Source organism: Streptomyces sp. NPDC002104 (genome assembly GCF_053593795.1).
Genome location: NZ_JBSFDF010000036.1, coordinates 1 through 85,089, shown reverse-complemented (window position 1 = coordinate 85,089; position 85,089 = coordinate 1). Strand labels below are relative to the sequence as shown.

77 protein-coding genes, 1 tRNA gene, 2 pseudogenes and 1 riboswitch are annotated in these 85,089 nt (G+C 73.3%); of the genes and pseudogenes, 38 read left to right on the top strand and 42 right to left on the bottom strand.

All coding sequences use genetic code 11. The features are described from left to right. Positions 1-267 precede the first annotated feature (267 nt). Both ACWCP2_RS26725 and ACWCP2_RS26720 read left to right on the top strand, forming a co-directional pair. Complete coding sequence (locus ACWCP2_RS26725) at positions 268-912, top strand: CatB-related O-acetyltransferase (RefSeq protein WP_450911122.1); 645 nt, start codon at positions 268-270, stop codon at positions 910-912. A 70-nt stretch (positions 913-982) separates the two neighbouring features. After that, on the top strand, positions 983-1,444 hold the full coding sequence (locus tag ACWCP2_RS26720) for a GNAT family N-acetyltransferase (RefSeq protein WP_450911121.1): 462 nt from the start codon (positions 983-985) through the stop codon (positions 1,442-1,444). Here ACWCP2_RS26720 and ACWCP2_RS26715 read toward each other — a convergent pair. The 11 genes from ACWCP2_RS26715 to ACWCP2_RS26665 form a co-directional block, all read right to left on the bottom strand. Next, complete coding sequence (locus tag ACWCP2_RS26715) at positions 1,441-1,944, bottom strand: methylated-DNA--[protein]-cysteine S-methyltransferase (RefSeq protein ID WP_450911120.1); 504 nt, start codon at positions 1,942-1,944, stop codon at positions 1,441-1,443. The genes ACWCP2_RS26720 and ACWCP2_RS26715 overlap by 4 nt on opposite strands. 31 nt (positions 1,945-1,975) lie before the next feature. After that, positions 1,976-3,469 carry an AlkA N-terminal domain-containing protein gene (locus tag ACWCP2_RS26710; RefSeq protein WP_450911119.1) on the bottom strand — a complete coding sequence of 498 codons (1,494 nt, stop codon included), beginning with the start codon at positions 3,467-3,469 and terminating at the stop codon, positions 1,976-1,978. A gap of 176 nt (positions 3,470-3,645) precedes the next feature. Further along, positions 3,646-4,428 carry a CDP-diacylglycerol--serine O-phosphatidyltransferase gene (gene pssA, locus ACWCP2_RS26705; protein ID WP_266912559.1) on the bottom strand — a complete coding sequence of 261 codons (783 nt, stop codon included), beginning with the start codon at positions 4,426-4,428 and terminating at the stop codon, positions 3,646-3,648. 73 nt (positions 4,429-4,501) lie between these two features. Further along, positions 4,502-5,158 (bottom strand): phosphatidylserine decarboxylase, encoded by a 657-nt coding sequence (locus ACWCP2_RS26700; RefSeq protein ID WP_266885018.1) that lies wholly within the window; start codon positions 5,156-5,158, stop codon positions 4,502-4,504. Positions 5,159-5,343: 185 nt separating this feature from the next. Further along, positions 5,344-6,549, bottom strand: coding sequence for an acyl-CoA dehydrogenase family protein (locus tag ACWCP2_RS26695; RefSeq protein ID WP_450911118.1), 1,206 nt, complete (start codon positions 6,547-6,549; stop codon positions 5,344-5,346). Positions 6,550-6,553: 4 nt separating this feature from the next. Next, positions 6,554-7,066 carry a MaoC family dehydratase gene (locus ACWCP2_RS26690; protein ID WP_450911117.1) on the bottom strand — a complete coding sequence of 171 codons (513 nt, stop codon included), beginning with the start codon at positions 7,064-7,066 and terminating at the stop codon, positions 6,554-6,556. 5 nt (positions 7,067-7,071) lie between these two features. Next, complete coding sequence (locus ACWCP2_RS26685; protein ID WP_243341652.1) at positions 7,072-8,046, bottom strand: HpcH/HpaI aldolase/citrate lyase family protein; 975 nt, start codon at positions 8,044-8,046, stop codon at positions 7,072-7,074. Then, entirely contained in the window at positions 8,043-10,157 is a 2,115-nt protein-coding gene (locus ACWCP2_RS26680; RefSeq protein WP_450911116.1) for a protein meaA, read from the bottom strand. The genes ACWCP2_RS26685 and ACWCP2_RS26680 overlap by 4 nt, the downstream gene beginning before the upstream one ends. Positions 10,158-10,188: 31 nt before the next feature. Beyond that, a complete protein-coding gene (ccrA, locus tag ACWCP2_RS26675) occupies positions 10,189-11,526 on the bottom strand; it encodes a crotonyl-CoA carboxylase/reductase (RefSeq protein ID WP_450911115.1) in 1,338 nt (445 codons plus the stop codon). 418 nt (positions 11,527-11,944) lie between these two features. Next, positions 11,945-12,778: a TetR family transcriptional regulator gene (locus ACWCP2_RS26670; RefSeq protein WP_450911114.1), complete on the bottom strand. Its 834-nt coding sequence runs from the start codon at positions 12,776-12,778 to the stop codon at positions 11,945-11,947. 196 nt (positions 12,779-12,974) lie between these two features. Beyond that, the gene (locus tag ACWCP2_RS26665) at positions 12,975-14,795 is read right to left on the bottom strand and encodes a 3-hydroxyacyl-CoA dehydrogenase family protein (protein ID WP_450911113.1); all 1,821 of its coding nucleotides are present in this window, start codon (positions 14,793-14,795) and stop codon (positions 12,975-12,977) included. Positions 14,796-15,189: 394 nt separating this feature from the next. Here ACWCP2_RS26665 and ACWCP2_RS26660 point away from each other — a divergent pair, with 394 nt between their 5' ends. Next, positions 15,190-15,792: a HEAT repeat domain-containing protein gene (locus tag ACWCP2_RS26660; RefSeq protein ID WP_450911112.1), complete on the top strand. Its 603-nt coding sequence runs from the start codon at positions 15,190-15,192 to the stop codon at positions 15,790-15,792. 142 nt (positions 15,793-15,934) lie between these two features. Here the strand turns inward: ACWCP2_RS26660 and ACWCP2_RS26655 are convergent. The 3 genes and pseudogenes from ACWCP2_RS26655 to ACWCP2_RS26645 form a co-directional block, all read right to left on the bottom strand. Further along, positions 15,935-16,342 (bottom strand): annotated as a pseudogene (locus ACWCP2_RS26655) (RidA family protein); the annotation flags it as partial. 24 nt (positions 16,343-16,366) lie between these two features. After that, positions 16,367-17,974: an alpha/beta hydrolase gene (locus ACWCP2_RS26650; protein WP_450911111.1), complete on the bottom strand. Its 1,608-nt coding sequence runs from the start codon at positions 17,972-17,974 to the stop codon at positions 16,367-16,369. Between the two features lie 124 nt (positions 17,975-18,098). After that, positions 18,099-19,133 (bottom strand): Rv2578c family radical SAM protein, encoded by a 1,035-nt coding sequence (locus ACWCP2_RS26645; RefSeq protein WP_450911110.1) that lies wholly within the window; start codon positions 19,131-19,133, stop codon positions 18,099-18,101. 118 nt (positions 19,134-19,251) lie between these two features. Between ACWCP2_RS26645 and ACWCP2_RS26640 the strand changes: the two genes are divergently transcribed. The 6 genes from ACWCP2_RS26640 to ACWCP2_RS26615 all read left to right on the top strand — a co-directional run bounded on the left by ACWCP2_RS26640 (position 19,252) and on the right by ACWCP2_RS26615 (position 25,259). Next, positions 19,252-20,040, top strand: a complete 789-nt coding sequence (locus ACWCP2_RS26640) for a hypothetical protein (RefSeq protein ID WP_450911109.1) — start codon at positions 19,252-19,254, stop codon at positions 20,038-20,040. A 74-nt stretch (positions 20,041-20,114) separates the two neighbouring features. After that, entirely contained in the window at positions 20,115-20,558 is a 444-nt protein-coding gene (locus ACWCP2_RS26635; RefSeq protein ID WP_266884991.1) for an SRPBCC family protein, read from the top strand. 171 nt (positions 20,559-20,729) lie between these two features. Next, positions 20,730-21,563 carry a M55 family metallopeptidase gene (locus ACWCP2_RS26630; RefSeq protein WP_450911108.1) on the top strand — a complete coding sequence of 278 codons (834 nt, stop codon included), beginning with the start codon at positions 20,730-20,732 and terminating at the stop codon, positions 21,561-21,563. 1 nt (position 21,564) lies between these two features. Beyond that, positions 21,565-22,932 carry a M20/M25/M40 family metallo-hydrolase gene (locus ACWCP2_RS26625; RefSeq protein WP_450911128.1) on the top strand — a complete coding sequence of 456 codons (1,368 nt, stop codon included), beginning with the start codon at positions 21,565-21,567 and terminating at the stop codon, positions 22,930-22,932. Next, on the top strand, positions 22,932-24,986 hold the full coding sequence (locus tag ACWCP2_RS26620; protein ID WP_450911107.1) for a prolyl oligopeptidase family serine peptidase: 2,055 nt from the start codon (positions 22,932-22,934) through the stop codon (positions 24,984-24,986). Before ACWCP2_RS26625 ends, ACWCP2_RS26620 begins: the two co-directional genes overlap by 1 nt. Positions 24,987-25,019: 33 nt before the next feature. Beyond that, on the top strand, positions 25,020-25,259 hold the full coding sequence (locus tag ACWCP2_RS26615) for a DUF1049 domain-containing protein (protein ID WP_450911106.1): 240 nt from the start codon (positions 25,020-25,022) through the stop codon (positions 25,257-25,259). Between the two features lie 51 nt (positions 25,260-25,310). Here ACWCP2_RS26615 and ACWCP2_RS26610 read toward each other — a convergent pair whose 3' ends face one another. Next, positions 25,311-26,096: a hypothetical protein gene (locus tag ACWCP2_RS26610; RefSeq protein ID WP_450911105.1), complete on the bottom strand. Its 786-nt coding sequence runs from the start codon at positions 26,094-26,096 to the stop codon at positions 25,311-25,313. Positions 26,097-26,130: 34 nt separating this feature from the next. On the opposite strand from ACWCP2_RS26610, the gene ACWCP2_RS26605 reads away from it, so the two are divergent. Further along, a complete protein-coding gene (locus ACWCP2_RS26605; RefSeq protein WP_450911104.1) occupies positions 26,131-26,754 on the top strand; it encodes a GNAT family N-acetyltransferase in 624 nt (207 codons plus the stop codon). Positions 26,755-26,758: 4 nt separating this feature from the next. After that, positions 26,759-27,658, top strand: coding sequence for an arginase family protein (locus ACWCP2_RS26600; protein ID WP_450911103.1), 900 nt, complete (start codon positions 26,759-26,761; stop codon positions 27,656-27,658). A gap of 41 nt (positions 27,659-27,699) precedes the next feature. On the opposite strand, the gene ACWCP2_RS26595 is transcribed toward ACWCP2_RS26600, so the two are convergent. Then, positions 27,700-28,251 carry a DinB family protein gene (locus ACWCP2_RS26595; protein ID WP_450911102.1) on the bottom strand — a complete coding sequence of 184 codons (552 nt, stop codon included), beginning with the start codon at positions 28,249-28,251 and terminating at the stop codon, positions 27,700-27,702. Positions 28,252-28,364: 113 nt separating this feature from the next. Here ACWCP2_RS26595 and ACWCP2_RS26590 point away from each other — a divergent pair, with 113 nt between their 5' ends. The 6 genes and pseudogenes from ACWCP2_RS26590 to ACWCP2_RS26565 all read left to right on the top strand — a co-directional run bounded on the left by ACWCP2_RS26590 (position 28,365) and on the right by ACWCP2_RS26565 (position 36,313). After that, positions 28,365-30,344, top strand: a complete 1,980-nt coding sequence (locus ACWCP2_RS26590) for a DUF5107 domain-containing protein (RefSeq protein ID WP_450911101.1) — start codon at positions 28,365-28,367, stop codon at positions 30,342-30,344. 104 nt (positions 30,345-30,448) lie between these two features. Next, positions 30,449-31,777: a sensor histidine kinase gene (locus tag ACWCP2_RS26585; RefSeq protein WP_450911100.1), complete on the top strand. Its 1,329-nt coding sequence runs from the start codon at positions 30,449-30,451 to the stop codon at positions 31,775-31,777. Further along, positions 31,774-32,448 carry a response regulator gene (locus ACWCP2_RS26580; protein ID WP_450911099.1) on the top strand — a complete coding sequence of 225 codons (675 nt, stop codon included), beginning with the start codon at positions 31,774-31,776 and terminating at the stop codon, positions 32,446-32,448. The genes ACWCP2_RS26585 and ACWCP2_RS26580 overlap by 4 nt, the downstream gene beginning before the upstream one ends. Positions 32,449-32,647: 199 nt before the next feature. After that, positions 32,648-32,937: pseudogene (locus ACWCP2_RS26575) on the top strand (SHOCT domain-containing protein). Continuing rightward, positions 32,934-33,740 (top strand): ABC transporter ATP-binding protein, encoded by an 807-nt coding sequence (locus ACWCP2_RS26570; RefSeq protein WP_450911098.1) that lies wholly within the window; start codon positions 32,934-32,936, stop codon positions 33,738-33,740. Before ACWCP2_RS26575 ends, ACWCP2_RS26570 begins: the two are co-directional and overlap by 4 nt. After that, positions 33,737-36,313 (top strand): FtsX-like permease family protein, encoded by a 2,577-nt coding sequence (locus ACWCP2_RS26565; RefSeq protein ID WP_450911097.1) that lies wholly within the window; start codon positions 33,737-33,739, stop codon positions 36,311-36,313. The genes ACWCP2_RS26570 and ACWCP2_RS26565 overlap by 4 nt, the downstream gene beginning before the upstream one ends. Before the next feature lie 32 nt (positions 36,314-36,345). Here the strand turns inward: ACWCP2_RS26565 and ACWCP2_RS26560 are convergent, their stop codons facing one another. From ACWCP2_RS26560 to ACWCP2_RS26550, 3 genes are all read right to left on the bottom strand, one after another. Beyond that, positions 36,346-36,855, bottom strand: a complete 510-nt coding sequence (locus tag ACWCP2_RS26560; protein WP_450911127.1) for a dihydrofolate reductase — start codon at positions 36,853-36,855, stop codon at positions 36,346-36,348. A 101-nt stretch (positions 36,856-36,956) separates the two neighbouring features. After that, positions 36,957-37,754, bottom strand: a complete 798-nt coding sequence (locus tag ACWCP2_RS26555) for a thymidylate synthase (RefSeq protein WP_450911096.1) — start codon at positions 37,752-37,754, stop codon at positions 36,957-36,959. Between the two features lie 55 nt (positions 37,755-37,809). Continuing rightward, the gene (locus ACWCP2_RS26550; protein ID WP_450911095.1) at positions 37,810-38,256 is read right to left on the bottom strand and encodes a nuclear transport factor 2 family protein; all 447 of its coding nucleotides are present in this window, start codon (positions 38,254-38,256) and stop codon (positions 37,810-37,812) included. Between the two features lie 126 nt (positions 38,257-38,382). Here ACWCP2_RS26550 and ACWCP2_RS26545 point away from each other — a divergent pair, with 126 nt between their 5' ends. Continuing rightward, positions 38,383-38,952 (top strand): PadR family transcriptional regulator, encoded by a 570-nt coding sequence (locus tag ACWCP2_RS26545; protein WP_450911094.1) that lies wholly within the window; start codon positions 38,383-38,385, stop codon positions 38,950-38,952. Beyond that, the gene (locus ACWCP2_RS26540; protein WP_450911093.1) at positions 38,939-39,745 is read left to right on the top strand and encodes an SGNH/GDSL hydrolase family protein; all 807 of its coding nucleotides are present in this window, start codon (positions 38,939-38,941) and stop codon (positions 39,743-39,745) included. The genes ACWCP2_RS26545 and ACWCP2_RS26540 overlap by 14 nt, the downstream gene beginning before the upstream one ends. Positions 39,746-39,771: 26 nt before the next feature. Here the strand turns inward: ACWCP2_RS26540 and ACWCP2_RS26535 are convergent, their stop codons facing one another. After that, positions 39,772-40,599, bottom strand: coding sequence for a class I SAM-dependent methyltransferase (locus tag ACWCP2_RS26535; RefSeq protein ID WP_450911092.1), 828 nt, complete (start codon positions 40,597-40,599; stop codon positions 39,772-39,774). A gap of 193 nt (positions 40,600-40,792) precedes the next feature. On the opposite strand from ACWCP2_RS26535, the gene ACWCP2_RS26530 reads away from it, so the two are divergent. From ACWCP2_RS26530 to ACWCP2_RS26520, 3 genes are all read left to right on the top strand, one after another. Then, positions 40,793-41,365, top strand: a complete 573-nt coding sequence (locus ACWCP2_RS26530) for a TIGR03086 family metal-binding protein (RefSeq protein ID WP_450911091.1) — start codon at positions 40,793-40,795, stop codon at positions 41,363-41,365. Between the two features lie 90 nt (positions 41,366-41,455). Continuing rightward, entirely contained in the window at positions 41,456-42,772 is a 1,317-nt protein-coding gene (locus tag ACWCP2_RS26525; RefSeq protein ID WP_450911126.1) for an aminotransferase class I/II-fold pyridoxal phosphate-dependent enzyme, read from the top strand. Between the two features lie 40 nt (positions 42,773-42,812). After that, positions 42,813-43,949: an MBL fold metallo-hydrolase gene (locus ACWCP2_RS26520; RefSeq protein ID WP_450911090.1), complete on the top strand. Its 1,137-nt coding sequence runs from the start codon at positions 42,813-42,815 to the stop codon at positions 43,947-43,949. Between the two features lie 441 nt (positions 43,950-44,390). Here the strand turns inward: ACWCP2_RS26520 and ACWCP2_RS26515 are convergent, their stop codons facing one another. Continuing rightward, entirely contained in the window at positions 44,391-45,008 is a 618-nt protein-coding gene (locus ACWCP2_RS26515; RefSeq protein WP_450911125.1) for a DedA family protein, read from the bottom strand. Between the two features lie 5 nt (positions 45,009-45,013). Then, on the bottom strand, positions 45,014-45,799 hold the full coding sequence (locus ACWCP2_RS26510; protein ID WP_450911089.1) for an MBL fold metallo-hydrolase: 786 nt from the start codon (positions 45,797-45,799) through the stop codon (positions 45,014-45,016). A 145-nt stretch (positions 45,800-45,944) separates the two neighbouring features. Between ACWCP2_RS26510 and ACWCP2_RS26505 the strand changes: the two genes are divergently transcribed. From ACWCP2_RS26505 to ACWCP2_RS26485, 5 genes are all read left to right on the top strand, one after another. Continuing rightward, complete coding sequence (locus ACWCP2_RS26505; protein WP_450911088.1) at positions 45,945-46,349, top strand: hypothetical protein; 405 nt, start codon at positions 45,945-45,947, stop codon at positions 46,347-46,349. A 157-nt stretch (positions 46,350-46,506) separates the two neighbouring features. Further along, entirely contained in the window at positions 46,507-48,708 is a 2,202-nt protein-coding gene (locus tag ACWCP2_RS26500; protein ID WP_450911087.1) for an alkaline phosphatase family protein, read from the top strand. A gap of 72 nt (positions 48,709-48,780) precedes the next feature. Beyond that, positions 48,781-49,230, top strand: coding sequence for an SRPBCC family protein (locus tag ACWCP2_RS26495; protein ID WP_450911086.1), 450 nt, complete (start codon positions 48,781-48,783; stop codon positions 49,228-49,230). Positions 49,231-49,343: 113 nt separating this feature from the next. Then, entirely contained in the window at positions 49,344-50,405 is a 1,062-nt protein-coding gene (locus tag ACWCP2_RS26490; protein ID WP_450911085.1) for an ATP-binding protein, read from the top strand. A gap of 116 nt (positions 50,406-50,521) precedes the next feature. Next, the gene (locus tag ACWCP2_RS26485; RefSeq protein WP_450911124.1) at positions 50,522-52,246 is read left to right on the top strand and encodes a vWA domain-containing protein; all 1,725 of its coding nucleotides are present in this window, start codon (positions 50,522-50,524) and stop codon (positions 52,244-52,246) included. An 18-nt stretch (positions 52,247-52,264) separates the two neighbouring features. Here the strand turns inward: ACWCP2_RS26485 and ACWCP2_RS26480 are convergent, their stop codons facing one another. Together ACWCP2_RS26480 and ACWCP2_RS26475 are read right to left on the bottom strand one after the other, a co-directional pair. Beyond that, positions 52,265-53,836 (bottom strand): RNA polymerase sigma factor, encoded by a 1,572-nt coding sequence (locus ACWCP2_RS26480; protein WP_450911084.1) that lies wholly within the window; start codon positions 53,834-53,836, stop codon positions 52,265-52,267. Positions 53,837-54,049: 213 nt separating this feature from the next. Then, positions 54,050-54,811: a class I SAM-dependent methyltransferase gene (locus tag ACWCP2_RS26475; protein ID WP_450911083.1), complete on the bottom strand. Its 762-nt coding sequence runs from the start codon at positions 54,809-54,811 to the stop codon at positions 54,050-54,052. 90 nt (positions 54,812-54,901) lie between these two features. After that, positions 54,902-55,001: riboswitch (ZMP/ZTP riboswitch) on the top strand. A gap of 28 nt (positions 55,002-55,029) precedes the next feature. On the opposite strand from ACWCP2_RS26475, the gene ACWCP2_RS26470 reads away from it, so the two are divergent. Both ACWCP2_RS26470 and ACWCP2_RS26465 read left to right on the top strand, forming a co-directional pair. Beyond that, positions 55,030-55,911, top strand: a complete 882-nt coding sequence (locus tag ACWCP2_RS26470) for a bifunctional 5,10-methylenetetrahydrofolate dehydrogenase/5,10-methenyltetrahydrofolate cyclohydrolase (protein ID WP_450911082.1) — start codon at positions 55,030-55,032, stop codon at positions 55,909-55,911. 136 nt (positions 55,912-56,047) lie between these two features. After that, positions 56,048-57,577 (top strand): peptide MFS transporter, encoded by a 1,530-nt coding sequence (locus ACWCP2_RS26465; RefSeq protein ID WP_450911081.1) that lies wholly within the window; start codon positions 56,048-56,050, stop codon positions 57,575-57,577. A gap of 145 nt (positions 57,578-57,722) precedes the next feature. Here ACWCP2_RS26465 and ACWCP2_RS26460 read toward each other — a convergent pair whose 3' ends face one another. The 4 genes from ACWCP2_RS26460 to ACWCP2_RS26445 form a co-directional block, all read right to left on the bottom strand. Then, positions 57,723-58,901, bottom strand: a complete 1,179-nt coding sequence (locus tag ACWCP2_RS26460) for an MAB_1171c family putative transporter (RefSeq protein WP_450911080.1) — start codon at positions 58,899-58,901, stop codon at positions 57,723-57,725. A 7-nt stretch (positions 58,902-58,908) separates the two neighbouring features. After that, a complete protein-coding gene (locus tag ACWCP2_RS26455) occupies positions 58,909-60,333 on the bottom strand; it encodes an NAD(P)/FAD-dependent oxidoreductase (protein ID WP_450911079.1) in 1,425 nt (474 codons plus the stop codon). 122 nt (positions 60,334-60,455) lie between these two features. Continuing rightward, complete coding sequence (locus tag ACWCP2_RS26450) at positions 60,456-61,016, bottom strand: toxin-antitoxin system, toxin component (protein WP_450911078.1); 561 nt, start codon at positions 61,014-61,016, stop codon at positions 60,456-60,458. Then, complete coding sequence (locus tag ACWCP2_RS26445; RefSeq protein WP_450911077.1) at positions 61,013-62,146, bottom strand: hypothetical protein; 1,134 nt, start codon at positions 62,144-62,146, stop codon at positions 61,013-61,015. Before ACWCP2_RS26445 ends, ACWCP2_RS26450 begins: the two co-directional genes overlap by 4 nt. A gap of 307 nt (positions 62,147-62,453) precedes the next feature. Here ACWCP2_RS26445 and ACWCP2_RS26440 point away from each other — a divergent pair, with 307 nt between their 5' ends. Then, the gene (locus ACWCP2_RS26440) at positions 62,454-62,876 is read left to right on the top strand and encodes a hypothetical protein (protein WP_450911076.1); all 423 of its coding nucleotides are present in this window, start codon (positions 62,454-62,456) and stop codon (positions 62,874-62,876) included. On the opposite strand, the gene ACWCP2_RS26435 is transcribed toward ACWCP2_RS26440, so the two are convergent. Together ACWCP2_RS26435 and ACWCP2_RS26430 are read right to left on the bottom strand one after the other, a co-directional pair. Further along, the gene (locus tag ACWCP2_RS26435) at positions 62,862-63,725 is read right to left on the bottom strand and encodes a helix-turn-helix domain-containing protein (protein WP_450911075.1); all 864 of its coding nucleotides are present in this window, start codon (positions 63,723-63,725) and stop codon (positions 62,862-62,864) included. The two genes, ACWCP2_RS26440 and ACWCP2_RS26435, sit on opposite strands and share 15 nt — an antisense overlap. Before the next feature lie 23 nt (positions 63,726-63,748). Next, positions 63,749-65,563 (bottom strand): hydroxysqualene dehydroxylase, encoded by a 1,815-nt coding sequence (locus tag ACWCP2_RS26430; RefSeq protein WP_450911074.1) that lies wholly within the window; start codon positions 65,561-65,563, stop codon positions 63,749-63,751. Positions 65,564-65,850: 287 nt separating this feature from the next. On the opposite strand from ACWCP2_RS26430, the gene ACWCP2_RS26425 reads away from it, so the two are divergent. After that, the gene (locus ACWCP2_RS26425; protein ID WP_450911073.1) at positions 65,851-66,156 is read left to right on the top strand and encodes a 4a-hydroxytetrahydrobiopterin dehydratase; all 306 of its coding nucleotides are present in this window, start codon (positions 65,851-65,853) and stop codon (positions 66,154-66,156) included. Positions 66,157-66,176: 20 nt separating this feature from the next. Then, positions 66,177-66,935, top strand: a complete 759-nt coding sequence (locus ACWCP2_RS26420; RefSeq protein WP_450911072.1) for a class I SAM-dependent methyltransferase — start codon at positions 66,177-66,179, stop codon at positions 66,933-66,935. Between the two features lie 78 nt (positions 66,936-67,013). Here ACWCP2_RS26420 and ACWCP2_RS26415 read toward each other — a convergent pair whose 3' ends face one another. The 9 genes from ACWCP2_RS26415 to ACWCP2_RS26375 all read right to left on the bottom strand — a co-directional run bounded on the left by ACWCP2_RS26415 (position 67,014) and on the right by ACWCP2_RS26375 (position 78,633). Then, a complete protein-coding gene (locus ACWCP2_RS26415; RefSeq protein WP_450911071.1) occupies positions 67,014-67,454 on the bottom strand; it encodes an RICIN domain-containing protein in 441 nt (146 codons plus the stop codon). A 7-nt stretch (positions 67,455-67,461) separates the two neighbouring features. Further along, positions 67,462-68,310, bottom strand: coding sequence for an aldo/keto reductase (locus ACWCP2_RS26410; protein WP_450911070.1), 849 nt, complete (start codon positions 68,308-68,310; stop codon positions 67,462-67,464). A 232-nt stretch (positions 68,311-68,542) separates the two neighbouring features. Continuing rightward, complete coding sequence (locus tag ACWCP2_RS26405) at positions 68,543-69,337, bottom strand: ABC transporter ATP-binding protein (protein WP_450911069.1); 795 nt, start codon at positions 69,335-69,337, stop codon at positions 68,543-68,545. Then, positions 69,334-72,573: an ABC transporter permease subunit gene (locus ACWCP2_RS26400; protein WP_450911068.1), complete on the bottom strand. Its 3,240-nt coding sequence runs from the start codon at positions 72,571-72,573 to the stop codon at positions 69,334-69,336. The genes ACWCP2_RS26405 and ACWCP2_RS26400 overlap by 4 nt, the downstream gene beginning before the upstream one ends. A 16-nt stretch (positions 72,574-72,589) precedes the next feature. Then, complete coding sequence (locus tag ACWCP2_RS26395) at positions 72,590-73,852, bottom strand: ABC transporter substrate-binding protein (protein WP_450911067.1); 1,263 nt, start codon at positions 73,850-73,852, stop codon at positions 72,590-72,592. A gap of 144 nt (positions 73,853-73,996) precedes the next feature. Next, positions 73,997-75,820, bottom strand: coding sequence for an AMP-dependent synthetase/ligase (locus ACWCP2_RS26390; protein ID WP_450911066.1), 1,824 nt, complete (start codon positions 75,818-75,820; stop codon positions 73,997-73,999). 99 nt (positions 75,821-75,919) lie between these two features. Next, positions 75,920-76,579, bottom strand: coding sequence for an NADPH-dependent F420 reductase (locus ACWCP2_RS26385; RefSeq protein ID WP_450911065.1), 660 nt, complete (start codon positions 76,577-76,579; stop codon positions 75,920-75,922). A gap of 144 nt (positions 76,580-76,723) precedes the next feature. Continuing rightward, positions 76,724-77,611 carry a TIGR03619 family F420-dependent LLM class oxidoreductase gene (locus tag ACWCP2_RS26380; RefSeq protein WP_450911064.1) on the bottom strand — a complete coding sequence of 296 codons (888 nt, stop codon included), beginning with the start codon at positions 77,609-77,611 and terminating at the stop codon, positions 76,724-76,726. A 170-nt stretch (positions 77,612-77,781) separates the two neighbouring features. Next, a complete protein-coding gene (locus ACWCP2_RS26375) occupies positions 77,782-78,633 on the bottom strand; it encodes a LysR substrate-binding domain-containing protein (RefSeq protein ID WP_450911063.1) in 852 nt (283 codons plus the stop codon). Positions 78,634-78,804: 171 nt separating this feature from the next. Between ACWCP2_RS26375 and ACWCP2_RS26370 the strand changes: the two genes are divergently transcribed. The 3 genes from ACWCP2_RS26370 (at position 78,805) to ACWCP2_RS26360 (ending at position 80,788) form a co-directional block, all read left to right on the top strand. Next, the gene (locus tag ACWCP2_RS26370) at positions 78,805-79,941 is read left to right on the top strand and encodes a bile acid:sodium symporter family protein (protein WP_450911123.1); all 1,137 of its coding nucleotides are present in this window, start codon (positions 78,805-78,807) and stop codon (positions 79,939-79,941) included. 9 nt (positions 79,942-79,950) lie between these two features. After that, positions 79,951-80,382: a (2Fe-2S) ferredoxin domain-containing protein gene (locus tag ACWCP2_RS26365; RefSeq protein WP_450911062.1), complete on the top strand. Its 432-nt coding sequence runs from the start codon at positions 79,951-79,953 to the stop codon at positions 80,380-80,382. A 118-nt stretch (positions 80,383-80,500) separates the two neighbouring features. Further along, complete coding sequence (locus ACWCP2_RS26360) at positions 80,501-80,788, top strand: hypothetical protein (protein WP_450911061.1); 288 nt, start codon at positions 80,501-80,503, stop codon at positions 80,786-80,788. Between the two features lie 80 nt (positions 80,789-80,868). On the opposite strand, the gene fdhD is transcribed toward ACWCP2_RS26360, so the two are convergent. Continuing rightward, on the bottom strand, positions 80,869-81,702 hold the full coding sequence (gene fdhD / locus ACWCP2_RS26355; protein ID WP_450911060.1) for a formate dehydrogenase accessory sulfurtransferase FdhD: 834 nt from the start codon (positions 81,700-81,702) through the stop codon (positions 80,869-80,871). Between the two features lie 215 nt (positions 81,703-81,917). Here fdhD and ACWCP2_RS26350 point away from each other — a divergent pair, with 215 nt between their 5' ends. Beyond that, positions 81,918-82,859: a beta-ketoacyl-ACP synthase III gene (locus ACWCP2_RS26350; RefSeq protein ID WP_450911059.1), complete on the top strand. Its 942-nt coding sequence runs from the start codon at positions 81,918-81,920 to the stop codon at positions 82,857-82,859. Here ACWCP2_RS26350 and ACWCP2_RS26345 read toward each other — a convergent pair. Next, positions 82,843-84,114, bottom strand: coding sequence for a low temperature requirement protein A (locus ACWCP2_RS26345; protein WP_450911058.1), 1,272 nt, complete (start codon positions 84,112-84,114; stop codon positions 82,843-82,845). The genes ACWCP2_RS26350 and ACWCP2_RS26345 overlap by 17 nt on opposite strands. A gap of 374 nt (positions 84,115-84,488) precedes the next feature. On the opposite strand from ACWCP2_RS26345, the gene ACWCP2_RS26340 reads away from it, so the two are divergent. Together ACWCP2_RS26340 and ACWCP2_RS26335 are read left to right on the top strand one after the other, a co-directional pair. Next, positions 84,489-84,573, top strand: a tRNA-Leu gene (locus ACWCP2_RS26340). A 246-nt stretch (positions 84,574-84,819) separates the two neighbouring features. Beyond that, on the top strand, positions 84,820-84,963 hold the full coding sequence (locus ACWCP2_RS26335) for a hypothetical protein (protein WP_450911057.1): 144 nt from the start codon (positions 84,820-84,822) through the stop codon (positions 84,961-84,963). 18 nt (positions 84,964-84,981) lie between these two features. Here the strand turns inward: ACWCP2_RS26335 and ACWCP2_RS26330 are convergent. Further along, positions 84,982-85,089 (bottom strand): fasciclin domain-containing protein (locus tag ACWCP2_RS26330; RefSeq protein ID WP_450908184.1); only part of this gene is annotated, 108 nt, incomplete at its 5' end.

Below are 85,089 nucleotides of genomic sequence, written 5' to 3'. Positions count from 1 at the left end.
CTTCGGTGCAGATGTCGCAATCCACACCGAACCCGGAGGCCCTCACCCATTTCAAGAACCCAGCACGCGTGTCACCAACGTCCCGGGACAACACATCTAGGCCGTCTCTTCCGGATCCTGCCGGGCCCGCGACGCCCGGCACCGCGCCTGGCCGCACTGCCGAGGCGACCACGTACGCCCAGTACGGAACGCCCCGACAGCACGCCCAGGAACGGCACCAGACGCCGCGGACTCAAGCCGACAAGATCCGAAAGAGACGACCTAGCCGTGCATCCCCTTCCCGCGGACCCGACGGTCCTCCACCCGATTCCCGGCCAGCCGCGCGTGGTCCTGCTGAAGCCGCTGGTGACCTCGCGGCTGATCGAGGCGGGGGAGTACTCCTACTACGACGACCCGGACGACCCCACGGCGTTCGAGACCCGCAACGTGCTCTACCACTACGGGCCCGAGAAGCTGGTCATCGGAAAGTTCTGCGCCCTGGGCACCGGGGTCCGCTTCCTCATGAACGGCGCCAACCACCGCATGGACGGCCCGTCCACCTTCCCCTTCCCCATCATGGGCGGGTCCTGGGCCGACCACTTCGACCTGCTCGGCGGCCTGCCGGGGCGGGGCGACACCATCGTCGGCAACGACGTCTGGCTGGGCCACGGCGCCCTGGTCATGCCCGGGGTGCGCATCGGGCACGGCGCGATCGTCGCGGCCGGCGCCGTGGTCGTGGACGACGTCCCCGACTACGGAATCGTCGGTGGCAACCCCGCCACCCTCATCCGCACCCGCCACACCGACGAGGACATCGCCCGGCTGCTCGCGCTCGCCTGGTGGGACTGGCCGGTGGAACACCTCACCCGGCACATCCGCACCGTCATGTCCGGCACCGCGGCCGACCTCGAAGCGGTCGCACCACCGGCCTGAGCGGGTGGGTCACCCGAGCGCGTGAGTATTCAGGTGCCGAGCGGCCGGGCCGTCCGGCATACTCCGCGCCGTGACCACTGACCACGGCTCCGGCCCGACACTGACCACCGGCGGGGGCGACACCGCGCTGGACGCCCGGCTGACCGAGGAACTCACCGCCTTCAACACGGCCGCCACCGGCGTGTCCGACCGCGGCACGTTCTCCGTCAGGGTCACCGACGAAGCGGGCGAACTGATCGGCGGGCTCACCGCGTCGACCTGGGGCGCTCTGTGCGGCATCGACCTGCTGTGGGTCCGCGAGGACAGCCGCAAGGACGGCTGGGGCGGCAGGATCCTGCGGGCGGCGGAGGCGGAGGCCCGCCGCCGCGGCTGCGACCGCGTGGCCGTCTCCTCGTACACCTTCCAGGCCCCGGAGTTCTACGGGCGCCACGGCTATGCCGAGACCGCCCGCATCCCGGGCATCCACGGAGACCACGCGGACGTGCACCTGCTCAAAGTCCTGACCGGGCAGGACACCCCGAGGCCGGCCTAGAACTGCTCCGCCCCGGACTCGAAGGCCAGCAGGCGCACCTTGCGGTCGATGCCGCCGCCGTAGCCCGTCATGGAGCCGGACGACCCGATGACGCGGTGGCACGGCACGACGATGCTGACCGGGTTCTTCCCGTTGGCCAGGCCGACCGCGCGCGAGGCGTTCGGCTTGCCGAGCCTGGCGGCCAGCTCCCCGTAGGACCAGGTCTGCCCGTAGGGGATCCGTACGAGCTGCTCCCACACGCTGCGCTGGAACGCGGTGCCCTCCAGCCGCACCGGCAGGTCGAACTCGGTGAGCTCCCCGGCGAAGTAGGCGGTCAGCTGCCGCACCACCTCCGGGAAGGGGGCCTCACCGGCCGCGACGCGCTCCCCGAAGGCCTCCTCGGCCGGCCGGTGGCGCTGCCCGGCCATGTAGAGGCCGCACAGGACCCCGTCGGCGGCGACCAGGGTGAGCGGCCCGTAGGGGCTGTCCACGACGGTGTGCTGCTTGACGCTGCTGTTCATGACGGCTCGTACTCCTCGCAAGGCGATGGGTTCAGACGGGCAGGACGTTGATGGCGTGGTCCTCGGTGGCCCACAGGTACTGCACGGCGTAGGCGCGCCAGGGCCGCCAGTGGGCCGCGCGGGCGGTCAGCGCCGAGGGCGTGAAGGGCAGCCCGAGCCCCTTCGCCGCGCGCCGGATCCCCAGGTCGGAGGGGATGAAGGCGTCCGGGTCGCCCAGGGCCCGCATCGCGATGATCTCGGTGGTCCACGGCCCGAAACCGGGCAGCGCCCCCAGCCGCGCCCGGGCCGCCTCCCAGTCGCTGTCGATCCCGAGCGGGAGCGAGCCGTCGGCGAGGGCCGCGACGAGCGTGGTGAAGGTCGTGCGCCGGCTGCGCGGCAGGGCCAGGGACTCCGGGTCCAGCCCGGCCAGGGCCTGCGAGGTGGGGAACAGGTGGGTCAGCCCGCCCTCGGGGTCGGGATCGGCCACGGGCTCGCCGTGGGCGCGCACCAGGCGGGCCGCGTGCGTGCGGGCCGCCGCGGTCGAGACCTGCTGGCCCAGGACCGCCCGTACGGCGAACTCCTCCGCGTCGACGGTACGCGGCACCCGGCGGCCGGGAGCCTTGGCCACCAGCGGGGCCAGCAGCGGGTCGGCGCTCAGCTGCTCGTCGACGGCCTCGGGGTCGGCGTCGAGGTCCAGGAGCCGGCGGCAGCGGCTGATGGCGATGGTCAGGTCGCGCAGGTCGGTGAGGGCGAGCCGGCAGCCGATGTGGTCGGGTTGCGGGGTCAGGGCGACGACACCGGTGCCGTACGGGAGCCGCAGCGTGCGGCGGTAGGCGCCCGCCCGCCACTCCTCGACCCCGGGCACGGCGGTCGCGGCGAGGTGGCCGAAGAGGTTGTCGGGGGTGAGCGGGGCCCGGAAGGGCAGCCGCAGGCTGATGGTGCCGGGCACCTGGGCGGCGCCGCTGCCCGGCCCGGCCCCGCGGCCTGCCGCGCGCGCCCGGAGCTCGCTCGGCGCCAGGGCGAACACCTCGCGGACGGTGTCGTTGAAGGTCCGGATCGAGGAGAACCCGGCGGCGAAGGCGATGTCGCCCATCGGGAGCCCGGAGGTCTCGATCAGCAGCCGGGCGGTCTGCGCGCGCTGGGCCCTGGCCAGGGCGAGGGGCCCGGCGCCGAGCTCGGCGCCGAGCTGGCGCTCCACCTGGCGGGCGGAGTACCCGAGCCGCGAGGCCAGCCCCGGGACGCCCTCGCGGTCGACGACCCCGTCCTGGATGAGGCGCATGGCGCGGGCGACGGCGTCGGCGCGGGCGTTCCACTCCGGGGAACCGGGGGAGGTGTCGGGCCGGCACCGCTTGCAGGCCCGGTACCCGCTCTGCTGGCAGGCGGCGGCGCTGGGCAGGAAGGTCATGTTCTCGACCTTGGGCGGTACGGCGGGGCAGCTCGGCCGGCAGTAGATCCCGGTGGTCCGGACGGCGGTGAAGAACCATCCGTCGAACCGGGCGTCCTTCGACTGGACGGCCCGTACGCAACGCTCCGTATCGGTGTACATGGCTCCCATCCTCCCGGCGGGCCGCCGCCGAGGCTGGCGGTTTTCCGACACCAAGCCTACGGCGCCCCACCGCCCGGCCCCCGGCCGTGCGGAAGGGGCGCACCGCCCCGGGCACGCGGAAGGGCCCCCGGGTGCCTGGTGGCGGTCGGGGGCCCTTCGGTGTGCGTGGGGCCGGGTTACGGGGCCTGCGTGGCCCTCGCCTCGCGGCGGTTGTGGCGGAACGTGTTCGCGCGACGGGTCGTCGCGAACAGCGGGATGGTCGCCGCCAGAGCGATCTGCAGCGCGCAGCCGGTCTGGAGCAGCAGCCCGCCGCCCGGCGCGTCGAACGCCCACGCGGCCAGCAGACCCATCGCCGCGACGATCCAGCTGAGCATCGCCACCGCGAGGACACCCCGCGGCTTGGGGTACTCGACCCGGCTCACCATCAGCCAGGCCACGCCGACGATCGCCAGCAGGGTCGGGATGAAGGGCAGCTCCAGCAGCACGATCGAGACGACCGTCAGCGCGCCGAAGGGGCTCGGCATGCCCTGGAACATGCCGTCCTTCATGGCCACGCAGCTGAATCTCGCGAGGCGCAGGACGACCGCCAGCAGGACCACGATCGCCGCCAGCGCCGACATCTTCTGCACCGCGTCGTCGGCGACCATGCCGTAGACGAGCACGAAGTACGCGGGAGCCAGACCGAAGCTGATCAGGTCCGACAGGTTGTCCAGCTCAGCTCCCATCGGCGAGCTGCGCAGCTTGCGGGCCACGATGCCGTCGAAGAGGTCGAAGACCGCGGCGAGCAGCATCAGTATCACGGCCGTGGCCGCGCTGCTGCGGGCCATGCCCGACTCGCCGCTGCCGGTGAGGTGCGGGATGAGGATCCCGGTGGTGGTGAAGTACACCGCCATGAATCCGCACGTCGCGTTGCCGAGCGTGAGGGTGTCCGCTATCGACAGCCGCAGTGACAGCGGCATGTCGTCCTCGGTGGACTCCTCCTCCGAGGCCTCGGGCACCCAGCCGGCCGACGGCGTGGCCGGGGTTTCAGGTTCAGTCACGGTCAATTCGGGTCACCCCCGCGGTGGTGGCCTGTCCGACCTCGACCGCGACCTCGACGCCCTCGGGGAGGTAGATGTCGACGCGGGAGCCGAAGCGGATCAGACCGATGCGTTCGCCCTGCTCCACCTTGGTGCCGGCCGGCAGGTACGGGACGATGCGACGGGCGACGGCGCCGGCGATCTGCACCATCTCGATGTCGCCGAGTTCGGTGTCGAAGTGCCAGACGACGCGCTCGTTGTTCTCGCTCTCCTTGTTGAACGCCGGAACGAATCCACCGGGGACGTGTTCCACCGACGTCACCGTGCCCGCGAGGGGCGCGCGGTTGACGTGGACGTTCAGAGGGCTCATGAAGATCGCGACGCGGGTGCGCCCGTCCTTCCACGGCATGATGCTCTGCACCACACCGTCGGCGGGCGAGATGACCCTGCCCTGCGTGATCTCACGCTCGGGGTCGCGGAAGAACCACAGCATGCCCGCCGCGAGCGCGGTGGTGGGCACGGCCACTGCCGCCCAGCGTCCGGACTTGCGGGCCCGGACGAGGCTGACGGCGGCGGTGGCGACGGTCGGCAGAAGCCACGGCGATGCTCCGCGCGCGAGGCGTCCACCGAGGAGGCCGACGCGAGGTGCAGAGGTTTGGCTGTGGGGCATGGATGACCTTCGTAGCGGGTGATGCCGCGCCGCAAACGGGGGGACGGGACGGCGGCTTTACTGGAATGCTATCGGTTGCGCGCAACAACTGGGCAAGCCAGAAGCCGAGTCGATGGCCGGGAGCCAGTGACTGCTAGTGACTCTTTCGCGGTAAACCGCTGGACGATTTACCCCAAAAGGGACTTTCAGCCCTGGAGCCGGTACTCCTCGAGCAGGCGTCGCCCGATGATCATTTTCTGGATCTCGGCGGTACCTTCACCGATGAGCAGCATGGGCGCCTCCCGGTAGAGACGCTCGATCTCGTACTCCTTCGAGAAGCCGTAGCCACCGTGGATACGGAACGCGTCCTCCACCACCTCCTTGCAGTACTCGGAGGCGAGGTACTTCGCCATCCCTGCTTCGAGGTCGTTTCGTTCCCCGGAGTCCTTTTTGCGTGCTGCATTGACCATCATCGCATGGGCGGCTTCGACCTTGGTAGCCATCTCGGCCAGCTTGAACTGGATCGCCTGGTGCTCGGCGATGGCCTTGCCGAAAGTGTGACGTTGCTGGGCATAAGAGACACCCAGCTCGAAGGCACGCTGTGCGACGCCGCAGCCACGGGCCGCCACGTTGACACGGCCGACCTCGACCCCGTCCATCATTTGGTAAAACCCTCGGCCGGTCTCCCCGCCGAGGACCCGATTGGCCGGAATGCGCAGTCCGTCCATGATGAGCTCGGTCGTGTCGACGCCCTTGTAGCCCATCTTGTCGATCTTGCCCGGGATGGTCAGGCCGGGCCGCACCTCACCGAAGCCGGCCTCCTTCTCCACGAGGAAGGTCGTCATCGACTTGTGGGGCGCGGTGCCCTCCGGGTGTCCTTCGTCACTGCGGACGAGGACGGCCACCAGCGTGGACGTGCCGCCGTTCGTCAGCCACATCTTCTGGCCGTTCAGGACGTACTCGTCGCCGTCCTTCACCGCCTTGGAGGTGATGGCCGACACATCGGAGCCGAGCCCCGGCTCGGACATCGAGAACGCGCCGCGCACCTCGCCCAGAGCCATCCGCGGGAGGAAGTACTCCTTCTGCTCCTGCGTTCCGTGCTGCTTGAGCATGTACGCCACGATGAAGTGGGTGTTGATGATGCCCGAGACGGACATCCAGCCGCGCGCGATCTCCTCGACGCACAGCGCGTAGGTGAGGAGCGACTCACCCAGGCCGCCGTACTCCTCCGGGATCATCAGGCCGAAGAGGCCGAGTTCCTTGAGGCCGTCGACGATCGCTTGCGGGTACTCGTCCCGGTGCTCCAGCCCGGTCGCGACCGGGATGATCTCCTTGTCGACGAACTCCCGGACGGTCTTGAGGATGTCCCTCTGGTCGTCCGTCAGGCCGGCGGTCTGGGCAAGTCGGCTCATGGTTCTACTTCCCCTGTTCCTTCAGCGTGGGCCGGCCGGGCTGCTCGCCGCCGCGCTCCTTGATGTACGTCTCGGTCGGGACCATCACCTTGCGCCGGAAGACGCAGACGAGGGTGCCGTCCTGCTTGTAGCCCTTGGTCTCGACGTGGACGATGCCGCGGTCGTTCTTCGACTTCGACGGGGTCTTGTCGAGGACCGTGGTCTCGCCGTAGATCGTGTCGCCGTGGAAGGTCGGCGCCACGTGCCGCAGCGACTCGATCTCCAGGTTGGCGATGGCCTTGCCGGAGACGTCCGGCACCGACATGCCCAGCAGCAGCGAGTAGATGTAGTTGCCCACGACGACGTTCTTGCCGAAGTCGGTCGTGTTCTCCGCGTAGTTGCTGTCCAGGTGGAGCGGGTGGTGGTTCATGGTCAGCAGACAGAAGAGGTGGTCGTCGTACTCGGTGACCGTCTTCCCGGGCCAGTGCTTGTAGACCGCGCCGATCTCGAACTCTTCGTAGGTGCGTCCGAACTGCATCGGGATCAGGCCTCCGGGATCTCGAACTTGGTGGTGCGCTGCATGCCCGCGGCGCGGCCCTTGCCGGAGATGACCAGCGCCATCTTGCGGCTGGCCTCGTCGATCATCTCGTCGCCGAGCATCGCCGAGCCCTTCTTGCCGCCGGCCTCGGAGGTGCACCAGTCGTAGGCGTCGAGGATCAGCTCGGCGTGGTCGTAGTCCTCCTGCGAGGGGGAGAAGACCTCGTTGGCCGCGTCGACCTGGCCGGGGTGCAGCACCCACTTGCCGTCGAAGCCCAGGGCCGCCGCACGCCCGGCGACCTCGCGGTAGCCGTCGACGTTCTTGATCTGGAGGAAGGGGCCGTCGATCGCCTGGAGGTCGTGCATGCGGGCCGCCATCAGGATCCGCATCAGGATGTAGTGGTAGGCGTCCGCGCCGTAGCCGGGCGGCTGCATGCCCACGACCAGGGACTTCATGTTGATGGAGGCCATGAAGTCGGCCGGCCCGAAGATGATGGTCTCCAGCCGCGGAGAGGCGCCGGCGATCGCGTCGACGTTCACCAGGCCCTTGGCGTTCTCGATCTGCGCCTCGATGCCGATCTTGCCGACCTCGAAGCCCATCGTCTTCTCGATCTGCGTCAGCAGCAGGTCGAGCGCCACGACCTGCTGGGCGTCCTGGACCTTCGGCAGCATGATGCAGTCGAGGTTCTGGCCGGCGCCCTCGACGACCGTGATCACGTCGCGGTACGTCCAGTGCGTGGTCCAGTCGTTGACGCGCACCACGCGGGTCTTGCCGGTCCAGTCGCCCTGGTTGAGCGCGTCCACGATCGTGTGGCGGGCGCCCTCCTTGGCGAGCGGGGCGCAGGCGTCCTCCAGGTCGAGGAAGACCTGGTCGGCCGGCAGCCCCTGGGCCTTCTCCAGGAACCGGGGGTTGGAACCCGGCACCGCGAGGCAGGAGCGGCGCGGCCGCAGCCGGTTGACCGGGGAAGAGGGCGTGGTCATGCGGGGACCTCCGTGCTTGCGCTGATGTCGGTACGTGCGCTGGTGTCGGTGAAAGCGGTGTCGTCGGCGTCGCCGAGCGGGTGGAGCTTGTTGGCCTTGCGGATCTCGTCGACGATACGGCCGATGATCTCCGTGATGCCGAAGTCCTTCGGGGTGAAGACCGCCGCCACCCCGGCCTCCTTGAGCGCCACGGCGTCGGCATTCGGAATGATGCCTCCGAGGACCACGGGGATGTCACCCGCCCCCGCCGCGCGCAGGCGTTCCAGCACGTCCGGGACGAGCGCGCTGTGCGAGCCGGACAGGATGGACAGTCCCACGCAGTGCACGTCCTCGGCCAGGGCCGCCGAGGAGATCTCCTCGGGGGTCAGCCGGATGCCCTGGTAGACCACCTCGAAGCCGGCGTCGCGGGCCCGTACGGCGATCTGCTCGGCGCCGTTGGAGTGCCCGTCCAGGCCGGGCTTGCCGACCAGCAGGCGCAGCCGGCCGGAGCCGAGGTCCTCGGCCGTACGGGAGACCTTCGCGCGGACGAGGGCCATGGGGGTGCCCTCCTCGGCGGTCACGGCCACCGGGGCCGAGGAGACCCCGGTCGGCGCGCGGAACTCGCCGAACACCTCGCGCAGGGCGCCCGCCCACTCGCCGGTGGTGACACCGGCGCGGGCGCACTCCAGGGTGGCCTCCATCAGGTTCTCGTCCCCGGCGGCGGCCTCCTTGAGCCGGTCCAGGGCCTGCATGACCGTGGGGAAGACGAACGGGTCGCCGCCGCCCTGCCGGTCGGAGGACTCCTGGCGCTCGGACTTCCAGCGCCCGATGCGCTCGACGGTCTGCGCCTCCAGGGCCCCGTCCACCGTCATGATGGCGCCGTCGAGGTCCGCGGTGAGCGGGTTCTCCTCGGTCTGCTGGAAGCAGTTGACGCCGACGATCTTGTCCTCGCCGTCCTCGATCCGGGCCCGCCGCGCGGCGTGCGAGGAGACCAGCTCGCCCTTGAGGTAACCGGACTCGACGGCCGCCATCGCGCCGCCCATCTCCTGGATCCGGTCGATCTCGGCCAGGCACTCGGCCACCAGGGAGTCGACCTTGGCCTCGATGACGTGCGAGCCGGCGAAGATGTCCTCGTACTCCAGCAGGTCGCTCTCGTGGGCCAGGACCTGCTGGATGCGCAGCGACCACTGCTGGTCCCAGGGCCGGGGCAGGCCCAGCGCCTCGTTCCAGGCCGGCAGCTGCACGGCGCGGGCGCGGGCGTCCTTGGAGAGGGTGACCGCGAGCATCTCCAGCACGATCCGCTGGACGTTGTTCTCCGGCTGCGCCTCGGTCAGGCCCAGGGAGTTGACCTGGACCCCGTACCGGAAGCGGCGCTGCTTCTCGTTCTCGATGCCGTAGCGCTCGCGGGTGACCTGGTCCCAGATGCGGCCGAAGGCGCGCATCTTGCACATCTCCTCGATGAAGCGGACGCCCGCGTTCACGAAGAAGGAGATCCGGGCGACGACCTCGCCGAACCGCTCCGGCGGGACCTGGCCCGAGTCGCGCACCGAGTCCAGGACCGCGATGGCCGTGGACATCGCGTACGAGATCTCCTGGACCGGGGTGGCCCCGGCCTCCTGCAGGTGGTAGCTGCAGATGTTGATCGGGTTCCACTTCGGGATGTGGTTGACCGTGTACGCGATCATGTCCGTCGTCAGGCGGAGGGACGGTCCCGGCGGGAAGACGTGCGTCCCGCGCGAGAGGTACTCCTTGACGATGTCGTTCTGGGTGGTGCCCTGGAGCAGGGCGATGTCCGCGCCCTGCTCCTCGGCGGCCACCTGGTAGAGCGCCAGCAGCCACATGGCGGTGGCGTTGATCGTCATCGAGGTGTTCATCTGTTCCAGGGGGATGTCCTGGAACAGCCGCCGCATGTCGCCCAGATGGGAGACCGGGACCCCGACCCGGCCGACCTCGCCGCGGGCGAGGATGTGGTCGGGGTCGTAGCCGGTCTGCGTCGGCAGGTCGAAGGCGACCGACAGGCCGGTCTGGCCCTTGGCGAGGTTGCGGCGGTACAGCTCGTTGGACGCCTCGGCCGTGGAGTGGCCGGCGTACGTCCGCATGAGCCACGGACGGTCCTTCTGGCGCTCTGTCATCTCAGGCTGTCCCTTTGGCCTTTGAGGGGTCTCAGATGTTGCGGAAGCGGTTGATCGCGTCGAGGTGCGTGGCGCGCATCTCGTGGTCCCGGACGCCGAGTCCCTCTTCGGGGGCCAGGCAGAGCACGCCGACCTTGCCCTGGTGGAGGTTGCGGTGGACGTCGTAGGCCGCCTGGCCGGTCTCCTCCAGGGAGTAGACCCGCGACAGGGTGGGGTGGATCTTGCCCTTCGAGATCAGGCGGTTGGCCTCCCAGGCCTCGCGGTAGTTCGCGAAGTGCGAGCCGATGATCTTCTTCAGGGACATCCACAGGTAGCGGTTGTCGTACTCGTGCATGTAGCCCGAGGTCGAGGCGCAGGTGGTGATCGTGCCGCCCTTGCGGGTGACGTAGACCGAGGCGCCGAAGGTCTCGCGGCCCGGGTGCTCGAAGACGATGTCGATGTCCTCGCCGCCGGTGAGCTCGCGGATGCGCTTGCCGAAGCGCTTCCACTCCTTGGGGTCCTGGGTGTGCTCGTCCTTCCAGAACCTGTAGCCCTCGGCGTTGCGGTCGATGACCGCCGTCGCGCCCATGGCCCGGCAGATGTCGGCCTTCTCCGGGGAGGAGACCACGCAGATCGGGTTGGCGCCGCCGGCCAGCGCGAACTGGGTGGCGTACGAACCGAGTCCGCCGCTGGCGCCCCAGATCAGGACGTTGTCGCCCTGCTTCATGCCGGCGCCGTTGCGGGAGACCAGCTGGCGGTAGGCGGTGGAGTTGACCAGGCCGGGGGAGGCGGCCTCCTCCCAGCTGAGGTGGTCGGGCTTGGGCATCAGCTGGTTCGACTTGACCAGGGCGATCTCCGCCAGGCCGCCGAAGTTGGTCTCGAAGCCCCAGATGCGCTGCTCGGGGTCGAGCATCGTGTCGTTGTGGCCGTCCGAGGACTCCAGTTCGACCGACAGGCAGTGCGCGACGACCTCGTCGCCCGGCTTCCAGGCGTTGACGCCGGGGCCGGTGCGCAGGACGACGCCCGCGAGGTCCGAGCCGATGATGTGGTACGGCAGGTCGTGGCGCTTGGTGAGCTCCGAGAGGCGCCCGTAGCGCTCCAGGAAGCTGAAGGTGGAGACCGGCTCGAAGATCGAGGTCCACACCGAGTTGTAGTTGACCGAGGAGGCCATGACGGCCACCAGGGCCTCGCCCGGGCCCAGCTCGGGGAGCGGGACCTCGTCGAGGTGGAGGGACTTGCGGGGGTCCTTCTCACGGGTGGTGAGCCCGGCGAACATCTCCGCCTCGTCCTTGTGCACGGTGATCGCGCGGTACGAGTCGGGGAGCTGCAGGGCCGCGAAGTCGGCGGCCGTCGCGGCCTGCGACTGGATCGCGTCCAGAATGTCCTTCACGGTGATGCCTCCGGCCGTGCGCTGATGAGGGTGCGCTGAGGGAAACGGGGTGCGGTGAGCTGCTGTGCGGCGAAGCGATGTGTGGGGCGCCGTCGATTCGGCTGGGGTGGAGCTGCGCGGTGCCTGTGGTGGGGCGGTGCGGGGGCCTGGTGACGCAGGCATCCGGGGCGCGTTCCGTGCCGAGTGGGCTGGACCGCGGGGACGTCCGGACGAGATTCAACGTATGGCACCCCGTGTCACTCAGCAAGGCACCGGGTGCCAAAACTTTCTCTCATTTGCCGATTGACCTGCACGGATGAGCGATGATCGATCAGAGTTACCCGCGAGTAGGGGCAACTCGGACAAACGAAAGCGGCCGGCCCCGGAACGGGAGCGGCCGCTGCGACATGTGTCGCCCGGAGGTGTCCGGGCGCGTCGCCTACTTGTTTCTGAGCGCCTCTTCGATGGTCCGCATGACCTCGTCCAGCGGGGCGTCCGTACGCGCCACCGCCACCAGCACCTCGCCCTGCGTCCGCACCGAGGCCGGCGGGGTCGCGGGCTCCGGGACCGGGGCCGGGGCGGAGCTCAGCGTGCGCCCCGCGCCGATCCCGGAACCGAAGGTCTTGCGCACGATCGAGAAGGCGTGGTCGAGCTGCGCCTCCACGTCGCCCTGCCCGCCCGCCCGCAGCCAGCGCCGCAGCACGTGGTTGTGGGCCGTGACCACCGCGGAGGCGGCGACTTCCGCCAGGAGCGGGTCGTCGTTGCCGTCGTGGTGGTCGGTCTCGTCGAAATGGGCCAGCAGGTAGCGGGTGAACAGCCGCTCGTAGCGGGCGACCGAGGCGATCTCCCGCTCCCGCAGCGCCGGCACCTCGCGGGTGAGCCGGTAGCGCTCCACCGACACCGCCGGCGAGGCGGCGTACATCTTCATGACTTCCTTGATCCCCCGGCACACCGTGTCGAGCGGGTGCTCGTGCGCCGGGGCCACGTCGAGGACGGCCTCGGCGCGGGTCAGGGTGTCGTCGTGGTCCGGGAAGATCGCCTCTTCCTTGGACCGGAAGTGCCGGAAGAAGGTCCGGCGCGCCACCCCGGCCACCGAGGCGATCTCGTCGACCGTCGTGGCCTCGTACCCCTTGTTCGCGAAGAGCTCCATGGCGGCCGCCGCGAGCTCCCGGCGCATCTTGAGCCGCTGCGCGGCCGCCTTGGTACCGGCCGGGGTCTCCGGGGCGTCGGAGACCGCGGAGGCGCGGGGTGAGGTCTTGGCGGGCTGGGACATAGAGCGAAAGTACTTCATTCGCGCGGGAGAGCGCTCCCGAGGGGGGTGGGGCGGGGAGGGATGCGGGGGAGGGCCGGCACTGGGCACACAGTGCTCCTCGGGAGGGTGTGTCCGCCGTGAGGGTCCGGCGGACCCGAGCAGCCCTCCCCACGCATCCTGTCTGTGGGGCTCCTGGGGCTCCTGCCCCTGCCGCGGGTTACCGGCGGGGGGCGTACTCACGGAATCCGCGGCCGGTCTTCCGGCCCAGGCAGCCCGCCGCGACCAGGTGCTCCAGCAGCGGGGACGGGGCCAGGCCCGGGTCGCGGAACTCCTTGTGCAGGACCTTCTCGATGGCCAGCGACACGTCCAGGCCGACCACGTCGAGGAGCTCGAAGGGCCCCATCGGGTAGCCGCCGCCCAGCTTCATCGCCGCGTCGATGTCGTCGATGCCGGCGTAGTGCTGCTCGACCATCTTGATCGCGTTGTTGAGGTACGGGAACAGCAGCGCGTTCACGATGAAGCCCGCCCGGTCCCCGCAGTCCACCGCGTGCTTGCGGACCTGACCGCAGATCCCGCGGACCGTGGCGTGCACGTCGTCGGCGGTCAGGACGGTCCGGACCACCTCGACCAGCTTCATCGCCGGGGCCGGGTTGAAGAAGTGCATGCCGATCACGTCCTCGGGACGCGAGGTCGCACGGGCGATCGCGATCACCGGCAGCGAGGAGGTCGTGGTGGCGAGCACCGCACCGGGCTTGCAGGCCTTGTCCAGCGCCCGGAACAGCTCCTGCTTCACCTCCAGGTCCTCGGCGACGGCCTCGACGGCCAGGTCCACGTCCGCGAAGGCGTCCAGCGAACCCGCCGCCGTGATCCGGCCCACGGTGGCGGCGGCGGCCTCCGCCGTCAGCCGGCCCCGGTCCACCGCGCGGGCGAGCGACTTGCCGATCGCGGCCTTCGCCGCGTCCGCCTTCTCCTGGCTGCGGGCCGCCAGCACCACGGGGAAGCCGGCCTGCGCGAAGACCTGCGCGATCCCGCTCGCCATCGTGCCCGAACCGGCCACGCCCACCGAGTTCACCGGACGGCTCGCCCGGACCAGGTCCCCGTCCGGCGGGGTCTGCAGGTCACGGACGACGACCTGGCTGCCCGGGGCCTCGTACGTGTAGAACCCGCGCCCGGACTTCTGCCCGGTCAGGCCCGCCTCGGCGAGGTGGCCGAGGATCGGGGCGGGGGCGTGCAGCCGGTCGCCCGAGGCCGTGTACATGGCCTCCAGGACGGTGCGGGCGGTGTCCACGCCGATCAGGTCGAGCAGCGCGAGCGGGCCCATCGGCAGGCCGCAGCCCAGCTTCATCGCCGCGTCGATGTCCTCGCGGGAGGCGTACCGCGACTCGTACATGGCGGCGGCCTGGTTGAGGTAGCCGAACAGCAGGCCGTCGGCGACGAAGCCGGGGCGGTCGCCGACCGCGACGGGCTCCTTGCCGAGCTCGCGGGCCAGCGCGGTGACCGCCTCGACGGCCGGCGGGGCCGTCAGCACGCTGGAGACGACCTCGACCAGCTTCATCGCGGTGACCGGGTTGAAGAAGTGCAGGCCGACCACGCGCTCGGGGCGCTGCGACTCGGCGGCCATCCGCGTCACCGACAGGGCGTTGGTGCCGGTGGCCAGGATCGCGGTGGGCCGGACGATCGCGTCGAGCTCGCGGAAGATCCGCTGCTTGAGCTCGTAGGACTCGGGGACCACCTCGATGACGAGGTCGGCGTCGGCGGCGGCGCCCAGCTCGGAGAAGGTGCGGAAACGGGCGAGCACCGCCTCGCGCTCCTGCTCGGTGAGCTGCTCCTTGGCGACGGAGCGGGCCGTGGCCGCCGCGAGGGCCGCGGTGGCCCGGCGGGCGGCGGCCTCGCTGACGTCGATGCCGATGACCTCGCGGCCGGCCCGGGCGAGGACCTCGGCGATGCCGGAGCCCATCGTGCCGAGACCGACGACGGCGATGGTCTGCAGGGCGGGGAGGGAGGGGGACGACTGACTGGACGTGGACGGAAGGTCCATCGCGGGACTCCAGTGGAAGAGGGTGACGACTGAGGGGGCGCGCGCGGCGCACGGCGCGCGCGGATGCCGTACGGAGAAGCCGTGCGGAGAGGCCCGGGGGCGTCCCGGGGATTCCGGAGAATCCCGGAGGGAGGCGGCCCTGAGGGCGGAAACGGCGGAACCCTGTCCCGGGGTCACGCCGTGAGCTGTGTGGTGCAGAACCGACTGGTACGAGGTGGCTGCGTCACCAGGCCGCCCTCGTACGTGTTGTAGGGACAGTAACCCGTTGGTAACTGGTCCGCCAGAGCGCGGAGATGTGACCTGTACCGCCCAAATGTACCGATCATCGATCATCGATCAACCGGCTGTCGGGGAACCCGGCGCGGCGGCCGCCGCGGCCCCCTAGGGTGGCCGGGTGAACGACGTGTTGGAGCGCCTGCGGGCGGAAGCCGCGCAGGCGCCGGAGTACGAGGCGGAGTACGAGGCCCTGCTCGCGGCGGACCAGGACGCCCTGGCCGCCTCGCTGACCTCCGCCGGGCTGCCGCTGTGGGCCCGCGAGTTGGCGGCGTACCGGCTGGGACTGGCCGGCGACCGGCGGGCCTTCGAGTCCCTGGTCCTGCTGCTCAACCACCGGGACCCGCCGCGCTGCGAGGCGGCCGCGCAGGCGCTCGCCGTCCTCGGGGACCCGCGCACCGCCCGCGCGGCGGCGGCGCTGGCCACCAACGAACTGCGCACGGCCTACGCCCTGCACCCGGTCCGGCTGCTGGCGGCGCTGCGCGCCCCGGAGTCCGCCCCGGCGCTGATCCGCACGCTGTCGCGGCTGCTCGCGCCGCACGACCCGTACTGGCGGGTGGCCCTGGCCTGCGTGGAAGGGCTGGGCCGGCTGGCGGACGAGCGGGCCCGGGAGGTACTGACCCGGGCCCAGTCGCACCCCCGGCTGGCCGTGGCGGCGACGGCGGCCCTGCGGGGGCTGGACCGGCAGGGGCTGGACCGGCAGGGGCCGGGAACGATCCCGTAGGCCCGGTGCCTCAGCCGCCGAAGCCGGTCTTGAACCCGGTGCCGAACCCGGCCCGGGAACCGGTCCTGAAACCGGACTCGAACGCGGACTCGGACTCGTCCCCGAACGCGGCCTCGGCCGCCCGGCCGGTCCCGGTGCGCTCGGGGACGATCGCGAAGGCCTCGATCTCCATCAGCAGTTCGGGCCGGAACAGCGCCGACACCTGGACCGCCGAGGAAGCGGGGAGGCGGTCCGGGGCGATCAGCTCGTCGCGCGCCTCCCGTACCGCGGGGAGGTGGGCGACGTCCGTGACGAAGTACGTCAGCTTCACCACGTCGTCGAAGGTCGCCCCGGCGGCGGCGAGGCACCGGCCCAGGTTCTCGAACACCTGCCGGGCCTGGGCGCCGGCGTCGCCCTCGCCGACCAGCTCGCCCTTCTCGTCGAAGGCGCACTGCCCGGACACGGCGACGAACCGGCCGGTGCCCCAGACGACGTGGTGGTAGCCGGTGCCGGGGGCGACGCCCTCGGGCGCGGCGATGCGGGTGAGGTGGTTGTCCTGTGAGGTGCTCATGGGCACGATCTTGCCCGTCGCGGGTCAGCCCCGGAAGCCCAGCAGCCCGTGGAGCGCGGCGCCGCCCGCCGACGGCGGGACCGCGCGGGTCGCCGGGACCGGGGTGGGAGCCGGCTGTGCGGGACAGACGGCGTCCGCGGCCCTGCCCGTCAGCAGGTACGCGGACAGCTTCTCGTCGAGGCACTTGTTGCCGCTCAGCGCGATGCCGTGGTTGCCGCCGCCCTCCTCGACCACCAGCGCGGAGCCCGCGAGCTTGCGCCGCATGCTCACCGCGCCCTCGTACGGGGTCGCCGCGTCCTCGGTCGCCTGGAAGAGGAGCGCCTGCGGGAGCGCCGAGTTGGTGACGTCCGGGGCCTGGAGCGGCTCGGTCGGCCAGAACGCGCACGGGGCGTTGTACCAGGCGTTGTTCCAGGTCATGAAGGGGGCCTTGGCGTGCGTGCGCCACATGTCGGCCCGCCACTGGTTCCAGTTCCTGGGCCAGGCCGAGTCCCGGCACTGCACGGCGGTGTACACGCTGTAGCTGTTGCCCGCCGAGGGCTCCACCGCGCCGAACTTCTCGTACGCGGCGACCAGCGGCTTCGGGTCGCCCTCCACCGCGTACGCGGCGAAGGCCGTCGCGAGGTGGGGCCAGTAGCCGTTGAAGTAGCCGCCGGGCATGAAGGTGTCCTCCAGCTCCGCCGGGCCCACCTTGGCGCCCGCCGGGGCCGTGCGCAGCGCGGTCCGCATCTCGTACCAGCGGGCCTCGACCTCGGCCGGGTCGGTGCCGAGGTGGTAGGTGGCGTCGTACCGGGCCACCCAGGCGAGGAAGGCCTTGTGGCGGGAGTCGAAGGCCTGGTCCTGGGCGAGGTTGTCCTCGTACCAGACTCCGGCCGGGTCGACGACGGAGTCGAGGACCAGGCGGTGCACGCGGTCGGGGTGGAGCTTGGCGTACACCGCGCCCAGGTAGGTGCCGTAGGAGTAGCCGAAGTAGCTGAGCTTGTCGGCGCGCAGGGCGGTGCGCAGGACTTCGAGGTCACGGGCCGCCGAGACGGTGCCGATGTACGGGAGGACGTCGGCGTGTTTGGTCTGGCAGGACTCGGCGAAGGACTTCACCCGCTCCAGGTTGGCCCGCTCGGTCTCCTCGTCCAGCGGTACGGAGTCCGGCCGTACGGGTGTGAAGTGGCCGGCGCCGCAGTCCAGGGCCGGCTCGCTCTTGCCGACGCCGCGGGGGTCGAAGCCGATCACGTCGTACTGGGCCGCGACGTCCTTGGGCAGTGCGGAGGCGATGAAACCGGCCAGGGTGCGGCCGCTGCCGCCCGGCCCGCCGGGGTTGACCAGCAGCGGGCCTTGGGAACGGGCGGCCGTGTGCGGCACCCGGGTCAGGGCCAGGGAGATCTGCCGGCCCGCCGGGTTCTCGTGGTCGAGGGGGACCTTGAGGGAGGCGCACTGGAGCGTCGGGTAGCGGGAGGTCGCGCAGGTGGACCACTTCAGGGCCCCGGCGGCCGGGGCGGGCGCGGCCGGGCCCGCCGGGGCCGCGGCCGTGACCGGGCTCGCCAGGGCGGCGGCGATGGTGGACACCGCGAGCAGGACGGCGGCGCGCCGCAGGGCGGGACCGGGCTTGCTTGTCTTGGGGCGCAGCATCGGGTGCAGCATGGGGCCTCCCAGCCGAGGGTTCTGGGCGGAATCGTCCCGGAACCTGCGCCCGAAAGGGGGGATTGGGGGCCCCGATTGGCCCGATGTGATGACCCTTCAGTCGATCGTACGGTCCTACGGGCGCTCAGAGCAGGCTGAGCTGGGTCGGCCCGGGCGCGGGTGCGGCGCCGTCCGGCCGCTCCGGTACGACGATCCGCCGGGCCGGCCCGGGGCCGCTGGGGCCGATGCCGAATTCGGCGGCGAGCTCGTGGACTTGGCGGGTGATCATCCGCTGGTACCAGGTCGGCGCGTACGAGCCGCCCGCGTACATCCGCTCGTAGCGCCGGACCAGGTGGGGGTGGTGCTCGCCCAGCCAGGCCGTGAACCACTCGCGGGCGCCGGGGCGCAGATGGAGTACCAGGGGTGTCACGGAGGTCGCGCCCGACTCGGCGACGGCCCGGACGGTGGCCCGCAGCTGCTCCGGGGAGTCCCCGAGGAAGGGGATCACCGGGGCCATCAGCACCCCGCACTCGATGCCCGCGTCGGTGAGGGTGCGGACGGCCTGCAGCCGGGCGGCGGGGGAGGGTGTACCGGGCTCGACCGTGCGCCACAGGGCGGTGTCGGTGAAGCCGACGGAGACGGAGATCCCGACGTCGGCGACGGCCGCGGCCTCCTGGATGAGCGGGAGGTCGCGCAGGATGAGCGTGCCCTTGGTGAGGATCGAGAAGGGGTTGGCGCGCTCGCGCAGCGCCTCGATGATTCCGGGCATGAGGCGGTAGCGGCCCTCGGCGCGCTGGTAGCAGTCCACGTTGGTGCCCATCGCGATGTGCGCGCCGCTCCAGCGGGGCGAGGCGAGCTCGCGGCGCACGAGCTCGGGGGCGTTGGTCTTGACGACGATCTGGGAGTCGAAGCCGATCCCGGTGTCGAGGTCGAGGTAGCCGTGCGTCTTGCGCGCGAAGCAGTACACGCAGGCGTGACTGCATCCCCGGTACGGGTTGACGGTCCACTCGAACGGCATTCGGGAGGCGCCGGGGACCCGGTTGACGATCGAGCGGGCGCGGACCTCGTGGAAGGTGATCCCGCGGAACTCGGGGGTGTCGAAGGTGCGGGTCACGACGGCGTCGGCGCCGAAGAGCGCGGCCGGGCCCGTGGGGCCCGCGGTCAGGTTGTCCCAGCGCATGGTGCGCCTCCCTCGGTAGCTCGGCTCCGAGAATAGAACAAGTGTTCCCATGATCGTGCGGAGCGGATATCCCGTTGAGCTCGCAGGGTCGGCGTGAGAGGTTCGCCGGATGGCAAGAATGGGGATTGTGGTGTGCCTCCCGGGCGAGGATCGGAGCAGGCTCGAAGAGGCGCTGGGCGAGGCGATGGCCCCGTTCCGGCGGGAACGTGACCGGGCCGAGGAGCTCGAGATCTGGGACGGGTGGTACATCCGGGGTGGCCTCGACGGAGGAGGCTTCGAGCTGCTGCCGGGCTACGCGGACGACCCACGGCTCGTGCACGAGGGCCCGGGGCCCAGCCTGCCCGGCCGGTGCGCCGGCGGTCCGCGGGAGGCGATGGCTCTCGCCGAGATCCGGGCCGAGGGGGCCGCGCAGGCCGGGGCGGCCTGGGACCTGTGGCAGGAGCTCGTCCCGCTCCACCCGCCGTTCGTGCCGGAGCGCCCGGGGCGACTCTGGTCGAACCCCGAGGAGTACCGGATCGAGTTGCGGGCGCGGGCGGAAGCCCGGGTCGCCTTCGACGCCCAGCCGCTGGTCCTCGCCTACCGCGAGCGCGTGGCGGCCCTGCAGGCCGCGCACCGGGGCCACGACCTCACCGGCATCCTCCACGGAGGCTCCGTGCACTCCGTCTCGCACCTCGGGAAGCGGGAGTTCGTGGACGAGGAGACCGCGTGCCTGCCCTACTTCCCCTACGTACTCACCCTCGACGGCTGGTGGTGCGGAGAGGACGGTCCCGTCCACGGCGCCTGCGACGGCCCGGCGTCCTGCCCGCACCCCGCGCCGATCGTGGAGCCGCACCGGTACGGCGCCGCGCGCTACCTGGAGGCCCTGCCCGGAGACACCCTCCTCGTCCGCGTGCGCTGTCACGTCTGACCCGGATTTGGGCGCCCGCCCCGGAGGTGGTTGGCTTCGCGGTGACGAGCGAACACAACTGCTGGAGGAACGCCATGGCGCAGGTCGAGGCCACCACGGAACGCATCATCGGGGCGGACGCGGAGACCGTGTTCGACGCGCTGGCCGACTACACCGGTACCCGGGGCAAGGTGCTGCCCGAGCACTTCAGCGAGTACGAGGTCCGCGAGGGCGGCGACGGCGAGGGCACCCTCGTCCACTGGAAGCTCCAGGCCACCAGCAAGCGGGTCCGCGACTGCCTGCTGGAGGTCACCGAGCCCACCGACGGCCAGCTCGTGGAGAAGGACCGCAACTCCTCCATGGTCACCACCTGGACCGTCACCCCGGCGGGCGAGGGCAAGTCCAAGGCCGTCGTCACCACCGTGTGGAACGGCGCGGGCGGCATCGGCGGCTTCTTCGAGCGCACCTTCGCGCCCAAGGGCCTCGCTCGCATCTACGACACCCTCCTCGCCAATCTGGCCGCCGAAGTCAAGGGCTGAGCAAGGCCGTTGCCGGTGAGGCCGGGGGCCGGGCCTCACCGGATCGGGTGAATTGAGCCCGCCCGGGGCCGGGCCCCCGGGTCCCGGCGCGCCCGGGCGTGGCCCCGGGGCCCGGCAGGGACCGGAGAGCTAGGGTGGGGCCCTGAGCGCTACCGACCGCCAGGGGGCCCGATGAAGATCCTCATCTCCGCCGACATGGAGGGCGCCACCGGCGTCACCTGGCCCGCCGACGTGCTGCCCGGGACCCCGCAGTGGGAACGCTGCCGGGCCCTGTTCACCTCCGACGTGAACGCCGCCGTCCTCGGGTTCTACGACGCCGGCGCCGACGAGGTCCTCGTCAACGAGGCCCACTCGACCATGCGCAACCTGCTGCTGGAAAAGCTCGACGCGCGCGTCGAGATGCTCACCGGCCGCCACAAGTCCCTCTCCATGGTCGAGGGCGTCCAGCACGGGGACGTCGACGGCATCGCCTTCGTCGGCTACCACACGGGCGCCGGCGAAGAGGGCGTGCTCGCCCACACCTACCTCGCCAACTCCATCACCGGGGTCTGGGTCAACGGCACCCGCGCCAGCGAGGGCCTGCTCAACGCGCACGTGGTCGCCGAGTACGGGGTTCCGGTCGTCCTCGTCACCGGAGACGACCTGACCTGCGTCGACGCCGCCGGCTACGCCCCGGACGCGGTGACCGTCGCCGTCAAGGACCACGTCTCGCGCTACGCCGCCGTCTGCCGCACCCCGGCCCGTACGGCCGCCGACATCCGGGCCGCCGCCCAGGAGGCCGCGGCCCTCGCCGTCCGGCACGAACCGGTGCGGGGCGGGCCGTTCGCGGTGGAGGTCGAGTTCGACGCCGAGCACCTGGCGATGGCCGCCACGGTGGTGCCCGGAGTCGAGCGGACCGGTGAGCGTAGGGTCGGGTACACCAGCGGGACGATGTACGAGGGGATCCGGACCTTCAAGGCGGTCACCACGATCGTCTCGGCAGCGGTGGAGGAGCAGTATGGCTGACATGTCCGAGCCCGGCGGGAACGCCGCCGACAGGCCCGACACCCCCGGCACCCCCGTTGACGGGGTGGCGCTCGACGAGGCCGTCGAGTTCACCTCCGGCCTGATCCGCATCGACACCACCAACCGCGGCGGCGGCGACTGCCGGGAGCGCCCGGCCGCCGAGTACGTCGCCGAGCGGCTGGCGGACATCGGCCTGGAGCCCGCACTGCTGGAGCGCACCCCGGGCCGCACCAACGTGGTCGCCCGGATCGCGGGCGCCGACCCCACCGCCCCCGCCCTCCTGGTCCACGGCCACCTCGACGTGGTCCCGGCCGAGGCCGCCGACTGGAGCGTGGACCCCTTCTCCGGCGAGGTCCGCGACGGGGTGGTGTGGGGCCGCGGGGCCGTCGACATGAAGAACATGGACGCGATGGTGCTGGCCGTCGTACGGGCCTGGGCGCGGGCCGGCGTGAAGCCCCGCCGGGACATCGTGATCGCCTACACCGCCGACGAGGAGGACAGCGCGATCGACGGCTCGGGCTTCCTCGCCGACCACCACCCGGAGCTCTTCGAGGGCTGTACCGAGGGCATCAGCGAGTCCGGGGCCTTCACCGTGCACGCCGCGCCCGGACAGGCCCTCTACCCGATCGCCGCCGGCGAGCGCGGCACCGCCTGGCTGAAGCTCACCGCGACCGGCACCGCCGGACACGGCTCGAAGCCCAACCGGGCCAACGCGGTCAGCCGGCTCGCCGCCGCCGTCGCCCGCATCGGCGAGCACGAGTGGCCGGTCCGCCTCACCGACACCGTCACCGCGTGCATCACCGAACTCGCCTCTCTGCAGGGGCTGTCGGTGGACCCCCGGGCCCCCGGATTCCAGCTCGACCAGGTCCTCAACAAGCTGGGCCCGGCCGGCGCCCTCGTCGAGGCGACCGTCCGCAACAGCGCCAACCCGACCATGTTCAGCGCCGGTTACAAGGTCAACGTCATCCCGGGCGCCGCCACCGCGTACGTGGACGGCCGGATGCTGCCCGGCGGCGAGGCCGAGTTCATCGCCACCCTCGACGAGCTCACCGGCCCCGACGTGCGCTGGGAGTTCCACCACCGGGAGGTGGCCCTCGAAGCCCCCGTGGACGGGCGGACCTACGGGATCCTGCGCGAGTCCGTCGAGGCCTTCGACCCCGAGGGGCACGTGGTTCCCTTCTGCATGGCGGGCGGCACCGACGCCAAGCAGTTCTCGCGGCTCGGCATCACCGGCTACGGCTTCTCCCCGCTCAAGCTGCCGCCCGGCTTCGACTACTGGTCCCTCTTCCACGGAGTGGACGAGCGGGTGCCCGTCGACGCCCTGCACTTCGGGGTCCGTGTCCTCGACCGAGCCATGCGCGCCCTGTGATGCCCCCGCCGACGAGCCCGCGCGGGGACGGCACCGCCCCCTACGGCAGCTGGCCCTCGCCGATCGGCGCCGCGCTCGCCGCCTCCCTCGACGGGAGGCCCGAGTACGTCGGCACGGTCGGCGCCGAGGTGTGGTGGACGGTGCCCCGGCCGGCCGAAGGCGGCCGTCGCGCCCTGGTCCGCCGGCCCGCGGACGGCGGGCCCGCGCTCTGCGCGCTGCCCGCGCCGTGGAACGTGCGCAGCCGGGTCACCGAGTACGGCGGCCGGCCCTGGGCGGGCACCGAACGCCCCCTGGACGGACCGCTGGTGGTCTTCGTCCACTTCGCCGACCAGCGGCTGTACGCGTACGAGCCCGACGCGCCCGGCAGCCCCGAGCCGCGGGCGCTGACCCCGCTCTCGGCGGTCGGCGGCGGGCTGCGCTGGGCCGACCCGGTGCTGCGGGACGGCGAAGTCTGGTGCGTGCTGGAGGAGTTCACCGGAGCCGGGCCGGGTGACGTGCGCCGCGTGCTGGCCGCCGTACCGCTGGACGGGTCGGCCGCCGAAGACCGCTCGCTGGTACGGGAGTTGACCGACGACCGGTACCGGTTCAGCACCGGGCCCCGGCTCTCCCCGGACGGGCGGCAGGCGGCCTGGCTGGTGTGGGACCACCCCCGGATGCCGTGGGACGGCACCGAGCTCCGGCTCGCCGAGGTCACCCCGGACGGCCGGCTCGCGCAGGCCCGTACCGTGCTCGGCGGACCCGAGGAGGCCGTCGCCCAGGTCGAGTGGACCACCGGCGGAAGCCTCCTCGCGGTCAGCGACCGGGGCGGCTGGTGGAACCCGTACCGGGTGGACCGGGAGACGGGCGAGGCCGTCAACCTGTGCCCGCGGGAAGAGGAGTTCGGCGGGGCGCTGTGGAAGCCCGGCCTGCGCTGGATCGCGGCGCTCCCCGACGGACTGGTCGCCGTCCTGCACGGCCGGGGCTCCTCGGTGCTCGGCGTGCTCGACCCGGAGAGCGGTGACCTGGTCGACGCGGCCGGACCGTGGACGGCCTGGCAGCCCACGCTCGCCGTCAGCGGCAGCCGGGTCTACGGGGTCGCGGCCAGCCCGCGCAGCGCGTACGAGGTGGTGGAGCTGGACACGGCCACCGGACACGCCCGGGTGGTGGGCGGCCTCGGCTCCGCCGAGGCGCAGGACGGGGCGGGTGCCGCCGGCGGGGCGGGGTCCGCCGACCGGGACGATCCCGCGTACTACCCGGAACCGCAGAGCAGGACCTTCTTCGGCCGGGGAGGCCGGGAGATCCACGCCCACGTCTACCCGCCGCACCACCCCCTGCTGCGCGCCCGGGCCGACGAGCTGCCCCCGTACGTGGTATGGGCGCACGGCGGCCCCACCGACCACGTGCCGCCCGTACTCGACCTGCACATCGCCTACTTCACCTCCCGCGGGATCGGCGTCGTCGAGGTCAACTACGGCGGCTCCACCGGCTACGGGCGCGCCTACCGGGAACGGCTGCGCGAACAGTGGGGCATCGTCGACGTCGAGGACTGCGCCGCCGTGGCACGGGCCCTGGCCGCAGAGGGCACCGCGGACCCGGACCGGCTCGCGATCCGGGGCGGCAGCGCGGGCGGCTGGACGGCCGCGGCCTCGCTGGCCGCCACCGACCTGTACGCGTGCGCGGCGATCATCTACCCGGTCCTGGACCTGACCGGCTTCGCCGCCGAGACCCACGACCTGGAGTCCCGCTACGTCGACGGGCTCGCAGGCCCCCCGCAGACCCTGGCCCTGCTCAGCCGCGAGCGCTCGCCCGTGGCCCGCGCCGAGGGCATCACCGCGCCGTTCGTCCTGCTCCAGGGCCTGGACGACCCGGTCTGCCCGCCCGCCCAGGCGGAGCGGCTGCTGGCCGCCCTGCGCGGGCGTTCGGTGCCGCACGCCTACGTCACCTTCGAGGGCGAGGGGCACGGCTTCCGGCGCGCGGACACGATGGTCCGGGCGCTGGAGGCGGAGCTGTCGCTGTACGCGCAGGTGTTCGGGTTCGAGCGGGCGGACATCCCCCGTTTGGCCCTGTCCGACTGAGCCCCCGGGCCGCGGCGCCCGGACGATGGGCGCATGAGCTCCCACACGTCCAACAGCCGCGGCAGGGGTCGCGGGCGGATCACCCCGGGCCGCGCGGGCATCGCGGCCCTCGCGGTGCTCACCCTGGTGTTCATCTTCGAGAACACCCGCCCCACCAAGATCCGCCTGCTGATCCCGCAGGTGACGATGCCGCTGTACGTCGCGCTGCTGATCGCGGCGGTGCTGGGCGGACTGTGCGGGGCCTACGTCGCCCGGCGGCGCAGGCAGCGGTAGCGCCGGCCCAGGCCCCGGCCCGCTGGGGCGGCCGGGGGCCACGGGCCGGGCTCAGCCCGAGTGGACCCAGACGCGGAGCGGGCCGATGGCGGTGAAGCCGTGGCGCAGCGCCGTGTCGAGGTCGTCCCCCGACTCGTACCCGACGACCGCCAGGCCGGGCCAGAGCGAGCCGGTCAGGGCCAGCGCGCCCGTCCAGGCCTCGTCGTCCGGGGTGCCGTCGGCGCTGAAGACGTTGGAGATCCCGACCACGTCGCCGGTGCGGTTGACGGCGGCTCCGGCGAGGATCCTGCCCCCGGCGTCCCGGCCCGCGAGGAACGCGATGTCCCGGGCCCCCTCGGCTGCCGCTTCCGTTTCCGCTTTCACTTCCGTTTCCGCCTCGGCCTCCGGCTCCTTCGCCGAGCCGAGCAGCCCCGGGTGGAACAGCCCGCTGCTCTCCTCGCCGGCCCAGGCCGTCTCCCACGCCTCCAGCTCCGCGGGGCCGGAGATCCGGCTCCACTCCAGGGCGGGGGCGGGGGCAGGGGTGGCGGGAGCGGGCGCCGGGCGGTGGATCCACTGGGCGCCGAAGAGGATCTCGAAGCCCGCCGGAGCCAGGTCGAGCACGGCGAAGCTGTCCTTGACGGAGGCGCTCGGAGCGGCGGTGTCGATCCCGGCGAGCAGGGCGGCCGTGTCGGTGTCCCGGGTGAGGGTCACGGCGTCCGGGTAGTAGAGCGGCGTCCGGCGCGGGCTGCTCCAGGCCTCGGCGGTGAACCCGCCGTCGCGGGAGACCGCGGCGCACCACGCGGCGTTGTTGTACGCGGCCGCGCGGAGCAGTTCTTCGGTGTTCGGGGTGATGATCACATCGGGATCCTGTCACAGGCCCTAGCCTGGAGCGATGGCATATTTCCCGTACGTGGTGGAGGGCGCCCGGACCGGGTTGCGGCCCTACCGGCCCACCGACGCGGCCGAGTTCACCGCCCGGGCGCGCGAGAGCCGGGAGCTCCACCACCCGTGGCTGTCGCCGCCCGCGACCGAGGAGGCGTACCGGGCGTACGCGGCCCCGCTGATCGCGGGCACGGGCACGGGCACGGGGATGGGCACGGGCACGGGGATGGGCATGGGGACGGGCACGGGCAAGGCCGGATTCCTCGTCTGCGCGAAGGAGTCGGGGGCGATCGCCGGCTTCGTGAACGTCAACAACATCGTCCTCGGCGCCTTCCGCTGCGGCGCGCTCGGGTACGGGGCCTTCGCGCACGCGGCGGGCCGGGGACTCATGCGGGAGGCCCTCGGCCTCGCCGTCGGCCACGCCTTCGCGGCGGACGGCCTCGCACTGCACCGGCTGGAGGCCAACATCCAGCCGGGAAACACCGCCTCGATCGCCCTCGTCCGAGGGCTCGGCTTCCGCCTGGAGGGGCTGTCGCCGGACTTCCTCCACGTCGACGGCGCCTGGCGGGACCACGAACGCTGGGCGCTCACGGCCGAAATGCCATGTCCCGCGGCCCCGCATCGCACAGGATGATTCCATGCGAACCCTCGTGCTCCTCGACGCACCGTCCAACCTCGGACTCCGTCCGCCGGCCCAAGGCGCCGTCCCAGGCGTCTACAAGCTGGCCGGGGCCCTGCGCGAGCAGGGTCTGCTGGCCCGGCTCGGCGCGCGCGAGGGCGGGGTCGTCGTCCCGCCGCGCTACGACCGCGGGGACTGGAAGGAGGGCGACGGGGTGTTCCACGCCGGACCCCTGGCCGCCTACACCGTCGCCCTCGCCGACCGGATCGAGGAGCACCTGCGCTCCGGGGAGTTCCCCGTCGTACTGGGCGGCGACTGCTCCATCCAGCTCGGCGCCTCCCTGGCCATGCGGCGCCTCGGGCGGTACGGCATCGCCGCGATCGACGGCTCCGCCGACTTCCGCCACCCCGGCAACGAGGCCGTGAACGGGCCCGTCGGCGCGGCCGGCGGCGAGGAGCTGGCGCTCGCCACCGGCCGCGGCCAGGCGGACCTCGCGGACCTGGAGGGCCTCGGGCCCTACGTGCGCGACGAGGACGTCCGGCTCTTCGGGCTGCGCGACGGGGACCCGGACCTTCCGGAGCTCCGCGCCGCCGGGATCTTCGCCGCCACCGTGGGGGCGATCCGCGACGCCGGCGCCGGGCCGGTGGCCCGTACCGCCCTGACCGGGCTGCAGCCCCCGGCCACCGCCGGGTTCTGGGTCCACCTGGACGCCGACGTACTCGACCCGTCCGTGATGCCGGCCGTCGACAGCCCGGACCCCGGGGGCCTGATCCCCGACGAACTCGCCGAACTGCTCGGCGTGCTGATCAGCTCCCCGCGCTGCGTCGGACTCAACGTCACCATCTACGACCCGGACCTGGACCCGGACGGGCGCGCGGGCGCGCTGCTCGCCGACCTGGTGGCGGGGGCGTTCGCATAGGCGGTCGGGCTCCCGCACCGGGAGCCCGGCGGTCCGCCCCGTCAGACGCCGATCACGCCGTCGATCCGTTCGCGCAGCAGGTCCGCGTGGCCGTTGTGCCGCGCGTACTCCTCGATCATGTGGATCAGCACCCAGCGCAGCGAGACCTCGCCCCGCCACACGTCCTTCCCGGACACCTCCAGATCCGGCGCCCGCTCCGTGAACGCCTCCGCGAACCCCACCTCCGCCCGCCACGCCTCCCAGGCCTCCCGGACCACCTCCGGCGTGGACACCGCGCCGTCGAAGTCGCCGTCGGGGGCGTCCGCGGACCAGAACCGCGGCGCGACCTCCTGCCCGTCCAGCACCTGACGGAACCAGCGGCGCTCCACGTCCGAGAGGTGGCGGACCAGACCCAGCAGCGACAGCGTGGACGGCTCCACCGACCGCTCCGCCAACTCCGGCCCCAGGTCTGCGCACTTGAGCCTGAGCGTCGTGCGCTGGGCCCCCAGCATGTCGACGAGCATCCGTCGTTCGTCGCCCGTCGTCGGTCCCGTGAACCGGCTCGCGGACTCTTCCCCGTCGAAGAGCTGACCTCTTCTGATCACATCGCTCATGTCCTCCATGATCGGACAACGGCCCGCGCGGGAGAAGGTTTTGCGTAATCCTGACCGGTGGTGATCCGCCGAATCCCTGTGCACCGGTGGCCGTGGCGTGTTCCATTTCCCTCATGGCCACCACCGTCCGCCGTTCCGTACTGACCCTTCCCGCAGCCCCGTTGGGTCCCGAGAACCCCTTGCCCGAGCTCCGCGCGCCAGACGGAGTGCACGAGCTGGACGACCGCTCCCGCGAGGGCCTGCCGCGCGACATGGCACGCCAGATCGGGTACGAGCCACTGCGCTCCCTGCTGCCCGTCCGGATCCGGGACGGATACCGGCGGCAGCGCACCGAGCGGGACTTCGAGACGATCGTCATCGAGAACGCGCATCTGCGCGTCACCGTCCTGCCCGGCCTCGGTGGCCGGATCCACTCGCTCGTGCACCTGCCCACCGGACGTGAACTCCTCTACCGCAACCCGGTGTTCCAGCCCGCGAACTTCGCGCTGAACGGCGCCTGGTTCTCCGGCGGCATCGAGTGGAACCTCGGTGCCACCGGCCACACCACCCTGTCCTGCGCCCCGCTGCACGCCGCGCTCGTCCCGGCGCCCGACGGGGGAGTCATGGTCCGGCTCTGGGAATGGGAGCGGCTGCGCGACCTGCCCTTCCAGGTGGACCTGTGGCTGCCCGAGGACTCGGAGTTCCTCCACGTCGGCGTCCGCGTGCGCAATCCGCACGAGCGGCCCGCGCCCGTCTACTGGTGGTCCAACATCGCCGTGCCCGAGGACGCGGGGACCCGCGTCCTGGCGCCGGCCGACGAGGCCTGGCACTTCGGGTACGAGCGCTCCCTGCGGCGGATCCCCGTCCCCGGCTGGGAGGGCGCGGACCGCACGTACCCGCTGCGCAGCACCTACCCCGCGGACTTCTTCTACGAGGTCGAAGCCGGGACCCGGCCCTGGATCGCCTCCCTCGACGCCGACGGGCGGGGGCTCGTCCAGACCTCGACGGCCCGCCTGCGCGGCCGCAAGCTCTTCGTGTGGGGCGCGGGAGAGGGCGGCCGGCGCTGGCAGGAGTGGCTGACCGAGCCCGGTACGGGCGGGTACGCGGAGATCCAGGCCGGGCTCGCCCGGACCCAGCTGGAGCACGTACGGCTGGAGGCCGGGGCGGAGTTCAGCTGGCTGGAGGCCTACGGGGCCCTGTCCGCGGACCCGGCCGCCGTGCACGGGGACGACTGGGCGGCGGCCCGTACCGCGGCGGGCACGGCGCTGGAGTCCGCGCTGCCCGGCCCGGCCGTGGACGCGGCGTACGAGGCGTGGCGCGGGTGCGCCGACACCGAACCGGGGGAGCGGCTGGCCGCCGGCTCCGGCTGGGGCGCGCTGGAGGTTCTGCGCGGGGGCCACAAACTGCCCGGCACCCCCTTCACCGAGGACACCCTCGACGAGGACCAGGCCCCCTGGCTGGAACTGTGGCGCACCGGCGTCTTCCCCGCCCCGCGCCGGGTGGCTCCGCCCGGCCCGAGCCTGGTCGCCCCGCACTGGCGGGACATGCTGGAGACGGCCCCGGCCGACCCGCTGACCGAGTACCACCTCGGGGTGGCCCAGTGGCACGCCGGGGACATCGCCCAGGCGGTACGCAGCTGGGAGCGCGGGCTGGCGCTGGCCCCCTCGCGGTGGCCGCTGCTGAGGTGCCTGGCGGTCGCCGACGACCTGGCCGGAGACCCGGCCCGGGCGGCCCGCTGGTACGCCGAGGCCTTCGAGGACCTGGCCCAGGAGAGCCGGGGCGGCGCGAGCTGGCTGGCCGCCGAATCGGCGCTGGGCCGGGAGGCCCTGGCCTCCCTGCTGGCCGCGGGACTGCTGCCGCAGGCCCGCTCGGTGTGGGACCGGCTGCGCCCCGCCCTGCGCGACGAGGGCCGCTTCCGGCTCTCGGCGGCCCGGCTGCTCGCGGCGGAGGGCCATGTGCGCGCGGCCCGGCGGGTCTTCGAGGAGGGCTTCGAACTGCCCGACCTCCGCGAGGGCGAGGAGACCCTCGCGGAGGTCTGGTCCACCCTCACGGACTGCCCGCTGCCGGCCGCGTACAACTTCCGGATGCGCCCACCGGGACACGACATCCCCTAGGGGGTGTCCGTCGGGTACTACACCCCGTACTACCTGGGGAGTACGCCGGAGACGCTACGCCGGGGTGACGCCGGTCAGGGCCGGCACGGCCTAGCGTGGGCGGTATGGCAGAGCAGCGCGAGCGCCCGGGGGTTCCTCCGTGGCAGCGGTGGGTGGAGCGGACCGGGCGGGGCCCGGCCTGGCGCTCCTCGCTGTTCGTGGCCGTCTTCGCCCAGGTCGGTACGGGGTGGGCCGCGCAGCAGCAGAGCGGACGGGTGGCGCTGGACGCCTTCGGGCGGCTCCTGCTGCTGCTCGGGCCGCTGCTGCTCGTGTGGCGCCACCGGTACCCGGTGGCCGTGGCCTACGCAGTCAGCGCCGTCACCCTGGTGTACATCGGCGCCGGGTTCCCGTACGGCCCGGTGTTCATCAGCCTGGCCCTGGCCTGCTTCGCCGCCGTCCTCGCCGGACGCCGAAGAGCCGCCTGGGGGGCCGTCGGGCTCCTCTGGGCCGGGCACCTGGCCATCGGGCACCTGCTCTACGGCCGGCTCCCGCCGGCCGGGGACGGCCCGGCGCCCTGGGCACAGGAAATGCTCGTCACCGCATGGGTGCTCGCCATCCTCGCCGTCTCCGAGCTCGTCCGCATGCGCCGGGAGCAGTGGGCGCTGGCCCGCGCCGAGCGGGCGGCGGCCGAGAAGCGCCGGGTGAACGAGGAGCGGCTGCGCATCGCCCGCGAACTGCACGACGTCCTCGCCCACAGCATCTCGGTGATCAACGTCCAGGCGGGAGTCGGGCTGGCCCTGCTCGACTCCGATCCCGAACAGGCCCGTTCGGCCCTGACCACCATCAAGGCGGCCAGCAAGGAGGCCCTGGGCGAGGTCCGCCAGGTCCTCGACACCCTGCGCACCCCCGGCGACGCGCCGCGCGCGCCCGCCCCCGGTCTGGACCGGCTGCCCGAGCTGGTCGAGCAGGCGGCCGCGGCCGGGCTGAGCGTCGACATCACGACGGCCGGAGACGCGCGGACGCCGGCGCCCGGGGCGGACCTCGCCGCCTTCCGCATCCTGCAGGAGGCGCTGACCAACGTCGTGCGGCATTCCGGCTCCCGCACCGCCCGTGTCCGCCTCACCTGGCGGCCAGGCCTCCTGGAGCTGCGCGTGGACGACGACGGGCCGGCCACGGGCGGCCCGTCGGGCGGCAGCGGCAACGGCCTCGTGGGCATGCGCGAGCGGGCCGCGGCCCTCGGCGGCACCATCGAGGCCGGCCCGCGCCCCGAGGGCGGCTTCCGCGTGACCGCCCGGATCCCGCTGAAGACCGGGGCCGGGGCGGAGGCCGGGGCCGAGGCCGGGGTGGAACCGGAGGCCGAAACGGGGGCCGAAACGGGGGCCGAACCCGACACCGTCCCGAAGCCCGTGCCGAAGGCCGCCCCGAAGCCCGCCCCGCCCCAGGAGGATCCGTGATCCGCGTACTGCTCGCCGACGACCAGCTCCTCGTCCGGGCGGGGTTCCGGGCCCTGCTCGACGCGCAGCCGGACATCGAGGTGGCGGGAGAGGCGGCCGACGGGGAGGAGGCCGTCCGCCTGGTGCGCGAACTGCGCCCGGACGTGGTCCTCATGGACATCCGGATGCCGGTCTGCGACGGGCTCGCCGCCACGCGGCGGATCACCGGGGACGCGGCGCTGGCCGGCGTCAGGGTGGTCATGCTCACCACCTTCGAGCTCGACGAGTACGTCTTCGAGGCCCTGCGGTCCGGAGCCTCGGGCTTCCTGGTCAAGGACACCGAACCGGAGGAACTGCTGCGGGCGGTCCGGGCGGTGGTGGGCGGCGACGCCCTGCTGTCCCCGGGGGTCACCCGCCGCCTGATCGAGGAGTTCGCGGCCCGCTCCAAGCAGCCCGCCGCCGATGACTCGGGCCTGGGCCTGGACCGGCTCACCGAGCGGGAGCGCGAGGTGATGGCCCTCGTGGGCCTCGGCCTGTCCAACGAGGAGATCGCCCGCCGGCTGGTCGTCAGCCCGCTCACCGCGAAGACCCACGTCAGCCGGACGATGGTGAAGCTCGGCGCCCGCGACCGCGCCCAACTGGTCGTCCTGGCCTACGAGTCGGGGCTGGTCCGGCCCGGCTGGCTCGGCTGACACCCCCGCCCGGCACCCCCGCCCGCCCGACACCCCCGCCCGCCCCCACCCCCGCCCGATCCGTCTGCCCGGCCCCGTACTCCCCGTGGGGTACGCGCGGTGCAGCCGGCCGTACGACGACCCGGACCCCCTCCCGGAGCCAGTCTCGGAACGTGACACAGACGTCCGCACTCGCGCACTTCCGAGGAGCTGAACCGAGATGAACACCCTCACCACCCTCGCCTACGACGGGCCCGGCCCGTGGATCCTGTTCTTCCCGCTGATCTGGGCGGCCGTGGTGTTCGCCGCGTCACCGTGCTGCGCCGCACCGTGTGGCGCGGCCGCCGGGGCCCCTGGCAGGCCCGCGGCGCCGCCTACGGCGAGCAGTCCCCGATCGCGGTCCTCGGCCGGCGCTTCGCCGCCGGCGAGATCGACGAGGACGAGTACTGGCGGCGGCTCTCCGTCCTGGACGAGCAGTTCGGCCGCCTCTCCCAGGGCGGTGCCGCATGAGGACCGCACCCACGCAGGGCGCCGGCGGAGGCGGCGACGGCGGAGGCGTCGCCGCCCGGGTCGCCGACGCCGTGAAGGTCTACGGCCGGGGCGACACCGAGGTCCGGGCCCTGGACGGGGTCAGCGTCGACTTCCCGGCCGGCCGCTTCACCGCGATCATGGGACCGTCCGGTTCCGGCAAGTCGACCCTGATGCACTGCGCCGCCGGCCTCGACACCCTCACCTCCGGATCCGCCTCCATCGGCGGTACGGATCTCGGCGCGCTCGACGACCGAGGGCTCACCCTGCTGCGCCGTGAGCGCGTCGGCTTCGTCTTCCAGGCCTTCAACCTGATGCCCACCCTCACCGTCGCCGAGAACATCACCCTCCCGCAGGACCTGGCGGGCAGCCGCCCGGACCGGGCCTGGCTCGACGAACTCATCGACGTCGTCGGACTGCGCGACCGGCTGCACCACCGGCCCGCCGAGCTCTCCGGCGGCCAGCAGCAGCGCGTCGCCGTGGCCCGCGCGCTGGCCGGCCACCCCGACGTGGTCTTCGCCGACGAGCCCACGGGCAACCTCGACTCCCGTGCGGGCGAGGAGGTGCTCGGGCTGCTGGGCCGGGCCGTGCGCGCGATGAACCGTACGGTCGTCATGGTCACCCACGACCCGGTGGCCGCCGCCCACGCGGACGAGGTCGTCTTCCTCGCCGACGGACGGCTGGTCGACCGGATGGCCGGTCCCACCGCGGACCGGGTCCTGGACCGGCTCAAGGCCTTCGACCCCCGCCCCCTGACGGCGGCCGTCCCGGGGGAGCCGTCATGAGGACCAGCGGCGCCCGCACGGTACTGCGGCTCGCCGCGGCCTCACTGCGCGCGCACACGCGGCGCTTCGCCGGAACCTTCACGGCCGTTCTGCTCGGCGTCGCCTTCCTCGCCGGGACGCTCGTCATGGGCGACACCCTGCGCGCGAGCTTCGACAGCATGTTCGCGGGCGCGGCGAGCGGGACCGACGCGGTGGTCCGCAGTTCCCGGGTGGTGACCGTCCCGGGCGGGGCCCAGGGCACCCGGCAGCCCGTACCGACGGCGCTCGTGGAGGAGATCCGGCGGATTCCGGGCGTGGCCGCCGCGGCTCCCGCCGTCCAGGGCGCGGGGCAGCTCGTCGGCTCCGACGGCGAGCCGATCGGCGGCCAGGGGCCGCCCACCCTCGCCGGGAACTGGATCGAGGACCCGGAACTCAACCCGTACCGGCTCGCCGAGGGCCGGGCCCCGGAGCGGACCGGAGAGGTCGTCGTCAACCGGGCCGCCGCGGACAAGGGCGGTCTGAAGCTCGGCGACACGACCGTGCTGCGCACGCCCGACCCGGTCCCGGTGACGGTCGTCGGCCTGGCCACCTTCGGCGGCGCGGACGGCATGGGGCAGGTCACGTACACGGGGATGACCCAGGCGGACGCGGAGAAGTACCTGACCCCGGAGCCCGGCCGGGCGGCGTCGATCCAGGTGCGCGCAGGGCCCGGCACCGCTCAGAGCGAGCTGGTGGCGGCACTCACCGCGAAGCTGCCGCAGGGTGTCGAGGCGATCACCGGGCAGGAGTCGGCGCAGGAGAACACCGACATGGTCTCCGGGCGGTTCCTGACCCTCTTCACCACCCTGCTGCTCGTCTTCTCGGGCATCGCCCTGCTCGTCGCCACCTTCAGCATCCACAACACCTTCGCGATCGTCGTCGCCCAGCGCACCCGCGAGAACGCCCTGCTCCGTGCCCTGGGCGCCTCCCGGCGCCAGGTCCTCGCGGGCACGCTGGCCGAGGCCGCGGTCGTCGCGGTGGCCGCCTCGGCGGCCGGGCTGCTCGGCGGCGTCGGCATCGCCGCGGGGCTCCAGGCGCTCTTCCCCGCCATCGGATTCCCCTTCCCCGAAGGGGACTTGGTGATCACCGGCCCGTCGATGCTGCTTCCCCTCGCCGTGGGGATCCTCGTCTGCCTCGGCTCCGCCGTGCTGCCCGCCGTACGCGCCGGACGCACGGCGCCCCTGGCCGCGCTGCTCGACAGCGCGGTGGACCACTCGGGGGCCTCCCGGGCCCGTACGGTCACCGGCGCGGCGCTGGGCGCGGCCGCGCTCGGCCTGCTCCTGACCGGGGTGCTCGCCGCACCGTCGCTGTGGCTGTCCGGGGCGGGAGCGGCGCTGGCGACGGCCTCGTTCGTCGTCCTGGGTCCGGTGGCGGTCTCGTCCGCCGTCCGGATGCTCGGCCGTCCGCTGGAACGGCTGCGCGGGGTGACCGGCGCCCTCGCCGCGCGCAACGCACGGCGCAGTCCGAAGCGGACGGCGTCCACGGCGACCGCGCTGATGATCGGCGTCGCCGTCGTCTGCCTGTTCACCGTCTTCGGCGCCTCCCTGAAGGCCACGATGGACGGGGCCGTCTCGCGTTCCTTCGCCGGTGACCTGGCCATCAGCGCCCCCTCCTTCGGCGCGGGCGGCAGCGGCCTGAGCCCGAGGCTGGCACCCGCCGTCGCGGCGCTGCCCGAGGTGGCGGGCGCGGTGGGCCTGGGCAAGGGGGTCGCGGAGGTCGACGGGTCGGGGCGTGCGCTGACCGTGGCCGACCCCGTCGCGCTCGCGGCCGGCCTCGACCTGGGCGCGGTGTCGGGAGGGTTCGGCGCACTGGGACCGGACGGGATCGCGGTGTCCGCGAAGGAAGCCTCGCGGCGCGGCTGGCAGCCCGGCAGCACGGTCGAACTCGCCTTCACCGACGGGCAGAAGCAGCCCTTCACGATCCGCGCGGTGTACGAGCACTCCGAGCTGGCCGGCGACTACGTCATCACGCGGGCGGCCTGGGCGCCGCACCGGGCGCAGGACACGGACTCGCTCATCAGCGTCACGTTCAAGGACGGAGTGCCGGCCGCGGCCGGCCGGGCGGCGGTCGAGAGGACGGCCGCGCAGTACGGCGGACCCGAGGTCCGGACGCGCGAGGCGTACGCGCGGTCCGCGGCGGGCGGCATCGACATGATGCTCACGCTCGTCTACGCGCTGCTCGCCCTCGCCGTGCTGATCGCCCTGCTGGGCATCGCCAACACGCTGACCCTCGCCGTCCACGAGCGCACCCGCGAACTGGGGCTGCTCCGGGCGGTCGGCCAGACCCGGGGGCAACTACGGGCCATGGTCCGGTGGGAGTCGGTCCTGGTCGCCGCCTTCGGCACGGCCGGCGGTCTGGGGCTGGGCGGCGTCCTCGGATGGGTTTTGGTGAAGGCCGCGGACGGGGCGGGCGACAGCGCCTTCACGTTCGCCGTCCCGCCGCTGCAGCTCACCCTGGTGGCGCTGGCGGGCGTGGCGGCGGGCGTCCTCGCGGGCCGGCGCCCGGCGCGCCGCGCGGCACGCCTGGACATCCTGCGCGCGGTCGCCGCCGACTAGCCGGCCCGGCCCGGGCCGGGCCTTGCGGGGCCCTACCGGGCGTAGGTGCGGATGCGGTAGCGCAGGCCGGTCACCGAGGCCTGCCAGCCGCAGTCCTCCTCGACGGTCCACGCCGGGTCCAGCTCCGGGGCGTGGGTGTCGCCGATCACCTTCGTGTCGACCTCGGTCACCGAGAGCCTGACGGCGCGGGCCAGCGCGGCCCGGTAGACCTCGCCGCCGCCGATCACCCAGCAGGAGGCGGTGGGGACGGCCGTCCGCGGCTGCCCCGCCGCCGCGAGCTCCAGGGCCGCGTCGATGGACCCGGCGCGCTCCGCGCCCTCCGCGGCCCAGTCGGGATCACGCGTCACCACGATGTTGCGCCGCCCGGCCAGCGGACGGAACCGGGCCGGCAGCGAGTCCCAGGTCTTGCGGCCCATCACCACCGGATGGCCGAGGGTGGTGGCCTTGAAGTGGGCCATGTCCTCGGGCAGCCGCCACGGAATCCCGTTGTCCGCGCCGATCACGCCGTCGGGGCTCTGCGCCCAGATCAGCCCGACGTTCATGTGCGCGGTCAGGTCCGGCAGGTCCGCGCCCGGGTTGGGGCCCGGATCCGGGCTCGGGCCGGTGCTCGGATCCGGGCTCGGGCCGGTGCTCAGGTCCGCGCTCATACCGCGACCTGCGCCTTGATGGCCGGGTGGTGCTCGTAGCCGGCGATCTTCACGTCGCCGTAGGCGTAGTCGAAGAGCGAGTCGGCCCGGTGCAGCTTCAGCTCGGGGAACGCGAAGGGGGTCCGGGAGAGCTGCTCGGTGACCTGCTCGACGTGGTTGTCGTAGATGTGGCAGTCGCCGCCGGTCCAGATGAAGTCGCCCGGCTCCAGTCCGGTCTGCTGCGCCACCATGTGGGTGAGCAGGGCGTAGCTGGCGATGTTGAACGGCACGCCGAGGAACAGGTCCGCGCTGCGCTGGTACAGCTGGCAGGAGAGCTTGCCGTCGGCCACGTAGAACTGGAAGAAGGCGTGGCACGGCGCGAGCGCCATCTTCGACAGCTCGGAGACGTTCCAGGCGGAGACGATCATCCGGCGGGAGTCCGGATCGCGGCGCAGCGTGTCGAGGACCTCGGTGATCTGGTCGATGTGCGCGCCGTCCGGGGTGGGCCAGGAGCGCCACTGGGCGCCGTAGACCGGGCCGAGGTCGCCGTTCTCGTCGGCCCACTCGTCCCAGATGGTGACGCCGTGCTCGCGGAGCCAGCCGACGTTGGAGTCGCCGCGCAGGAACCACAGCAGCTCGTACACGATCGACTTGAGGTGCACCTTCTTGGTGGTGACCAGGGGGAACCCCTGCGAGAGGTCGTAACGCAGTTGGTGCCCGAAGACACTCCGGGTGCCGGTGCCCGTCCGGTCGGCCTTGGCCGTTCCGGAGGTGAGCACCAGCTTCAACAGGTCTTCGTACTGGGTATCCGCCACGGGCACCGAGTCTACTGGGCCGCCGCCGGAGGTCCTGTCGGCCAGGCCGGGGCGGTCAGCCGGTCACCGCGCCGTCGGTGAGCAGGCCGGCCAGGACCGCCTCGCCGACCGCCACGACCGCCGTCTGGGGGCGGATCATCACGGTGATCTCGTCGATCAGGCCCTCGGGCGTCAGATGCAGCATGTCGATGCCGTGCACCTGCCGCTCACCGACGGTGGTCCGGAACGGCAGTACGGTCGCCGGTCCCTCGTCCCCCTCCGCCCCGAACGGGACGCCGGCGGACTGGACGCTGCCGTCGAAGTGGCCGACGTAGTGGAAGCCCTCGAAGGTGCGCAGGAGGACGCGGAAGAGGGCCAGTACCGCCGGCTTGCCCTCGAACGGCTTCGACTTCACCGGGCTGTTGAGCCGGACGTCGTCGGTGAACAGCGCGTCCAGGGCGGCGAGGTCATGGCCCGCCACGGCGGCGCGGAAGCGGTCGGCCGGGCTGGTGTCGGTGCTCATGCGTGCTCCTCGATCGTCACCGATGATAGTCACCGATGTGATTAGTCAGTTTCTTGACTATCATGGCCCGGGCGTCCTTGAGAAGACGCTGCCGCGCACGATCCCGAGGAACGAGGAGACCGACCGATGGCTTTGCGCCACGCCGTACTGGCGGCGCTGCTCGACGAGGAACTGAGCGGCTACCAGCTGGCCAAGGCCTTCGGCACGGGCGTGGCCAACTTCTGGCACGCCCTGCCCCAGCAGCTCTACGCCGAGCTGGCCAAGCTGGAGCGGGACGGCTTCATCGCGGGCCGCGAGGTGGTCCAGGACACCCGGCCGAACAAGCGGCTGTTCCAGGTCACCGACGCCGGACTGGCCGAGCTGGAGCGCTTCACCGCCGCCGAGACCAAGCCCTGCGTCATCCGCGACGACCTGCTCGTGAAGGTCCAGGCGGCCGAGTACACCGACACGGCGGGGCTGATCGCGCAGCTCGCGGAGCGGACCGCCTTCGCGACGGCCAAGGCGGAGCTGTTCGAGAAGCTGCTGCGCTCGATGCGCGGCGAGCGCACCGAGGAGGAGTTCCTGCGCCACGGCGCCCGGATCGGCCCCTACCTCACCTGCCTGCGCGGCCTGGAGTTCGAGCGGGCCAACCGGGCCTGGTACGAGCGCACCACGACCATTCTGAACGAGAGGCGGGCATCCCGTGGAGAGCAGTGAGCAGCGACGGCCGGTCCGGTACGCCCGGTACGTGGCGCTCGGCGACAGCCAGAGCGAGGGCGTCGGCGACGGGGACGACCGCACCGGGCTGCGCGGCTGCGCCGACCGGCTCGCCGAGCTGCTCGCGGTGCACGAGCCCGGCGTGCTCTACGCCAACCTGGCCGTGCGCGGCCGGCTCGCGGCGGGGGTCCGCGAGGGGCAGCTCGGGCCGGCCCTCGCGCTCCGCCCCGACCTGGCGACGGTGGTCGCCGGGGTCAACGACGTGCTGCGGCCGCGGTTCGACGCCGACGAGGTCGCCGGGCACCTGGAGGCGATGTTCGCCGCGCTGACCGCGCAGGGCGCCCGCGTCGCCACCGTCACCTTCCCCGACATCGCCAGGCTCGTCCCGCTCGCCAGGGGAGCGGCCCCGCGCGTCACCGCGCTCAACGACCGGATACGGCGGGCCGCCGGGCGGCACGGGGTGGCCGTCGCCGACTTCGCCCGCCACGAGGCCTCCACCGACCGCCGGATGTGGAGCGCGGACCGGCTGCACGCTGCGCCGTCCGGCCACGCGATGATCGCCGCCGGGGTCGCGCACGCCCTGGGGCTGCCCGGCAGCGACGACGCGTGGACCCGCCCGCTGCCCGGCCCGCCGCCCGCCGCGCCGGCCGGTCTGCGGGGCGCCGCCGGGGAACTGCGGTGGGCCGTGGGCTTCGCCGGGCCCTGGATCGGGAGGCGGCTGCGCGGGCGCTCCTCCGGGGACGGCCGCACGGCCAAGCGGCCCGAGCTGCTTCCCGTACGCCTGGCGGCCTGACCCGACCGGCAAGACCGCCGGGCGGCTCAGGCGCGGCAGATGATCTCGCCGTTCAGCACCGAGAACCAGGCGTCCGGGTCCGCGCCCCAGGTGTGCCAGGCCTCCGCGACGGCCGACAGCTCCGCCCGTGTCGCGTGTCCGCCTTCGGTCGCGATCCCGGCGTAGGCCGAGGCCGTCGTACGGTCCGCCCACAGCGCGGACCACCAGGCGGCCTCCTCCGCGGTCGCGTAGCACCACGAGGTCGCCGTGCAGGTCACGTCCGTGAAGCCCGCCGCCCGCGCCCACGCGCGCAGGCGGCGTCCGGCGTCGGGCTCGCCGCCGTTGGCGCGCGCCACCCGCCGGTACAGGTCCAGCCACTCCTCCAGCCCCGGAGTCGCGGGGTACCAGGTCATCGCCGCGTAGTCCGCGTCCCGCGCCGCGACGATCCCGCCCGGCCGGCAGACCCGGCGCATCTCGCGCAGTGCCTGGACCGGATCGCCCACGTGCTGCAGCACCTGGTGGGCGTGGACCACGTCGAAGGAGTCGTCCGGGAAGTCCAGCGCGTGGACGTCGGCCGTGGCGAAGCCGACGTTGGTCAGGCCGCGTTCCTTCGCGTAGCCGGCGGCCTGGTCGACCACGTCCCGCGCCGCGTCCACCGCCGTGACCCGGCCCCGCGGCCCCACCAGCTCCGCCAGGTCCGCCGTGATCGTGCCCGGTCCGCAGCCCACGTCCAGGACGGCCATCCCGGGGCGCAGCGCGCCGATCAGGTAGGCGGCGGAGTTCTCGGCGGTGCGCCAGCGGTGCGAGCGCAGCACCGACTCGTGGTGTCCGTGGGTGTAGACCGCGGTCTCGTGCGCGGGCTCCGTGGCGTTCATGGACGTGGCTCCTTCGTCGTCGAAGTGCTGTCGAGGCGTTGGTTTCACCGTAAGGGATCGGTTCGTCATCTGAGACAGGCGTTTTGACATGTGGACACCTTCCTTGTGTGCCAAGGGGGCCGGCCGGGTGGGTGGCAGGCCGGGGCCGGGGCGAGGACAGTGAATCCGGGGGGAACGAAGGACGGTGAGAGCCATGCCGGACCCGCTGCTCGACCGGCACGCCGAGGCGCTGCGGCTCTTCGGCCAGTACGTCCACGCGGTCTCGGACGCCCAGTGGGACGCGCCGACACCCTGTAGCGAATGGAGCGTGCGCGACCTGGTCAACCACGTCACCGCCGAACAGCTCTGGATACCGCCCCTGGTCACCGACGGCCGCACCGTCGAGGACATCGGCAGCACCTTCAACGGCGACGTGCTCGGCACGGACCCGGCCGCCGCCTGGGACGAGGCCTCGGCCGCCGCGCACACGGCCTTCGAGGTCCCCGGGGCGCTGGAGCGCACCGTCCGGCTCTCGTACGGGCCCGCGCTCGGCTCGGCGTACTGCTCCGAGCTGACCGCCGACTGCGTGGTCCACACCTGGGACCTCGCGCGGGGCATCGGCGCCGGCGACCGGCTCCCGGACGGCCTCGTCGAGTTCTCCCTCAAGGAGGTCATGCCGTACGCCGACGGACTGGCCGCGAGCGGCATGTACGCGGCTCCGCTGGAGATCCCGGCCGGGGCGGACGCCCAGACCCGGCTGCTCGCGCTGCTGGGGAGGAGCGGCTGACGCACAACGGGCGACCGGGGACGAATAACCGTATAAAGGCAGGGTTGGGAGCGCGGGAACGGCAGGGAGAGGTGGCGCGCGGTGTCGGGGATCCAGCGCACGACGGCCGAGGGCCGGGGCCCGGTCCGCTACGGTCCGCCCGCACCCCAGCCCGGCCTGCCCGTGCTGCCCGAGCTCACGGCCGTCCTCGCGGCGGCCGCCTGGCGTTCGGCCCCCGAGCCGGCCGGCGGGGGAGTACCCGTACGGGCCGCCGCGGCCCGGCACTGGGGCAGACGCGGGCTCCCCACCGACCCCGACCACGTGGCCGCCGGACCCGGTGCCCCCGCCCTGCTGCTGGCCCTGCTCGGCGCGTACGGCGGGGACGTGATGCTGCCCCGGCCGTGTCCCGCCTGGTGGACGCCACAGGTCCGGCTGCTGGGACGGCGGGCCTACCACGTGCCGACCCCGGCCGAGTGCGGCGGCGTACCCGACCCGTACGCCCTGCTGGAGACGGTGCGCCGGGTGCGCGCCGAGGGCGGCGACCCGCGCGTGCTGCTGCTGTCCGTCGCGGACGACCCGACCGCGACCGTCCCGCCGCCCGAGCTGCTCCGGGAGGCCTGCGAGGCCGCCGCGTCCGCCGGGCTGTTCGTCGTCAGCGACGAGACCTGGCGCGACACCGTCCACCGGCCGGTCCGCGGCCGCGGGGGCGGTCCGGGGGGTGCGGGCGGCCCGGGCGGACCGGGCGGCCCGGGTACGGGGGCTCCCGGCGGGCCCGCCGGCTCCCGCGACCGGCTCGTCGTGCTCAGCCCCGCCGAGATGCTGCCGGACGACACCGCCGTGCTCCTGGACCTCTCCGGCGCCCTGCTGCCCGCGGGCTGGCCCGCCGCCGTCGTCCGGTTCCCCGGCACCCCGCGCGGCACCTGGCTGCGGGCCCGGACCCTGGACGTGCTCACCGCGACCGGCGGGCTCGTCGCGGGTCCCGTCGCCGGGGCGGCCGCGCACGCCCTCGACGAGCCCGCCGCCGTCGCGGGCCGGGCCGCGGCCGCCGCCGCCCTGCACGGCGCGGTGGCCCGGGCCGCGCACCGGGAACTGCTCGCCGCCGGGGCACTGGCCCGGCCCCCGCAGGCCGGCCGGCACCTCTACGCCGATCTGACCCCGCTGCGCTCGGGGCTCGCCCGGCAGGGGGTCGGCGACGCGATGGAACTGGAGGACTGGCTGGGCGGCCGGCTCGGCGCGCCGACGCCCGGCGGGCAGCGGTTCGCCGACGAGGCCGTCGCCCCGCGGGTCCGGCTGTCGACCGGGCCGCTGCTCGGAGCCACCCCGGAGGAGCGGCTCGCGGCGCTCACCGCGACCGACCCCCTCGCGCTGCCCCACGTACGGGACTCCCTGGCCCGGCTCCGGTCGGTCCTGGCCGGGCTGTCCGACTGAGCTGGAACCCCGCCTGCCGCCGGTGAACGGAGACTTCTCGATGAGGGATCGGACGGACGCCCCCGCGGCCGCTTCCCGGGCGGCCGGGGCGGGCCCGGACGTCCCCCCGGCGGCTTCCGGTGAAGGTGCAGATGCCGGTGCCGGTGCCTGTACTGGTGTCGGTGCAGGCCTCGGCCCTGGTCTCGCCGCCGCTGTCCGGCACGCGAGGCCGCGGCCGCTCGGGGAGCACCGGCTGTGGCCGCGCTCGTTCGCGGACCGGCTGACCACCCCGCTGCCGGGACTCCGCGCGTTCGCCCGGCTCGCCCGCGAGGGCGCCTTCCGGCCGGGCCCCGAGGGGCTGCGCGGCATCCCGGACCTGCCGTACGCCCCCGCCCCGCTGCCCGCCGTGGCCACCGGGGCGCTGTCCGTCACCTGGGCCGGGCACGCCAGCTGGATCCTGCGGATCGGCGGGCTCACCGTCCTCACCGACCCCGTCTGGTCCCGGCGCATCCTCGGCACCCCGGCCCGGATGACCCCCGTCGGGGTGCGCTGGGAGGAACTGCCGCCGGTCGACGCCGTGGTGATCAGCCACAACCACTACGACCACCTCGACGCCCCCACCCTCAAACGCCTTCCGCGGGCGACGCCGCTCTTCGTCCCGGCGGGTCTCGCACGCTGGTGCCGGCGGCGGGGGTTCACCCGGGTCACCGAACTCGACTGGTGGGAGTCGGCCGAACTGGGCGGCGTACGGTTCGAGTTCGTGCCGGCGCACCACTGGTCGAAGCGGTCGCTGCTGGACGCGTGCCGGACGCTGTGGGGCGGCTGGATGCTCAGTGACGGTGCCTCTGGGGCGGCGCGGCCGGTGCGGAAGGTCTACTTCGCGGGCGACACGGGCTACGGGCACTGGTTCGGCGAGATCGGGCGGCGGCACCCCGGGATCGACCTCGCGCTCCTGCCGATCGGGGCGTACGCCCCGCGGTGGTGGCTGCGGGACGTCCACGCGGATCCGGAGGAGGCGGTGCAGGCCTGTCTGGACCTGGGGGCGCGGAGGATGGCTCCCATGCACTGGGGGACCTTCGTGCTCTCGTCGGAGCCGGTGATGGAGCCGCTGGAGCGGGTGCGGGCCGCGTGGGCCCGTACCGGGCTGCCCCGGGACCACCTCTGGGACCTCCCGATCGGTGCGTCCCGAACCCTGTAGCCCCGGGCTGCGCGGGGCGCCCCGGCCCCCGGGCTGCGCCCGTACCCGCCCTGGGTCTCCGCCCCGGCCCCCTGCGGGCCCCGGTCCTGCCCTGCGGGGCGAGGTCCCCTACCCGCCCTTCCACCGTTCCCCGGGCGCTGCCCGGACTCCGTTCGCCGCGTGCGGCGCCGTCGCCGGGGGGCGGCCCCCGGACCCCCACTCCTCCGTTCCCCGGGCGCTGCCCGGACTCCGTTCGCCGCGTGCGGCGCCGTTGCTGGGGGCCGGCCCCCGGACCCCCGCTCCTCCGTTCCCCGGGCGCTGCCCGGACTCCGTTCGCCGCGTGCGGCGCCGTTGCCGGGGGCCGGCCCCCGGACCCCCGCTCCTCGCACGCCGGAGGGCTGAGAGGACCCGCGGCGCGGGGGTCCGGGGCGCAGTTCCGGGGATCGGGTCCGGCCGGCCGGGTCAGCCGCGGAGGCGGCGCCATGCGGCCGGGGCCGTGCTGATCAGGACCGTGAGGGCGATCGCCAGGGCCACGCCCTTCCAGGGTTCCGCGAAGAGGGAGCCGCCCACGATGCCGATCAGGCCGTAGGTCGCCGCCCAGGCCAGGCAGGCGGGGCCGTCGCCGCGGGCGAAGCGGCGCAGGGGGAGCTCCGCGAGCAGACAGGCCAGCATCACGGGGATGCGGCCCCCCGGGAGGAGGCGCGAGACCACCAGGACCAGGACGCCGTTCTCGTCGAGCTTGCGCTGCGCCTGGGCGAGGCGCTCCGGGGTCGCCCGCCGGCGCAGGGCCTCCAGCCAGCGCGAGCCGTTGCGGGAGTGGACACCGCGGCGGCCCAGCCAGTACAGCGCCATGTCCCCGGCGAAGGCGGCCAGCGAGGACACCCCGAACACCAGCAGCAGTCCGAAGGGGAGGGAGTCCTGGTGGAAGGCCACCACCGCGGCCGTACTGACCAGCGCGCCCGTCGGGATCACCGGCACCAGCGCGCCCAGCGCCACCAGCACGAACAGGGTCGGGTAGCCGACCGCCTGCTGGGTTGACTCCGGCGGGACCTGCGAGGCCGACTCCGCGAGCTGCCACAGACCGCTCACGGCAGGCGCACCCGTTCCCCGTGCGCGGGAACCCGGACCGACACCTTCGGCGCCTCCCGCCGGGCACACCGTACGAACTCCTCGCCCGGCGCGTGGAACTCGTGCGGCCGCACCGCGTCCAGCCCGATCGGCCAGTACGTGCCCCAGTGCACGGGGACCGCCGCGGCCGGTGCCAGCAGGGCCAGGGCCCGCGCCGCACCCGCGGCGTCCAGGTGGCCCGGGCCCAGGTTGGGTCCCCAGCCGCCCACCGGCAGCAGGGCCACGTCCACCGGTCCGACCTCCTCGGCCATCGAGTCGAACAGGCCGGTGTCCCCGGCGAAGTAGGTCCGCGAAGCGCCCTCGATCACGTACCCCAGCGCGGGCGCCGTCCGGGGCCCGAACGGCAGCCGCCGCCCGTCGTGCCGCGCGCTGACCGCCCGGACCCGTACGCCGCCACCCGGTGCGCCGTCCCCCACCGTCACCGTGTCGCCCGGCGCCACCTCCGTGACCAGCAGCCCCCGCACCCCTGCCATCCGCGCCAGTCCCGGCACCGCGCCCGGCGCCCCGCGGGGCACCAGCAGCCGGGTCCCGCGCGCCAGGCGCGCCAGCGAGGGCAGATGCAGGTGGTCGGCGTGCAGGTGCGAGACGAGCACCGCGTCGGCGACGGCCGCCTCCGGCGGTGGCACCGCCCCGCGGCGGCGCCTCAGGTGCGCCAGCCGGCGTGCGAAGAGCGGGTCCGTGAGCAGCCGGACACCGGAGTCCTCGACCGTGCACGTGGCGTGGCCCCACCAGGTGATCTCCACCGGCCCCTGATCCCCTCCCTCGGTTCCCCCGTCCCGCTCGGCACCGGGTCCCGTCCGAGCCTAAAGGCTGCCCGCCCGAACCGCCCGGAACCGGGGCTTCCCACCCCCTCCTCCCCGGCGGCGGATCGGAGTAGGGTCGGGCGGCATGGATGAGCTGCGCGTGGCCGCGATCGCCAGCCTGGCCCCGCTGGAGGACCTGGACACGGATCCCTTCGCCGTCGACACCCGGAGCCAGCACGCCATGTGCGCCCGCTGGGCGGCCGACCGGGGCTACGTGGTGACCCGCCAGCTGTTCGTCTACGGGCTGCGCGCCGACCACTGCGGGCTGTGGAACGACATCGACGCCGGCCGCGTCGACCTCTTCGTCACCGCCAACCACCGGGTGCTGACCCGCGCGCTGCGCTCCGTGGGCGAGTTCACCGCCGAGTGCGCGCGGCGCGGCGTACGGCTGGAAACCGCCGGTCTCGAAGAGCCGCACTACACCTCCGCGATGAAGGCCGAGGTGCACCGCCGGCTCTCCATGCCGACCGCCGGATACGACGGCACGTAGGCACGGCCGGGCTCTTCCTGCCCCCCCCGCCACCCCCCGTACGCACATCCGCCGACCGTGTCACCCGGCCGCGCGGGCGGCGTTGTGCGAGCCTGGACACCGTGGGGACGGGGGCCCGCCGGCGCGGTGCGGGCCACGGTGGTGAGGCGGGCAGGGCGTGGTGCGAGGCCGGTGGCGGAGTGCGGGCGGCGCCGTGGTGCGGGTGGTCGTCGTCTGGGTGGTGTCCACCCTCACCATGCTCGCCCTGGCCGGAATCCTCCCCGACTTCCGTCTCCAGGCGGGCGCGGGCGGCGACCGCGACAGCATCACGCAGATAGGCCTGACGGCCGCCCTCGGCGCCGGTGCGTTCGGACTGCTGAGCGCGCTGGTGTGGCCGGTTCTCGTACGCGCCCTGCTGCTCGTGCCGGCCCTGGTGCTCGGCCTGCTCGTCTTCTTCCTCAACGGCTCGCTGCTGCTGCTGGCACTCAGCCTGATCCCGGCCGGCCGCGGCGACGCGGACCCCGAGACGGCGGTGGTGGTCGCCGCCGTGATGTCCGCCGTCGCCTCCGCGACCTCCACCGCCCTCGCCGTACGGGACGACGAGGCCTACCGGCGCCGGCTCTACCGGCTCTCCGACCGCCGCCGGCGCCGCCAGCACCGCGAGGGCATGCCCGGGGCCGACGAACCGGCCCCCGCCCTGGTGTTCCTGCAGCTCGACGGGGTCGGGTACGAGGTGCTGCGCCGCGCGGCCGGCCGCGGCCTGATGCCGACGGTGGCCGACTGGCTCGACCGCACCCACCGGGTGACCTCCTGGCGCACCGACTGGTCCAGCCAGACCGGCGCCAGCCAGCTCGGCATCCTGCACGGCTCCAACTTCGACGTCCCGGCCTTCCGCTGGTACGAGAAGGACACCGGCGAAGTGGTCGTCTGCAACCGGCCCACCAGCGCCGCCGAGCTCCAGCGGCGGGCCGTCGAACGCACCCGCGACGGGGGCCTGCTCACCCTCGACGGGGCCAGCCGCGGCAACCTCTTCAGCGGCGGCGCCGGCCAACTGGCGCTCGTCCTGTCCGTTTCCGCCCGGCGGGGCCCGCACAACCGGTCCCGCGCCGGGTACTTCGCGTACTTCTCCGACCCGGCCAACGCGGTCCGCACGGCGCTCTCCTTCGTCGCCGAGGTGGCCCGCGAGATCACCCAGTCGCTGCGCCGCCGCCTGCGCGGGGACCGGCCACGGGTCTCGCGCGGCGGGCTGTACCCCCTGATCCGGGCCTTCGCCACGGTGGTGGAGCGCGACGTCGTGGTCGCCGCGGTGATCGGCGACATGCTGGCCGGGCGCGCCGCGGTCTACGCCGACCTGGTCGCCTACGACGAGGTCGCCCACCACTCCGGCCCGCGCTCGCGCGACACCGAGCAGGTCCTCGCCCGGCTCGACCGCAGCCTCGCGCTGATCGCCCGGGTCGCGGAGCACGCGCCCCGCGAGTACCGGATCGTGCTGCTCTCGGACCACGGCCAGAGCCCGGGGGAGACCTTCCTGGCCCGGTACGGACTCACCCTGAAGGACCTCGTCCGCGCGGGCTGCGGGCTCCCGGTGTCCCGGAAGGCCGGCCGCACCCACAGCGGCGCCGAGGCACGGGCCGCCGTACGGGCCGCGCTGCACCGGCCCGTGGAGGAGACCGACGAGGAGGCGCGTCCGGGGGCGGGCCCGGACCCGGTGGTCCTGGCCTCGGGCAACCTCGGGCTGATCTCCTTCCCGGACCTGCCGGGCCGGGCGTCCCGGGAACGGATCGACCGCGCGCACCCGGCGCTGCTCTCCACCCTGGCCAACCATCCCGGGGTCGGGTTCCTGCTCGTCGACGGGATCGTCATGGCGGCCGGCGGAGCCGAGGCCCGGCTGGACGTGCCCGGCGCGGCCGAGGAACTGCTGGCCCCCTTCGGACCGGGCGCCGCGCGTGCGGTCCGGCGGACCGACACCTTCCCGCACGTGGCCGACGTGATGGTGAACTCGGCCTATGACCCGGAGACGGGCACGGTGCACGCCTTCGAGGAGCAGATCGGCTCGCACGGGGGCCTGGGCGGGGAGCAGGGCCACCCGTTCCTGATGTGGCCGGTGGAGCTGTCCGAGCCGGTGCTGCCGCCCTCGGCGCCGGGGCCGGACGGAGAACTGCCGGACGGGAAACTGCTGGACGGAGAACTGCCGGACGGGAAACTGCTGGACGGGGAACTGCCGGACGGGGAACCGGTGGACGGGGAACTGGTGGGCGCGGAGGCGGTCCACGAGGTCCTGCGCCGCTGGCTCACCGAGGCGGACGGCCCCCAGGTCCCGGTCCCGCTCCCGGCCCCGCCGGAGGTCTCCGTCGCCCCGGGCACGGACGCGGTCACCTAGAGGGGTGCCCTGCCGACGGGCCGGGGCGTACGTTGGGAACAGAGTCCATCAGGGGGGCTCCGAGGGGTCGCCATGTCCGCGATCAGCAAGAGCATCGACATAGACCGCAGTCCCGAGGACGTCTACGCGTACGTCACGGACCCCACGCACCTGCCGGAGTGGCAGGACAGCGCCCTCGCCGCGCTGCCGATGGGAGACCTTCCCGTCCACGTGGGTTCGAAGGTCCTGGTCACCCGGCAGATCGGCCGGCGCTCGATCCCCACGACCATGGAGGTCATGGAAATGGACCCGCCGCGCAGCTGGCACTTCCACGGTGTCGAAGGGGCGGTCCGGCCGGACGTGAGGGGCCGCATCGAATCCCTCGACGGGGGCGCCCGCTCACGCGTGACCATCGCCGTCGACTTCGAGGGCCACGGCCTGGGCCGGGCGCTCGTCCCGCTCGCGGTCAAGCCCATGGTCCGCAAGGAGATGCCCCGCAGCGAGGAGAAGCTCAAGCACCTGCTCGAGCACGCGGCGGCCTGAGCGCAAGGGGCGCAGGACCCCGCCCGGCCCGGAAAACCGGGTGCCCGGGGACATGCGGTGCGCCCACACTGGGCGCACACCCCGTACCCGGACACCCGAGGACACCCACACCCGTGCAGGCCGCCGTCACCGTCACCCCCGCCCAGCTCCCCGAACTCCTCCTCGGACTCGCCACCGTGCGGCCCGTGTTCCTGTGGGGTGCGCCCGGCATCGGCAAGTCCTCCCTGGTGCGCAAGTTCGCCGACTCGCTGGGACTGGAGTGCGTGAGCCTGCTCGGTACGCAGCTCGCGCCCGAGGACCTGATCGGCGTACCGCAGATCCGCGACGGGCGTTCCGTGTTCTGCCCGCCCGAGGCGATCGCCCGGGACGAGCCGTACTGCCTGTTCCTGGACGAGCTCAACGCCGCGGGCCCGGACGTGCAGAAGGCCTTCTACTCCCTGATCCTCGACCGGCGGATCGGCTCCTACGAGCTGCCCGCGGGCTCCATCGTCATCGGCGCGGGCAACCGGGCCACCGACAACGCCCTGGCCCGCCCCATCGCCTCCGCGCTCGTCAACCGGCTCACCCACGTCCACCTGAACGCCTCCGCCGGGGACTGGCTGATCTGGGCCGGCGAGCACGGCATCCACCCGTGGGTCACCGACTACCTCACCGACCGGCCCGACCACCTGTGGTCGCAGCCGCCCAAGACGGAGGAGCCCTTCTCCACGCCCCGCTCCTGGCACATGCTCTCCGACGCCCTGCACTCCTTCGGCCCGGACCTGGACGAGCAGACCCTCGGCGTGCTCGCCCACGGCACCCTCACCCCCGCGCACGCCGTCTCCTTCCGCGGCTACGCCAAGATCGTCCGCCACAGCTTCGGCATCGACGCGGTCATCAAGGGGGAGGCCTCCTGGCCCGCCCGCATGGAGGACCGCGACCTGCTCTACTACCTCGCCGAGGCCTTCCGGGGGCGGCTCGTCAAGGAACTGCCCGCCCGCAAGGAACACGTCTCGCCCGGGGTCCGGCAGACCGCCTACCGGGCCAAGTCCCTGCTGGTCCAGCTCGCCGAGATCTCCGTCGAGGTGGCCCAGACCGTCATCGCCGACGACACCGACGGACAGCCGGTCCTGCCCGCCTGGTTCCTCATCGAGGCCGCCCGCGACATGCCGCGCCTGGTCGAGGCCCGCCGGTGAGCACGTCCGGGCCCGCCAAGCCCGCCAAGCCCGCCAAGCCCGGCAGGCAGTCCAAGGCCGGTAAGCAGGGCAAACAGGCCAAGCCGGACCCCGCCACCCTCGCCTACGAGGCCGGGCTGGCCGCGATCCGGCACAACCCGGCCCTGAACGCCGTCTCCGCCTCCCACTGCCGGAGCCTCACGTGCGCGCACTGCGCCGCCGCCGGCCTCGCCGTGGTCAGCTCCAACGGCGTGGTCCACGCCCACCCCACCCGCCGCGCCGAATCCGCCGAATGGGCCTGGGCGCTGGCGCACTGCCTGCTCCACCTCGGCTTCGGCCACGTGCCCGCCGCCAAGGACGACGGCCGCCCGCAGCCCGGCCGCGCCGACCTGGCCGCCCGCTGCGTGGTCGTCAACCGCTTCCTGCTGAACTTCCCCGTCGGCCGGGCCCCCGACCGGCTCCCCGACGCCTACCCGGGCGGAGACGAGGAGCAGCTCGCCGGCGCCTGGCGCCAGGACGGGGTCCCGGCCCGCTACGAGGACTGCGGTACGAGCGCCCCCGGCGCCCCCGACCAGATCCTGGTGGCCTGGCACGGCTGGGGCGCCGTACCGGACTGGCAGACCGGCTTCGCCCACGCCCTCACGAGGTCCGTCTCCGAGACCATGGACCTGGCCGCAGGCCGCGAGGGACACCGGCCGCAGCCGTGGGAGCGGGCCCTGAACTGGTTCGTCTCCTCGTACCCCCTGCTCGGCGGCATCGCCGCGGGGCTGCGGCTCGTCGCCGACGCCGAGCTGGCCCGCGCCCAGGGCATCGACATCGCCGCCGTCAGCGCGAGCGCCGGGGAGATCTACGTCAACCCGCTGCGCACCTTCACCGACGGGCAATGGCGGTTCGTCCTGGCCCACGAGATGCTGCACGCCGCCCTGCGCCACGGGGAGCGCCGCGGCGCCCGCGACCCGTACCTGCACAACGTGGCCGCCGACTACGTGGTCAACGGCTGGCTCGTCGAGATGGACATCGGGGAGATGCCCGAGGGGCTGCTGTACGACGCGGCCCTCAAAGACCTCTCCGTCGAGGAGGTCTACGACCGGATCACCGGTGACCTGCGCCGGATGCGCCGGCTCGCCACCCTGCGCGGCAAGGGCCGCGGGGACATCCTGGGCGAGCCGCTGCCCCACCCGGGCAGCCGCCCGTACACCGACCTGGACGAGTTCTACCGGCGCGGCCTGGTCCAGGGCTTCGACCTGCACGGGTACGGGGAGCGCGGGCTGCTGCCCGCCGGGCTGATCGAGGAGATCCGGGCCCTGGCCCACCCGCCGGTGCCCTGGGACGCGCGCCTGGCCCGCTGGTTCGACGAGTACGTCCCCCGCCCGGAGCCGGTACGTAGCTTCGCGCGCCCGGCCCGGCGCCAGGCCTCCACCCCGGACATCCCGCGCGCCGGCCGGTACTTCCCGCTGGAGGAGACGGCCCGCTGCACCTTCGGCGTGGTGCTCGACACCTCGGGGTCGATGGACACCGCCCTGCTGGGCAAGGCGCTCGGCGCCATCGCCTCGTACGCCGAAGCCCGCGACGTGCCGGCCGCCCGCGTCGTGTTCTGCGACGCGGCGCCGTACGACGCGGGCTATCTGCCCCCGAGCGAGATCGCGGGCCGGGTGAAGGTGCGGGGCCGGGGCGGGACCGTGCTGCAGCCGGGCATCGACCTGCTGCTCCGGGCGGAGGACTTCCCGCCCGGGGCCCCGGTGCTGGTGATCACGGACGGGTGGACCGACACCCTGCGGATCCGGCGCGAGCACGCCTTCCTGGTCCCGCAGGGTGCCTCCCTGCCGTTCACGCCCCGCGGGCCGGTCTTCCGACTGGCCTGAGGGGCGTGGACCCCGGTTTTAGTCGAGGTAGTCGCGCAGCACCTGCGAGCGCGACGGGTGGCGGAGCTTGGACATGGTCTTCGACTCGATCTGGCGGATGCGCTCACGGGTGACCCCGTACACGCGGCCGATCTCGTCGAGGGTCTTCGGCTGGCCGTCGTTGAGGCCGTAGCGCATGGAGACCACGCCCGCCTCGCGCTCCGAGAGCGTGCCCAGGATGGACTGGAGCTGCTCCTGGAGGAAGGTGAAGGACACGGCGTCGGCCGGTACGACCGCCTCGGAGTCCTCGATGAGGTCACCGAACTCGCTGTCGCCCTCCTCACCCAGCGGGGTGTGCAGGGAGATCGGCTCGCGGCCGTACTTCTGGACCTCGATGACCTTCTCGGGGGTCATGTCGAGTTCCTTGCCCAGCTCCTCCGGAGTGGGCTCCCGGCCGAGGTCCTGGAGCATCTGGCGCTGGACACGGGCCAGCTTGTTGATGATCTCGACCATGTGGACGGGGATGCGGATGGTGCGCGACTGGTCGGCCATGGCACGCGTGATCGCCTGCCGGATCCACCAGGTCGCGTACGTGGAGAACTTGAAGCCCTTGGTGTAGTCGAACTTCTCCACGGCGCGGATCAGACCGACGTTGCCCTCCTGGATCAGGTCCAGGAAGAGCATGCCGCGGCCGGTGTAGCGCTTGGCGAGGGAGACCACGAGACGGAGGTTGGCCTCCAGCAGGTGGTTCTTGGCCCGGCGGCCGTCCTCGACGAGGATCTCCAGCTCGCGCTTGAACGCGGGCTTGTGGTCCTCCTCCTCTTCGAGCTTGTACTCGGAGAAGAGGCCGGCCTCGATGCGCTTGGCGAGCTCCACCTCCTGCTCGGCGTTGAGCAGCGGCACCTTGCCGATGAGCTTGAGGTAGTCCTTGACGGGGTCGGCGGTGGCACCGGCGACCATGACGGTCTGGGCCGGGGCGTCGTCCTCGTCGTCGTCGGACAGGACGAAGCCGGCGCTGCCGCCCGTCTTGGGCGTCTCCTTCTCGTCGCCCTCGTCCAGGTCCTCGGCCGCCCAGTCCTCGCCCTCGGCGACGGCGGCCTCGGCCTCGTCGCCGTCCTTGGCGGTCTTCTTCGTGGCGGCCGTCTTCTTCACGGCGGTCTTCTTGACGGCGGTCTTCTTGACCGTCCGCTTCTTGGGCGCGGCGGCGGCCTCGGCCGCCACCTCCTCCTCGGTCCCGGAGGCCGACGGGTCGGATATCGCCGCGGCGGGGGTGGTGGCAGCCGTTTTGCGCGCACCGATCAGGCGCGGCGGTGCGGCGGCCTTCTTGGCGACGCGCGCCGGAGCGGCGGCCGCCTTGCGCGCCTTCTTGGCGGGAGCCTTCGTGGCGGGGGCGGCGCTGACGTGCAGCGCGACGCCCTCCTCGTCCAGGACCTGGTTCAGGCTGCGCAGGACCCGCTTCCACTGGTCCACCGGGATGCGGCCGGCCTCGAAGGCCTGGCGCACGTCATCACCGTTGATGTGACCCTGCTCGCGGCCGCGCTCGACGAGCGCGACCAGGGCCTCTGATTCGGCGATTTCCGTGGGGAACGTACGGGACGGGCTGAGCGACACAAGGAGCCTCTCGTTGCGAACAGATAAGGGGTGGCGGGACATCATCGCGCGAACTCGGGAAACAGACCCGAGGGGGGTCTGTATTCCGGGCCGCACGAGGACACCTGTCGGTTCATCGCATGCCCGAGTAGATTCGTTACGCGCTGAATTGAGTGACCTGCGCCACGCTGCGACCGGGGGGCCGGTCGCGGGTGGTCGCGTCCGCCCGTTTTGTCAGCCCGTTTTGCGGGCTTCGATGAGAAAACGGGCGGTGTGTGCGACGAACGGGCCTTCGTGCGCGATCTGTTCGTGCAGCTCGCGCAACCGGTCCCGATGCTGCCCGACCGTGAAGCCCGGCACCATCCAGATCACCTTCCTCAGAAAGTAGATCACGGCTCCGATGTCGTGGAACTCCGTCCGAAGCCGCTCCGAGCGCAGATCGACCACCTCCAGCCCCGCCTTCGTGGCCCCGGCGACCGCGTCGTCGGGGTGCCGGGCCCGCCGGACCTCCTCCGGCTGCGGGCCCAGGAAGTACTCCACGAGCTCGAAGACGCTCGCCGGCCCGACCTGCTGGGAGAAGTACGTGCCGCCCGGCTTCAGCACCCGCGCGATCTCCTCCCACCAGATCGTCACCGGATGCCGGCTGGAGACGAACTCGAAGGCCTCGTCGCCGAACGGCAGCGGCGGCTCGTCGGAGTCCGCGACCACCACGGTGCCCATCGGGTGAAGGAGTTTTGTCGCCTTGTCGACGTTCGGTGGCCACGATTCGGTGGCCACCGTCAGCGGGGGCAGCGGCCCGGCTCCGGCGAGCACCTCCCCGCCGCCGGTCTGGATGTCCAGGGCGGAGCCGACCTGCGCCAGGTGCCGGGCCAGGAGGCGCTGGTAGCCCCAGGAGGGACGCTGCTCGGTGGCGCGGCCGTCGAGCCAGGAGAAGTCCCAGCCGTCCACGGAGACGGATTCCGCTTCCGCGACGAGATGGTCGAAAGTGCGCGTCATGTCTCGATCGTCCCAGGTCCGGCCCCGGTCATCCACCGCATTGCCGGGACGGGGGCCACGCCGGACCTCCCGGGGGGTCGCCTACACTGGGCGGCGGGCCGTGACTGGCGTTCGGGTGGATCACCACCGGGGAGCGGCCCGGCGTACTCCCGCATCCGTACGCCGACTGCCGCGCGCCTGGGCGAACCGCGATCCCGTAGCGACGCCCAGGAGCCCCCATGACCACTCAGACGACTGCCCAGACCGCCACGCTGATGGACGGCACCGCGCTCGCCCGCCGCATCTCGGAGCGGACCGCCGAGTACGCCGCGAAGATCACCGAGCGCACCGGTACCGCGCCCTGTCTGGCGACCGTGCTCGTCGGGGAGGACCCCGCGTCCGTCACCTACGTCCGCATGAAGCAGAACCGCTGTGCCAAGGCCGGGATCACCTCCCGCCACGTGGAGCTGCCCGCCGCGACGACCACCGAGGAGCTCGTCGCCACCCTGACCGCGCTCTCCGAGGACCCGGAGATCAGCGGCATCCTGCTCCAGCACCCCGTCCCGCACCACATCGACGAGCGCGCCGCCTTCGAGGCCATCGCCCCGGGCAAGGACGTCGACGGGGTCACCATGCACTCCTTCGCCGCCATGGGCTTCGGACTGCCGGGCTTCGTCTCCTGCACCCCCGGCGGCATCATGCGCCTGCTGGAGGCCTACGACGTGGACCTGACCGGCAAGCACGCCGTGGTCGTCGGCCGCAGCGCGATCCTGGGCAAGCCCGCCGGGATGCTGCTCCTGGAGCAGAACGCCACCGTCACCTACTGCCACTCCCGCACCGTGGACCTGCCGTCCATCGTCCGCCAGGCGGACGTGCTGGTCGCCGCCGTGGGCAAGGCCGAGTTCATCCGCGGCGAGGACATCAAGCCGGGCGCCGTGGTCCTGGACGCCGGCTACAACGAGGGCAACGTCGGCGACGTCCACTTCGAGTCGGCCGCCGCCCGTGCCTCCCTGATCACCCCGGTCCCGGGCGGCGTCGGCCCGATGACCATCGCGGTGCTCCTGGAGCAGACCGTGCAGGCCGCCGCCGCGCAGGCCGGTCTGGCCCTCGCGGACCTCTGACCCGGGCCCCGCTCCCTCCGTCGCGACGAACGCCCCGGGCCCTTCGGTCCGGGGCGCTCCGTTTCCCGCGGTAACGGGCCGAAAGGCCGATCCCGGTCCGGCGCGACGGGGCTCCACTGAATATGTGAAGCCTTCGATGGATATGCAGAAGCCCCCGGCGTCGGACGCGGCACCGGGCGCGGCGGCGGCGGTGGGTCGCAAGCGCCACCCGCGCGGGCTCGCCACCCTCGTCCTCGCCGAACTGTGGGAGCGATTCAGCCTCTACGGCATGGTCGCCATCCTCGTGCACTTCCTCGCGGCCTCCCGCGGCCACGGGGGCATGGGACTCCACGAGGGCACCGCGGAGGCCGTGGAAGGCGTCTACATGGCCATGATCTCGCTGCTGGCGCTGCCCGGCGGCTGGATCGCCGACCGGTTCCTCGGCGCCCGCCGGGCCGTCCTGTGGGGCGGTGTGGTCATCATGGCCGGCCACGTCCTTATGGCCGTCCCGAACCCGGTCTTCGTCTGGCCCGGCCTGGTCCTCATCGTCATCGGCACCGGCCTGCTCAAGCCGAACATCTCCGCGCTGGTCGGCCGGCTGTACGCGGCCGACGACGACCAGCGGCGCGACGCCGGATACTCGATCTTCTACATGGGCATCAACCTCGGCGCCGTCATCGCCCCGCTCGTCGTCGGCTACCTCGGCGAGGAGGTCAACTGGCACCTCGGCTTCGGCGCCGCCGCCGTCGGCATGGCCCTCGGCCTGGTCCAGTACGTCCTCGGCGGCCGCCGCCTGTCGCAGCAGCTGCGCACGGAGCCCGTGGTCCGGCTCACCGCCGCCGAGCGGGCCAAGGTGGGCAAGTCCTCCGCGTACGGCCTGGTCTTCACCGCCGTACTGATCACCCTGCTGGCCGCCTCGCACGCGCTGAGCATCGACAACATCACCTTCGTACTGACGATCGTCGCGGTGGTGGTCCCGGCGGGCGTGCTGCTCTCGATGTACCGCAGCCCCAAGATCGATCGGGTCGAGAAGACCCGGCTGCGGGCCTACGTCTGGCTCTTCCTGGCCGCCACGCTGTTCTGGCTGGTCTACGACCAGATGGGCAACGAGCTGAACATGTTCGCCGCCCAGAAGACCGACCTGTCCCTGCTCGGCCTGCACATCCCGGCGAGCTGGACCCAGTCGCTGCCCTCGCTGTTCGTGATCATCCTGGCCCCCGTCTTCGCCGCCTTCTGGGTGCGCCGGGGCAAGCACATGAGCACCCCGTTCAAGTTCGGCCTGGCCCTGCTGCTGACCGGCGCCTCCTTCGTGGTCATGTCGGGCGCCGCGGCCATCGCCTCCAGCGGGGTCAAGGTCTCGCTGATGTGGCTGGTGGGGGTGTACGTGATCCAGGTGATGGGCGAGATGTGCCTGAGCCCGGTGGGCCTCTCGGTCACCACCAAGCTCGCCCCGCGGGCCTTCACCAACCAGATGATGGGGGTCTGGTTCCTCGCCGCGGCCACCGGCGACGCGATCGGCGCGCAGCTGCCCCGGCTCGACGCGGTCATCGGGCAGAGCTGGAACTTCCTGTGGCAGGGCGCCATGGTGATCGCGGCCGGCGCGGTGATGGTCTTCTTCACCAAGCGGCTCAAGGTCCTGACGGGCGAGGCGGCCGCGAGTCGCGAAGCGGTCGCGGCGGCGGCCTGACGGCGGCCCCACGGGGCCCTGGCGGGCTCCTGACGGGCTCTTGGTGGCGCCTTGGCGGCGGGCCTGACGGCGCCCTGGCGGCGGCCTGGCGGCGGCCTGAGGGGCCCCCTAGCGGCACCCCGACGCCGGCCCGGCGGCGTCCGGCTCAGAGCCGGGCCGCGGCCCGGCGGCGGGCCTCCGCCACGATGGGCGAGGTGTGGAACTCCCGGGCCAGCTCCGTCAGCGGCCGGGAGCCGAGGCGGCAGGGCTCGGCGGGGCCGCACCCCGGGCCCGGTTCCACCCGGCCGGCGGCGGTCCGGCGCCGGCACGCGACCGCGAGCACCGCCGCGTCCGCCACCAGGGCGGCGCCCCGCTCGCACCGGCCCTGGGCGAGCGCGGCCTCGTAGGCCTCGCTCCGGACGGCGGGGTCGAACCACGAGGCGAGCGCCAGCAGCCCGTCGTCGATCACCGATTCGCGGTGGATCAGCCGGATCCCGACCGGGGACCACCAGGTCAGCGGGACCGTCATCACACTGGACGAGGCGAACCCGTTCAGGGCCCTCCACAGCGGCCGCAGCCGCCGGTACTGGCTGAACTCCTGCCAGGCCGCCGATTCGCCGACCAGGGGCACGATGAACCCGATCCCGACCAGCAGGGCCGCCGCCGAGGCGAGCGGCGGCGCGACGTAGGTGGACAGCCCGTCCCAGTCGCGGCCCGACCAGCGGGCTCCGACCGCCGCCCACTTCGCGACGAGGTAGCCCACGTCCATCACCATGCCGGACATCAGCAGCGCCAGCCCGGTCCGCAGGGCCCGCAGCGCCGGGTCCACCCGCCGCAGCCACTTCCAGCACAGCAGGGACAGCGCCGTGCTGCCCACGGCGTGGGCGGTCAGGTAGAGCGCGATCATCTCACGGATCCACGGGGTGTTGGCGTAGTACGTGTCCAGGTCCCGCAGCCGCTCCACCGGCGCGTCCCCCATGACGAACAGGAAGACGATCGTCACCATCACGGCGCTGTACGCCACCACCGTGATCCGGGTGGCCCGCAGGACGCCCGGGGTCGGTCCGCCGCCCCAGTGCAGGATCAGCACGATGCACGACGCGGAGAACGCCGTGAGCACGCTGTAGACCAGGGGAGCGGAGAAGTTGACGACTCCGGTGAGGCGGTTGACCGCGGCGATCGTCGGCGGACCGGACAGGAACATGGCGAGGGAACCGACGACCAGCAGCGTGCACACGGCCCGCATCAGCGGCTGGTCCCAGCCGTCGCGCAGCGTCGGGGCCTTGATGACCAGTGCCAGGACGATCACGAACCCCGGCACGTAGAGGATGAGCCCGTCCGACATCGCGCGGCTAGCGGGCGTCGACGGGGTCGGCCTCTTGGTCGAGTCCCGCGACGCCGCGCTCGGCCGCGGTCAGCGGCGGGGCCTTGAGCGCACCCCGCTCCGAAGCGCGCAGCACCTGCCAGACCACCGAGGGCCGGACCCAGTGGGTGGGCGGGCTGGTCATGGTGATGACCTCCAGGAAGGCCGCGGTCAGCCCCTCCCGGGTGGTGGCCCCGGTCATCAGCCGCGAGACGTAGGAGTTGAGCAGCCCGGAGCCGGCGCGCGGCTCCATGCCGGTGGCGCCCGGGTACAGGATGTCCTGCGAGGTGGCGAGCTCCCAGGCGGTGGCCACCTGCGGGGCGAGGGCGCGCTGCGCCTCCATGCCGAGGGCGGGGTGGGCCAGGCCGCCCTTGGACCGCAGCAGGGCGCGGACGGCGAGCAGGCCCTGGGCCGCGACCGTCATGCCCTGGCCGTAGAGCGGGTTGAAGGTGGCGACCGAGTCGCCGACCGCGAAGAAGCCGTCGGGGAGCTCCGCCTTCTCGAAGAAGATCCGGCGGTTGGCGGTGCCCTGGGTGACGGCGACGTCCGTCAGCGGCTTCCTGCCCTCCAGGAGCTCGCCGACGATGGGGTCGCGGATGCCCTTGGCGAACGGGATGAACGCGTCGGGGTCGCCGGTCGGCTGGCCGCCCCGGGTCCCGGAGAGGGTGGCCTGCCACTGGCCGTTCTCGATGGGCACGATCGTCGCGGTCTGACCGGGGACCGGGACCCGCGGGTCGGACTGGACGTTGACGATGGGGAAGCCCATCTCGTGGGCTCCGGCGGGGGCTTCGAAGATCCTGGTCGCGTAGACCAGGCCGGAGTCGACCTCCGCCTGCCGGATGCCGTCCACGCCGAGCGCCTGGAGCCAGGCGCGGGCCCGGGAACCGCGGCCGCTCGCGTCGACCACCAGGTCGGCGGTGACCAGCCGGCCCTCCTCCTCCGGGGTGTCGACACGGACTCCGGTGATCCGCGACGCGGTGCCCTCCAGGGAGCGGACGCGGCTGCGCTGGAGGGTGGTGACCCCGTCCAGGGCGATCACCCGGGCGCGCACCACCGAGTCGAGGAGGTCGCGGCTGCAGGAGACGTTGAACTGCTTTTCCCCGTACCGGGGGATCCAGCCCTGGGCGGTCTTGGTGACCAGGTCGGTGGGCAGGCTGCGGCGGATCGCGCCCGCTCTCGTCCAGTCCTCCATGATGCCCGGGAGGATGTCCGCGATGGCGCGGGCGCCGCCCGACCACATGACGTGGACGTGGCGGGCCTGCGGCAGCCCGCGCCGGGGCTCCGGGGCCTCGGGCAGGGTGTCCGCGTCGATGATGGTGACCGACGCGTGCTCGGCGAGGACGGCGGCCGCCAGGAGGCCGGCCATGCTGCCTCCGATGACGACGGCGTGGCGGGGCGGGGAGGACTGGGTCATCGTGTGGTGCTCTCTGTCAGGGCCGTGCGCGTGCGCATCGGCGGAATAGGTGCGTCGGCGGGAAAGCGGTGGTCAGCCGCCGGGGGGCATGCTCCGGGTGCTCCGGGTGCTCCGGGGCCCGCTCAACGTCCGCAGCCGAACGAGGTCTTGATGCGCTCGATCGCCTCGGGTACCTGCTCTTCCCGGGGCGGTGGCAGGAAGGTCTTGAGGATCTTTCCGAGGTGCAGCCCGAAGGTCTCCGCGCGGATCTCCGCGGGATCGCTGCCGTCGGCCCGGGCGGCCGCCTGCCGCAGTACGGTGCCCAGCCCCTCGTCGGAGTGCAGCAGCTCGGCCAGGCCGCCGCCCCGGCCGGTCAGCCGGGCGGCCACCGCCATGCCCTGGCCGTGCAGGTCGCAGGTGCCCTCGTCCAGGTGCCACAGCTCGTGGCAGGCGATGACGAGCTGGTGCTCGGGGCGGGTGCGCTCCTCGATGACGAGGAGGTCGCGGTCCTCCATCTCCAGCCACAGCCCGCTGGCGGTGTCGGGCGGGAAGGTGGCGAACCGGAACAGCACCGGCCGGTCGCGGCCGCGTCCGTACGCGGCGCACAGGCCGCCGATGATGCCGGGGGCGTCCGTGTTCGGAACCAGGCGCGCCGCCGCCAGCAGATCGGAGCCGAGCTTCCGCATGGCCCGTGTGGTCCTCATCGCGCTCCCCCTTCGTCACTGCGGTCGGCGGGCCGGCCCGGTTCGGCCGACCGGCCCGGTTCGGTCGACCGGCCCGGGACGGCCGGTTGGCCCGGGACGGCGGGGATGGCCGGACCGGTGGGGATACCTGGGCCGGCGGGGACGCCCGGACCGGCGGGGCGGGCCAACTGCCCCTCCCGTGCGAGCAGATCGTCCAGGTGGTCCGCCAGCGCCTTCCAGCCGCCCGGGGAGAGCCGGCCCGCCCGGGTCACGATGCTGCGCACGTCGTGCGCCCGCATCACGGCGAGCATCGGGTTCTCGGCGGGCCGTTCCGCGGATTCCAGTTCCCGCTCGATCCCGGCGAGGGCGGCGCTCAGCGCCTCGGCGTCCCGGGCCAGCAAGAAGCCGCTCTCCACCCCGTAGAAGCGCTGGATCCCGGCGGCCGCCGCCAGGTTGGGCAGTCCCTCGCCCTGGGCGAGGCGGGTCAGCGACTGGCCCGAGGCGTCGAAGGAGCCGGCGATGGCGGAGAGGGAGTGGGCCTGCCCGTCCGCGCGGGGGCGGGTGCGGCGCAGGTGCTCGAAGCGGCGGCGGACCTGTTCCTTGAGCGGGAGCCGGGGCGGTGTGCCGTCGAGCGTGAGCCGGATGTCCTGCGGGGTGATGCCGGTGAGGTACGAGAGGCGTTCGAGGTCGTCCGCGGCGCCGTCGGCCCGGCCGTCGGGCCCGGTGGTGGCCAGGGCCCGCTCCACCGCGCTCTTGCTGTCGGCGAGCAGGAATCCGGGGTAGACCCCGAAGAACCGCTGCACCCCCGCCGCGTGGCCGAGCCGGGGCAGTCCCGTGCCCGCGTTGAGCGGGCCGAGGGAGGCGCCGGGCGCGTCGAAGTCCTCGGCGATCGCGGCGAGCGACCACTCCTTGCCGTGTTTGTCGCGCCGGGTGGCGCGCAGCCGCAGGAAGCGCTGGTGGACCCGGGCGCAGAGCGGCAGCTCGGCGGCGGTACCCGTCAGCACCGCGGGGACGCGCTCCGGCGCGACCCCGGACAGGTGGCTGAGCCGGTCCGCGGAGAGCACCCGGGCCGGGTCCTGGCCGTGTCGCTCCGCCGAGGCCACGACGCGGTCCCAGGCCGCGGTCAGCTCGGCTCGGTCGGCGGCTCGCACCAGGCGTTTCTCCGTCAGCAGAGAGAAGGATCGATGTGGTTGCTCTGCGTGAAGCCTAGCCCCCCGGTGAGTGGCCGAACAGGAGTACCCCCCACCTTTCTTTCCGTCCGCCTCAAAAAAGGTGGGGCCGGGGGCCTGGCCGGGAGGGGCCGGAGCGTGCCTTACCCCGGAGGTAATCGACCCGTGCGGACCCCGGCGGCACAGTGGAGCCATCGGGTTCCGGGGCCGCGCACTCGGCTCCGGGGCCCGGTCGTCCGTACTCCGCACCCCACCAGCGCAATCGACCCTCGACGGAGGCTGATCCGCCATGTCCGCAACCCTGCTCACCGCCGTAGCCCGCACCGCCGTCCCGCAGACCGCGCTGCGCCGGTTCCTCGCCCTCGACTCCGTCGTCACCACCGGCAACGGGCTCGCCTACGCCGCCTTCTCCGCCCCCCTCGGCCGGCTGCTCGGCCTCGGACAGGGGCTGGTGCTGGGGCTCGGGGTGTTCCTGGTGCTCTACGGGGCGGGCGTCGGGCTGCTGGCCTCGCGCCGCCGGCCCCCGGTCTTCCCCGTCAAGCTCGTCATCGAATCCAACTACGCCTGGGCCGCGCTCAGTCTCGTCGCCCTCATCGTCCGGTTCGAGCCCACCACCGCCGGGGCGGTGTGGATCCCGGCGCAGGCGCTCACCGTCGCCTCCTTCGCCCTCCTCCAGCAGCTCGCACTGCGCGCGGGCTCAGGGCGACAGTGACCGCAGGTACTTCACCGTCGCCGGGTCGGCCGGCAGGAGGGTCTCGATGGCCAGCTCGGCGACCGTCACGTCCATGGGGGTGTTGAAGGTGGAGATGGAGGACACGAAGGAGAGCAGGTGTCCGTCGTGCTCGATCCGCAGGGGCAGCGCGAGGTACGCGACGGCCTCGGCCGGCCCGTCTTCGCATGCCTCGTCCTCGTACGGCCCGTCCGCGCCGGGGCCCGACCCCGCGGGGGCCGTCACGGCGGGGCCCGACCCCGCGGGGGCCGGATAGGCGGACACCTCCTCGTACAGCGCGCGCAGCGGCGCCGAACGGGCCAGTGCGATCTGCCGCTCCATCTGGGCCAGCAGGTGTCCGCGCCACTCGCGCAGGTTGCGGATCCGGGGGGCGAGGCCCTCCGGGTGCAGGGTCAGCCGCATCGCGTTGAGGGGGCCGGCCAGCAGGTGCTCCGGCAGCCCCTCCATCAGCATCATGACGCCCCGGTTGGCGGCCACCACGTCGTACGCCGCGTCCACCACCAGCGCCGGATACGGCTCGTAGGCGGTCATCAGCCGCTCCAGCCCCTCGCGCAGCACCCCCATCGAGGGGTCGCCGAGCGGGGTGTGGGCGTACCGGGGTGCGTAACCCGCCGCCACCAGGAGGGCGTTGCGGTCCCGCATCGGGACGTCCAGGTGGTCCGCGAGCCGCAGCACCATCTCCTCGCTCGGCCGGGACCGGCCCGTCTCCACGAAGCTGATGTGCCGGGAGGAGGAGTCGGCGCGGCCCGCCAGCTCCAGCTGGCTGAGTCCGCGCCGCTCCCGCCACGTGCGCAGCAGGGCGCCTACCGTCAAGGGCGCAGCAGTCGTCATACCGCGACGTTAGCCCAGCCGGTTCACCCCACGTCGAACACGTTCCGCAGGCCGAGACGGTAGCGCCACAGGTCGTGCCGCTTGGCGGACTCCACCTCCGGGGCCCGGTAGCGCTTCTGCACCGTGCAGCGCGGGGCCGGTGAACCATCGCTGTCGAGCAGGGAGTTGACGGCTGCCCGGGCCGAGGCGTTGGCCCCCTCCATCGTCGCCAGGTCGATGTCCACGGACACGTAGTCCCCGCTGAGGAAGAAGTTCGGGATCCGGGTGCCGGCGCTCGGCCGGTTGTGGAAGGTGCCGGTCGGGTGGATCAGCAGCTGGTCCTGGTTGGTCGGATGCGGGGTGCCGATCCCGTCCACCCCCGGGTCCAGGAACCACGAGTGCAGCTTCCCGTCCGACAGCAGGGTCTTCCCGGTGTCGTTGAGCGAGGCCTTCAACTGCGCCCACACCTCGCGGGCGACCTCCTCGCGCGTGCACTGCTTGGCCGTCTTCCCGTAGAGGATCCCGGGCTTGTCCCACTCGGAGATGTCCACCGACAGGCAGTCCACGGCCGCCCCGTCCCCGTAGTCGGCGGGGAAGTCCCGCGCCGGCCAGTGCTCGGCCTGCTGGATCGCCGTCAACGACCAGGGTGAGTCGATGCAGTTGAGGTGACCGTGCACGAGGGGTGCGCGCTCGGTGAGGTAGAACTGGATGCCGGTCATCCAGTCCGTCCGCAGCAGGTCGCACCGCCCGAGCATCGGGTCGGCCGCGCGCAGCGCCGGGCTCCAGGTGCGGCGGGCGTGTTCGACCGGCAGCGCGCTGACGTAGTGGTCGGCGGTGACCGTCTGCGCGGCTCCGGCCGGATCCTCGACGAGGACACCGCTCACGCGGCCGTCCCCGTACCGGACCTCGCGCACCGTCCAGCCGATCCTGAACTCCACGCCCAGCGTGCGCAGATGCGCCTCCCAGGGGTCGATCCACGCCTCGTTGGTGGGCAGGTTCAGGATCCGGTCCGGCGGGCCGTCGGCGCCGCGGCCCAGCAGGTTGAAGACGAAGGCCTCCCCGAGCGTGCCGACGGTGCGGGTCGAGGCCTCCTCCGCCTTGGTGGCCACGATGTTGCGGGTGACGCCGATGGCGAGGATCCGCTGGTACTCGCTCGACATCCGGGCGGCCCGGGTGAACTCCCACCACGGGGTGCGCTCCCACTGCTCGTCGCGCCGCTCGTCGCAGCTGGTCAGGAAGACCAGGGCGCGGTCGACGAAGTACGCCGTCTCGTGCGGCGGGAGGCGGACCAGCGACTGGAGGATGCCGGTGAGGGCCCGGCGCAGCTCGTCGGGGGTCAGCTCGGCGGGGGAGTGCTCCGGCCAGGGGATGGGCGCGCGCAGGTCCTCGCGGCCGGCCGCCCGGGCGAACATCATCTCGCGCGGGGCGACCAGGTTGTCCCAGACCCCGTTGGCGTTGCCGGGGAAGGGGATGCGCCGCATCGTGTCCGGCAGGTTGTGGTAGATCCCCGGGATGAAGCGGAAGCCGTGCTCGGCGGGGAGCGGGCGGCGGCCGCCCCGGGCGCTGCCGGGGACGTCCATGCTGCGGGCCTTGCCGCCGAGGGCCCGGCGCTCGTACACGGTGACGGCGTAGCCGCGTTCGGCCAGTTCGTGCGCGGCGGTCAGGCCCGCGACCCCGCCGCCGAGGACGGCCACCCGGCGCGCCTGCCCGGCCGCGGCGGGTCCCGCGGGGGCCGCCGGCGCGGTGGGGCCGGTGGCGGCCTCGGCCGTGGCCGGGAGGATCCCGGCGGTCGACAACGCGCCCGCGGTGGCGGCGGCCCCCGCGATGAAGGTGCGCCTGGAGTTTCCTGTGCGCGTCACGGTGATGCTCCCTCGCTGTCGTCGGCACCCGGCGGTGTCACCGGCATTACCGGCGGTAACAGTCACGTCCGGCGCAGGAGCATAGGGGCGGCGCGATGGTCACGGAAGGCACGGAAGTACCCGCACGCACTATGGCGCGAAACCTTCCCTCCGCCCCGGGCTGTGGGAACCTTGACTCCACGTCAGGCCAATCGGGCCGTCGCGTACGTCGTACACGTCCTGCACGTCGTACGCGTCGCGTACGTCGTGTACGTCGTGTACGTCGTGTTCGGGGAAGGAGCCTGTGGATGTCGAGAGAGCCGCTTTCGCAGAAGGAGATCGAGGACCGGCTGCGGGAGCTCCCCGGCTGGGCCTTCGAGGACGACCGGATCATCCGGACCTACCGGCTGGGCAGCCACTTCGCGGCGAGCGCGCTGGTCGGCCACATCGCCAGCGTGCAGGATGAGTTGAACCACCACTCCGATCTCACCCTCGGCTACAACACCGTCCGCCTCTCCGTGAACACGCACGACGCCGGAGACGCCGTCACCGACGCCGACTTCGCCCTCGCCGAGCGCGTCGAATCCCTGGCTCCCGCCCACGGCGCCGCCTGAACACCGGAAGCACCCACCTGATGCCCACGCCGCGACCGCTCCTCGACTACGACGCCGAAGCCGAGGCCTACGACGCCACCCGCGGCGGGGTCCCGCGCGCCGAGGCCGCCGCCGCGGCGGTCCTCGGCCTGCTCCCGCCGGACACCGTCACCCTGCTCGACCTCGGCTGCGGCACGGGACTCGTCACCACCCGCATCGCCGCCGGCCGCCCGGGACTGCGCGTGCTCGGCGCGGACACCTCGTACGGGATGGCCGCCAAGGCGCGCTCCCGGGGGATCCCGGTGGTCCTCGCCTCCGGGACCCGGCTCCCGTTCCGCACGGGCTCGCTCGACGCGGTCGGCGCGGTCTGGCTGCTGCACCTGCTGCGCTCACCGGGCCTGGTGGCCGCCGTGATCGCCGAGGCGGGGCGGGTGCTGCGGCCCGGCGGGGTGTTCGTCACCACCGTCGACAAGGACGCCGCCCACGACGTGGGCAGCGACATCGACGCGGTGCTCGCCGAGCACCTCACCACGACCCCCGCCGACTCCGCCGAGGCCGTCACCGGCCATGCGGCCGCCGTGGGCCTGCACCCCTGCGGCGAAGCCCTCTTCACCGGCCACGGCCAGGGCCGCACCCCGCGCGGGGCCGCCGCCGCACTGCTCGCCGGGCGCTACGCCTCCCGGGTCCACCCGCGCGGGATCACCCCGCGCGAGCTCGCGGACGCGCTGGAACTCCTGCCCGGACCGGACACCCCGCGCGCGGAGCCGACGTACCGGCTGCACGGCTTCGTACGGGCCTGACGGGCGGGGCGGGGGCTGCGGGCGACTGCCCGCAGCCCCCGCCCCCGGCCCGCCCGACCCGGCCCGCCCCGCCGTCCGTCAGGCGGGCTCCAGGCGCCACCACTGCGCCGGGGAGTCGGTGTCCTCGCACTGCCGGGCCTGGCCCTCCGCGTCCGCCTCCAGCGGCAGACCGCTGATGGCGGCGATCAGCGAGACCACACCGGGGTCGTCGAGGTGCTCCTCCACGACCCACTCCTGCGCCCCGAAGGCGTTCGCCTTCCAGACCTGGACCCGGGTGCCGCTCTCGGTCGAGGCGTTCGCGACGTCGAGCCGCTTGCCGTTGTGGACGCTGACCAGGTGGAAGATCCCGCCGCCGCTGTGCACCGGAGCGATCTCCCACAGCCGGGCCGCGGCCGGCTCGCCGTCCGGCCCGACCCGGACCCGGTTGCCGCGCTCCACCTGGAGCAGCAGCCCGCTGGCGGCATTGCGGATCCGGTGGACGCCCTCGGGTGCCTTCGTCCCGCTCACCGGTTCGCTCACCGGCGGATCAGAAGTCGAACTCGGCCGGGTCGGGACCGATCCGGCGGCCCGCACCGTCCGCACCGAGCGCGTCCAGCGCGGCCACGTCCTCGGCGTCCAGCTCGAAGCCGAAGACGTCCAGGTTCTCCCGGATCCGCGCCGGGGTCACGGACTTCGGGATCACCACGTTGCCCAGCTGGAGGTGCCAGCGCAGCACCACCTGCGCCGCCGAGCGGCCGTGCTTGGCCGCGATCGCGGTGACGGCGGGCAGGGTGAGCAGGTCCTTGCCCTGGCCGAGCGGGGACCAGGCCTCGGTGACGATGCCCAGGCGCGCGTGCAGGGCGCGCAGCTCGGCCTGGGGGAGCAGCGGGTGGAGCTCGATCTGGTTCACGGCCGGGACCAGGGAGCTCTCGGCGCCGAGCCGTTCCAGGTCGGCGGGGCGGAAGTTGGACACGCCGACGGCCTTGGCGCGGCCGCTCGCGGCGATCTCCTCGAAGGTCTTCCAGATGGCGAGGAAGTCGTCGCGCATCGGGCGCGGCCAGTGGATCAGGTACAGGTCGATCTCGTCGAGGCCCAGCTTGGCGAGCGAGGCGTCGAACTCGCGCAGCACGTTGTCCCGGCCCCAGGTCTCCGACTTCCCGTTCCACAGCTTGGTGGTGACGAAGAGCTCCTCGCGCGGCACCCCGGCGGAGGCGATGGCCTTGCCGGTGCCCTCCTCGTTGCCGTAGATGGCGGCCGTGTCGATGCTGCGGTAGCCCGCCTCCAGCGCGGTCCGGACGGCCTGTTCCGCCTCGGCGTCCGGAACCTGCCAGACGCCGTAGCCGAGCTGGGGCATGAGCGTGCCGTTGTTGAGCTTGATGCCGGGGACCTGGTTCACGTGGGTCGTTCCCTCTGGTCGTCGCTGGTGCGGGTGCTGACGGGCTGCCGTACGGACACCGGCGCGCGGGCCCGTACGACCGGCGACAACCGGCCCCCGGCGTGGCCTATTCCCGCCGGACGGGTGAAATCCGTACGGCGGGAACAGGCGCTCGGCGCGACGGCGCCCCCGGGTGCGACTGGGTGCGACTGGGTGCGACTGGGCCCCCAGGTACGCCCGCGCCCGGGTGCGCCTACGCCCCCAGGTACGCCTCACGGACCAGCGGGTCGGCCCGTACCTCCGCGGCCGTGCCCTCGGCGAGCACGGTGCCCAGGTCCAGGACGACCACCCGGGTGCACAGGTCCATCACGAAGGCGACGTTGTGCTCGACCAGCAGCACCGCGCAGCCCTCCTCCCCGGCGAGCCGGCGCACGACCGCCGCCAGCTGCTCGCGTTCGGGCGCGGACATGCCCGACGCGGGTTCGTCCAGGAGCAGCACCCGGGGCGGATCGGCCACGGCGCGGGCCAGCTCGACCATCCGGGCCCGGCCCACCGGCAGACCGCCGGCGTACGCGTCCCCGAGCGCGCCGATGCCGCAGTCGGCCAGCACCCGCGCGGCCCGCTCCCGGCGCTCGCGCTCCCGGCGGCGCCGGGAGGGCGAGGCGACCAGATCGGCGGCGAAACCGCCGCCCCCGCCCCGCCACTCCTGCGCGACGAGGACGTTGTCGGCCACGCTGAGCTGCCCGAACAACTGCTGGCGCTGGAAGGTCCGGCGCATGCCGCGGCGGGCCCGCCAGACGGGGGAGCGCCGGGTGACGTCCACCCCGTCGAGCAGCATCCGGCCCTGGTCGGGCCGCCGGATCCCGGACAGCACGTCGAACAGGGTGGTCTTCCCGGCCCCGTTCGGCCCGATCAGCCCGCACACCTCGCCGGCCCGGATCCCGAGGTCCACGCCCGTCAGCGCCCGGACCCCGCCGAACCGGACGCTGATGCCGCGCGCCTCCAGTACGTACGGGCCCGCGGACGGGGCTTCGCCCGTGCTGCTCATGTCGCCATCCCCAGGTAGGCCTCGGTGAGCCGGTCCGCCTCCACCTCGGAGCGCGGGCCGCACCAGGAGACCCGGCCCTGCGTGAGGTAGGCGACGGTGTCGGCGATCCCGAGGATCTCGGCCGCCTTCTCCTCCACGAGCAGCAGCGCGGTCCCGGCGGCGCGGAGCTCCATGAGCAGCCCGTACACCTCGTCCACCACGCGCGGGGCGAGCCCGAGGGAGGGCTCGTCCGCGATCAGCACCCCGGGGGGCCGCTGCAACAGCGGTGCGAGCGCCAGCATTTGCTGCTCCCCGCCGGACAACGACCCGGCGGGGACGGTGCGGCGCTCGCGGAGCCGGGGGAACCGGTCGTAGACGGCGTCGCGTTCGTCCGCCCCCCTCAGGTACAGAGCCAGATTCTCCTCGATGCTGAGCGAGGGAAAGATCCCCCGGCCCTCGGGTGCGATCAGCACCCCTCCCCGGGAGCGGCCCACGGCGCCGTCACGCGTGGCGTCCCGCCCGCCGACGAACACGGCCCCGCCGCTGAGCGGCAGCGCCCCGGCCGCCACCCGGCAGGCGGTGCTCTTCCCGGCCCCGTTGGGCCCGAGCACGGCGAGGATCTCGCCGCGCCGCACGGCAAGGTCCACCCCGTGCAGCACGAGCCCCCCGTCGTACCCGGCGGTGACACCGCGCAGCTCCAGGGCGGGTGCCTCCGCGGAAGGTTCCGGGGCGGTCCGGTCCCGGGCGGGCCGGTCCGGAGCGGGCCGGGCTGCGGACGGTTGCCCTGCGGGGCCTTCCCCCACCCCGCCCCTTCCCGAAACCGGGGGCGCTGCCCCCGGCCCCCCGGCCCGGGGCTCCGCCCCGACGGCTTCGGGGGCCCCGCCCCCGGACCCCCACGCCTCGAGCACCGACGGGGCCGGCTTGCCGCCGCGCGGCGTTTGTGCGCGCCGGGCGCGCAGCACCCGGAACGGGGTCCGGGGCGCAGCCCCGGTTTCGGGAAGGGGCGGGGTGGGGGAAAGCCCCGCAGGGCCCACCCCGGTTCCGCCACTGCCCCGAGCAGCAGGAACGGCGGCCCCGCCCCCAACCTCGGCGACACCCCGAGCCGCGGGCACGCCTTCGGGCCCGGCCCCGGCGATGGCCCCGGGGCTTGCCTCGGGACCGGCCGAGACGCCGGCTCCGGTCCCGGCCCCGGCCTCGGCGACACCCCGGGCCACGGGCATGGCCCCGGCCCCAGCACTGGCCTCGGGACCGGCCGAGACGCCGGCTCCGGTCCTGGCCCCGGCCCCGGCCTCGGCGACACCCCGGGCCACGGGCACGGCCCCGGCCGGGGAGCCGGCCGCGGGCCGGGCCTTGGCTCGGCGGCGGGCCAGCCGTACCGGCACCGCCGCGCAATACCCGTCGGGATCGTTGGCCAGGGCCAACCCCGCCAGGCCGAACAGGATCACCGGCAGGTGCGCCGACTCCGTCACGTAGTCCGCCATCACCCGCGGAGCGACGGCGAAGACCAGCCCCGCCACCACCGCGTACTGCGGCCTGCGCACGCCCGCCGCGACCACCACCGCCAGCCACACCAGCCCGGTCATCGCCGTGAAGTCCGTAGCGGTGATGCGGGTGTTGTACGAGGCGTACATCACGCCCCCGAATCCGGCCAGCCCCGCCGACAGGGTGAACAGGAGCAGCTTCGTGCGCAGCACGGACACCCCGGAGGCCATCGCGGCCGCGGGAGCCGACCGTACGGCGAGCATCGCCCGGCCCGAGGGGGAGCCGCGCAGCGCGCTCAGCCCGGCGGCGACGGCCGCGACCAGGAGGACCAGCGCCACCCCCAGCGCCCGGTCGTCGGAGAGGTCCACCGGCCCGATGACGGGGCGCGGGACCGACCAGCCGGAGTCCCCGTTGCGCAGCCACCGCATCTGGAAGAGCACCTGGTCCGCCAGGAAGGCCAGGGCCAGCGTCGCCAGCGCCAGGGAGCGCCCGCCCAGCCGCAGTGCGGGCAGGGCGACCAGGGCCCCCAGCAGGGCGGCCACGCACGTGCCGACGGCCAGTGCCGCGACGAAGGGCCACCCGCGGCTCATCAGCAGTCCCGCGACCAGCGCGGCCCCGGTGACGAAGGTGCCCTGGGCCAGGGACACCATCGCGCCGAGCCCGGTGACCACGGTGAAGGACATGAACACCAGGGCCAGCGCGAGCCCCTGGGCGAGGAGCCCGCTCCAGAAGGGGGTCGTCACGGTGTAGAAGGCCGTCGCGAGCAGGACCGCGCCCGCGGCCCACACCCCCCACCGCCGCACCCACGGTGCCCCGGCCAGATGGTCCGGCGAGGCCACGTCCACGGCGGCGGTCCCGGCGGCCCGGGCCCGCCGGGTGAGGACGAGGAGTCCCCCGAACAGGATGAGGAAGGGCACGGCCGTCCTGAAGCCGGTGATGGAGTCCGCGAAGGACGCGTAGCCGACGACCAGGTTCTGCAGCACTCCGAGCCCCAGTCCGCCCGCGAAGGCGAGCGGGACGGAGGCGAACCGTCCGATGACGGCCGCCGTGGCCGACACGAAGAGGAACAGGGTGAAGTCGTGCGCCGACAGCCCCAGCAGCGGGGTCGCGAGCACCCCCGCCAGTCCGGCCAGGCCCGAGGCGATCATCCACGCCACCGAGGACAGCCGGTCGGCGTCGATCCCGCGCAGCTCGGTGAGCGAGCGGTTGTCGACGGCGGCCCGCAGCCGCAGCCCGAGGCGGGTGTGCCGCATCAGCACCCACAGCGCGACCGCCACCACCGCCGTGGCCACCCAGGTGATCAGCTGGTCGGAGTCGATGCCCACGTCGGTGGTGAGCTGCCAGGACTTCGCGGGGCTCGGCCCCACCCCCGGCAGCCCGAACTGGTTCTCCGCGGGCTTGAGCGGCGCCCCCGCGCCGGTCAGGAGTTCCACCGTCCACAGTCCGGCCGCCGGCAGGGCCACCAGCAGTCCGATGGTGGCCACGATCTGTGCCGTCTCGCCGACCTGGGCGAGCCGCCGGAACATCAGCCGGTCCAGCGCCCACCCGAGCCCGGGGGCCAGGACGAGGACCACCAGCAGCGCCGCCGGGACGGCCGGCCAGCCGAGCCCGGAGTGCAGTTCGTAGAAGGTGAGCGCGCAGAGGTAGGCGGTGGCCCCGTGCGCGAAGTTGAACAGCCCGGACGCCGAGTACGACAGCACCAGCCCGGTGGCGAGCAGTGCGTACAGGGCGCCGGACACCAGACCGCTCAGGACGAAGGCGAGCAGATCTCCCATTCCGTTTCCCTTACCCCTACTTGAAGGGGATGGGCTCGTAGCACTTGAACGGTACGGAGACCTCGTACGCGCCGTTCTTCAGCTGGACGAGCGCTCCGCAGCCGAAGCTGTCCTTCTGGCCCTTGGGCTCCGCGCGGTTGCCGACGAGGGTGTCGGTGTCGGAGAAGCCCTGTGCGGCGGCCTGGAAGGATTCGACGGTCAGGTCCTTGCCGGCCTTCTGCGCGATCGACACGAACAGGTCGGCCGACATGTACCCGGTCAGCATGTGCATGTTGAGCGGTACGTCCAGCCCGCCCGACGCGGCCTTGATGTCGGCCTTGAACTGGGCCATCTTCGGGTTCGTCGACTCGAACGGCTCGAACTGCAGCAGCACGTGCACGCCGTCGAGGGCCTGCTTGGTGGCGTCCTTGGCGAGCAGACCCGGGTCGTAGTCGGTCGGGTCGGAGAGCAGTCCCTTGTACCCGCTGCGCTTGAGCGCCGTGAACAGCCCGATGTTGTTGGGGGTCTGCATGACGGAGACCACCGCGTCCGGGGCCTTGCCGTCGTTGCTCTGCAGGATCTCCTTGACGTACGCCGACCAGTCGCTCGGCACGGCGGTGCCGGGCACCGAGGCCTTGGCGTAGGCGACCTTGAACCCGGCGCTGGCGAAGCCCTGCTGGAAGGTGCGCACACCGAACTTCCCGGCGTCGCTGTCGTTGGCGATGATCGCGACGGACTTGCCCGCGGCCCCGCCGAGGACCTGGCCGATGCCCTCGGGCCAGGTCTGGTTGATGGTGCCGCCCGGAGTGGGGACGAGACAGCCGTTGAACCCGTAGATGTACTTGGGGCCGCAGAAGGAGGGGAGGGTGCCCCAGCCGAAGGTGGGCACCTTCTCCTGCTCCAGGAAGTCGGCGCCGGTGAAGGTGACCGAGCTCATGGGGGAGACCGCGAACACCTTGTCCTGCTGGACGAGTTTGCGGGCCGCGGCCAGGTTCTTGGCGGGGTCCTGCCCGTCGTCCTCGGCGCCGATGTAGTCGATCTTGCGGCCGTTGATCCCGCCCTCGGCGTTGGCTCTCGCGTAGCGGGCCTTCGCCCCGAGGTCGGTGGCCTTCTTGCTGTAGCCGCTGGCGCTGGTCATCGACACGAGTCCGCCGACCTTGATCGAATCGGCGGTCACCCCGCGGGAGTTGCCGGCGGCTCCCGGCTTGTCGGTGGAGGCGCTGTTGGAGGCGGAGTTGCAGGCGGAGACGAGCGCGAGCGCCGCTGCCGCGGCGGCCAGGGTGCGGATCGGTCGCAACATGTGTGGATCCCCTCCGGTCGGAATCCCCGCATTCTGTGCGCGACCTGACGCATCGTCAATATCAACGACAAGTAAAGTGACGCCCCGTCAGGTAACGGTTCGGACCGATGGGGTGAGGGTGCCCCACCGTGCCGGCGGAGCCCGTCAGGACTGGTAGAGGGCCGCCACCTCCTTGGCGTAGGCCTTCTCTATGGCCCGCCGCTTCAGCTTCAGCGAGGGCGTGAGCAGCCCCCGTTCCTCGGTGAACTGCTCGCCCAGGATGCGGAACGTACGGATCGACTCGGCCTGGGACACCAGGGTGTTGGCCGCCACCACCGACCGGCGGACCTCCGCCGCCAGATCGGGGTCCAGTACCAGCTCCGCCTCCGTCAGCCGGGGGCGGCCGCGCATCGCCAGCCAGTGCGCGACGCCCTCCATGTCCAGGGTGAGCAGGGCCGCGATGTACGGCCGGTCGTTGCCCACCAGGACGCACTGCGAGACGAGCGGATGCGAGCGGACCCGCTCCTCCAGGGCGGTCGGCGCGACGCTCTTGCCGTTGGAGGTCACCAGGATCTCCTTCTTGCGCCCCGTGATCGTGAGGTACCCGTCCGCGTCGAGCCGCCCCAGGTCCCCCGTCGCCAGCCAGCCGTCCCGCAGCACGGTCTCGGTGGCGGGCGGATCGTTGAGGTACCCGGAGAAGACGTGGGCGCCGCGGAGCCAGATCTCCCCGTCCTCGGCGATGTGCACCGTGCCGCCGGGGATCGGCCGCCCGACGGTGCCGTACTTCACGGCCCCGGGAGGGTTCGCGGTGGCCGCCGCGCAGGACTCCGTCAGCCCGTAGCCCTCGAAGACCGTGACCCCGGCGCCCTCGAAGAACAGCCCCAGCCGGCGCGACATCGCGGAACCGCCCGACATGGCGTGCCGCACCCGGCCGCCCAGCGCCTCGCGGACCTTCCCGTACACCAGCTTCTCGAAGAGCTGGTGCTCCATGCGCAGCTTCGCCGAGGGCCCGGGCCCGGCGCCGAACGCCTTCTGCTCGCGCGCCTCCGCGTACCGTACGGCCGTTTCCACCGCCCGGTCGAAGGGCCCCGTCCGGCCCTCGGCCTCGGCCTTGCGGCGGGCGGCGGCGAAGACCTTCTCGAAGACGTACGGCACCCCCAGCACGAAGGTCGGACGGAACGCGGCGAGGTCCGGCAGCAGTTCGGCCGCCGCAAGCACCGGCTGGTGCCCGAGCTTCACCCGGGCGCGGACGGCCGCCACCTCCACCATCCGTCCGAAGACGTGGGCGAGCGGCAGGAACAGCAGGGTGGAGGGCCGTTCACCGGGCCCGGCCCGGAAGACGGACTCCCAGCGGGTCACCATCGTGTCGGCCTCGAACATGAAGTTGCCGTGGGTCAGCACACAGCCCTTGGGGCGTCCGGTGGTCCCCGAGGTGTAGATGACGGTGGCCGTCGCATCGGGCGTCACCGCGCTCCGGTGGCGGTGCACGACGTCCTCGGCGACCTGGAGCCCGTCCCGCACGAGCCCGTCCACGGCCCCCGCGTCCAGCTGCCACAGCCGGCGCAGCACCGGCAGCCGCTCGATCACCGATCCGACGGTCATGGCCTGGTCCTCGTTCTCCACCACGCAGGCCGTGCACCCGGAGTCGTACAGGATCCAGTGCACCTGCTCGGCGGAGGACGAGGGGTAGACGGGGACGGGCTGGGCGCCGATCGCCCACAGGGCGAAGTCGAAGAGCGTCCACTCGTACCGGGTACGGGACATGATCGCGACCCGGTCCCCGAAGCGGATGCCCTGCGCCAGCAGCCCCTTGGCGAGCCCGAGCACCTCGGAGGCCAGCTCGCCGGAGGTCACGTCCCCCCAGACCCCGTCCGACTTCCGGCCGAGCACGACCCGGCCGGGGTCCTCGAGGGCGTGCTGGAAGACGGCATCGGCCAGACCGCCGACGGGTGAGCCCGTCACGACCGGCGGGACGGTGATCTCGTGCAAGGCCCGCTCCTCTCCGTACGGCGCGGCGACGCTATCCCACGCCTCCCCGCCAGTGATCACGGAGGGAAGACCTCCACAAGACCTCCCCAGCGGTGCGTATCAGGACACTCCCTCGGCCGTGACCACGGAGAGGTTGAAGTCCACCGGGCCGAGCACCCCGTAGAGCCGCAGCCAGAGCGCCATCAGGGCCTCGGTGGCGCGGGCGCTCGACAGGTCGCCGAGATCGGTGATCTGTTCGGGCGCCCAGCCGAAGGAGCGCAGCAGCGCGGTGGTCTCGGCCTTGGCGGCGTCGTCGTCGCCGCTCACGAACACCGTGTGGTGGCCCGGCACCCGGCTCGGCTCGACCATCACCGCGTTGTTCATGGTGTTGAGCGTCTTGACGATCCGCGCCTCGGGGAAGGCCTTCTGGAGCTGCTCGGCGATGCTGTGGCCGTCCGGGGTGACCACCTTGGGCGGAAACCCCTCCGAGAAGTCCAGCCCGTTGGACACGTCCACGACGGTCTTCCCCCGCAGATGGCCGGCCCCGGCGGCCTCCAGCACGGCGAGCGAGACCAGCCCGCCGGTCGCGTTGACGACGAGTTCGGCGCCGGCGGCGGCATCGGCGAAGGTCCCGTGACGGCCCCCCGTCCGCGCGGCCCACCGCGCGGCTTCGGCGTTGTCCGCCGTCCGGGACCCCATGGTGACCTCGTGCCCGACCTCGACCAGCTTGCCCGCCAGCCGCTGCCCGACCTCGCCCGTCCCCAGTACCGCGATCTTCACGTGCGTCCCCCTGCCCGTTCTGTTCGTTCTCTGCGTTCCGTACGAATTCCCGCCGCACCGCGACCGGTTGGCGTACGCAGACCCTAGACGCAGGACGCCGCGAACGGCAGCGCATTCGCCCCGGCGGGCCTTCGGGTTCCCAGGTCAGGGGAGTTGACGCGCGACCTCGGCCGCGAACCACTCCATCGCCGCGCCGAGGTGCCCGGCCGCGACGGGCAGCCACAGCGTGCAGACGGTGAGCCCGGCCCCGGCCAGCCGCCCCAGGTCGTCCACGACGCTCGCCGCGGTGGGTGCGGCGCTGCCGAGGGGCCGCCCCGGGGGCGCCACGACCGCGGGGATCCCGGGCGGGGTGAGGAACACCGCCGAGGCGAGGACCAGCCGGTCGGCGTCCTGCGATCCGGTCGCGAGGGCGCGCAGCCGGCGCCGCACGCCGGTGACCTCAGCCGCATCGGCTCCGGCGCCGTACCAGCCGTCGCCGTACCTCAGCGCACGGCGCAGGGCGGCGTCGCTGCTGCCGCCCACCCACACGGGCGGGCCCCCGGGGGTGACCGGCGCCGTGCCCAGGCGTGCGGCGCGCAGCGTCGTGAACGGACCGTCGAAATCGGCGGGCCGGCGCGACCACAGGGCCCGGGCCGCCGCGAGATGGTCGTCGGTGCGTGCGCCGCGCTCGCGGGCGGGGATCCCGACGGCGTCGAACTCCTCCGGGTTCCAGCCGGTGCCGACTCCCAGGATCAGGCGGCCGCCGGACACGAAGTCGAGGGTGGCCGCCTGGTTGGCGAGCACCAGCGCCGGGGTGTAGGGCGCGACCACCACCGAAGTCAGCAGCCGCAGGCGGCTGGTGGAGCCCACGACGGCCGACAGCAGCACCAGTGGGTCGGTGTCGAGGCCGAAGCCGCTCTCCAGGAGCCGGTTCCCGACCGCGACGTGATCGAAGCCCAGCTCCTCGGCGCGGAGCGCGGTACGCAGGACGGCACGCCCGTCGTCGGCCGGCCAGCGCGGCTGCAGGGACACGCCGAGGCGCAGCGAGGACATGGCACAACCTCCCGATGAAGCCCGACGGCGACCGCCCGAACACCCGGCCGCCCGTGCGCTCATCCCCAACTCCCCTGCCCGGTGGATCCATTCCACCGGAAGGTGGCGACTCACCCGCCGGACCCGAGGGGCCTGAGCCGGCACCCGCGGCTCCGGGGCGCGCCGCCCCGCTACGCCGCCCGTGTCAGCCGGTCCGCGCCCGAGAGGATGGCCGCGGCCAGGGCCTCGGCGGCGGCGGAGCCGCGGGGGCCGCGAAGGAGCGCGAACTCCACCGTACCGAGGTCCGGGAGGCCGGCCACGCGCACCAGCCCCGGCGGGATCAGGCCCCGGGTGTGGGCCATCACGCCCAGCCCGGCGCGGGCTGCCGCGATCAGACCGCTCAGGCTGCCGCTCGTACAGGCGATCCGCCACGGCCGCCCGTCCGCCTGCAGCACGTCCAGCGCCCGCGCCCGCGTGATGCCCGGCGGCGGGAAGACGATCAGCGGGACCGGCCGGTCCGGGTCCACCCGCAGCCCCTCCGCCCCGATCCACACCATCCGGTCCCGCCACACCAGCCGGCCCCGCTCGTCACCCTCCCCGCGCCGTTTGGCGAGTACGAGGTCCAGCCGCCCCGCGTCCAGCCGCTCGTGCAGGGTTCCCGACAGTTCCACGGACAGCTCCAGCTCCACCTCGGGGTGCTCGTGCCGGAAGCCCTCCAGGATCTCCGGCAGCCGGGTCAGCACGAAGTCCTCGGAGGCGCCGAAGCGCAGCCGGCCCCGGATCCGGGTCCCGGCGAAGAAGGCCGCCGCGCGCTCGTGCGCCTCCAGGATCGAGCGGGCGAAGCCGAGCAGCGCCTCGCCGTCCTCGGTGAGTTCCACGCTGTGCGTGTCCCGCAGGAAGAGGGGCCGGCCGGTGGTCTCCTCCAGACGGCGCACGTGCTGGCTGACCGTGGACTGGCGCACGCCGAGCCGGGCGGCGGCCTGCGTGAAGCTCAGCGTCTGGGCGACGGTGAGGAAGGTGCGCAGCTGAACGGGGTCGTACATGCGGACCACCCTACGCCCGCTCATCACGTTCCGTGATGACAGTGAGAGGGGTGTGCGGGTTTCCCGATCACCGCCCGACCCTCGAAGATGGGAGGGACTCCGTCTTCCGCCGTCCCCGCGGCCCCGATGCCGCCGCCGCCCCCCCGCCGACCTCAGCAAGTGAGCATCCGCATGCGCCGCCGCCCGCACCTGCCCGCCTGGCTTCCCGTGGACCCGTTCATCATGGGCCTGCTCGCCACCGTCGGCCTCGCCGCCCTGCTGCCCGCCCGCGGCGCGGGCGCCTCCGTGGCCGAGGCCGCCTCCACCGCGGCGGTGGCCCTGCTCTTCTTCCTCTACGGCGCCCGGCTCTCCACCCGCGAGGCCCTCGACGGCATGCGCCACTGGCGGCTCCACCTCACCGTCCTCGCCTCCACGTTCGTGCTCTTCCCGCTCCTGGGCCTCGCCGCGCACGCCCTGGTCCCCGGCATCCTCACGCCGCCCCTCTACAGCGGCCTGCTCTTCCTCTGCCTGGTCCCCTCGACCATCCAGTCCTCCATCGCCTTCACCTCGATCGCCCGCGGCAACGTCCCGGCCGCGATCTGCGCTGGCTCCTTCTCCAGCCTGATCGGCATCTTCCTGACCCCGGTCCTCGCGGCCGCCCTGCTCGGCAACAGCGCGGGCGGCTTCTCCCTCGACTCGCTGATGAAGATCGTCCTGCAGCTGCTCCTGCCGTTCCTGCTCGGCCAGGCCCTGCGCCCCTGGGCCGGCGGCTTCCTCGTCCGCAACAAGAGGGTCCTCGGCTACGTCGACCGCGGCTCGATCCTGCTCGTCGTCTACACCGCCTTCAGCGCCGGCATGGTCGCGGGGATCTGGCACCAGGTCAGCCTCCCGCGCCTCGGCGGGCTGATGGCCGTGGAGGCGGTTCTCCTCGCCGTGATGCTGGCGGCCACCTGGTACGGGGCCGAGCGCCTCGGGTTCACCCGCGAGGACCGGATCGCCATCCAGTTCGCGGGGTCGAAGAAGAGCCTCGCCGCCGGACTGCCCATGGCGAGCGTGCTGTTCGGAGCCCAGGCGAGCCTCGCCGTGCTGCCGCTGATGCTCTTCCACCAGATGCAGCTGATGGTCTGTGCGGTACTGGCCCGCCGCCGCGCGCGCGACCCGCAGGCCCCGCACACCCCGCGGGACGAGCCCGCCCCGCAGACCGCGCCCGCCCAGCAGGACACGCCGGCCGCACAGGCCGCACAGGCCGCGGAGCTGCCCCAACGCGCCGCCGGGCATGTGGCGGAGGTCTCGCGCACCCCTCAACACCCGGCCCCGCACGCCCGGTAACGTGCGGCGGTGACCTGGATACGCCCGCTCTCCGCCCACGCCCCGCGCCCCTGCACCCTGGTGGTCTGCCGGGGCTGCTGCTGCGGCGACCCCCGCAAGAACCCCGGCACCGACCACGAGGGGCAGCTGGCCCGGCTGCGCGAGGCCGCGGCGGCCTCCGACGGGCGGCTGGCCGTCCGTACGACCGACTGCCTCGGGCCCTGCGCGCAGGCCAATGTCATCGTGGTCCAGCCCACCACCGAGGCCCGCCGCAGGGGCGCCCGCGCGGTGTGGTTCGGCTGGGCCCTGGACGACACCGCCACCGACGAGATCATCGCCTGGGCCGAAGCGGGCGGCCCCGGCGCCACCCCGCTCCCGGCGACCCTCGACCTCCACCGCATCGCTCCGCCGGACCCGAAGCCGGCCGAGCCCGCTTCCCGCCGCGGCCGCCGCAAGCGGTGATCGGGGCGGAGTAAGGGCGCAGGGGGTTCGGGGACGGAAAGCGTTAGAGCGAGGAAATGTCCGGTTCTTCTAGGTTCTGGGTGTCAGCAAGAACCCCCGAACCACCAGGGAGCCCCTCATGAAGCTCAACCAGCGCGTCGCCGCCGTCTCCGCCGCCGCCCTGCTCGCCACGCTCGCCCTCGGCGGAGCCGCCAACGCCGCGGACAACGGCAGCGGCACCGGCAAGGCCAACGCCGCCGCCAAGGACGGCGCCTCCCACAGCCGCACCGTCGAGGCCCCGGCGGGCACCCCGCACGTGGCCGCGAAGAAGGTCGAGCCCGCGTCCAAGGACAACCCGTACAGCCAGACCGTCGAGGCCCCGGTGGGCACCGGGCACACCGGCGCGGGGCACCTGGCCGACAAGTAGCCCGTAGGGGTCAGGGGACAGGGGCGGGGGCCGCGCGACGGCCCCCGCCGCCCCGCCGTCCCCCCGCTGGTGCCCGCGGCTCACGCCGTCAGGTCGATCCGCTCCTCGCCCGCGTAGATGTTCATGTCCCCGTCCCGCAGGAACCCGACCAGCGTCAGCCCCGACTCCAGCGCCAGGTCCACCGCGAGCGAGGACGGAGCGGACACGGCCGCCAGCACGGGAATGCCCGCCATCACGGCCTTCTGCGCCAGTTCGAAAGAGGCCCGCCCCGACACCAGCAGGACCGAGCCCGCCAGCGGCAGCCGCCCGGCTAGCAGGGCCCGGCCGACGATCTTGTCCACCGCGTTGTGCCGGCCCACGTCCTCCCGTACGTCGATCAGCTCGCCCCCCGCCGAGAACAGCCCGGCGCCGTGCAGGGCGCCCGTGCGCTCGAAGACCTTCTGCTGCGCGCGCAGCCGGTCCGGCAGCTCCCCGAGCACCCGCGCGCCCACCCGTACGGGATCGTCCGCGAGCCCGGGGAACCGGGTCGCGGTGCGCACCGCGTCCAGGCTGGCCTTCCCGCACAGGCCGCAGGAGGAGGTGGTGTAGACGTTCCGCTCCAGTGTGATGTCGGGCACCGGAACTCCTGCGGCGAGCTGCACGTTCACCACGTTGTAGGTGTTCGTTCCGTCCTCGGCGGCGCCCTCGCAGTAGGTCACGGCCCGGACGTCCGACGCCGAGGCGAGCACGCCCTCGCTGGCCAGGAAACCCACCGCCAGCGCGAAATCGTCACCCGGGGTGCGCATCGTGATGGCCAGGGGCTTGCCGTTCAGCCGTATCTCCAGGGGCTCTTCGGCCACCAGGGTGTCCGCCCGGGTCCCTGCGACACCGCCCCGGATCCGGACGACGCGACGGCGTTCGGTGACCCTTCCCATGTGATCAGTCCACCTGTTCTGTCGTTCGACCGGCTTGTTCGACGCCTGGACCACCCATTCTCCCGGATCCGCCCCGGGCACCTTCCCGGGCTGGAGGACCCTCGGGAAGCTCCAAATTCCGGGCACTGAATCCTGTCGGGTCACGCGCCCGTGTACCCATCAGTAGCAGGCAAAGCTGGTAAAACCTGACTGCCTTACAAGGGGGGACCCCGCCCATGACCGGTTCACGCGTGGTGGCGCTAGGGCACTACCAGCCCTCGAAGGTGCTCACCAATGAGGACCTCGCCGCCATGGTGGACACCAACGACGAGTGGATCCGCTCCCGCGTCGGAATCAAGACCCGGCACATGGCCGGACCCGACGAGCCGGTCGACGAGCTGGCCTACCAGGCCGCGGGCAAGGCCCTCGCGAGCGCCGGTCTGACCCCGGACGACATCGACCTCGTCCTCGTCGCCACCTCCACCGCGATCGACCGTTCCCCGAACATGGCCGCCCGCGTCGCGGCCAAGCTCGGTATGGGCTCCAGCCCCGCGGTGATGGACATCAACGTCGTCTGCTCGGGCTTCACGCACGCCCTGGCCACCGCCGACCACGCGATCCGGGCCGGCGCCGCCACCCGGGCCCTGGTCATCGGGGCGGACAAGATGACCGAGATCACCGACTGGACCGACCGCACCACCTGCGTCCTGACCGGCGACGGCGCCGGCGCGGCCGTCGTCGAGGCCTGCGAGGAGCCCGGCATCGGGCCGGTCCTGTGGGGCTCGGTGCCCTCGATGGGCAACGCGGTCCGCATCGAGGGCACGCCGCCGGTCTTCGCCCAGGAGGGCCAGTCCGTCTACCGCTGGACCACCAGCCAGCTCCCCCCGCTCGCCCGCAAGGTCTGCGAGAAGGCCGGGATCACCCCCGAGGACCTGGCCGCTGTCGTCCTCCACCAGGCGAACCTGCGGATCATCGAGCCGCTCGCCGCGAAGATCGGCGCCGTCAACGCCGTCGTCGCCCGCGATGTCGTCGACTCCGGCAACACCTCGGCCGCCTCCATCCCCATGGCGCTGTCCAAGCTGGTCGAGCGCGGCGAGATCCCCTCCGGGGCGCCCGTCCTCCTCTTCGGCTTCGGCGGCAACCTCTCCTACGCCGGCCAGGTCATCCGCTGCCCGTAGCGGGTTCGGCAGCGGCTTCGACAGAGGGTTCGGCAGCGGCCTCGGCGCCGGCTCCGTCCGCGAGCCGGGCCCCGGGGCCGTCCGCGGGTTCTGCGGTCCGCCCGGCTGCCCCGGCCGGGTCCACGCCGGGACCGGCGGCGCGGGCCTCCGCCGCCAGCGCGGCCACGAGCACCAGGACCAGCGCCGTCAGCTGCCAGACCGCGCCGATCCGCAGGCCCGCCGCGGCGGTCGCCAGTACGGGCACCACCGCGAGCGCGCGGAACCGTACGGGCCGGATCCCCAGCACCAGCCGGAAGGCGACGTCCCCGGCCAGATAGCAGGCGACCCCGCCCGCGAGCGCCAGCGCGGGCCCGGCCGGAAGCTGCTCGCCCAGGTGCCCCATGCTCTTCTTCACGCCCGCCGAGAAGGCGGCGATGCCCAGCAGCATGGGGATGAAGCAGTAGTAGTACGCGCGCAGCGCCAGCTTGAAACGCCTGTCCGGGGCCGTGCTCGCGAAGACGTGCTCGGCCCGGCCCTCGTCGCGCACGAAGTACATCCACCACAGCGCGGCCCCGACGGCCAGCGTCAGGAACGCGCCCACGATGATCCCGAAGGTCAGCGGCAGCGAGCCCACGCCGATGCCGACCGCGATGATCGACTCGCCGAACACGATGATCAGCAGCAGCCCGTGCCGTTCCACGAAGTGCGCGGCGCCGATCCCGCCGAGCTGCTCCTCGATGGTCGTCGCCCCGGTGGCTCCGGCCCCGGGGGTCGTGACCCGCCGCGAGATGGCGGGCGTGACGAACTGGAACAGCAGGGCCAGGGCCCACAGGCCCAGGGCCGCCGCCCCGTCGAACAGCCCGGCGGCCGTCACCGACAGCGCGGACAGCGCGTTCGGCATCGCGAACCACAGCACCCCGCGCCCGTGGGCCTGGCTGTACAGCGCGCTGTGCATGATCACGGCGACCAGGTATCCGAGCCCGAAGGCGACCCCGCCGTCCCCGAAGGCCGTCGGCACGGCCAGGGCGCACACCAGGAAGGCCCCCATGGCGACCAGGATCAGCAGGCGCCGCACGGGCCGGTCCGGCGGTACCTGATTGGTCAGGTACGCGAAGCCGCCGTACATCCAGAACAGCACCGTGAAGATCAGCAGCACCCGCCCGGCACCGCGCAGGGTGAGGTCGTCCGCGAGCAGCACCGTGAGCTGGGTGATGGTGAAGACGAAGACGAGGTCGAAGAAGAGCTCCAGCGTGGTGACGCGGTGCTCGGATTCCATAGGTGATTCCCCCCTGAACTCGGATGTGCGGCGCCCATCCGATCGCCTCGGCACACCGCTGTCCACCGGGTATCAGCATCCGGGAGCCCCGGCGCCCCACCGGCGGACGCACCCCGGCCACGGCGCCCGGGACGAGGGAGATCCAGCTCCAGGCGGACTGGGTCCCGCGGGCGCCCGGGCCAGGGCCGCCCTGCGCTCAGCCGCAGAGCGGCGAGACGCTGCGTCTCACCCGGCCCGCGCACCCGGGCTCCGGGCATGCCCGCAGGTCAGCGCGGCGCGTCGGACCCGGGCCGGACGAAATACCTGGTCGGAACCCCGTCGAACCTTTGCTATTGTTGTCCATGTCGCCGCGGGAAACCGGGGCCGACCACCTAGTCCGGGTGGCGGAATGGCAGACGCGCTAGCTTGAGGTGCTAGTGCCCTTTATCGGGCGTGGGGGTTCAAGTCCCCCCTCGGACACAGAGGTTGATCGACCGAACAGAGCCGATCAGCGCGACGGAAGTCGCGCTGATCGGCTCTGTTGTCGTGCCCGCTTGAGTGCGTGCGTGTGTCGCGCGTGAACGTGATCTGGCCCCCTGTGTATCGCAGGGGGCCGGATCCGTTTCCAGCGGGGCGGCCGGAGCGGGCGGCGGTCGACGCCCACCAGTCCGGTCGGGGGTGCGCCACGAATCATCTGTGGGGGACGGAAGTTTCGAGGCGAGCACGATGACCGACGAAGAGTTCGAAGAGCTCATGGACCAGGCACGGGCGGAAGCCCGCAGGATCTCCTTCTCCGCCCCGCCCTCGGGCGACGACGCGGAGTACGCCTTCCATACCCAGCACGCGGAATTCGGAGCGCCTGCCCACTGACGGCCGCCGCGCGTGGTGCTACTTCGGCATGAGGACGGTGTCGACGATGTAGACGTTGGCGTTGGCGGTCTTGACGTTGCCGCAGACGACGGTGGAGGTGTCGTTGACCTTGTAGGTCTCGCCGGA

Excerpts from the sequence above, each read along its gene's own strand:
- ACWCP2_RS26715 (WP_450911120.1), bottom strand. The coding sequence starts at position 1,944 with ATGAACAGCAGCGTCAAGCAGCACACCGTCGTGGACAGCCCCTACGGG.
- ACWCP2_RS26395 (WP_450911067.1), bottom strand. The coding sequence starts at position 73,852 with ATGTTGCGACCGATCCGCACCCTGGCCGCCGCGGCAGCGGCGCTCGCG.
- ACWCP2_RS26550 (WP_450911095.1), bottom strand. The coding sequence starts at position 38,256 with ATGAGCACCGACACCAGCCCGGCCGACCGCTTCCGCGCCGCCGTGGCG.
- ACWCP2_RS26440 (WP_450911076.1), top strand. The coding sequence starts at position 62,454 with ATGTCCGCAACCCTGCTCACCGCCGTAGCCCGCACCGCCGTCCCGCAG.
- ACWCP2_RS26645 (WP_450911110.1), bottom strand. The coding sequence starts at position 19,133 with ATGCGCTGGGACAACCTGACCGCGGGCCCCACGGGCCCGGCCGCGCTC.
- ACWCP2_RS26535 (WP_450911092.1), bottom strand. The coding sequence starts at position 40,599 with ATGAACGCCACGGAGCCCGCGCACGAGACCGCGGTCTACACCCACGGA.
- ACWCP2_RS26615 (WP_450911106.1), top strand. The coding sequence starts at position 25,020 with ATGAGCTCCCACACGTCCAACAGCCGCGGCAGGGGTCGCGGGCGGATC.
- ACWCP2_RS26465 (WP_450911081.1), top strand. The coding sequence starts at position 56,048 with ATGGATATGCAGAAGCCCCCGGCGTCGGACGCGGCACCGGGCGCGGCG.
- ACWCP2_RS26545 (WP_450911094.1), top strand. The coding sequence starts at position 38,383 with ATGGCTTTGCGCCACGCCGTACTGGCGGCGCTGCTCGACGAGGAACTG.
- ACWCP2_RS26405 (WP_450911069.1), bottom strand. The coding sequence starts at position 69,337 with ATGAGCAGCACGGGCGAAGCCCCGTCCGCGGGCCCGTACGTACTGGAG.
- ACWCP2_RS26600 (WP_450911103.1), top strand. The coding sequence starts at position 26,759 with ATGCGAACCCTCGTGCTCCTCGACGCACCGTCCAACCTCGGACTCCGT.
- ACWCP2_RS26620 (WP_450911107.1), top strand. The coding sequence starts at position 22,932 with ATGCCCCCGCCGACGAGCCCGCGCGGGGACGGCACCGCCCCCTACGGC.
- ACWCP2_RS26670 (WP_450911114.1), bottom strand. The coding sequence starts at position 12,778 with ATGTCCCAGCCCGCCAAGACCTCACCCCGCGCCTCCGCGGTCTCCGAC.
- ACWCP2_RS26470 (WP_450911082.1), top strand. The coding sequence starts at position 55,030 with ATGACCACTCAGACGACTGCCCAGACCGCCACGCTGATGGACGGCACC.
- ACWCP2_RS26565 (WP_450911097.1), top strand. The coding sequence starts at position 33,737 with ATGAGGACCAGCGGCGCCCGCACGGTACTGCGGCTCGCCGCGGCCTCA.
- ACWCP2_RS26650 (WP_450911111.1), bottom strand. The coding sequence starts at position 17,974 with ATGCTGCACCCGATGCTGCGCCCCAAGACAAGCAAGCCCGGTCCCGCC.
- ACWCP2_RS26400 (WP_450911068.1), bottom strand. The coding sequence starts at position 72,573 with ATGGGAGATCTGCTCGCCTTCGTCCTGAGCGGTCTGGTGTCCGGCGCC.
- ACWCP2_RS26360 (WP_450911061.1), top strand. The coding sequence starts at position 80,501 with ATGAAGCTCAACCAGCGCGTCGCCGCCGTCTCCGCCGCCGCCCTGCTC.
- ACWCP2_RS26710 (WP_450911119.1), bottom strand. The coding sequence starts at position 3,469 with ATGTACACCGATACGGAGCGTTGCGTACGGGCCGTCCAGTCGAAGGAC.
- ACWCP2_RS26560 (WP_450911127.1), bottom strand. The coding sequence starts at position 36,855 with ATGAACGTCGGGCTGATCTGGGCGCAGAGCCCCGACGGCGTGATCGGC.
- ACWCP2_RS26665 (WP_450911113.1), bottom strand. The coding sequence starts at position 14,795 with ATGGACCTTCCGTCCACGTCCAGTCAGTCGTCCCCCTCCCTCCCCGCC.
- ACWCP2_RS26435 (WP_450911075.1), bottom strand. The coding sequence starts at position 63,725 with ATGACGACTGCTGCGCCCTTGACGGTAGGCGCCCTGCTGCGCACGTGG.
- ACWCP2_RS26450 (WP_450911078.1), bottom strand. The coding sequence starts at position 61,016 with ATGAGGACCACACGGGCCATGCGGAAGCTCGGCTCCGATCTGCTGGCG.
- ACWCP2_RS26570 (WP_450911098.1), top strand. The coding sequence starts at position 32,934 with ATGAGGACCGCACCCACGCAGGGCGCCGGCGGAGGCGGCGACGGCGGA.
- ACWCP2_RS26505 (WP_450911088.1), top strand. The coding sequence starts at position 45,945 with ATGGATGAGCTGCGCGTGGCCGCGATCGCCAGCCTGGCCCCGCTGGAG.
- ACWCP2_RS26335 (WP_450911057.1), top strand. The coding sequence starts at position 84,820 with ATGACCGACGAAGAGTTCGAAGAGCTCATGGACCAGGCACGGGCGGAA.
- ACWCP2_RS26690 (WP_450911117.1), bottom strand. The coding sequence starts at position 7,066 with ATGCAGTTCGGACGCACCTACGAAGAGTTCGAGATCGGCGCGGTCTAC.
- ACWCP2_RS26475 (WP_450911083.1), bottom strand. The coding sequence starts at position 54,811 with ATGACGCGCACTTTCGACCATCTCGTCGCGGAAGCGGAATCCGTCTCC.
- ACWCP2_RS26455 (WP_450911079.1), bottom strand. The coding sequence starts at position 60,333 with ATGACCCAGTCCTCCCCGCCCCGCCACGCCGTCGTCATCGGAGGCAGC.
- ACWCP2_RS26685 (WP_243341652.1), bottom strand. The coding sequence starts at position 8,046 with ATGACCACGCCCTCTTCCCCGGTCAACCGGCTGCGGCCGCGCCGCTCC.
- fdhD (WP_450911060.1), bottom strand. The coding sequence starts at position 81,702 with ATGGGAAGGGTCACCGAACGCCGTCGCGTCGTCCGGATCCGGGGCGGT.
- ACWCP2_RS26345 (WP_450911058.1), bottom strand. The coding sequence starts at position 84,114 with ATGGAATCCGAGCACCGCGTCACCACGCTGGAGCTCTTCTTCGACCTC.
- ACWCP2_RS26460 (WP_450911080.1), bottom strand. The coding sequence starts at position 58,901 with ATGTCGGACGGGCTCATCCTCTACGTGCCGGGGTTCGTGATCGTCCTG.
- ACWCP2_RS26630 (WP_450911108.1), top strand. The coding sequence starts at position 20,730 with ATGAAGATCCTCATCTCCGCCGACATGGAGGGCGCCACCGGCGTCACC.
- ACWCP2_RS26635 (WP_266884991.1), top strand. The coding sequence starts at position 20,115 with ATGGCGCAGGTCGAGGCCACCACGGAACGCATCATCGGGGCGGACGCG.
- ACWCP2_RS26370 (WP_450911123.1), top strand. The coding sequence starts at position 78,805 with ATGCGCCGCCGCCCGCACCTGCCCGCCTGGCTTCCCGTGGACCCGTTC.
- ACWCP2_RS26585 (WP_450911100.1), top strand. The coding sequence starts at position 30,449 with ATGGCAGAGCAGCGCGAGCGCCCGGGGGTTCCTCCGTGGCAGCGGTGG.
- ACWCP2_RS26640 (WP_450911109.1), top strand. The coding sequence starts at position 19,252 with ATGGGGATTGTGGTGTGCCTCCCGGGCGAGGATCGGAGCAGGCTCGAA.
- ACWCP2_RS26590 (WP_450911101.1), top strand. The coding sequence starts at position 28,365 with ATGGCCACCACCGTCCGCCGTTCCGTACTGACCCTTCCCGCAGCCCCG.
- ACWCP2_RS26680 (WP_450911116.1), bottom strand. The coding sequence starts at position 10,157 with ATGACAGAGCGCCAGAAGGACCGTCCGTGGCTCATGCGGACGTACGCC.
- ACWCP2_RS26375 (WP_450911063.1), bottom strand. The coding sequence starts at position 78,633 with ATGTACGACCCCGTTCAGCTGCGCACCTTCCTCACCGTCGCCCAGACG.
- ACWCP2_RS26425 (WP_450911073.1), top strand. The coding sequence starts at position 65,851 with ATGTCGAGAGAGCCGCTTTCGCAGAAGGAGATCGAGGACCGGCTGCGG.
- ACWCP2_RS26530 (WP_450911091.1), top strand. The coding sequence starts at position 40,793 with ATGCCGGACCCGCTGCTCGACCGGCACGCCGAGGCGCTGCGGCTCTTC.
- ACWCP2_RS26695 (WP_450911118.1), bottom strand. The coding sequence starts at position 6,549 with ATGAGCCGACTTGCCCAGACCGCCGGCCTGACGGACGACCAGAGGGAC.
- ACWCP2_RS26595 (WP_450911102.1), bottom strand. The coding sequence starts at position 28,251 with ATGAGCGATGTGATCAGAAGAGGTCAGCTCTTCGACGGGGAAGAGTCC.
- pssA (WP_266912559.1), bottom strand. The coding sequence starts at position 4,428 with ATGCCGCTGTCACTGCGGCTGTCGATAGCGGACACCCTCACGCTCGGC.
- ACWCP2_RS26520 (WP_450911090.1), top strand. The coding sequence starts at position 42,813 with ATGAGGGATCGGACGGACGCCCCCGCGGCCGCTTCCCGGGCGGCCGGG.
- ACWCP2_RS26495 (WP_450911086.1), top strand. The coding sequence starts at position 48,781 with ATGTCCGCGATCAGCAAGAGCATCGACATAGACCGCAGTCCCGAGGAC.
- ACWCP2_RS26350 (WP_450911059.1), top strand. The coding sequence starts at position 81,918 with ATGACCGGTTCACGCGTGGTGGCGCTAGGGCACTACCAGCCCTCGAAG.
- ACWCP2_RS26605 (WP_450911104.1), top strand. The coding sequence starts at position 26,131 with ATGGCATATTTCCCGTACGTGGTGGAGGGCGCCCGGACCGGGTTGCGG.
- ACWCP2_RS26700 (WP_266885018.1), bottom strand. The coding sequence starts at position 5,158 with ATGCCCCACAGCCAAACCTCTGCACCTCGCGTCGGCCTCCTCGGTGGA.
- ACWCP2_RS26420 (WP_450911072.1), top strand. The coding sequence starts at position 66,177 with ATGCCCACGCCGCGACCGCTCCTCGACTACGACGCCGAAGCCGAGGCC.
- ACWCP2_RS26625 (WP_450911128.1), top strand. The coding sequence starts at position 21,565 with ATGTCCGAGCCCGGCGGGAACGCCGCCGACAGGCCCGACACCCCCGGC.
- ACWCP2_RS26380 (WP_450911064.1), bottom strand. The coding sequence starts at position 77,611 with ATGTCCTCGCTGCGCCTCGGCGTGTCCCTGCAGCCGCGCTGGCCGGCC.